Origin of the sequence: Streptococcus sp. HF-100 (assembly GCF_015594635.1) — a bacterium.
Classification (GTDB): domain Bacteria; phylum Bacillota; class Bacilli; order Lactobacillales; family Streptococcaceae; genus Streptococcus; species Streptococcus vaginalis.
Map to the genome: position 1 here is coordinate 1 of NZ_JADNQV010000006.1, position 115,343 is coordinate 115,343.

A 115,343-nucleotide genomic window follows, 5' to 3' on the forward strand; every position below is an offset into this window, starting at 1 on the left:
TATTTGAGAGTTGCTTTAAGCTGATTCCTTGTTTTTTTAGTTCATAGATTTGCACTTTATCTTCATAACTCAATTTCATAATAAAATACCCCAAAAGTTAGATTTTTTCTGTCTAATTTTTGGGGTGTAGATCAGAATAGCTCTACTCCTTTTCACTATTATCCGTACCTATCGCTAACTCAAATCGACACAATTCTACGATAACTGCGTGATGTGATGAGAAAGACAAGTACATAGACGATAAAGAAAACAGCACAAACGCCAAGCGTAACTTCCAACATCAATGCAGCATTTAAGACCCCCAGAACTTTCAACATAAGGCTCAGCATATGATAAGCAAAAGCTAGGTGAACAAAGGCAAAGATGAGTGGCAAGAAAAACACAGTCAAAATTTGTTTGCGAATGGTGCGCTTGGTCTGCTTTTCATCTAATCCTACCTTTTGTAAAATTACAAAGCGGTCTCGGTCTTCATACCCTTCTGAAATCTGTTTGTAGTAGATTACCAAAACCGTTCCCAGCATAAAGACAATTGAAAGGAAAATACCAATAAAGAAAACGCCACCTAACATACTCATAATTTCCTGCACACCTTGGATTCTTGTATAACCATACACACCGGCATTATCGGGGAGCGTCGTATTGAACTGTTTCAGCTTCTTCTGGTAAGCTGTATCCAAATCGCCCTTTTTCTTATTAGAAGCCCTGATATTCAAGCCGCCATATAATTCTGTATTAATCGTGTAATGTTGCTTTTGGGAATCCACCAATTTTTGTGGGTCATTAACCACCATAAAAAGTGACTGAGGGATAATGATATTATACTGATCTGTAATGTTTCCAAGAACAAAGTCCTCTTTTAAAAGTTCTTTAACTATCAATTCTTGCCCGTTCAGCTTAAGAGGCTGAGTTTGCCTGATAGAGATTCCTTTTGCAAAGATTACTGTCTCATTATCTTTTAAATTCAATGTTTTGCCCGTCATTTTCCGATAATCATCAGCTGAAAACAGCAGAATATAAGCCTGTGGAGAAACTCGTGTTTCACCTTTTGGATAAATATCAAGCTGATTGCCCTTTTGATTTTTAATTCCCATCGAATAATATTGATAAGCATTTTTCTTAGTGACTGTTAAATGATTCTCTTTTGCAAATTCTGTCAATGCCTGATCCAATTGAGCAGCTGAAACTGCATTCCCCTTTATCGTATAATCTTGGGGATACATCACGCTTTTAAGATAACCAGCACCTGCATAAATATTGACACCTCCAGCCAGGGTGACCAAAACCATCGTTGAAAGAATCGCAATCGTTGCCAATCCCACTGCATTTTTCTTCATCCGAAAAATCAAATTGGACACAGAAATCATATTATTAGGTTGATAATAATACCGTTTATTTTTCTGAAGCAACCGTAAAAATACCGTAACTCCTGCATTGAACAGCAGATAAGTCCCTAAAATAACAAAGAGAACAGCTATAAAAAATATACCAATTGCTGTCAATGGATTTTTGACACTCAGAGCTAGGTAATAAGCATAGCCTAAAGAAATCGATCCAATAATCGTTTGAATCAGAAGAAATCGTCCTTTTCTTTCACCGCTATTCTTTTCCTTGGCCAATTGCAAAGCATTAAAACGTAGAATCCTCAAACCGTTGACAAGCACCAAGCCCGCAAAAATAACGCCATAGATGACAACAACTGAAATAAGAACTAACCATTGAAACGTGGATACTAGAACAACTTTTAACCCCATCAATTTCAGTAAAAAGGCATAAATCAGTTTATCAAATACAATACCAAATCCAAGACCAATCGTGACAGTCGTCGCTCCTAAAATCAATAACTCAATGAACACCATGGTAAAGAGATGACGTTTATTAAGTCCTAGCATTCCATACAGCCCCAGTTCTTTCGAGCGATTTTTCATGACGAAGCTATTAGCATAAAAAACGATAATCGCTGCAGCAATCGTCACAATAATCACTCCAAGAGCCAAGACAAATGAAATAGAACTTGCCCCCTGCATTTTTTGTAAATGAGGATTAAACGTTAAAGAATTAAAAATATATGAAATAGCGACGACTAAACAAGTTGCCAACGCAAATGGATAGTATAATCTACGATTTTTCACTAGGTTAGAAACCGCTAATTTTCCCGCTAATCTAAACACCTTGACTCACCTCACTTGCCATAACCGTTAAGGTATCTGAAATTTCTTGGAACATCTGCCGCTCTGTTTTATCGCCTCGGAAAATTTGATTGTACAAAATTCCGTCCTTGATGAACAGTACTCGCTTAGCTCGGCTTGCCGCCGAAGTCGAGTGCGTTACCATAAGAATCGTCTGTCCGCGGTCATTGATGTCATCAAATACATCTAAAAGCGCCGCAGAAGACTTAGAATCGAGCGCCCCTGTTGGCTCGTCTGCCAGCAGAATTTCTGGATTGGTGATAATAGCACGCGCCACCGCCACCCGTTGTTTTTGACCACCGGAAATTTCATAGGGGAATTTTTCCTGCAATTGGTTAATCCCCAGTTCATTACAAGTAGTAACCAACTTTTGCATCATTTCTGTAATCGAACGGCGTGATAAAACGAGCGGCAAGAGAATATTGTCCTTGACCGAAAGCGTGTCTAACAGGTTGAAATCTTGAAAAACGAAACCTAATTTTTCCCGACGGAAGCTCGAAGCTTGACTGTTTTTAATCGTCGCTGTATCCGTGCCATTGAGAAAGACGCGTCCTTCGGTTGGCTTGTCTAGCATGGCAAGAATGTTGAGCAGAGTGGACTTCCCAGAGCCAGATTCCCCCATAATAGCGACATAATCGCCCTCATCTACTGTAAAATGGATATCTTTCAGCGCTTCTACTTGATTGCCTTGAAAGCGAGTTTTGTAAATTTTCTTCACGTGTTGTACGTCTAATAGTGTCATCATTTTCTCCTAACAATTTTTATATATCTATCATACTGAAAAGAAAAGTAACTTTCCATACTTTAACCTTTCATTTTTGACTTTTATCTTACATTTTTGTAAGATTGCCTGAAGCTGTACTGATATTAAAAATGTATCTCAATGGCTATATTGTAGCCAGAAATAATATTGACTAGAAGCACAGCCGATTTTTGTCTTTTCGATTTCTTCTTTGGAAATTTTTTCAGTTTTTGGCATTGATTTTTGCTTTAATAAAATTGTTTTCATGTTCTTTCTCCTTTATTTTCTTTACACTTATATGATACAAAAATCGCTAAACAGCTGCCATAACATAACCTTTCATTTGAGCCTTAAAAACTTACATTTTTGTAAGAAAAAAGGCTTGGACAAATGTGTCCCCAGCCCTCTGGATATAACTACAAGACCTAAGCTATTCTTTTGTACGGTTTCTTCTTAATTTTACAAGTGATTCATTGATTTTCTTTGTTTTTAGATAAATATCTAAGCGAACAAATAGCCAAATTAAAATATAAATAACAATGAAATCTAGCCAAAACTCAGCTCGCACAAGATTGAAAGCCCAGCCATTATAAATCATCATCACACAAACTACAATTAAAGTTAGGAAAAAATGAATCGTTAACTGTAGCAAATAAGAAAAATTTTCAACCTCAAATAGCAAAGTAAATAAGCCTATCAAAGCACTCATTAGTAAGATACTGATGATATTAGCAGTTGTCACTTGGGATTCTTGGATCCGAAAAGCTAAGACAAGTAAATAAGCTAAGGAACCAGTGCGCAGACCTTCTAGCATAGACACTACAATTTTTTTCATGTTTGTTCCTTTCTACAAACCGAGATAATCCATTAACAATCTGACGTATTTTCGACTGACACTTGACTTAATTTTGTTTGTCAATCTAGCCGTCATATTTCCTGAAAAGCTATCCGATAATGATAACAAATGGTCAATATTGATGACAGCGTGTTTTGAAATTTGAATAAAGTTTTTACGATTAACCCGACTTTGAAAATGTGTGAGTGTTTCGGTCGTCGCATAGATACCATCCACACAATACACCATCAATGTTGTCTGATTGATGTCTGCCAAAATAATCTGATCCGTCTTTACCATGACAATTTTATCATCTGTTTTAATGGGAATAGCATTCACACAAGACGACTTGTACTGATGTAAATATTCAAAAATTTCTTTGGCTTCAGCTTCTAACTCGTCCGCTTGAATCACAACAAGGGGATCATTTGAAGGAATGGTTGGATTCATTTTGAATTTAGTCTGCAAAAAATTTCTCTAACTTTCTATCAATTTAAGCAATTTTAGTCCACCGATTGGTAGCAAGCTGTTGGATTGTCCAAATGACAAGCAAGGCAACTAAAACTACTACAACTATATAGTATGTTTCTTTCATTGTCAATAGAGATTCCCACTTTAATTGAATGCCCATCATCTTTTCAAAATAATCTTGCGCTGCTGTATTATGATGAAAAACAGTAGCTAAGCTATCTTTCATCATTACTTGTCTAAAGAGAGAAGCAATATATGTGGAGGGAGTACATTTCATTATCGTTTGAGCAAATGACGGAAGAACCCCTATTGGAATATAGGTTCCAACTAAGAAACCAGAGGCAGCTCCGATAATCGTTGCTAGCTTTCCAAGCGTATCTACTGATTTGAAGTGATTCACAAGAATACCATTGAAAATCGAACATAAGAGTGCATTGAGCACCATAATAAGGAGGATTTGAGGAAGCAAAGTCAAATCAACGACAATCTGATCGTCCCAGATAAAGTAGCCTTCCATGACAGTAAACATGATGATCTGCATCAAAAATCCAATGATGGCAGTACTCAGAAGGTAACTGATAGACAAGCCCCAGCGTCCCAAATCTGTCAGAACTAGGTCTTGTGTTACGTTACTTTCTCTATCTTTCGCTAGTTGGGAAAAACTCGAAAAGGTTGTGGTTAACCCTGTAATGGCAAGCGTTCCACCAATCAACCACGAATCCAATAACTGATTGGTATGAGGGACTTGACTCCAAGAGGTCTTGATATTTGCTTTCAAAAAAACTAAGTACAATATAAAGGAAATCATGGCTCCAAGAAGGGATAAAACCACTCCACTACGATTACGAAAATATAGTAAAAAATTTCTTTTAATGATCATTATCATTTTAACGTACCTCTCTTCCTGTCAACGCCATAAAAGCATCGTCCATTGTTCCTGGTCGAAATTCAAATTGTCGAATAAAAGAGCGACCACACGTTAGAATCTCTAAAGCCTTTTCTGTCGTTTCTGGGTGAATCAACAGTTCATTCACTCTTACTTCCTCAAAAGGAATCTCTTCCTTCAAAATTTCTTTAAAATCAGCAGTATCGGTCACGAATACCTTGAGAAAATTCTGAGCATATTGCTCTTTAATCTGATTAGCAGAACCTTTGGCAGTCACTTGACCGTGATCCACAATATAAATCATATCTGCATCATCTGCTTCATCTAAATAATGAGTGGTTAAGATAACCGTCATCTTCTCTTTTATTCGCAACTGGTGAATCAGCTCCCAAATGGCTTTCCTAGTTTGAATATCTAAACCAGTAGTTGGTTCATCAAGAAAGAGAATATCTGGGCTATTCAGCAGAGCACGGGCAATATCCACTCGTCGTTTTTGTCCACCTGATAAAGTCCCATATAATTGCGTTGAGAAATTTTGCAATCCCAATTGATTCACTAAGCCATCAACTTTTCCTTTATCAATATCCTTATATTGACCTGCTCTAATTTCTAAATTTTCTTGCACCGTTAGCATATCATCTAAAACACTGTTTTGGAAAACAACACCTAATTTAATGGGGTTATCATACAGTATCTCTCCTGCCGTAGGCTGCAAAAGTCCTGTCAACATTTGAATCGTTGTAGACTTTCCAGCACCGTTTGGTCCTAAAATAGCGGTAAAACTTCCTGTTTCAATCTGAAGATTCAAATCATTCACAGCTTGCTTATTATCATAGACTTTGCTAAGATGGCGTGTTTCTAGTAGCATAACGTTCCTCCAATAATTTATTTTACGAACTTATCATACTACTCACTTTTAAAAAAATCTCGCACTTTTGGATAAGAGGTTCTGCTAGCTAGATAAGAAGTCAGATTTACAAGATAAAAACCACTCGCCAAAAAACGAATGGTTCAAAATACTTATTGTGCTACAATCTTTTGGTAGCTTCTGGAGGTCATTACAAACACTAAGATGTAAACTAAGAGGAAAACACCGCAAGTAGTTATCGTTGTTTGAATGAGTAATGGTATATTTGTTGCACCTAAGAGAGCTACAATCAGCTGCAACATATGAAAAGCAACAGCGATGTGAAGAAAGGCAAAGAGCAACGGCAAGAAGAAAACTGTTATGATTTGCTTTCGAATCGTTGCCTTCGTTTGCTTTTCATCCAGTCCAACTTTTTGCAGAACGATAAAGCCTTCACGATCTTCATAACCTTCTGAAATTTGTTTGTAATAAATCACAAGAACTGTCCCAAGTAGGAAAATCGTAGAAAGAAAAATGCCGATAAAGAGAAGAGTTCCAATAACTCCTTGATAATCTTTTTCAATGCGGTAACGCTCAGAAAGACTGATATTGCCACTTTCCTGACCTTGTTGCTGAAGAGCATTGAAAATACTTTCTTGGAGATCAACCTGTTTATTGGAAGATTGGATACCGATGTAGTAAGTATAGAAAGATTTCAGACCGACTTGACTGGGATTATTGACAACCATATACATGTTTTTTTGTGACACCATACCAGAGAGATTGACAATCTTTCCATGTGCAAAATCTGTCGTCAGATGCTCTTTGATGTTCCACGATTTTCCATTGATGGTGAGAGCTTGCTTTTGATTGATTCGAAGATTTTTTGCATATAGAAGTGCTTCATTATCAGCCAAATCAACTTTTTTCCCTGTCATTTTTTCGTACTCTTGACGGCTGATGACAAGGAAAGGAGCAATCATCTTTTGAGTTTCTTCTACACTTAGTCCTTCCATCGTTTCAGCAATAGTCAGCTGATTGCCATTGATTTTCGAAATCATAGAAAATTGATAACTATAATCTTCATACTTGGCATCTGTCAAGCCTTTTCCCCGTGCTACTTCTTTGACTGCTTGTAAAATAGTCGCATTTTTATCCGTCTTTGCGCTTGTAATCATGATATTATAATCCTTTGGATACAAAGTTGTCAGATAATCTTTCCCACCTACATAAATATTGATAGAGCCGACCAGAGTTACCAGCAGCATGGTTGAAAGGATTGAAATCGTAGCTAAACCTGCAGCATTCTTACGCATACGGAAAATCAAATTGGATACAGAAATGAAATTCTGCGTTTTGTAGTAATATTTTTTTCTTCTCTTTAAAAATTGCAATAATGTGATTGTCCCTGCATTAAAAAGAAGATAGGTCGCAAAAATAACCATAAGAACTGCAATAAAGAAAGTCGCAATGGCAGACACCGGCTTGTCAACTGTGAGTGCGATATAATAAGCCGCAGCCAGAAGCCCTAAACCCACAAGCGTCTGCAAGCCAAGAAATCGTCCTTTTTTCTCTCCAGCCTTCTTTTCTCTCATCAAATGAAGTGAGCTGTAACGAAGCAGGCGCGTAGAATTTAAAAAGAGAATCAGCGCAAAAGCCACACCCAGACTAGCTAAAACGGTGAAAATATTCGACCATTGGAAAGTTGAGGCAATTACTACTTTCATTCCCATGAATTTCAGCAAAACTGCAAAAAGCAATTTGTCTAAAAGAAGACCTAAACCAATTCCAAGTCCGACAGTCACTAAGAAAAAGTAAAGCATTTCAAAGAAAGTCATCAGCAGCATGTGCCGCTTCTCCATTCCTAAGATACTGTACAAACCAAGCTCCCGTGAGCGATTCTTCATGACAAAACTATTGGCATAGGTGATAAGGATAAGAACTGCAATCTGAACGACCCAAATCCCAAATTGCAGGGTCATACGAGCCGCCGAGCCACCGTAACTGGCTTCTAGATTGGGGCTGTAGGCAAGCGATACAAAACTATACAAAATCGCTGTTGCCACAATCGTTGCTAGAGCAAATGGATAATACAGACTGCGATTTTTTATCAGGTTTGAGACTGCTAATTTATTCGTTAGTTTGAACATAGCCACTCACCTCGCTTGCCATGACCGTTAAGGTATCTGAAATTTCTTGGAACATCTGCCGCTCTGTTTTATCTCCTCGGAAGATTTGATTGTACAAAATTCCGTCCTTGATGAACAGTACGCGCTTAGCACGGCTTGCCGCAGAAGTCGAGTGAGTTACCATAAGAATCGTCTGTCCGCGGTCATTGATGTCATCAAATACATCTAAAAGCGCCGCTGAAGATTTAGAGTCGAGCGCCCCTGTTGGTTCATCCGCCAGCAGAATTTCCGGATTGGTGATAATAGCACGCGCTACTGCCACCCGCTGCTTTTGACCACCGGAAATTTCATAAGGGAATTTTTCCTGCAATTGGTTAATCCCCAGTTCATTACAGGTAGTAACCAACTTTTGCATCATTTCTGTAATCGGACGGCGCGACAAGACGAGCGGCAAGAGGATATTGTCCTTGACCGAGAGCGTGTCTAACAGGTTGAAATCTTGAAAAACGAAACCTAATTTTTCCCGACGAAAGCTCGAAGCCTGACTGTTTTTGATTGTCGCGGTGTCGGTGCCATTAAGAAAGACACGTCCTTCGGTTGGCTTGTCTAGCATGGCAAGAATATTGAGCAGAGTGGACTTCCCAGAGCCAGATTCCCCCATAATAGCGACATAATCGCCCTCATCTACTGTAAAATGGATATCTTTCAGCGCTTCTACTTGATTGCCTTGAAAGCGAGTCTTGTAAATTTTCTTCACGTGCTGTACGTCTAATAGTGTCATGATCTACTCCTTTTTTAAAATCTAAAATATAAATGCTGCGCTGATTGACTCACTTCATAGCCAAATTGCGCTTTTTCAATACCTTTTATACTTGGTTGAAGCAATTGCCTGTCTTGTTTCAATAAAATTTTATCATATTTATCTTCAGCTTTCTTTTTCCAATTTTCCAATTGCAGTCAATTCGTCATCGTCCAATTTTTCATCTATTTATGTACGAGGTAAGCAATGCAAGTAATCAACCATAAGTGAGCTGGATAAAAGATATAAAAGAAATACTTGCTCCACTTGGTCACAGGACCGCGCTCGCCATTATAGAGTGAAATAAAAGGCAGTACTGTGATAAAAAGCCAATCGGAATTATAAAACATCATTAACAGTGTGTCGCTCCATGTCGGGTAAATCTGAATACTCATACAAAATAGGACAATCGCTAAAATACTATACAGCAGATTTCGTAGTTTTTTCTTTTCCCTGCAAGTATAGGTAATCAGCATAAACGGAATAATGACCATGCCACCTTCTGTCACAAAACCAGACAACAAGCAGACAACAATGCCTAAGATAAAGCGAATGGGCTGGCGTTTGATGTCAACCGAATTGCTATTTTGAGAAATCCCAAAAAAGAGATTTAATACAAGTACACCACAAGCCAAGGTTAGAAAAATATTATTGTATATCTGAACTCCTTTAGACTGAAACAGCAGATTGAGAATCGTATTGCCTACAAACATAATGGCTGCCCAGAAAAAGAGACGTACATTATAAAGCAAGCGGCTCCGTGTATATCGAAAACCTTCCACTGCTGCAAAAGCAAACCAAACTGCTACACAGCGTGTTAAAGCATGAAAAATGCTCGCCCATTCACCTGACAGTAAACCTGGTATTTTTTCAAGATGATCAAAGACCATTAAAACAGCCATTAAGAGCTTGAGCTGAAAAGCGTTCAATCCTTTTGTTTTCATAACTGCCTCCTCTATGAAACATCATTCATTTTCTAATCTTATGATACAAAAAAAGAAAGGCTGCTACCATAACATAACCTTTCATTTTTAGAGGCGAACCTTACAATTTTGTAAGATTGCATTTATTCAAACAATAATTTCTTTTCTTTAAAAGTAATCATAACGGTTGTGCCTTCTCCGACCACCGACTGCAAATGCAATTCATGCCCCAGTTCATCCGCAATTTTCTTAGATAAATAGAGCCCCAATCCTGATGACTGATGCGTTAGGCGCCCGTTGTAGCCAGAAAAGCCTCGCTCAAACACGCGCAGAAGATCGGCATCTTGAATCCCCAAACCAGTATCCTTCATATACAAGGTATCTTCCTTAAAGAAAATCTCAATGCCTCCTTGCTTCGTATATTTAAGACTATTAGAAAGCACTTGCTCTAAAATAACAAGAAACCACTTTTTATCTGTGATAATGGTGTGATTCAAATCATGCAAATTTAGACTCAATCCTTGCTGAATAAAGAAAATTGCATACTTTTTGACAACATCTTTGACCAAGTCTTCTATATTTTCTTTTTTCACGACTAAATCATCATGAAAACTTTCCAACCGCAGATATTGTAGGACTAAGTTGGTATAAGAGTCGATCTTAAACAACTCCTGCTCCAATTGATTTTTGAGCGTCTGCTCTTGTAAGTCCTCCACTAAGAGCTTGCTAGCAGCAATCGGCGTCTTGATCTGGTGCACCCAGAGCGTGTAGTAATCCAGCAAATCATTTTGCTTTATTTGCTCTTGCAATTTTAACTCTTTTTTATCATTTTTTAACGTTTCAATTTTGAAAAATAGCAGAGCTTCTATCGGTGTCTGTGCCTGACCTTCCCCATAAAAGACAAGATGACGAAAATTTTGGTACTGCTTTACGATATCCAACAGGAAACCCGCCAGACTAATCAGCAATAAAATCAATAAGACATACTGTAAGACTGCTCGTTCATCTTCAAAAAGATAACAAAAGGAAAATAATAGTGTACAAAAAATAAGTAACAGTAAAAATAAAAACTGGCGCGAGCGAAAATAATAGCTAAGAAACAAACGCTTATTCTGATAATCCATTGGTTAATCCGTAGCCTATACCTTTCTTTGTTTCAATGAAATTCTTGAGCCCCGCTTCTTCTAATTTCTTACGCAATCGTGCAACATTCACAGATAAGGTATTGTCATCAATGAAAAAATCACTATTCCAGAGCTCTTTCATAAGATCATCACGCGCAACAATGCTACCAGAATGCTCAAACAGCACGCGCAAAATCTGAAATTCATTCTTGGTCAAGGTAATGACTTCGCCTTCATAAACCATATCCATGGACTTAAGATTGAGAATCACACCATGATATTCTAGCAGAATTTGATCCGTTCCAAACTCATAAGACCGCCGCAACAGCCCTTGCACTTTAGCAAGAAGGACATTGTTATCAAACGGTTTTGTGACAAAGTCATCACCACCCATATTGATTGCCATAACGATATCCATTGCTTGGTCTCTTGATGACAAAAACATAATGGGCACTTTAGAAATCTTGCGAATTTCTTGGCACCAGTGGTATCCATTAAAGAGAGGCAAGCCGATGTCCATTAGCACTAGATGCGGCTCTTCCTTGACAAAAATCGTCAAGACTTGCATGAAATCCTCTACTGCAACCACTTCAAATCCCCATTGCTCCAGCATTTTTTTGACTTGTTGGCGAATAACAGCATCGTCTTCTACTAATAATATCTTGTGCATCCTATCCCTCATTTCCGCTTTCTTTCTCTATTATAACAAAGACTTGCGAAAATATGCTATACTAACAATAGATTTTCAGAAAAGAGAACCTTTATGGGAAATATTTTTAATTATTTAGAAGATGTACAATACGACAGTATCTACGATCAGCCCTTTACAGAGCTAGATATTCTGCTTTTGACCGAGATCACGTATCTAAACTATGACACAATCGTAACGGACGGTCTTGACCTGCAAAAAGCCAGCCGTTTAACTGATGTGCCACAAGATATGTCTCAAGAAAATTCCATGATGAATACCAAACATCGCTTGGCACTCTTGCAGCAGGTAGCAAGTGTCAAACGCTATAAGAACATCAAACTCTTGGGTTATGTGAATGATATTGATTTAGATGTGCAAAAACAATTTGCTGCTATGACTTATAAAATCAGCTTAAACACCTATGTTATCACTTTTCGCGGAACAGATGATTCCATTATCGGTTGGAAAGAAGATTTTCACATGACTTATATGGAGCATGTCCCTGCGCAGCAAACTGCTGTACGCTACATTCAAAAGGTCATGCAGGCTTTTCCAACAGCGACCTTTATTTTGACAGGACATTCCAAAGGTGGCAATCTAGCGACTTACGCTGGCAGCCAAGTGGAGCCTGCCTTGCAAGCAAGAATTTCTCAAATCTATAGTTTTGACGCTCCGGGACTGAATCACACAGTGATTGAAACAGACGGCTATCAGGAAATGGCTCCAAAAATCAAACGTTACATTCCGCAAGGCTCTATTGTCGGGATGATGCTAGAAACACCTAAGCAAGCGCACATTGTAAAGAGTGTGGCTATTGGTGGTATTGCCCAGCACGATACCTTCTCTTGGCAAATCGAAAATGAGCACTTTGTCTTACTTGACACGCTCAACCCAGACAGCATTCAGACAGACAAAACTCTCAAAGAATGGGTGGAGACGGTTCCCGATGACGAACTTAAAGATTTCTTTGATGTCTTTTTCGGTCTCATTTTAGACGCTCAAATTACGTCCATTGATGAATTTTTCCAACCCAACAGTATCAAGAAATTGCTGACTATCGTCCAAAATGCCCAAGCCCTTACCGAGCAAGAAAAAGAAATGCTCAGCCGCCTAACACGCCTGCTCATCTCTATCCGTTACCAAGCCTGGATTGATGATTTTAAAACACCTAGTCCAATGGCCTTTATGACCGATGTACGAGAAAGCTGGACTAGTCTGGCGGAGAGGTTTTCGTTTTTAAATAAAGATGAATAGTGCATCATCATGTTTTATACTACAAAAGGGAGTCCTGTCTCACTCCCTTTTTTTAACTACTACTCAAATAGTTCGTCCGACCCTCGGACGAACAGTTCCCATTCACTCCGTGGATCGAGGCGACAAGCTTATAACCCTTACAAAGCGAGGCTGAGACATTATTGTCCCAGCCTCATTTTTAATTCTAATCTTCCTGTGGGCTCACCCAATCAAGCTACCATTTGGTACATTTTGATCTACTGTGAGCAGAGTTAGTTGATTACCATATTCTGCTGAGAGGATCATGCCTTGGCTGATACGTCCCATCATCTTGCGTGGTTTGAGGTTCGCTACGATTTGGACTTTCTTGCCAACCAATTCTTGCTCGTTTGGATAGTATTTAGCAATCCCAGAGAGGATTTGACGATCTTCTGCATCTCCAGCATCCAAGCGAAATTGGAGTAATTTATCACTCCCTTCCACTTTAGAAACTTCTTTGACTTCTGCGACACGAATTTCCAGCTTATCAAAGTCGTCAAACTTGATTTCCTTGCGGTTGAGTTTGAGTTCTACCTCTTCTGGCTCCCATTCCTTTTCAATGGCTGGCTTATTGGCTTCCATTTGGTCCTTGATGTAGGCAATCTCTGCGTCCATGTCTAGGCGTGGGAAGATTGGTGTTCCTTTTTTAACCACAGTTAAGCCTGCTGACAATCCTGCCAAGTTAAGATTTTCCAGCGAAGTTGCCTCTGGCAAACCAAGCTGACTCAAGATAGCGTCACTTGTTGTCATCATAAATGGCTTGATCAAATGTGCCACCACACGTAAACTAGCTACCAAATGTGCCATAACCGCTGCTAAATCATCACGTTTAACTTCATCCTTCGCCAATATCCACGGAGCTGTCTCATCAATGTATTTATTGGTACGAGAAATAATATTCCAAACCGCTTCAAGGGCGCGTGGATAATCCACAGCATTCATTTGTTTGTGGTATTGTGCCAAACTATCAGCAACTACTGCTGCCAAATCAGCATCGAAGTCCGTCACATTTTCCACATAAACTGGAACTTCACCTTCAAAATACTTGTTAATCATAGCAACCGTGCGGTTGAGGAGGTTCCCAAGGTCATTGGCCAATTCATAGTTGATTCGACCTACATAGTCCTCTGGAGTAAAAGTTCCGTCTGAACCAACCGGAAGGCTACGCATGAGGTAGTAACGAAGTGGGTCCAGTCCATAGCGCTCTATCAACATTTCAGGATAGATAACGTTCCCTTTAGACTTAGACATCTTGCCGTCTTTCATGACAAACCAACCATGACCAATCAAACGTTCTGGCAATTTGATATCGAGCATCATGAGAAGGATTGGCCAGTAGATTGAGTGGAAACGAAGGATGTCTTTTCCAACCATGTGGAAGACTGTTCCGTTCCAGAATTTGTCAAAGTTAGCGTGTTCGTCTTGATCGTAGCCAAGAGCTGTCACATAGTTGAGCAGTGCATCAAACCAAACATAGACAACGTGTTTTGGATTTGATGGGACTGGTACACCCCAGGTAAAGGTAGTACGAGAAACCGCCAGATCTTCCAAACCTGGCTCGATGAAGTTACGTAACATTTCGTTGAGGCGACCATCAGGAGTGATGAAGTCAGGGTGCGATTTGAAAAATTCGACCAAACGATCTTGGTATTTGCTGAGGCGAAGGAAGTAAGATTCTTCTGACACCCATTCAACTTCGTGACCTGATGGGGCAATTCCTCCGATAACCTTGCCAGTTTCATCACGGAAAACTTCTTCTAACTGACTTTCAGTGAAAAATTCTTCATCAGAAACAGAGTACCAGCCTGAATATTCACCTAAGTAAATATCATCCTGAGCCAAGAGACGTTCAAAGACATCTGCCACAACTTTTTCATGGTAGTCATCAGTTGTGCGGATAAATTGATCATAAGAGATATCCAACAATTCCCAGAGTTCTTTTACTTCTTCTGCCATTCCATCCACATATTTCTGAGGAGTTATGCCCGCTTCTTCTGCTTTTTGTTGAATCTTTTGACCGTGCTCATCAAGCCCTGTCAAATAAAAAACATCATACCCCATGAGACGCTTGTAACGAGCGAGGACATCACAAGCAACGGTCGTATAAGCACTCCCTATATGGAGCTTGCCAGATGGGTAATAAATCGGTGTCGTAATATAAAATGGTTGTTTTTCAGTCATTTTTTAATCCTTTCAAGGCGAATGAAACCTTTTTTGATAACACCTCATTATATCATATTTCACGGGGTTTGCGAAAAGATAGTCACCTATAGTAAACATAAATAAAATGCCGCTTTCTTACTCTGCGATAAAAATATTAGAAATGTCAGGATAACCGCTTTTAGTCAGTCTCTCGACGAACTTTTTGACAATAATTTATGGGAAGTCACGCTTTTCGACGAACTTTTTACCTATAAATCTTTTGAATTATTCCCATTCGACAACTCGTTCACAAGTAAATCTATGGAATTTGTGCCTTTCTAGCTAATTTTTACAAATAAATTTTTGTATTTGATGCTCTTCGAGTGAATTTTTGCAAATAATTTTTAGGAATCGATGCCTTCCGAGTGAATTTTTACACAGATTTTTAGTATAATGGAGCAAAGGAGGGCTAAAAATGAAAACACATCTTATTAGCCAAGTTATTCTAAAATACCTGTCTGGTCTTATGTTTTTGATTTTGCTCATTTTTATACCAGCAGGAAGTTTAGACTTTTGGAAGGGCTGGCTTCTCTTGGGATTGGTCTTTCTACCAATGCTCTTGATTGGAAGCCTTCTGTTCCTTTATAAACCTGACCTCCTCAGAAAAAGACTGGAAATGAAAGAGAAAGAAAAGGAACAAAAGCAGATCATTTTTTTGAGTGCTTTACTCTTTCTTGCTACCTTTATCTTAGCTGGTTTAGACTATCGTTTCTCTTGGTTTCAAGTTTCCAGCCGAATCACATGGTGTGCAAGTTTCATTTTTCTAGCATCCTATCTCCTCTATGCTGAAGTTCTGCGAGAAAATAACCATTTATTTAGAATTATTGATGTTCAAGACCAGCAAAACGTCATTTCAACTGGGCTTTACGGAATCGTCAGACATCCTATGTATCTAGCAACCCTTGGCCTGTTTCTGAGCATTCCGCTCATTTTAGGTTCACTTTTAGCTTTCCTTGTCATGCTTCTTTATCTTCCTATTATCAACCAGCGCATAAAAGGAGAAGAGGCTTTCTTAGAAAAGAATCTAGAAGGCTATCAAGAATACAAAAATCAAGTCACTACAAAAATCATTCCATTCCTATGGTAACAAAGAAAATGACAAACCCAAAACTCGCCTGCTTAGCCTTTTTTTGGTAAAATAGAAAAAAATAAGTCTAGAAAAGGTACCCTTATGAAACTCATCTCTTGGAATATTGACTCCCTCAACGCTGCCCTGACCAGTGATTCTGCCCGCGCTCAGCTCTCTCAGGCTGTTCTTCAGACGCTTCAGGCAGAAAAGGCGGATATTATCGCCATTCAGGAAACTAAATTATCTGCTAACGGACCAACTAAAAAACATCTAAAAGTTTTGGATGAATTATTCCCACATTATGAAACTACATGGCGCTCTTCTATAGAACCTGCACGTAAAGGTTATGCTGGGACTATGTTTCTCTATAAGAATAACCTGACACCAATCATCACTTTCCCAGAAATCGGCGCTCCTTCTACTATGGACGCCGAGGGGCGCATCATTACGTTGGAATTTGACAATTTTTTCGTTACACAAGTTTATACGCCAAATGCAGGTGATGGACTTAAACGCCTAGTAGAACGCCAAGTATGGGATCAAAAATATGCTGACTATCTAACAACTTTAGACAAAGAAAAACCTGTCCTTGCAACAGGAGACTACAATGTAGCTCACAATGAGATTGACCTCGCTCATCCTTCTAGCAACCGTCGCTCACCTGGATTTACAGATGAAGAACGATCCGGATTTACCAATCTGTTAAATCGTGGTTTTACTGATACTTTCCGTTACATTCACGGCGATATTCCAAATGTTTATAGCTGGTGGGCACAACGCAGCAAGACCAGCAAAATCAATAACAGTGGCTGGAGAATTGATTACTGGCTGACCAGCAATCGAATTGCAGGCAAAGTTACTAAGTCAGAAATGATTGATTCAGGAGCAAGGCAAGACCACACACCAATTGTATTGGAAATTGAGTTATAAAAAAAGAGGTTTCCCCTCTTTTTTTTTCAATCAAAATGGTACAACTGCGGATATTGATCGCATTTAGGATTTCTAGGATGGCAAATTTCACGGCCAAAGCAAATCATAGCTTGGTGAGCTGGAAGCCATTCATTTTTGGGCAGAACTTCCATCACACGTTGTTCGACTTCTAAAGGACTAGCGGACTTTTTAACAATATCATGGTGTTTGCAAATCCGCTCCACATGGGTATCCACCGCAAAAGCTGGAATACCAAAGCCAACACTCATGACCACATTGGCTGTTTTGCGTCCCACACCCGCAAGACTTTCCAATTCTTTTCGTGTATGTGGGACTTGACCGCCAAAGTCATCTAGCAACTGCTGAGCACATTTTTTCAAAAACTTAGCCTTATTGCGATAAAGCCCCAGACGAGCAATATAGCTGGCAATTTCGCTTTCTGAAGCTGCCGCCATTTCCTGTGGAGTTGGATAGGCTTTAAAAAGGGCTGGTGTGACTGTGTTGACTGCTGCATCGGTCGTTTGAGCTGACAGCATGACTGCGACTAACAATTCAAAATAATTGGTAAAATTCAAGCTAGGTTTTGCATCTGGAAATAGGGCAATGATTTCCTCAATTACCTTTCGCGCACGTTTTTTTGATAAAACCATTTTTTCTCTTTTCGTTTTTTACTAATATTCAATGAAAATCAAACAGTCTCACAGACTGTTTAGCAACCTTGCAAGGTGAGACTATACAAAATATCTGACGGAATATGTTGTATCGGATGATTAAATCAAAAGAGCGACGATTAACATTTTCAAATTTTAGTTCTATCTCACTCCCAAGCTAACAAGGTTTGAAGAAATTTTCTCAGTGTATAAAAACATTATAACACGAACAGCAATGATACCAAAATAGAGAGCTTAAAAAGAAGTGAGACGACAAAATGGATTTCTTTAAAATCGCAATTGTTGCCTCACTTCTTTTTTATTTACAAATCTAATATTGCATATTCTATGCGGTAGCCTATTTGCAGGATTTTTCCGTCTTTTTCTAAGATTGGTCGTTTGATGAGCATGCCATCGGTTGCTAAAAGCTCTGCGGCTTCTTCGGCGGACAATCCTGATAGTTTATCTTTCAAACCTAGCTCACGATATTTGAGCCCGCTAGTGTTGAAGAAAGATTTGATGTTTAAATCAGAATTTTCCATCCAAGTTAAAATTTCCTCTTTACTCGGTGTTTCCTTGACAATATCCACTGCTTCAAAGTCCAAACCCAACTGGTTTAATTCAGCCTTGGCTTTGCGACAGGTCGAACATTTTGGATATTCAATAAATCGTAACATATCATTTTCTCCATTTGTATCATTTATCCAAAGCTTTCTCGCTAAGTTCTACGCCTTCATGCTCCAAAAGCCATATTTTCTTGTCTAATCCCCCAGCATAGCCGGTTAATTGTCCTTGACTTCCCAGCACCCGATGACAGGGAACGATGATAGAAAAGGGATTTCTACCCACAGCGCCACCAACAGCCTGCGCCGAGTGAATATCTAACTCCTTTGCTATCTGACCATACGTGACCGTTCTCCCATAAGGAATAGTTTGCAGATAAGTCCAGACCCGTTGTTGAAAATCCGTCCCAACAGGAGCCAAAACAAGACTCGAAAAGTCTGGATACTTTCCGCTAAAATAATCATCTAGCAAAAGACGAGTTCTTTTCAGAATATCATTTTCTACTGGCATCGTGACTTTCTCTAAACCACGCTCAAAATATTTCTGCTTGAAAAACCAAGCTCCAACAAGCCCTGTCTCATCAGCAACCAAAGACATTTCTCCTAAAGGGGAAATATAAATTTGTTTATAAAAAATCATTTTTACTCACTGACTTTCTCATGATAACGAGCATATAATTCACTCTTATTCCAGCCGTATTTTTTCGCTACTTCTTTGATAGCTTGATTTTTCTTTGTTCCTGCCGCTACTAGCTGTTCAATCTCTGCTAACAAATCCGCTTCTGACTGTTCAATCTCTTCTTCCTTAAAACCTTCTACGATTAACAAACATTCACCTTTTAGTGGTTTTTCCGAAATATGGTCTATCACTTCGGAAATCAGGCCACGTTGGTATTCCTCATAAATCTTAGTCAATTCCCGTACTAGAACAACGGAGCGATCTCCATAGATGCTGAACATATTTTCTAAAGTAGCCTTAACCCGATGAGGAGATTCGTAAAAGATCTGCGTCTCTGGGTAGGCTTTTTTATTAGAAAAAAACTCTTTTTGCTGACCAGCCTTGCGTGGCAAAAATCCATAAAAAATATGAGGTTGCGGAGCAAGACCACTAGCTATCAAGGCTGAAATACCTGCACTGGGACCAGGAACAGTCACTGCTGCGATTTCCTCAGCAATAGCAGCTTTAACTAAATCATGCCCCGGATCCGAAATACTAGGCAAGCCGGCATCCGAAACCTGAGCAATATTCTGCCCGCTTTTCAGCAAACGAATCAAATCAGGGATTTTTTCTTTGGCATTATGCTCGTGAAAGCTAATCTGCTTCGTAGTAATACCAAAATGCTTGAGCAACAGACCAGTATTTCTGGTATCTTCTGCTGCAATGAAATCAACTTCTTTCAGAGTATTCACCATACGGATACTCATATCGTCCATATTCCCAATCGGAGTAGCCACCAGATAGAGCTTCCCATAAGGAGACTGACCTTTAAAACTTTTTTGAACCTGCATGCTTACTCCCTAAAAAGTAATTCATCACAAAACATACATTCTGCATCATTTTCACGACGCTGACCATAAAAATCTGTGCACACATGAAAACCATCTTCATAGAGTTTGCGCAAATTATCCCGGTTTCTTTTTGTTTTTAGTGTTGCTGCATGCTCTACCTGTCCTAATCGCTCTCTTAATTTATCATTTTCCAAGCGCAGCGCTACATTTTCTTCCACCACGCTTTTCAGATTTTTCTTAATCGCTTCTACTTCTGCTAAAGTAACAAGCAGATTTTGAGAAAATTCATCAAGAGCATCAAATAATTCTTTTTTATTCATCCTCACTACCATTTTCCTGTACCAACGTAGCCATCATTCTCTTTCTTGTAACACCATATATTCTAGTGCATTTTGAAAACTAACATTGGCTCGCCACATTTTTCTTGCTGTAAATATACCTTCTAAATAGAAGCGTCCACATGTTGTTTGCATTTCTTTTGCAAAGAGAAGCTCCAAGAGTTTCAAAGCCTGTTCTTGCTTTTCCTTATCATCTGCCAGACTAGCCAACTTCGCAACCTGCAAATAAGCAGTCTCTTTTCGGTTTAAGCAAAGCGATGCAAAACGATCACATTCTGCTGCCAAGTCAAAAAAAGCTGGACTAGCTGCCAAACGCATGGCTTCTTCTTCTGTTTGACTATAAGCAGTTAACAATTCTGCTTGTGTCTTTATCAGCCCAGTCTGCTCCAATTTTTCAAGCAAATAGGCTTGATTTTTTGGAAAATGAAATAGCTGCGCTCGGCTTTTAATCGTGGGCAAAATAAGATTTTCATCCGCTGTCAACAAGAAAATATACACTTCACTTTGTGGCTCTTCAATGACCTTCAACAGCGAATTAGCTGCATTGACATGCATCTTGTCCGCATCACAAATGATAAACACTTGCTTGCTGCTTTCAAACCCTGACTGAGAAAAATTGCGTACTAATTCTCGGACACGCTCCGTCTTGATAATCTGATTGACAGGACGGACGACTGTCACATCTGAAAAATCCTCTTCCTCAATCAACCGACAATTTCGACATTCTCCACAGGGTAAGACACCATTTTTATTGGTACAAAATAAATTCTGTGCTAAACATTGAGCCATTTCAAAACTGCCGAAAGCCCCTGTAAACAGATAAGCATGATTCAGCCGATGTTGCTGTAAAATGTGCTCAAAACGTTCAAACAAAACTGGCTGCAACTGAGCTAATTCTTCTATTTTCATCTTAAACTCTCAACTCGTTCTGCCAATACTGCTAAAGTATCTGCAACGACCTTTTCTAATGGCTGACTGGCATCAATCTTTCTCACACGATTCGGTTCTTTTTTAAGAATAGACAAATACCCCTCACGCACGCGCCGATGCCATTCCACACTTTCACGATCCAAGCGATCTGCTCCACGCTCCTTGCTCTTAGCAATGCGGGCTAAGCCTTCCTCTGCTTCAATATCAAAATAAAGGGTCAAATCCGGTTTTAGACCGTCTGTCGCAAAATCATTTAGCCAATCAATGTCTACTACCTTGAGTCCGCGACCAAAACCTTGATACGCCACCGAACTATCAATAAAGCGATCCACCAGCACCATTTCACCACGATCTAAAGCAGGTAAAATACGTTCCACCAAATGTTGCCTGCGACTGGCAATATAGAGGAGCAGTTCCGTTTTTTCATCGATTTCCGTATGCTTCGGATCTAAAACAACATCGCGAATCTTCTCCGCTACTGCCACTCCACCAGGCTCACGCGTTGTGATAAACGCCTGCCCTTTTGCTTCTAAAATGGGAATCAAGGCTTCTAAAACACTTGATTTTCCTGCACCGTCTGGTCCCTCTAAAGAGATGAATATTCCTTTTGACATACTAACTCATTTCTTCCTTTTTCTCCTTTCTATTTTAACAAAAAACTCCAGAAAAATCATTGCCAGAAAAAGTTTAAAAAAATTTTTTCAAAATGATACATAAGTTTTCAAGATTTGATACAATAGAATGTACAGAAATTATTAGGAGGTTATTATGTCTAAGTTTAAAAACTATCTGACGATTATTCTAGGAGCTGGAATTTTTGCTTTCGCCATCAATTATCTGATTATTCCAAATCATTTGTATGAAGGGGGCGCGACTGGAGTGACCCTCATTACATACTATCTATTTAAAATTCCCGTTTCACTGATGAATCTCATCATCAACATTCCTCTTTTCATTATTGCTTGGAGAATTTTTGGCTCGCGACTTTTGTACTCTAGTATTTTAGGTACTTTTGCCGTTTCTGCTTGGCTGGCGGTCTTTGAAAAAATCCCTTTCGTGATTAACCTTGAAGGCGACCTCGTGATTGTGACGCTTCTAACAGGGATTATTGCTGGCGTTGGACTAGGAATTGTTTTCAATGCCGGTGGTACGACTGGCGGTACCGATATTATTGCTCGAATCGCTAATAAGTATACGAATATCTCCATGGGGAAATTGATGTTTACTGTAGACTTCTGCGTCCTTATTTTCGTTATACTTGTTTTTAAAGATGTTCGCCTAGTGACTTATACCTTGATTTTTGTCTTTATTGCTTCACGGGTGATTGACTTGATTGGTGAAGGCGGTTATGCCGGCAAGGGCTTCATGGTTATTACTAGCCGCCCAGAAGAATTAGCAAAGAAAATTGACGAAGATCTCGGTCGTGGAATTACTTTCATCAATGGACAAGGCTACTACAGCGAGAATGATTTGAAACTCATTTACTGCGTCGTTGGACGAAACGAAATGCAATCCATGAAAAAAGTTATTCATAGCGTCGATCCACATGCCTTTATTACCATTACAGATGCCCATGAAATCCTTGGTGAAGGCTTTACCTTAGATGTCAATAAGCAACCAATTCAGAAATAATCTTGCTCCCATTATAAAAAACGCATGATCACAGTTAAAAGACTGCTCTCATGCGTTTTTGTTATCTTATAAAGCTTTTGCGGAAGTACGAGTAATGTCTTCTACCTGAATGCCTTTGTCTTCAAATTTCGCTTTTAAAGCCGGCAAATCCACATTACCATCAATTTGAACTTCAATGATAACCTTGCCATCTTTGCGTGGAATATTAACAGCGTTAGAGATATTGAGATTTTCTTCGACAATCAAATGCACAATCTTCTCCAACACGCCGACTTCATCTTCTGTAATGAAACGCACGCGAATGCCTTCTTCACCATAGCCAGCAATTTCAAGAAAGGCTCTGAAAACATCACGATCTGTAATGACGCCGTATACTTGCTGATTGTCCACCACTGGCAAAATGCCAATTTTATTTTTCAACATCAAGTAAGTAGCATCTTCCAAACTAGCAAATTGTGACACCGTCACCACATCACGAATCATGACGTCTTTAATCTTTGTCTTGTTTAGCAAATAATTCATCTCGTAAATAGATAAGCTCGTTGCTTTTGAAGGTCTTGCTTCGGCGATCGTTCCTTCAGTCACCAAACCAACCAATTGGTCATTTTCAATAACAGGAAGCCGGTGCAATCCCTGCTCACGCATAATATCCGCCGCATGCGCTACTGTCGTGTCTGGGCTAATATACACCACTTTTCGCGTCATAAAATCTTTAACTGCCATGGAAATCTCCTTTATCTCTGATTTTTCAGTTCTATTATACTGTATTTTCTAGTTTATTTCAAACGCTTTCAAGGTACTTGCTTATGTTTTCAAGAATAATATTAGTGAATAAAAAAGAAGTAGAAAACCACTTCTTTCTCCTTTTTTCACCCACCGAGATAAGCCTTGCGGACTTCATCGGAAGCGAGCAATTCTTTTCCTGTGCCAGACAAGACGATATTTCCTGTTTCTAAAACATAGCCACGGTCGGCAATTGAGAGGGCTTTGTTAGCATTTTGCTCAATCAATAAAACCGTTGTGCCTTGTTTTTGAATATCTTGAATAATATCAAAAATTTCTTGAATGAAGAGAGGAGCCAGTCCCATTGAAGGCTCATCTAAAAGCAGGAGTTTTGGAGTAGACATAAGAGCTCGTCCCATAGCAAGCATCTGCTGCTCACCTCCAGAAAGAGTTGCAGCGTCTTGATTTTTACGTTCTTCTAAACGCGGAAAGCGTGAGAAGACTTTTTTTAGATTTGCTTGATTTTCATCGCGATTTGTTTTTAAGAAAGCACCCATTTCTAGGTTTTCCAAAACAGTCAGGCCTGGGAAAACATGGCGTCCTTCGGGTACCTGAGAAAGCCCTGCTGCTACAATTTTCTGAGCAGGAACTTTTTGAATTTCATTTCCTAGAAACTCAATTTTTCCTGCACTTGGACGAACCAGTCCTGAAATGGTCCGAAGAATCGTCGTTTTTCCAGCACCATTGGCACCGATGAGAGAAACAACTTCGCCCTCATTGACTTCAAAGCTGACATCTCGGACAGCCTGAATCATGCCATAATGGACGGAAAGATTTTCAACTTTTAGCATAGACATTAGGCTTCACCTCCTAGATAGGCTTCGATAACACGCTTATCATTTTTGATCTCGTCAGGAGTTCCGTGTGCGATCAAACGACCATACTCCAATACATAAATTCGTTCCGTCACTTCCATGACTAAACTCATGTCATGCTCAATCAGCATGATTGTGATTTGGAATTCATTTTTTATGCGACGAATTAACTCTGTCAATTCTGCTGTTTCCTGTGGATTCATTCCCGCAGCAGGCTCATCAAGAAAGAGAATTTTTGGTTCTGTTGCTAGAGCACGCACAATTTCCAAACGACGTTGTTGACCGTAAGCTAAATTCTTAGCAAGTGTTTCTGCTTCACCGTCTAGGTCAAAGATTTTTAGCAATTCCAGAGCTTTCTCACGCAATTCTGCTTCATTTTTATAGAAAGCTGGCAAACGAAAGAAACTAGCAAAAACATGTGCTTTGTGGTGGTTTCCCAAAGCAATCAAGACATTCTCTAAGACTGTCAAATCTTTAAATAAGCGAATATTTTGGAATGTCCGACTGAGTCCCAAAGAAGCAATCTTATAAGGAGCCTTGCCATTGAGCAAATGCCCATCCAAGGTCACGCTTCCTTCACTTGGCTCATAAACACCGGTCAGTAAATTAAATAAAGTTGTTTTTCCTGCACCATTTGGACCAATGAGACCGACTAATTCTCCCTCATTTAGCTCCAAGCTCACATCGCCAACAGCAGTCAACCCACCGAAATTTTTTGTTAGATTTTTTACATCAAGAAGCGCCATTAGTTGACCTCCTTATCTTTTTTAAAGAAGCGTGAGAGGCTTAATTCCCATGTACCAAGAAGTCCTCCCGGACGGAAAATCATCACTAAAATTAAAGCAAGAGAGTAAATAATCATCCGAATACTTGCTACATTTTGAAGTACCATGTTTAAAATTCCCAAGACAATCGCTGCAACAATGGTTCCTGTCATGGAACCCAAGCCACCAAATACCACGATAATCAAGACATTGATGCTATTGATAAAAGTATAATCTTTCGGCACAACAGAGCCAATAAATCCTGCTTGGAGTGAGCCTGCGATACTAGCTGTCATCGCTCCAAAAACAAAGGCAATTACTTTGATTTTAGTGGTATTGACCCCTACAGACTCTGCTGCAATTTCATCTTCACGAACTGACAAGGTTGCTCGTCCAATCGGGCTGCGCAAGAAATTGATGGTTAAAATAGTTGTGATAACTACAAAGAAATACACCATTTGCCAATCGGTAAAAGCAGGAATACCAAGAATACCCGCAGCTCCATTAGTCAAATCGCCTCCGTTGATGATTAAAATTCGAATGATTTCAGAAACTCCAAGCGTAGCAATTGCGAGGTAATCACCTTTCAGACGAAGAGTAGGAATCCCGACAACCAAAGCCACTGCTCCTGCAATCAACGCTCCTAATACCATAGCTGCAAAAAAGGCCGGATAAGTAGCTGATTTCGAGCCAATAATCGCAGCTGCATAGGCACCAATTGCCATAAATCCAGCATGTCCCAGAGAAAATTGACCTGAAAAACCGACAATCAAATTCAAACCTACTGCTAAAATAATGTTAATGCCGATTTGCTGTAAGATTTGCAAGTAAAAATCATTCAAAACTCCAGCGTTGACAAGGAGAGTCAGCAAACCGTAACCAGCAAGAAGGAGTACAAACCATAGAATATTTACTTTTACATTCTTTTTCATCGCTTACACCTTCTCTTTCACATTCTTACCAAGAATACCTGCAGGACGGACAAGTAAAATCAAGATTAAGATACCATACACAATCGCATCACGGAAATCTGACATACCAAAAGCTGTTGCAAAGGTTTCTAACAAACCAATGACAAAACCTCCCAATGCTGCTCCTGGGATAATACCAATCCCACCAAGTACTGCAGCGACAAACGATTTCAACCCTGGTGTCATTCCCATCAAAGGCTCAAGGGAATTATAATAAAGCGCAATGAGCACACCTGCCGCTCCTGCCAAAGCCGAACCCAAAGCAAAAGTGAAACTAATCGTACGATTGACATTAATTCCCATTAGTTGCGCCGCATCGCTATCGACCGAAACTGCCCGCATCGCTTTTCCCATTTTGGTCTTTTGAACAATAACTTGCAATAACACCATCAAGATTAAGGAAATGACCAAAATCATCAATTGGATATTGGTGAGACTAATCGGACCAAAATTATAACGAACCGTTTCAATCACTTGTGGGAACGAACGAGTATTGGCCCCCACAAAATACACCATCACGTACTCCAAGAAAAACGAAACACCAATTGCAGTAATCAAAGCTGCAATTCGAGTCGAATTTCTCAACGGGCGATAAGCCAAAAATTCGACTAGTACGCCTAAAGCCGCTGTCCCAATCATTGCCAAGATTAAGGCAAGGAAAAAATTAAGATGAAGGGAATTTATCAAGAAATACCCCATAAAAGCACCCATCATGTAAATATCTCCATGAGCGAAATTGATGAGTTTGATAATTCCATAAACCATGGTATAGCCGAGAGCGAGCAAAGCATAGACACTCCCTAAAATTAGACCATTAACAAGTTGTTGGAGCATGGCCACCACACTTTCTAAATATAATATCGATGAAAGGATGATGTGGTGATTCACATCTTTCTTATCCTATCGCAAAAAAAGAGTGAGTAAGTCGCGGTTTCAAAGAAATTGGTTCTCCTTACTCTCTATTCCAAGTTTGAGCAAAAGAAGTCGTCAGTTCCTTCTTCTCACCTTATAGCTGATTGATGTTAAACAATTTAAGACAGATCTAGCAGTTACTCTATCTTACAAATCATAATGAGCTACATTCTTAACACTAAGATATCTATCCTAACGATCTCTTTTAACCCATATAAAGAGAAGTAACTATCTACGATGTCCACCATAAATAGTTACTCTTCTATACACTATAAAATATATTTTAAGCAGTTCTTTATGAAAGATTATGGCTTAACTGTTTCAGCTGCTGTGACTTTCCCATTATTCATGGTCATCATAAAGGCTGTTTTTACAGTATTATGATGCTTGTCAAAGCTGGTATCACCTGTTACACCTTCAAAATTCTTTGTCTTAGCCATATTGTTTTTAATGTCAACAGATGTTTTCGCACCTTTGGCAGCATTAGCAACAAGATAAACAGAATCATATGCTAGCGCTGCAAATGTTGAAGGTTCTTCATTGTTGTATTTAGCCTTGTAAGCTTCTAGGAATTTCTTAGCTTTCGCTGAGACATCAACTGTTGAAGAGAAGCCTGAAATATAGTAGATATTTGAAGCTTTGGCTGGAGTTGCTTGTTGGACAAATTCTGCGCCATTAAAGCCATCACCACCAACGATTGGCTTATCAATTCCCATACCACGCGCTTGGTTGACAATTTTACCAGCTTCAGTATAGTAACCAGGGATGACAATTGCATCAAAATCTTTTCCCTTCATCTTGGTCAAAGCTGCTTGGAAGTCCGTATCACCAGCGACAAATTTTTCATCTGCAACAATCTTGCCTTTATACGCATTGCGGAAAGCTTTTGCAATACCTTTGGCATAATCACTTGAGTTATCTGTATAAAGCACAACTTTTTTCGCTTTTAACTTTTCTGTCACATATTTAGAAATGATTTTACCTTGGAAGCTATCCTGGAAAGTCCCAATGAATAAATACTCTTGATTTTTTGTCAAGCCATCTTGAGTAGCACTAGGTGAAATCAAGGGTACACCTGCTTTTGTCGCATTAGAAACAGCTGCTGCCGTTGCACCAGAAGTTGCAGGTCCTACAACTGCATTGACTTTCGATTGGGTTACTAAGTTGGTCGTTACAGAAGCTGCTTCTGCTGTTTCAGATTTATTATCTTTGTCCACTACTTCTAGTTTTTTTCCGTCAATACCACCGGCTTTGTTGATTTCATCAACAGCCAGTTGGGCACCTTTTTGTTCGGCCGTTCCATAAGCTGCTGTTGCACCAGTTTCTTCAAAGTTGAATCCGATTTTAATAGTTTTATCAGCAACTTTTGTACCAGTTGCATTGGAGCCACCTGACTTTACTTCCCCACAAGCGGCAAGAAGGGCAACGCTTGCAAGGGCAACAAATGATAGAGCAAATTTTTTCTTCATATTCTTATCTCCTCGTTCCGAAATGATATGTTTAGAATATATCGAATTATCTGACAATTGTCAAGTGGTAAATGAGATTTTTTTATATGTTTACGTTTTCTTTATCTCTAAACAAGCTTCCAACAAAGTCTGTGTCCAATTCTTGAATGTGACAGATCCGTACTTGTTTGACATATTTTTCTTTAGATAACCTTTGCATCGTCTCTTCTACCTGCTCTGTCGGAACATACAACTGGAGGTAACGATGCTTTTTAGAATGGTAGACAATATCGCCAATAGTTTCTATTTTTTTCACATCTCGATTGTAATACAAATACACAATCAAACCTGTTCGTTCTTCTTTTTTAAACATGAATTTTCTTTCTAATTTATTTTTATCATTTATAAGTATATCAAAAAAATGCCCATCAGAGGACATTTTTCGTACAGTAATAAACAATGATTAGTTTAAATTATTATTTGCCATGATTTCATCAATGAAGCCATAATCCAAGGTTTCTTGAGCGCTCATCCAATAATCGCGTTCTGCGTCTTTATGTACTTGCTTAATGGTTTTCCCTGAATTATCCGCAAGGATTTTCTCCAAGTTATTCCGTGTTTTCAGCAAATGCTCAGCTGCAATCGCCATATCGGTTTGCTGCGTACCGCTACCAGTTCCGCCCATTGGCTGATGAATCAGGTATTCTGCATTCGGCAACATGAAGCGCTTGCCTTTAGCACCACTTGAAGCAATAATGGTTCCCATGGAAGCAGCCATCCCCATGACAATTGTTTGGACATCTGACTTGATGAAGTTCATGGTATCCACAATCGCTAGACCAGCCGATACAGAACCACCTGGCGTATTGATGTAAAGATAAATATCTTTAGTATTATCTTGTGCATCAAGGAAAAGCAATTGCGCAATAATAGAATTAGCCATATTGTCCTCAACAGGACCTGTCAGCATAATAATGCGATCTTTTAATAAGCGTGAGTAAATATCGTAGGAACGTTCCCCACGACTTGTTTGTTCAATAACTACAGGAATCATTGTATTCTCCTTTTCATCTGATATTTAATCTGACTAACAATTTTTAGTGAGATTTTTCAAATATGAGACTATTATAGTCTTTTGGTCAAAAAAGGTCAAACATAAAACTCATTATTTTGTACCGAAAAGACGATCTCCTGCATCTCCCAATCCTGGAACGATATAGCCGTTTTCATTCAAGTGATCATCAAGGGCCGCTGTAAAAATTTCCACGTCTGGGTGAGCTTCCTGTAAAGCTGCCACACCTTCTGGCGCTGAAACAAGGCAGACAAATTTAATATTGTGCGCTCCGCGCTTTTTCAATGAATCAATGGCTAAAATGGCAGATCCACCTGTCGCCAGCATTGGATCCACCACAAAGATTTGACGTTGGCTAATATCTTCTGGTAACTTCACGAGGTACTCAACTGGTTTTAGGGTTTCTTCGTCGCGATACATACCAATATGTCCAACTTTAGCAGCTGGCACAAGGCTCAAAAGACCATCCACCATACCGATACCTGCACGTAAGATTGGAACAATGGCTAATTTTTTACCAGCCAATTGTTTTTGAACCGTCTTTGTAATCGGCGTTTCAATTTCCACATCTTCTAATGGTAAGTCACGTAAAACTTCATAGCCCATCAGCATAGCAATTTCATTTACTAACTCACGAAAAGCCTTAGTAGAGGTATCCGTACGACGTAAGATAGACAATTTATGCTGAATGAGCGGATGTGCGATCACTTGAAATTTTTCCATGATTGGTTTTCCTTCTTTCAATTTATTCTTCTTATTATATCAAAAAAACATAAAAAAGGCTCGTGACAAACAAGCCTTTTCAAAGATTGTCAATTGCTTACAACCATTCATGGTATTTCTTAATATAAAGATGCTTCACAAACGTAATACTTGCCATATATAAAATCATGACAAGGATTAAGAATAAGAAATAAGTACCGTTTAATGGAGCCACTTTTAAAAGTGCTGCAAAAGGACCGTAGGGCAATAAGGTTACAAAGAACACGGCTGCTAGCGTTGTCATAACTACAGACAAAGCCGGTCTGCTTTGAATAAATGGCAGTTTAGGTGAGCGTAGCATGTAGATAACCATGGTTTGCGTCCACATGGACTCAATAAACCAGCCTGTTTGGAAAATAGTAATGAACTCGCTAGACATACCATGATGGTAAACAGAACCTGTCATCATCGGTGCGATGATAAAGAACAAAATCAAAAAGGTCAAACAGTCAAAAATAGAACTAATCGGACCAATCCAAGCCATGAAGCGCGTAATGGATTTGGCACTCCAAATGCGAGGTTTTTGCAAAAATTCACGGTCGACATTGTCAAATGGCAAAGCGATACAAGAAATATCATACACCAAGTTTAGCACAATCAGATGAATCGGTGCCATAGGCAAAAATGGTAGGAAAATACTTGAAATCAACAAGGAAAAGATATTCCCGAAGTTGGAACTGACTGTCATCTTGATATATTTGGTCATATTAGCATAGACTTTGCGACCTTCCACCAAGCCTTTTTCAAGCACCAACAAGTCCTTATCTAACAGGATAACATCAGCTGTTTCTTTAGCAATATCGACAGCTGTATCAACTGAAATCCCTACATCAGCTACTTTCATAGAAGGTGCATCATTGATGCCGTCTCCCATATAGCCAACCTTATGCCCATTTGCTTTCAGCTGCAAAATGATACGCGCTTTTTGGTCGGGAGATAATTTTGCAAAAACAGTTGTGGTTTCAACCACCTTGCTCAATTCGTCATCCGACATCGTTTCAATCACAGAGCCAAGTAGGATATGTTCTGCATCTAAGCCAACTTTTTCACAGACTGCTTCTGTGACTTTTTCATTGTCCCCTGTCAAAATTTTGGTGGCAACACCATATTCTGTTAAAGCCTTGATAGCAGGCGCTGCAGAAGGTTTTGGCGGGTCAAGGAAAGCAAGATAACCCGTCAAAATCATATCAGACTCATCTTCTACTGTGTATTCATAGTCAGCATCTAAGTCTGAGCGATAGCTAACCCCCAGCACGCGCAGACCTTGCTCATTTAACTGTGCTACTTCTGCTAAAATTTCTTGACGAATTTCCTCTGTCAAAGGAAGGATTTCCCCTTTGTCTTCGACATAATTTGAAATGGCTAACATTTCTTCCAAAGCACCTTTTGTTACCATGCTAACGACATTTTCATCATCTCGAACCAGCACACTCATGCGGCGGCGTTCAAAATCAAAAGGCAATTCATCAATTTTCTTAAAAGTTTGGTCCAAGTTCCGAACGATTTCATGCTTTTCAGCTTCTTTTTCTGTCCGATTGATAATAGCACGATCCATTAGGTTTTTTAGCCCTGTTTGGTAATACGAATTAAGATACGCCCTGCGAAGAACGGCTAAATCAAGCTCTCCATGAATATCCAGCGGATATTCCAAGACAATCTCATCTTGCGTCAATGTACCTGTTTTATCCGTGCAAAGGATATCAATCGCTCCCAAATCTTGAATGGCATTGAGTTTCTTGATGACAACTTTTTCTTTTGCCATAAGAATAGAACCCTTAGCCAAGCTTGCAGTGATGACCATAGGCAGCATTTCTGGTGTCAAACCAACACCGACACTAAGTGCAAATACACCAGCCTCCAACCAATCTCCGTCTGTCAGACCATTGATGAAAAAGACAACGGGCACAAGTACCAGCATGAGACGAATGAGCAACCATGAAATGCTGTTCATTTCCCGCTCAAATGAAGTTGGTTCATCATAAGTATTGAGCGTTTGCTCAATAGCACCCATCTTGGTATCGTCTCCAACGACCAGAACAAGAGCAATGGCACGGCCAGATATTACATTGGTTCCCATAAAGGCAAGTGCTTCAGACTCAAGCAAGCTATCTGCTTCTTTTGTCTCACATTTATCCAGCGCCATTTTTTCAACAGCATCACTTTCACCTGTCAAACCTGACTGTTGCACAAAGAAGTCGCGTGAATCCAAGATTAGCACATCTGCTGGCAGCATATCTCCTGCACTCAAGCGGATAATGTCTCCCACCACTAATTCTGTAATCGGAATTTCTTGCTCTTTTCCCTCACGAACAACTGTCACTGTATTGACAATCATACGTGAAAGATTACTGGCCGCTTTGTCGCTCCGCAATTCTTGCACAAAGCGAATACTACCAGACAACAAGACAAGGACAACGATGATGATAAATGTCGTCGGATCTTCTTGTCCTGGCTTTGCCAGCCAAACATTGGTAACCAAGGATACCAAAGCAATGAGTAAGAGAATAACGGTAAAGGGATTGATAATGGACTCATAAATCTTTTTAAAAATGGAATCTTCTTGCCCTTTTGTCAATTCATTTTCGCCGTATATATCACGGTTTTCTTCTACTTGCTCTTCTGTCAGCCCTGCTCTGGAAGTGTTGAAAAAAGTCATCGTATCCACTACAGACATGCGAAGAGCATCTGTTAATCTTTCTTTTGCTGTTTTCACTGATTTCTCCTCTATCTAAGACGCATCCAAGCAACAAAATAACTGCACACAGCTTTTTGCTCAGATATCGTTCATTTGCTAGAGTCGATTACAAAGGGAGCATGAGGAATGCTCATGTATGGTAATCGACTGATTTTCTGTTGACTCGGGTGATCATCATTTGCCATATTCCTCACTCCTTTCCCCTGCAGTTTCCTTTTAAAAAATCAGCTAAAAAACAATAAAATCCTACCATGAAAAACATGGCAGGACTGTATGTCTTGTGTTACCGTTCAAGCTTTAACTCCGTAGGGCGGTGAAATGACATTAGTCGAAACCTTAGCGATCTCAACTGCTAACCAACGCGTAGTGTCTCCACTACTTTGCGGTAGTCATCCGTATCCCTATGGTAGCCTCACCTACCGATTTTTCATACTAACTATACTCCACTTGAGAATGATTGTCAACCCAAAATGGCTGTTTCTGAAAATTTCTTTTCATTCTTATTGCGGCAAACAACGTACAATTCTCTTGCAAATCTCTTCTACTAAAGACTTAGGCGCTGCAATATTCAGCCTTGCATGAAGTTCGCCCTCACTTCCATAATCGCTTCCTCGATTGAGAATGACTTTGGCTTGGTCATGCAACAAAGTAAAAAGTTCATCATCTGTCAAACCATAATCGCTAAAATCAAGCCAAATTAGATACGTTCCTTGTGGTTTCATAACTTTTAACCGCGGAGCTTCTTTGGCAAAATAATCCACCGCAAATTGAATATTTTCTTCTAAAACAGCTTTTAATGCCACCAACCAAGGTTTGCCATAGCGATAGGCCGTTTCTGTCGCAATATAACCTAAACTTGACACTTCATGGTGGTTATTGGCAAGCTGCTGACGTTTAAACCGTGCACGCAATGCAGGATTTTCAATAACAGCATAGGAATTTTTAGTGCCTGCAATATTAAAGGTCTTGGTAGCACTAGACAGTATGATGGTAAATTCTTTAAAATCAGGTGAAATGGTATTAAAGGAAACATGCTCATGACCAAACAAGGTCAAATCTTGATGAATCTCATCTGATACCAAGATAACCTGGTGTTTTTGACAAAGATGACCGATTCTTTCCAAAACCTCTCTTTCCCAAACACGTCCTCCGGGATTGTGCGGACTGCAAAGAAGATACAATTTCACATTATTTTCGACAATCTCTTTTTTCAATTGCTCAAAGTCAATTTGAAACAAACCGTTTTCTTCTTTGAGAGAATTAGATACCAATTTTCGATTGTTTAAGCGAACGCTACGAGCAAAAGGTGGATAGACAGGAGAATTGATTAGAACAGCGTCTCCTTCTTTGGTAAAGGCTTGAATCGCAAGAGAAATAGCTGGCACAACACCTTCTACAAAAACGATATCTTCCTTATCAAACGAATACTGATGTTCGCTCTTTTCCCAATCCAACACCGCTTGGAGCAGCTCATCACTCGCATAAGTATAGCCATAAACCAACTGCTCTGCATAGTCATGAATCGCATTTTTTACTTCCGGCATGACCTCAAAGTCCATATCTGCAATCCATGCTGGCAGCAATTGAGGATCTGTCTCTGTCTCTTTCCACTTATAAGTGTGGTGAGACAAGCGATTCGGTGCTGTTTGAAAATTGTATTTGCTCATATTATACCTCCAAAGCAAATTTTAAATCTGTGATCAAGTCTTGGCTGTCTTCGATTCCAATGGACAATCGCAATAAGTCATCTGTTAAACCGTAGGATTTCCGCACGTCAGCTGGAATATCTGCGTGTGTCTGAGTCGCAGGATAGGTAATCAAACTTTCTACTCCCCCCAAGCTTTCTGCAAAGGTAAAGACTTTTAACGTATTTAGCAAATGTGGAATAACTGCTTCATTTTTGATTTTAAAGGAAATCATGCTGCCTTTTCCCGGATAGAGAACCTCTTTTACTGCTGGCGAATCTTTCAAGAAAGCTGCTACAGCTTGTGCGTTTTTTGTTGAACGTTCCATACGTAGAGACAAAGTTTTCAAACCTCGAAGCAAGAGATAACTATCAAATGGAGATAAGACAGCTCCTGTCGTATTGAGATTGTAGAATAGATTCTTATAAAGCTCTTTGTTACTCGTCATAAGAGCACCAGCCAGAACATCATTATGTCCTCCTAAGTACTTAGTTGCCGAATGTAGCACAAGATCCGCTCCATTTTCCAAAGGACGTTGATAGATTGGAGTATAAAATGTGTTATCTACAATAACCTTTGCACCTTTTGCATGAGCTTTTTCTGCAATAGCCGCAATATCAAACTCAAGCATTAACGGATTCGTCGGGGTTTCCAGATACACCAAATCTATATCCTCTGTTAAAGCCGCAAGTAATTCTTCTTCCGTATTTGCATATGTAAAGTGAAAGCGCCCTTCTTGCTCCACTTGATGAAACCAGCGAAAAGAACCGCCATAAAGGTCACGAACTGCTAGAACCTTGCTTCCAACTGGAAAAACACTAAAAGCCAAAACAATGGCGCTCATTCCTGAGCTCGTAGCTAATGCATAATCCGCATGCTCAATGGCTGCTAACGTCTTTTCCAAGCTGCTTCGCGTTGGGTTTTTCGTGCGCGTATAGTCATATCCAGTGGATTTTCCAAATTCTGGATGCTGATAGGTCGTTGAAAAATGCAAAGGAGTTGTCAAGGCACCTGTTGCTTCATCTGTTTTAATACCAGCATGAGCTAAAAGAGTATCTAATTGTAATTTTTTATCCATAATAAGCTCCATAAGATCGAAATAGAATCAATCAACCTTTATTATTCTAAGTGATTCTATTGTAACATCTTACGAAAATACTGTGTTTTGTTCTTTTCAAGAGCTAGATATAGTTTTAAACTATACTGACTATTCAAAAAATTATAGAACTTGATTGCAAGAATAGCTATTTTCATTATAGCTTAATTTTTATAATTTTTCTACAACATTAAAAAGCCTTGCAGCCTTTTAATGAATATGAAATTTTTGACGTAAGGTTTGAGCTTTCTCACCGATAAAGCGATCTAACAAACGGACTCGCAAAACCATTGCTCCATAAATAGCCATGCCCAAGCCACCGATGATAACCAAATAAAGCATACTCGAAATGCGTCCACTTGGATGAAAAACAAAGCCAAGTACGACTTCCACAATGGCAATCAAAAGAGCCATAACTGCTGTTAAAATCCCAATCAACAAACTCCGTTTGAAGAGAATGGTTTGATTGAGTCCAGTTACTTGACGAATATGTTGGTACATCAGAATGATTGGAACGATGAGTCCAATTGTCGTTGCCAGAAGCGGTCCATAGGCTCTAAACAGATAAATAAATGGAATTTGCAAAATGAGCTTAACAAGAACTCCATAACCAAAATAGATAATTGCTTTACGATTTTGGAACAGCGCCTGAATCATTGGCGATAAGACAGTATAGACGCCAAGAATAATCGTCTGTAACATAGCAAAAATGAAGAGCCCCAGAGCTAAACTATCTGGTCGTCCGTAGAAAATCGTGTACAAAGGACGGGCTACTAAGACAGAGCCAATCGTTGCTGGTAAAAGAAACAGCAGTAACATACTCAAATTATCTTGAACCAAGCGCGCAGCCGCCTTTAAATCACCTTTGACATAGTTTTCTGTCAGCAAAGGAATTCCTACACCACCGATCGAAGTTGCTACTGCAATCAAAATCATGGTAATCTTATTTGGATTGGCAGAGAAATAACTGAACATAACCACCAGCTGAGAATTGCTATAATTGGTGAACCATTTCATCGTATTGATAAATGTCATCTGGTCAATGATTTGGAAAAGCTGAATAGCAGAACCCGTGATGATAAAAGGAATGGCTTCACGAATCGTATCCACCAGCAAAGCACGGCTGTTGATTTCAGCACTATTAGCCGGTTTGTGTAAGATAGATGTCAAGAGATTGGTTTTCCAAAGAAAATAAACCAAAACCGCCATACTGGCAAACATACCGACAAAGGCTGCAAAAGTAGATTGGGTCACTGCAGCAACATAATCTTTAGAGCCCAATTTCATAATGAAAAATGTTGCAAGCAGCATCCAAATCACACGAATGACCTGCTCGGCAATCTGGCTCATAGCATACGGTTTCAAATTGTTAAAACCTTGGAAAAATCCACGAATAACACTCATGGCTGGAAATACTAGCACAGCCCACGACAGACTCTGCATAACTGGAATCAGCTCTTTCCCAACTCCTGATACACGCGCAAAGAACGGTGATAAGAGATACATGATCACTGCAAAAATGACTCCCAACAAGAGCATGAATTTCAAAAATTCACGAATGAGAGTAAAACTATGATCTTTTTGATCAATCGTATTATACTTGGCAACTTGCTTGGCGACTGCAACTGGAACTCCTGCCGTAGAAATCAGAAGAAACCAAGCATAAATATTGTAGCCCATGGTAAACAAGCCATTGGCTTCTGCACCGTGTTTCCCCATCCAGATATACCAAGGAATGATATAAATTGCCCCTAAAAAACGGCTGATAAAGTTACTAGCTGTTAGCCAAGCTGTCCCTAGAAGCATTTGCTTTTGTTGATTTGTTGTTTGTTGGTCCATACATAACCTCTGAAAATAGTCTCATCTTATTATAAACTTTTCCTTTCCGCTTGTAAAACCTCGCCATTAAGTTTACAATAGAAATATGATAACAATTGAAAACGCATTAAATATTTTAAAAAAGGATCACAATTTCCGCGAGATCATTGACCAAGGACATTTCCTTTATAGAGCTACTGATTTCACATTTGATAATATCAGCTACGACAGCCGTGAAGTGGATGCTTCCACTCTTTTCTTTGTCAAGGGTGACAATTTTAAAAAAGAATTTTTGGAAAAAGCTGTTGAATCAGGCTTACAGTTCTATGTCAGTGAGACGGATTTTGAAGTAACTATTCCGGTGATTCTAGTCAACGACGTAAAGCAAGCCATGAGCCTTCTTGCTATGGAATTTTATGGAAATCCACAAGATAAACTCAAACTGCTCGCATTTACAGGAACTAAAGGAAAGACAACGTCTGCTTATTTTGCCTATCATATCCTCCAACAAAGTCATAAGCCAGCTCTCTTGTCTACCATGAACACGACGCTTGATGGAGAACATTTCTTCAAATCTGTTTTGACAACACCGGAAAGCTTGGATTTGTTCAAAATGATGGCGACAGCTGTTGAAAATGGTCGAACTCATCTCATCATGGAAGTTTCCAGTCAGGCTTACCTGAAAAAGCGGGTTTATGGTTTGACCTTTGATGTTGGCGTTTTCCTCAATATTAGTCCTGATCACATCGGACCAATTGAACATCCGACATTTGAAGATTATTTTTATCATAAGCGACTCCTCATGGAAAATAGCCGAGCTGTGGTGGTCAATAGCGAAATGGACCATTTTGAAGTTTTGGCTGAGCAAGTTACTTCCATGGAACATGATTTCTACGGACAGTATTCAGACAATCAAATTCATCACTCGCAAGCCTTCTCTTTTGAAACAAGCGGAAAGTTAGCAGAGAAATTTGACATTCAGCTGATTGGTCGTTTCAACCAAGAAAATGCGCTTGCTGCTAGCCTTGCCTGTCTCCGCTTGGGTGCTTCCATTGCGGACATCAAGAAGGGAATTGCAAACACACGCGTACCTGGACGTATGGAAGTGCTGACTCAAAAAAATGGTGCCAAAGTGTTTGTGGATTACGCACACAATGGTGTCAGTCTCGCCAATCTCCTATCGGTTGTGCAAGAGCATCAAAAAGGTAGGATTGTTTTGGTGCTCGGTGCAACTGGAAATAAAGGAGAAAGCCGTCGCAAAGATTTTGGTCTACTAATCAATCAACATCCAGAATTGACCGTTATCCTGACAGCAGATGATCCAAATTACGAAGATCCAATTGCCATTGCCAAAGAAATTGCTTCTTACATATCCTTTGATGTTGATATGATTGCTGACCGCGAAGAAGCTATTAAAAAAGCCCTTGGCTTAACTAGTAAAGAAGGCGATGCTGTCATTCTAGCAGGCAAAGGCGCTGATTGCTACCAAATTATAAATGGTAAAAAAGCTAACTATCCAGGTGATTATGCGATTGCAGAAAAATATTTATAGAAACTAATAAAGGTCGAGACAAACGTTTTCGACCTTTAATTATTGAAGAAAAATTACAAATTTATACTAACAAATAGAAATGCACAATTCTTTAGAAATCAAAATCTTGCTTTATGATTTTATTTTCTCCAACTAATCAAAACATACATTAGACTTGATCCATACATATCCGCAAGAGCATGTACGAGGAAGAAAGGCAAGAGATTTTTAACCTTGTATTTGTAAAGGAAATAATAGAGAAGTCCAAAACCAACACCAATCGTCAGCGCCCAGAGCATCCCCTGATAGGTATGGAAAGAGACACGAATAATTGTCGAATAAAGAAGAACCCACCACTTATATTTGTCTTTTACTGAGGTCAATAGCCCCAAGAAGAAAAATTCTTCGTAAAAGCCGTTGAGCAAAGCATAGAGAATCAGCATCGGTGTCAAATCGGTAAATTTACGGAAAATTTCTAGCAGATCAAAGTATTTCCATAATTGCGGATTAAAATAATTATATTCTCCGCTAAGGGTTGTCACCGTGTCTGCCACAATCCCCATCACCGCAAAGATAAAGGGAACCCAAAAGAGTACCGACCACGATAGACGAATCGGCAACTGCTTAAAATCAAAACGGCGAAGTACTAAGTAGGCTATCGTCAAAGCTAACATAAGGAGCTGCCATTCTAGGTTGCTAACATAAGCTGCCCCGTCATTTGCTGTTTTACTAGTTGCATCTGCTACTGCTGCTGTAGTGGACGGAGACAAGCTGGCAAGATAGAGCTCTGTCGAGCGATAGATAAAGCGCCCAAATAGCAAAGCTGTCACGATGACAATATCAAACCATTTCAGATACTTCAACGGCTGAGAGGGCCGAATTTTTGCTAAAAGATTCACTATATATTCCTTTCATGAAACGAAATGATTTAGTGATTACCAAATCTTGCTAAATTTAACTCTTATACCTATAAATTTATCAAAAAAATCTTAAAATTTTATTATTCTATAATTTATCTAATGCTTCCTTTACACGAAAGGTCAATGTTTCCTTATCAAAATCCAACTTTAATTCGTATTTTCTTGCTTCGTTAGGCACGATGTAGCCTAAAATCACTAGAGCATCTACAAAAATATCACGCCGTTTCTGCATCAGCTCAGTTTTTCGACCATATTTTAAGAGGAAGGTCGTCATATATTTTAGAGCATACTCAGGATTTACATCTCCTACCAAGTCATAGAGTTTTTGTTGCTGATTGATCAATGGATATTGTTGTTTCAGCCTGTAAAAATAATTGGAAAGCGTCAACTGCTCTCTGAGAAAATCCGTTTTTTCTACTAAAATAGCTTGATTTGTTTGATTGGTTAAATGCGTCTCAAAACGCATATTCAGCAATTCTTGATAAAGAGGACTGTCATCTCGCACAAAGACTTCCTGATCCAAAGACAAAGCCGTCACATTTTCCAACAGAGGAACGCTTTGATGATAGCGTTTATTTTCCCGAAGCACATAGCCTGCCTTGATATAATCCTCTATAGAGCGATCAATATTGGGAAAATTTGCAAACTCACGCTTTATCTCTCGCAAAGTAACATCGTCATGTTGATCTAAGTAATTTATCAATTCATGAAAAAAGGGCTGACGTGTCAAACGACTGGGATTGATTACTTTAATCATCTAATCTTCCTTTGTAAACTAATTTTTCGGATTGAGCCAATTGGCTAGGATTGGTTCCCGGCTGATGAAGAGGAACAGCTAGCCCCAATTCCTTGTAATACTGCTGCCAAAAAGGAGCAACTTCCTCATCTTCATCACCGAACTGCATAGCAATAGTTCCAAAAATGGGGAGGATTTCCGCAATATATTCAGAACAGTAAAAACCTGTCGTATTTGGATAAAAGCTATTATTATAAGGCTTGTAAAGATGCTGCTCCGCTCTTTCCCAGACAGCTTTCGCATCTATGTCAGGAAAAGCATAAACAGCATAGGATTCATCAACCTGTAAAAACTCTTCTATCGGCTGCTTTATGACCCCTTGCTCACTTGTCGCATGGTACATCCAGCCGTCAAAAAAGATTGCCACATGGTTATACCGCCCAGTTGATTGCTGAATAGCTTCTGCCATATCAGATTGACTAGACACAAAAAGCAAATCCCCGTTTTGTAAATCTTGAGTCTTCATAGAACTATTGTATCAAAAAAGGAGCCGAAACTCCCTTTTTGTTCTATTCTTAAGCATTAAAACTTTCTGTTAATTGCGGAACGACTTGTTTCTTACGAGAAACAGCGCCAGCAAGGAAAGCGTGATTATTTTCAAGAACAAAGTTGAAAGCTGCTTCTACCTTGTCCATATTGCGACCGATTGCCAGGATTTCTGAGTTTGAATTGACAATGTCAGTAATCATTAAAACAAAGTCAGAATAACCATTGGCTGCGTTTGTTTTTTCAATAGCTGCTTCCAGTTCTGCTTGGCGTTCTAAAACTTCTGCAATATCAACTGTGTTGACCTGTGCCACACGAACTTGATTTCCGTTTAATTCAAATGTTTTAGCATCAATATCAATCAATTCTTCGGCAGATTTGCTTGCTAAGTTCGTTCCAGCTTTAAGCATAGCCAAACCGTATTTTTCCAAATCAACTCCTGCAAGCTCTGCCAACTCAGGTGCAATCACTTTATCACTCGGATGAGTGGTTGGTGATTTCAGAAGAAGCGTGTCTGAAATCAAACCTGAGAGCATCAAGCCTGCAAGTTCTTTTGGTACAGCTACACCAGATTCTTTAAACATACGATAAACGATAGAAGAAGCTGAACCAACAGGCTCCAAACGCATATAAAGTGGGCTGGCTGTTTCAAAATTCGCTACACGGTGATGATCCACAACGCCATACACTTCTACTTCTGCAATGTCAGAAATAGATTGTTGAAATTCATTATGGTCTGTTAAAATGACTTGCTCAACTCCTTCTGCTTTGGCAGATGTCACCACACGCGGTGCTTTTACACCAAAAGTATCCAAGACAAACGCTGTTTCTTCATTTGGAGTCCCAAGAGCCACTGCTTCTGTATCCAAGCCATAAGCTTCACGCGCAAGATAAGCAAAGGCCACAGCTGAGCCAATCGCATCTGAATCTGGATTTTGATGACCGAAAACTAAAATTTTAGACATGATCGTACCTCGTAAACTTTTTATATACTTTATTTTAGCACAATTTTAAGATTTTCACAAAGAGAGGAATAGAAAAGCACTTAATCGTCAGTTTTTCTATCTAACTTTTTGAGTGCTGATCAAAATCTCACTTCCTGCTTTTATTAACTATTATGTACGCGGTTCATATACTCGGTATAAGATTCGGTTTTCATGAGTTCTTTGGCATTTTTTACTCGGTCAGCAGTTGGTGGTTTAATACCTTCTAATGGATAAGGAATTCCTAATTCACGCCATTTAAATTCTCCCATTGTATGATAAGGTAGCACTTCAAATTTATCAACTGTTTTTAACGTTTTGACAAACTCACCTAATTCTTTTAAGTCGTCATCACGGTCTGTCAACGTTGGAACCAAAACATGGCGAATCCACATTGGAACACCTTTATCAGACAGATATTTTGCACATTCCAAAATATTCTTATTGGTGTGCCCTGTCACAAATTTATGCTGGACATCATTGATTTCTTTAATATCCAGCAACACTAAATCTGTCACTTCAAGCAGGCGATCAAAAACTTTGAGATACTCTGGTGTATTACGGAACGGCATCGCACAAGTATCTAACGTACAATGAATTCCCAATTCTTTAGCTTTGGTAAAAAGTGCAATCACAAAATTAATCTGCAAAAGAGCTTCACCACCACTTACTGTAATCCCACCTTTTTTACCCCAAAAGCCACGATAACGAAGCGCTTCTTGCAAAACGTCTTCAACCGTTCGCTCTCTTGAATTATTGGTTTCCATTGCCCATGTATCTGGATTGTGGCAATATTGGCAACGCATTTTACAACCCTGTAAAAAGACAATGAAACGGATACCAGGCCCATCAACAGCTCCAAAACTTTCAGTCGAATGGACCATACCTGTTACTTTTCCATAATCAATGACTTCTTTTTCCATCGTCTTATCCTCTTGAAAACGTTTTATAATACTATTATAACACTTCTTTTCTAGATAGAGGGACAATTTGTCTATTTTTTAGAAAATAATCTGTTTTTCAGTTTCATTTTCAATATTTTTCAAAAAAACGAGAGAATCTTAAAACTCTCTCGTTCATCTATTCCTTTTAATCCGTCACTTTCTTTCGCCAAAGGAGGGTTGCACTTAGGATGACAAGCCCTACAACAGCTACTTCAGCACCTGTTGTTCCTGTAGATGGTAAAATTCTCTTTTTAGTTGGTTTATCATCTCTATTTGGTGAAGTTGTGCTGTCACCAGAAGGTTTTGGCTCAGTTGGTTGAGTCGGCGTCGTGTCATCTTTTTTCTGACTAAAGTCAAGCTGTGCAATGACGGGATCATGGTCTGATGCCCGACCGTGTTCTTCCATGAAAGAAGCATTAATGTGAACTGGTGAGAACACTGTTTTATCAGCAATATTTTTTGAAACAAAGATATTATCTAAACTTTGATTGCTGCCACGGTAGAAGTAAGAATACCGATCAGCTGCATCATGATTGAGCATCATATTTACCAATTCATTACCAGCCACTGCTTTGGCAGTTTCTGAAAATTCAAAGTCATTAAAGTCACCAGTTAAGACAAACTTCAAATTTGGATTTTGCTTCAACCCTTCTTTTACAAAGGCATTCAGCAACTTAGCTTGTTCAATCCGTTGTGCCAATGTATTTTGTACTGCAGGTTGTTTTGAACCATAAACCGCATCGTCCCCGAGCTTGGATTTCAAATGATTGGCAATCACGACAATCCGTTCGCCTTTAAATTCAAACTCAGCTGCTAAAGATTTTCTAACTTTTTCAAAGACTGGATTAGCTGGGGCTATTCTGGCAGGATTTTTCACCAAATGACCGTCTTTGAAAGTAGCCGCTTCTGTGCTACTTCCTGCTTCACGTTCTACTAGCTTCACTCGTTGAGGATTGTACAAGAAAGCTACACGAATATTGGAACCGGGTTTTCCTCCGTCTGCACCGTCAACAGGAGCTATTTCGACATACTTATACTCTTTGCCACCTAATTGTTTAATCTTAGCAGCTAACTTTTCCCCGCTTTCAACACCACTTACTGTGCCGTCATTGACACTTCCGTTATTATCTTGAACTTCTATGAGTGTGATAATATCAGGACTATGGATTTCATTGATAAAGGATTTGGCAATTTTCTCCACTTTTGCGTCAGGTGTTTCGCCCGCTGCATTGTTCGCCGAGAAGTTTTCAATATTGTAAGAAGCAATCGTCAATTTATCTTCACTTGGGTAAAGTTTAGAAACTTCTCTTTGCAAACCACCGTCTTGCAAAGCTGGCAATTGGGTCGGCTCTAACTTAAAGACTTTACTGCAATAACTCACTACTCCAACAACATCTTCATTAAAGTAATCTTTGGCTTTGACAACAAACTTATTTCCTACATAAACTGGAATGGTTGCCGTATTTTGCACATTCGGACGTAAATTAACACCACCGATATTATTTAACGGTAATTCTTGATAGCCAGCAGGCAACAGATAGATATCCCCGCGATATTGTGGTCCAAGCACATGAGGTTTTTTAACTGCTGTCAACATGCCTTCAAGACTTTCCCAATAGTCCAAGGCGTCATGCTCTGGATCGTAGACAGTCGGAGTATTGTCTACGATATCTTTTGGCATACGCTCTGAAATATTGACTGGTTCTGGTAGTGCGGCTGTACCGTTTTTCGTTACCTTAGAAGCAAACAATTGTGTTACAGTTAAGCTGTCAATTGGTTTACGGAAAGTTTGCCCCGGACGGACGCTGAGCGACTCCATGTAGCCTTCTTTAACTTCACCTTCAATCGTCAATCGGTCTCCAACAGCTACTTTTTCCTTTGAAACTACATAGATAGCATCTGAAGTCTTTGCGTTCCCGTCAGCTTTTATGTCTTGTGCATAAAAGCCATATCGATCCGTTTTAGTGACGACTACATTTGACACGCGCACCTTTTTCCCATTATAAGGCGATTCATGCGCTTCGCCTTGAATTTGACCAATATTGGCTACCTCGGTAAATTCAGAAATAGTGGCTCTTGCTTCACTGCTTGAAGCTTCTGTCTTAGGTGTTTCTTCGCTTGTGCTACTTGGCTCATTCGTACTACTCGTACTGTTTGCCGAACTTTCAGAAGTTGTTTCTGATGATTGCGACTGAGTTGTCGAAGCAACAGAACTAGACTCTGAAGTCGTTGTTACAGAAGTTTCTGAACTTGAAGAGCTCGCCTCATTTGCCTGAACAACAGGACTTAGAACGCTACTAGCTAACAAAATAGCTGTCGCAAACAATACAGGCAATTGTTTTGAAGTTTTTTTCATATATTCTCCTTTACATCATAATTTGGAAATCAAATTTCCTTGAGATGTATTTCTACCGTAATTATTATAAATAAAACAAAAGGACAATGCAAACGCTTTCTCTTGGATTTAAAAAAATCGGCTGAACAATTCAGTCGATTTTAGGATTTATTGCTGCATTTAGTGTTTATTTACAATGATTGCCAAACTTTCATAAGGTCTTAATGTTACAACTTCTGCTGTTTGAGCTTCTTCATAATTGGAAAGGAGCACTTCGCCATTTTGATACTCTGGTAAAATATCTATCGTAATCGGATCTGGATAAAAGTTATTGAGTACCAAAAGTTTTTCGTCACCTAATTGACGCTCGAAAGCATAAACTTGCTGACTGTCTTCATAAACTGGTCGATAGCTGCCTTCGGCAATGATAGGAAGTCCCTTGCGAAGGGCAATCAGTTTTTGATAGAAAGTGAAAATCGGTCCTTGCATCTCATTTTCAACATTGATTTCAGGATAAGATTTCCCTGCTTTAAGCCAAGGACTGCCTGTCGTAAAGCCAGCATTTGCTGAATCACCCCACTGCATGGGAGTGCGAGAATTATCGCGAGATTTGGCCTGAATAATTGCAAAAGCTTCTTCTGGTGTTTTGCCTTGCTCCAGCAGCATCTGATAGGCATTGATAGACTCCACATCCACATAATCTGCCATAGAGTCATAGTCTGGATCCACCATGCCGATTTCTTCTCCCATATAAATATACGGCGTGCCGCGAGATAGATGAATGCTGGCCGCAAGCATGGTTGCTCCTTCATTGCGGAAATGCTGAACATCAACAAAACGATTTAAGGCACGTGGCTGGTCGTGGTTGTTCCAAAATAGAGCACTCCAGCCATCATGGTCACTCATTTCCTTGCCCCACGTATGGAAAAGACGCTTGAGTTCCTCGAAATCAAATTTTTTCAAGCTCCATTTTTGACCATTTTCATAATCCACCTTCAAATGATGGAAATTGAAAGCCATAGACAATTCGTGACGTGCCGGATCTGTATAGAGAATGCAGTTTTCAATAGTAGTCGCACTCATTTCTCCGACAGTTATAAATGAGTCAGCCTGTCCGAAAGTCGCTTCATTCAGCATGTGCAGGTAGTCATGTACAATGGGCTTGTCCGTATAGGCAGGCTTACCATCATTTTCCGGACAGTTTTCCAACACCTCATCTTTTCCAATCAGATTGATGACATCAAAGCGAAAACCCTTGACACCCTTGTTCCGCCAAAAATTGACAACTTTGAAAAGTTCTTTGCGGACATGAGGATTGCGCCAGTTGAGATCAGCCTGCGTCACATCAAAGAGGTGCAGGTAATACTTGCCCGTTGTTCCAAAAGGCGCCCAGGCGCTGCCGCCAAACTTAGACAGCCAGTCTGTCGGCTCATCACGCAGAAAGAAAAAATCTTGGTAGTACGGATCGCCAGCTAAAGCTTTTTGAAACCATTCATGCTCGGTCGAGCAATGATTTAAGACCATATCCAGCATGAAGTCAATGCCGTATTCTTTCCCAACTTGGACCATCTCTTCAAAGTCAGACATCGTCCCAAAAAGAGGGTTGACAGCCGTATAATCTGAAATATCATAACCATTATCACGCTGCGGGCTGGGATAGAAAGGATTGAGCCAGACCATATCCACTCCTAATTCTTTGAGGTAAGGAATTTTCTCAATAACGCCTTGAAAATCTCCTAGCCCATTGCCAGTCGTGTCTTTAAATGATTTTGGATAAATTTGATAGACGACTTTTGTCTTATCTAATGCCATTTGTCTTCCTTTTCTATTTTCTAAAAGAAAGAGGCGGGGCTTGCGCTCCTCCCCTTTATCGTTACTTTTATTCTTTGTACGAGCCTTTTTGCCTCTCGTTAAGAGATTGCTGCTTGGATTTCCAGTAGTGAGGCAAATGGATTACTGAGATAAATTTGTCCATTCGTTAGATAAAATCCTGCTCACCATAGATCGTATCAAACATTTTACCCGATTCGAGTAGCTGTCATCAGCTTATCTCCACGTTCGACAGTCCGCGGTAATGTTCTCTGTTCATCAGCCTGAAATTGCTCTTGATTTGTGATAATCACAGGTGTTTCAGTCACTAAGCCAGCTTCCTGAATAGCTGCTATATCAAAACTAACCAGTTTCTGACCTACGCTCACTCTGTCTCCTTGAGCCACATGAGCTTCAAAACCTTTGCCGTCGAGATTAACTGTGTCCATACCGATATGCATGAGTAATTCGACACCTTCATCTGACACGATTCCAACAGCATGATTGGTTGGGAAAAGCACTGATACCGTCCCGTTCACAGGGGCCACCAGTTCTTCCTCACTTGGAAGAATGACAACTCCTTGTCCCATCACGCCTTGAGCAAAGACAGGGTCGGTTGCTTGGCTTAATTCTTTGACTTCTCCAGCCAGTGGGCTAGCAATTTCTGCAAAATCTACTTTTGGAGCGGCTTCTTTTGCTTCGTCAATGGCTTCAATTTGCGGTGATTTGACACTTTCATCTTCTGTCTTTGTAAACATGCCTGTCTTGCGGAAGAAGAAAGTCAAAATCATCGGTACTGCAATAGCTACTAACATAATAAGGAAGAATGGAAGCATGTATTTAGCTTGGATAGATAAGATACCTGGAATTCCACCGATTCCGATAGCATTGGCTGTTACGTTAAAGGTTACGGATAAGAGACCTGCGATAGAAGAACCAATCATCCCTGCCACAAATGGGTAGACGTACTTCACGTTGACCCCGAAAAGGGCTGGTTCTGTAACACCTAGATAAGCAGAAATCGTTGCTGGCAGAGAAATCTGTGCTTCACGTTCATTATGACGGTTCATCAGATAGTAAGCAAATACAGCTGAACCTTGAGCGATATTGGACAAGGCAATCATTGGCCATAGCGCCGTGCCGCCTGTATCTGCAACCAGCTGTGTATCAATGGCATTGGTCATGTGGTGCAGACCAGTGATAACAAACGGAGCATAGAGGGCACCAAATATCGCACCAAAGAGCCATTTAACAGGACCAGTCAGACCAGCAAGCACCGCTGTTGACAGCCATTGTCCAAGTGTCCAACCAATTGGACCAAGGACTGTATGCGCTAGAATCAAAGCTGGAATCAAGGATAAGAATGGCACAAAAATCATGGACACAACTTCTGGAATGCGTTTGCGCCAGAAGATTTCAAGATAAGATAGCGACAATCCTGCAAGCAGAGCTGGAATAACTTGTGCTTGGTATCCAATTTTTCTAACTGTGAAGAAACCAAAATCCCATACCCAGTTTTTAGCAATTTCTGAAACTGGCGTACCAGCTACTGCATAAGCGTTAAGTAACTGAGGAGACACCAGACAGATTCCCAAAACGATACCGAGGATTTGGCTGGTTCCCATTTTACGAGAAACAGACCAGACAATACCAACTGGCAAGAAGTGGAAAATCGCTTCACCCGGCAGCCACAAGAATGAGTTTACTCCGCTCCAGAACTGTGATACATCCACAATCGTATTGTAAATCGGAGTACCGTCTTTAGCAAACTGAGCAACACCGTCAACCATTTTTTGACCGAGTGCCTGAATCTGTACACCTTCCAGAATATTGCGGAAACCGAGAATCAGCCCCCCAACGATAATGGCTGGAATAATTGGAGTGAAAATTTCCGCCAGCATTGTCATGACACGTTGTACTGGATTCTGATTGCTTTTGGCAGCAGCTTTGGCTGCTTCTTTTGATACTCCTTCAATCCCTGAAACAGCTGTAAAATCATTGTAGAAAATCGGCACATCATTTCCGATAATGACTTGAAACTGCCCTGCATTTGTAAAAGTTCCCTTTACAGCTGGAATGGCTTCAATTGCTTTTACGTCTGCCTTCTTTTCATCTGCCAATACAAAGCGCATCCGAGTTGCACAATAGCTGACTGCTGAGACATTCTCCTTGCCACCGATAGCATCTAATAGCGTCTTGGCGTCTTTCTCAAATTTTCCCATTTTCTGTTTGGCTAGGCTTAACCTAACACTCTCCTTCTTTTTTTCATCATTGTACAATTGATTGATACATTTATTGTAAACGATGCCAAAGATGTCTGCAAGTTGTTTGTAGCAAAAAAGGCTCTTTTTTGGTAAAATTTATTTAGTTGTATGCTAAAAAGAAAACAAGTGAGGATATCATGAAAAAATATGAACAAATTTTTAAACTCTTAGAACAAGATATTCTAAACGAGAAATATCAGATGAATGATTATCTTCCTAGCGAACACGAACTTGTCCAGGCCTACAAGGTCAGCCGTGACACGATTCGTAAATCGCTTGATTTGCTTCAAAAAGCTGGTCTCATTCAAAAAATGAGAGGTCAAGGCTCTAAAGTCATCCAACAAGAACAGATTGACTTTCCCGTTTCCAACCTAACTAGTTACCAAGAACTTGTCCGGCAACATGGAATGAATTCTAAAACCAATGTCATACAGTTAGAAAAAATTACAGTTGATAAAAAATTATCCAGTCTTACTGGTTTTCCTGAATACCGTCTGATGTGGCGGATTATTCGCCAAAGGGTCGTTGACGGGATTGCCTCCGTCTTGGATATTGATTACCTTGATAAGAGTTTTGTCCCTTCTATTAGCCGTGAAATTGCAGAGCATTCAATTTATGCTTATTTAGAAGATGAACTGGGACTGCACATTTCTTACGCCCAAAAAGAAATCACAATTGATCCAGCCACTAATCGCGATAAAATATTGATGAACATTGGAAATGACCACCATGTCGTCTCTGTCAAATCCAAAGTTTATCTTGCAGACGGACAGCAATTTCAGTTTACAGATAGTCGTCATAAACTCGAAAAATTCCGTTTCGTTGACTTCTCCAAACGGCAAAAATGATCATGACCCTTCACAAAATTCACTCTTCAATATTAAAAATAAAGGAAGAATGTCGTTGTCATCAATCTGCTTCCTTTATTTTTAATGTCATTCACATATTTATAAAAAGTAAAGTAAACTTATCAATTTTTGAAAAACGAAAGAAGCTGAGACTATTTCTCAACTTCTTCCTCTTCTTCTACTATTTCAGAAACTTCTACTTTGAGCTTTGTCACACGTCCATTTTTTACCTTATCATTGGTTAAAATGAGCTTTTTGCCCTGACTTTCCACTTCATAACTCAAACGCTCTTTCACGTCGGGTATCGAACCTACGCCCGTCAAATAATAACCCGCAATGGTATCAACGTCATCACTTTCCAGTTCAACTTCAAAATACTCGTTAAAGTCATTCAAACTCATGGTTCCAAGGACGAAATAAATATGGTCAGAAACCTGATACACCTCTACTTCAGCCTTATCTGTTTCATCATCTATCTCACCGACAATTTCTTCCAGTAGGTCTTCCAACGTTACCAGACCAGACATACCACCATATTCATCTAACAATATCGCCATTTGATTTTGCGTATTCCGCAACTCTGTCAGCAAATCATCCACGAAAATCGTTTCTGGCACAAAGAGCGGTTCCTGCAAAATTTTTCGTAGTACAATATTATCAAAACCATTAGTAAACGCCTCATTTAACAGACGTTTGGTGTGAATAAGTCCAATAACATTATCCTTGTCATCATCATAGACTGGGATTCGTGAGAAATTCTGCCTCAAAATACTTTCGATAATTTCCTTGGTATCATCATTGATGTCCACCATAAACGCATCGGTACGCGGCACCATTACCTCACGCGCCACCATCTCATCTAGTGAAAAAATCCCCTGCAGCATTTCAATTTCATCTGCATCCAATGTTTCTTCACTATTGGTCAGCATATACTCAATCTCATCACGTGTCATTTTCTCATCTGCATCATCAAAAGTCATGGGAGTGATTCGACTGAGCAGATTGGTAGAGGCTGATAAAAGCCAAACAAAGGGACTGACAATTTTTCCCAAAAAGATGATAACTGGCGCTGTACGAACCGCTAGGGAATCTTTGAGGTTCAGAGCGATTCTCTTTGGATACAATTCACCAAAAACAATCGAAATATAAGTCAAAATAGCAACAGATAAGAAGCTTGCAATAGCTCTTGCGGTCTCAGAATTTCCCATCCAAGAAGCAATTTCCCGACCGAGTGTATTAGCCAAACTAGCTCCTGACAAAATTGTAATCAAAGTAATTCCAACTTGAATGGTGGATAAAAAGTGATTAGGTTTTTCCAAGACTTTTAACAAACGAATGTATTTTGCATCGCCTTCTTCAGCTTTTTGCTCTACACGAGCGCGATTTAAAGATACCATCGCCATCTCTGCTGCTGAAAAAAAGGCATTTAAAAGTGTTAAGACTAGTAATAGTAAAGCTTGCAGTAACAAGGTCTGACTGCTAGGGTCTTCCATGAATGTTCTCTCCTCATATATAAGTAATCTTAATTATAGCATACTTTTTGACTTCTTGCACAGGGAGTGTTAAAAAGAAAGTTTGAAGGAAGATTGCAAAGAAGAAAATCGATTGTTTAGGCTTCTAAATTTTGCAGAACTGTTTCCAAGCGTGAAATTGCATCAACAGGAAGTGCCGTTTTAGGGTATTTTTGATTAAAGGCAAGCAAGAAGTTCAGCCGTACTTGCATTCTTTCTCTAAGTAATTGTTTGTAGCGAGCATCAAAATTTGGAATAGGATAGCCTTCACATTCCATGTATTCGAATCCTTCCAACGGTCCAAATGGTTTAAAATCTGCTTCTTCATCAACAATTTTTTCAATAATACTCAGACTGACCTCTTTTGAAATTCCCCTGCCCATATAAAATCCAGTATTGATGATATAGCAGTCGACACCAGATTCAAAGAGACTACGGAATTTCCGATAATCTTCCACCAAGGGATACACTCTAAATGGATTGGCATAAGGTTCAATCACCAAATCATCATGCTTGCCAATCACATTTTCAGCATTGGAACGCTTGGTCATCAAAGTACAGCCCATCGTAGAAGCCATCAGCGGATCGTTGATTTTGACTAACGGTGGGAGAGAATCATCTTTCATAATCCAGAAAATGGCTTGAATCGACTCATCAATTCGATCGACCCGATTTGGTGTTGCAAAGCGAGACTTGACTGTCCGACCATTTCCATTTCGAATGTCCTCTGTCACTAATTTTTTTAATCCATTGTCATCCAGTGTCACACCACAATTCTGAACTGTTACAAAAAAGTCCTGCTCCCTATGCCCAATGGAATAGTCATTTGTTTTATCAAAATAGGACGGTTCCAAAGCAATGGAAGAGCCATCTTTGACAGAAATAATAAAGGCGTCATCATGCAAAACCTTAATATCATATTTTCCATTATGTTTTGCATGTGTCAGCGTGGATTTTCCTGAGCCAGATAAACCAAAGAAAGAAGCTACATAATCTTGTTTATCCGCTTCTTGTTTAAAAATTTTCAAGCCGCCATGACACGCCACATAACCATTTCTGGCAGCTGTTGCCCAAGCTAAGGTTAAGGTTGCTTTTTTTAACTCACCAAAGTAATTTAAGCCCAAAATAATGACACAATTGTGCTGAGTATCAAAATAAACCAACCCTTCAGGATAATCTGGATGCTTCCATTTGGGGTCAAAAAAGACAAATATATCATTTTCATCGTACTTTTTAGAAACTCTCAAACGATTTTTAAACTCTTCATCCAAAATTTGGAAATTTAAAAGCCACGAATACAGGTTGTTAATTTCATCCTCAGGAACCATAAGATGAGCACAAGCCATGAAGGCTTCATCAAGTCCTACAACTGCATCTGCCTTATAAAATTTTCGATGATGAGCCTGATAAATTGCACTGCGTACTATCGAAAGCAACTTCTCATCTTCCTCACTGTCCCTACCAAAAATCCGTCGAGCTTTAGCCGTTCGACCAACGACTGCTCCAGAATTCGTTAATAAAACGCGAGCATAAGAAGGCAAGCCCAATTCCTTTGTATGAATGACAGGCATATCTAGGACAACTGTTCCAGCAGCTGCGGAAGCCAATTGATAGGCTTCTTCCACTGTTTTTATTGCAACAACCTGATTTTCATAAAAAGCTGTTTCAATTATCGCCTTCAAGGGAGAAAAATAAGAAGAATCTTTTCTTATTTCCTGCGGAGAATATTTACGACGTGTTACCATAAGTGTACCTCCTCTATCTTATTAGTTCTATTTTAGCATAAAAATACACTTATGGTTTTAATAAAACGTATTAGAAAAAAAGGAGTGGAATTCCAAACTAAATTTTTGTTGCATTTAGTTTGCTTCCACTTCCCTATATTCATCATTCTAAAACATTAAGACATAGTCCTTCTGAATGTCTATTCATCTTTCAGACTTTGAAATTATTCAGCGTCCTGCTCTTATTTATTAATAATTCCGTACTCCTCATTTTTCTTTTGCTCCTGTGCAGCTCGATGATTATCATATAAATTCGCTAGGAATTTTGCAATTTCTTTCAAAATAGAATAAATCGGAATCGCTACAATCATCCCAACAATCCCATAAATATTACTTGACAAAAGCAAGAGAACCATAATGGTAATTGGATGCACCTTCATCACGCCACCTACAATCCGTGGATAGAGAATATTTCCGTCAATTTGCTGCACAATCAACATATATATAACTGCAATCACCATTTTTTTCGGATCAGCAATCAGATAAGTGATAATCATCGGAATCAACCCAATGCTTGGACCCACATAAGGAATAAGATTAGCAATCATAGAAAAAATAGCAAATATCAAAGCATATTTCAGACCAATAACACTATAGCCAATGAAAGCCAACGTTCCAATAATAAACGCATCAATCGAAATCCCACTAATATACCGAGCAATCGTTGCATTAAGATTGGTCAATAATTTCGTGATGTTGAGCTTATCCCGCTTCAAAACAGTTCTTTCCAACATGGGCAGTAATTTATCCCCGTCAATCAAGAAATAGACCAAAAAGATCGGTGTCATGATGAGAATCAAAAATGTATTCACTACTGCCGAAACGACACTCCCCAGACTATTGGTGACACTATTTAAAATATTTTGCAAAATATCCACATAAGACAAATTTAACTGCTTAATAATAGACTGGATATTCAGATTTTTAAAGAGGGAGTGCTGCGATAACTGGTTGATCCAATTTTGCAATTCTCCATAAACATTTTGACTAGAAGAAATCAAACTTGTCAACTGCGTAATCAAAATAGGTAGCAGATAAATAATGCCCAGAGCAATAATCCCAAACAAGAGAACCAAGGTAATCAAAATTCCAAAAATCCTCTTAATTTTCAGCTCTTTCTCCAGGAATTTCACTAAAGGATTCGTCACATAGTACAAAAATCCCGCAATTAGAAAAGGAATTAAAACCGTATTTAAAACGCTCACAAAAGGGGAGATCAGGCCGTCCATTTGCCGCCAGATAAAAAAGATAATGGTTAGTAGTAAGACTTCTGTTGTCCAAAAAAATAACTTACTTTTATGAAACATACTGTTCCTCCTATCAGCTATTCTATCATATTTTCCACTAAAATAGAGTGCTTTTCTTAAAATGGCTTAAATTATTTTAGGAACAGACTCTTTCGTTTCCCACTATCAAAACTTATTTTTCCATTTATTTTCGTTTGTAAACCATTTTCACATGTACTCGTGATTCTAAGATGAAGGGTTCACTAACAGCTTCAAATCCAAATTTCTCATACAAGCCCACCACCTGCTCTTGCGCCTCTATGTGAATCTCTTTTTCAGGCCATTTTTCAGCACAAGTCTCCATAATAGCTTGGACCAACTTACGACCAAGCCCTTAACCGCGAGTAGAAGCCGCTGTTACGACACGTCCAAAATGAATAGTAGTACCCGTTTCAAATACTCTCGCATAAGCGTCTACCTCGCCGGCTTCATTTTCATGAAAAATATGGATCGCTTCTAAATCGTGCTCGTCCAAATCATTATAAACACTATTTTGCTCTACGACAAATGTTTCCAAACGTAATTTCAAGCATTTATAAAATTCCAAGGTGGTTAATTCCTCAAATGCCTTTTTTATACCACATACTTGTTTTCCCTTCTTCTTTATTATATAATAATTGTAAATGCAACTATAAGAGGAGCCTTTTATGGACTATCGTCATCTCTTTCGTCAAATGGGCATAATTTCTCGCCAAGCCATGATGAATATGAATCATGAAGCCAGCCAATACAACCTAGATAATAATCTCTTTCTTATCCTTATCCGCATTGTTGAGCATGAAGGACTGAATCAATCTCAACTTTCTCATATGGTAAAAATTGATAAAACAACACTTAGTCGCTCCCTTAGAAAACTAGAGGACAAAGGATTTATCACAAAGAAAGTCAACTCTAAAAATAAGAAATTTAAAGAGCTTTTCCCTACGACGAAGGCTTTGCAAATCTACGACCGATTGATTGGATTTGAAACAATCTATATTCAGTCTGTTATGAAAAATCTGACATCTTCCGAGCTCTTTCAACTAGAAGCCATTCTCAATAAAATAGAAAATTCTCAATAAAATCAGCATAACATACATTAGTTGCATTTGCAACTTTGGAATTAAAAAATGACGAGGCTGGGACAAAAGTCCTTAACCTCGTCAGATTTTTATGAGTTTCTTGCAAGCCGCAGTGGTTGAGTGGGTGGGACGACAAAATCAAATTTCTCCGAAATTACCGATTTTTGTCCCACTCCCTTTTGATTATTTTGTTTCAAATCCTTCTGTAACTGCTTGCGCAAAATGTTCTTCAACGATTTCTGCACAGTGGTCACAAACAATTGCATGATAGCTACGTTCTTTGACTGTTTCATCTACCCGACGGCAACGTTCACAAACTTGTCCTTCTGCATGCTCAACTGTAAAAACTACATCCTCGAAAGCAATAGCACTTTCAGGAGCTTCCCCGTCTGCGATTGTTAATTTAGAGACAATGAGAAGTTGCGCAACGTCGCTATTAACCGCTTCAAGTAGCATTCTCACGACTTCATTTGGATAAACAGTCAAGTGAGCTTCCAAGGATTTTCCAATCACTTTTTTGTTACGTGCTTCTTCCAAAGCTTTTTGCGCTTGACTACGGAAGTTCATAAAGGCTGTCCAAGTATCTAACAGTTCTTCCTCATTAGGGAAAGTCAACGCATCTGGCAATTCCGCTAATTGAACAAATTCTTCTGGCTCATGTTCTAAGTAAGACCAGATTTCTTCTGCTGTATGTGGAAGAATTGGGGTCAACAATTTTGTAATTTTTACTAAAATATCATAAAAGACGGTCTGCATTTGACGGCGTTCCAATGATTTAGCTGCTTCAATATAGACAACATCTTTTGCAAAATCAAGATAGAAAGCTGATAAATCAACTGTCACGAAGTTTACAATCGCTTTGTAAATATCTAAAAATTCAAAGTTGGCATAAGCCTCACGAATCGTCTTGACAAGTTGATTAAATCGAACGGTCATATACTTATCAACAGAGCGAAGGTCATCATAAGCAACAGCGTCTTCTTTTGGATTAAAATCAGAGGTATTGGCAATCAAGAAGCGCAAGGTGTTACGGATTTTTCGGTAGGTTTCAGACACTTGACCAAGAATATCCATAGAGATACGCACATCGTTGCTAGAATCCACACTCGTCACCCAAAGCCGCAAGATTTCCGCACCAAATTGTTTTTCAACATCACTTGGAGCAATCGTGTTGCCGAGAGACTTCGACATTTTCTCGCCTTTACCGTCCAAAGCAAACCCTTGTGAAAGAATTTGTTTATAAGGAGCTACACCATGGTTGGCAACCGATGTGATAAGCGATGAGTTGAACCAACCACGATACTGGTCTGACCCTTCAAGATAAAGGTCAGCAGGATAAGTCAATTCAGGACGATTGACCACCACACCATTCCAAGAAGAACCAGAATCAAACCACACGTCCATGATGTCCGTTTCTTTAGTGAATGTACCATTTGGTGACCCTGGATGAGTAAATCCTTCTGGAAGCAAATCTTTCGCTTCTCGTTGCCACCAAATGATAGAGCCATGTTCCGCAAAGAGCTCAGCCACATGCTCAATTGTTTGCTCTGTCATAATTGGTGTGCCGTCCTCCGCATAGAAGATTGGAAGTGGCACTCCCCAAGCCCGCTGACGCGAAATGACCCAATCTCCACGGTCACGGATCATATTGTAAAGACGAACTTTACCCCATTCAGAGTGGAACTTCACTTTTTCAATCTCATCAAGAATTTCCTGACGGAATTTTGAAACTGAAGCAAACCATTGCGGTACCGCACGCCAAATAATTGGCTTTTTCGTCCGCCAGTCAAATGGGTAGGAGTGAGAAATTTCTTCTTGCGCAAGGAGAAGTTGACCTAACTTTTCAATTACTGTAGGAACTACCTTGTCATAAAATTGCCCTGCAAAATCTGGGCCAGCATTTTCCATCATGATACCACGTTCATTGACTGTAACGGCTACTTCTAAGCCATTTGCAACTCCAACATTGTAGTCGTCCTCACCAAAACCAGGAGCTGTATGGACAATCCCTGTACCTGAATCTAGTGTAACGTGGTCACCAAGAATCACCAGTTCATCTACTTTCTCATCCCACGGGTGCTCTGTCACGATATGGTTCAGTTCAGCACCGCGATGAGTTGCCAAGACCTCCACATCTTCCCAGCCAAATTTTTCAGACAAGCTATTGAGCAAGTCAGCAGCAACAACAAATTTACGGCTTTCCCCAGCTGGTTTTACCACAACATAATCAAAGTCAGCACCTACTGTCAAACCGCGAGAAGCCGTAATAGTAAATGGTGTTGTCGTCCAAACTACAATATAAGTATCTGTATCTAGCACATTTTTGCCGTCTTTTACCTTATTTGCATAGTAAAGAGAGGTTGAAACCAAATCATGATACTCAATTTCTGCCTCTGCAAGAGCTGATTCAGATGACCATGACCAATAAACCGGCTTCGCACCTCGGTAGATATAGCCTTTTTTCGCCATTTCTCCAAATACGCGAATTTGAGCAGCTTCATAATCCGGAGTCAACGTCACATACGGATGCTCCCAATCACCAGAAACACCTAAGCGTTTGAAATCTTCCCGTTGCTTGTCTACTTGACTCAGTGCATAATCGCGACAAAGTTTTAAATACTCTGCCAAATCCATTTCTTTGCGTTTCACACCTTGCTTCGCTAGGACTTGCTCAATTGGAAGACCATGAGTATCCCAACCTGGAATGTAAGGTGCATAGTAGCCAGACATCGATTTTGAACGCACAATAATATCTTTTGAAATCTTATTCATGGCATGACCAACGTGAATATTTCCATTAGCATACGGAGGCCCGTCGTGAAGTGTGAAGTGCGGTTTTCCTTCATTCAATTCTTGACGGCGTTGATACAATTTTGCATCTTCCCATTCTTTTTGCCAAAGAGGTTCTTTATTCGGCAAACCAGCACGCATTGGAAAAGCTGTTTTTCCAAGATTAAGAGTTTCTTTTAATTTCATAAGTTCTCCTTTTTCATATTAGTAACAACTAAAAAAACCACAAATTCATCAAAAGGACGAAAATTCGTGGTACCACCTTCATTTAGATAAGAATGAGATTCCTATCCCTCTTACTCGTAACGTGAGTTAAGCGTTAAATCTTACTGTTTTCAGATTTAAGTTTGCAAAATGATAATCCTAACAAAAGGAATTACAGGTCTCTCACCGTCACCTGCTCGCTGCGAATATTTTGTTAGCATCTTGTTTTTACATTCTCTTATAAAATATCTACAGATTCTGTTGAAGTAGCTTCTGAGTTATCTGTTGAAGTCTCAGCATTTGTCAGATTTAATCCTAAGACAGACTCATCTAATGTTTCAAACGCTTGTGTTTCGGCTAATTCACGATTTGCTTCTTCAATGCGTCTTTGTAATTCTTCCATTTCCTCTGGAGAGAACTGACGCGTCACATCCACTTCATCTTCTTCTGGAGTCGTTACGACTTCACCCAAAGCAGACTGAACAACTTCTTTAAAGGCTTCATCACTAGTCTGCAAGTAAGTAGCTGTTGGGCGAAGAATATCTTCCCATTCTGAAGAATTCACAATGCTTAATTGACTTTCAATGGTTGATTTTAAACGTTGGTGGAAAACACGCGTTTTATTTTTCAACTCTTCTGTTTCAACAGCCACTTTCTTAGCATTGTCTGTTGCTTGACGAAGAATTTCATTAGCCTTGTATTTTGCCTCATCCAACAAATGTTGGGCTTCTTGCTCAGCCTTATGAACAATGTTTTCAGAACGGTCATTTGCCGCTTGTTTTACACGTTCTGCCGTATCTTGTGCAATCAATACAGATTGGCTAAGGGAATCCTTCATCTCGTCAAAATAGGTCAAACGTTCTTCCAGATTTTTAATTTTTGACTCTTGCTCATGATTGACACGAACTAAATCTTCGTAATCTTGGACAATGATATCAAGAAATTCATCTACTTCATCAACATCATATCCTCTAAATTTGTGAGCAAAAGCTTTATCTTTAATTTCTAACGATGTAATAGCCATATTTTCTCCTTACTTACTAGACAATAATTCAACAGTTAACTTATATTTCCCATTTTTTGAAAAGCCATTTTCTCTTAAAACTTTTACTCTCCCATATCCTCGTACACTAATTAAGTCATTCAATAACAAATGATGACTGGGATTATCCAGCATGGAATAGTTTACCTTAACTTGCTTTGTTGCTATCAGCCGAGCGGCAATGCTTCGTGACAAATGAAATGAGGCAGCTACCACTTTATCCAAACGCATACTAGAGACAAGCACATCTCTTAGTTTTGAATCAGTTTGAGCGATAATTTGTTGTGAAAAATCTACTTGCTTTAATTTTACAGGTATCTTTGCTATCCTTGAGATATGATCGATGAAAAATTGAGTAAATTTCTTATCTACCATAATTTGTGCTCTACCTGAAGCTACAAGAATATCACCAAAAACTTTACGTTCAATCCCTAATTGATTCAATAACGTTCCCATTATTTGCGAATGGGTTAAGTGGTGAAATTTATTCGCATAGCTAATTTCTAACAACTCCATTTCAAAATCACTTAATTGCAACTCATAGTAGAGAGGAGCAATAATGACTTTAGCAAATTCACTCGTATAATAATCCGAACTTGAAAATATTTGCAATTGCAAATGATTCCCAAGATTTCGCAAAACTTCAACTTGATGTGGATTTACAAACGAAGTCACTTCAAAAGAATAAGAATCTTCAACTCGCTGCATCTGTTCTAAACCTTTATCAACAAATTCACGATCTTCTTCTGCAAAATGTTGATATAAATGTTTGCTATTCTTCATGAATTTAAGCTAAAAGCAAAAGGGCATTCAAAATGATGCCAGAAACAAAATTCAGAAGAAAGATAACAACAAGAACCGTCCAATCAATCCCAGCAAATTGTAGGTTGAAACGTTGAAATGGTTTTAAAACAGGCTCTACTATCCGCAGAATCAACTGACCAAGTGATGTTTGATAGGCACCCGGAAACCAAGATAAGAGAGCATACACCACTAAAATAAATGAATACACTCTTACCAAATTATAAAGTATATTTACAATCCAAACCATGTTTTTATCTACGTTTCATATCAAAATCAAATTCGCCACTTTGCAAATCATCAGGTAATTTTAAATCCTCAACATTTACAATAACATTGATTGGTGTTAAAAGGTACATTGTACTCGCAACTTTTTTTATGTTCCCAGCAAGCACATAACGCGCACCATCCAAATAGTCCAAACAACGACGAGCTTGCACTTCTGTCATATATTGAAAATCAATCAAAATACTTTCATTAACAATTAACAAATCAACAATTTCAGTTGTTTCTTCATATTTTTTTGGGTAACGAACATTGATGGTCACTTTGTCATCTGAAATCGTGCGGTGTTGTGCCAATTCTTGCTGGCGCGCATGAAGACGAGTGATATTCTCATTTGCTCCTGACCTTGTAGAAGATTGTGCAGAACTACTCACTGTATGTACTGTTCTTTCTTTAGTAGGTGTTACAGATTGACTACTCGCACGTGGTGGTAGCTCAGGCGTTTGAACGCCAGCATCTTCACCATCTTCCGTAAAATAATCAATGAATTTATCAAATCTATCTTTAAGAGACATAATACTTTCCTATTTAAAAAATGCGGTACCAATTCTGACAAAAGTCGAACCATTTGCAATAGCTATTGCATAATCACGGCTCATTCCCATACTTAAATCAGTAAAAGGCATATTAGGTAACTGTTTACGTTGTAATCTTTGCTGTAATTGATAGGCTTGTTGGAAAATGACATTTAATTCCGCTTCATCTGCTTCAATCGGTGCCATTGTCATCAAACCTACAATCTGGATGTTTTCAAGTTTTTCTAGCTCAGGTAAAATAGTATCAATTTCCTCTATAGCAAAACCATGTTTACTGGCTTCTTTGGAAATATTTACTTGTAAAAGGCATTTAATGATATGTTCAGCTCTTTTATTGATTTCTTGAGCTAATTTTACGGAATCTAAGGCATGGAAATAATCAACATAATTGATGACGTCTTTCACTTTCCGCCTTTGAAGTGTACCAATTAAGTGCCAAGTTACACGTTCATCTTTCAGAGCCTGATATTTCTCTAGAAATTTATCAACTCGATTTTCACCGATATGATGAATTCCTGCTTTAACCAGCTCTTTAGCAGTAGAGCTGTCAACATATTTGGTGACAGCTATTACTTCTACTGAATTTTTTGAGCGATTAGCTTTTTGAGTAGCTTGCGCTACATTTTCCAAAACTTGATATGTATTCTTTTCTAAATCCATTTTAACGGTTTTTAAAGAAAGGTGGTGTTTCTAATTCATCGTCATCAGAACTAGTGTCTTCATAACGCTCTACAGCTGGTGCAGCACTCGCATCTGTTGAGCGAACAATATTTTCACGACGCAAATCCCAATCACCAAATGCTGAAGCCTGTGGCGATTCTGTCCGTTGACGACTTGGCTTTGGAATTTCAAGACTTTCAGTCAAATCAAAGTTACGGTCATAACCTTGGCTTCCTCTAGAATTACGATTTTCACGAGTTCCAGCTGCATAAGAATTTTGTTGAGCAACTGGACGAACACCACTTACTCGATCAATTTTTTCTTGACGAACACCCGTTGCAACAACTGTCACACGAATTTCATCTTTCATGCTGTCGTCAATAGAAGTACCTAACCAAATATTAACACCATGACCTGCTGCTTGATTGACGATTTCTGATGCTTCTTCTGCTTCAATCAAGGTCATATCAAGACCACCTGTAACGTTGATAATGACATCTTCAGCTCCATCAATCGTTGTTTCAAGAAGTGGTGAATAGATAGCCTTACGTGCAGCTTCAATAACACGTTCTTCGCCACTACCAATACCGATTCCCATAAGAGCATCACCTTTATTTTCCATAACGGTTTTTACATCGGCAAAGTCAAGGTTAATAAGTCCGGGGCTTGTAATCAAGTCTGTGATTCCTTGTACACCTTGACGAAGGACATTGTCTGCTTCGCTCAAAGCTTCAAGAAGAGGAGTTTTCTTATCAACAATTTCAAGTAAATTATTGTTTGAAATGATAAGAAGTGTATCTACATGCTCACGAAGTTCATTGATTCCTTCAATCGCAAAGTTACCACGCTTACTTCCTTCAAAGCCAAACGGACGAGTAACAACTGCAACAGTTAAGGCACCAAGACCTTTTGCAATACGAGCAATAACTGGTGCAGCACCTGTACCAGAGCCACCGCCCATACCAGCAGTAATAAAGACCATATCAGCTCCCGTAAGAGCTTCCGTCAACACTTCTTCGCTTTCTTCAGCCGCTTTACGACCGATTTCAGGCTGTCCTCCAGCACCTAGACCGCGCGTCAACTTTGGTCCAAGCTGAATAACTGTTTCTGCTTTTGAGCCACTCAGAGCTTGCACATCTGTATTGGCAGCGATAAATTCAACGCCTGATACTCCTTCATCAATCATGCGGTTAATGGCATTACCACCACCACCACCGATACCAATAACTTTAATTACTGCTCCCTGTGCCGCAGCTGTATCAAATGAAAATGTCATAATGTATTACCTTCTCCTTTAATCAAACATATTGCCAAGTAGATTTCGAACACGATCTGTCAATTTTTCTTTTGGTTGTTGAGATTGTGTCGGAAGTGGTTCGGGACGTTCAACTTCTTCTGCTGGTTCAGCAATCGGAGTCACAGTTGTTTGTTGCGGCTGAGTAAAGCGCTGCAACGGATTGAACGACTGAGTTTGTTGAGTCGGACGAGAAAATTCAACCGGTTGATGACGCAGAAGTTCATCACCGTGAACGGCAGCTTGTGCTAAAACATCCACTTCAGATAGATTTCCAGCATATTCTGATAAGCTAATGACATGAGCAAAAGCTGGATTACGAATACCGATTTGATTTGGTACATATAGTTTAACAGGAACACCGAAAACTTCTTGCGCCAATTCCACCACACCTGGTAAAATTGCACCACCACCAATAATAACAAGTCCACCTGGAAGTTCTAATAAGTGTCTTCTTTCTAAATCTTGCTTGATTTGTTCAAAGATATGCTTAACACGTGCTGAAATAATTTCTGCTAAATAGCGCTCTGTTACTTCAACTGGCTCCACTTCTCCAATCACTTCCACTTGGAATGACTCATTGCTAGCAGCCGGTACATAAGCCTCTCCGTAATTAAACTTCAAACTTTCGGCAAGTTTTTTAGAAGTTTTTAAAACTTTTGAGATGTCTTTTGTGACGTATTCGCCACCTTCTTGATAGATATTAGTGAATTGCAATTCTTGATTGCGGACAGAAGCAACTGTTGTCTGTCCTCCACCCATATCAATAACAGTTGCACCAAATTCACGTTCGCCTTCATTTAGAACAGATTTGGTCATAGCAAGCGGAGAGATGATAATATTTTCAACTTGAACTCCTGCACGCTCAACTGTTTTTCGTAAATTGTGAAGAATGGTACGTGGTCCTGTGTAGAGAAGTCCACGCATTTCTAAACGAATGCCCATCATTCCACGAGGATCACGAATTCCTTGGAAGCCATCTACAATAAACTCTTCAGGAATAAAAGTAATAACTTCGCGGTCTGGAGTCATACTTTTTGTCAAAGCAGATCTCACAACATTTTCAACATCTGCATCTGTGATTTCTTTTGTTTCGCTTGTTACAGGAATCATACCTTGCGTTGCTTCAATCTGCAACAGGTTAGCAGGCAAACCAACGTTCACCAACTTAATGGAAATTCCTGCTTTTTCTTCTGCTTGTGAAATTGCTGATTTTATAGCACTTGCTGCTGCTTCGATATCTACAATGATACCATCTTTTACGCCAGCACTTTTTGCATTACTAACTCCGATTACATTTAATTCATTGTTTACGTGTTCTGCTACCAAGACCTTAATGGAGCTTGTTCCGATATCTAATCCTGTAAAAAAGCCATCTCTAGCCATTAGACCATTCCTCTCTATCTACCAAGTTTCTCACTTATCAATTTAACTATCACAAAAGTATAGTTATTCAAAGCATATTATAACATAAAAAAATAAAAATTGGGTAGATTTTCTGCATTATTTTAGCTATTTCTATAACTAAATATTCCTGCTTCCATATCCACAACGCTTGTTTCCGTCAATTGTGGTTTAATTTTTTCATAATAAGGTAGTTTTTTAGCTACTTCTGACAAAGGAACTAAGATTTTATTTCCATCTGTCATAGTGATTGTCAGCAAATCCTCAGTCGCTTTACTCGGTGTATGCTGAACCGTTTGAATTTCTGATTTGATTGTATTAGAAATACCTGATAATTGTTGCACAAATTTCTTAAGCATTGCTTTATCTGAAAAATCAAGTGTTATATAACTTTTTGGCAACTGTGATTTTTTAACTGGAGTAGCAATTTCTTCTCCACTAGATAATACTGGGAAATACTGCTCCCCAGAATAATCATAAGCAACAACCGTGTATTCTGTTACTTTTATTTTAAATGTAATTGGAAATTGGTAACTTATCTCTGCTTTTTTCACCCATAGACTTGACAATTTAATATTTCTAGCATGTGCCTTTTGACTTAAATATGTCGTCAAGGTGTAATCCTCTTTTTGAATACTAGAAGCATCCAGCACCTCTGTTTTTGAAAGCTGTTTATTGCCCGTTACTTCTATATTCTTTAATTTTGAATAGGGGCTTATAAAATAAACAGCTAAAATTAACAAAATAGAACTTAGAATCAATATTGGCAAAGCACGGTAGATATGGCGAGGAGCGATTTTTTCTCTTGTCTCTTTTGCTTCCCGCTTAGCTTGTTTGCGTTCTGCTTTCTTCTTTTTTCGCAAGGCTGCTTTATCAAGAGGTTCATCTTGTTCTTCCTCAAAAGTTTCTGTCTCGGTAGGCTTTTCTGCCTCCTCCGACTCGTTCTCTTGAGTATCCGCTGTCACTTCTTCTGCACTTTCATCATTCTTTTCGACTTTCTCTTTTTCAGAATTTGGCAAATGCTGCTTTTTTTGATCTGCTAGTTCTTTCTCTTTTTCAGCTTCTTCTTGAGCCTTTTTTTCAAGGTATTCCTTGTTTCTTTTTTGCCACTCAGAAAGTTTTTCTGTTTCTTGCTCTTTCTGATCCTCTTGCTTCTTTTTTGTCATTTTCTTCCTTTATCTATGTCATTTTTTAAAAGGTTATAAAATTCATCTAACGATTTTATTTCGTGGGACTGTTTCATGTTTTCTTCATAAAATGCTTTCTGTTCAAGCAACTCTGCAATCATTTTTTGAAGATTTTCTAAATTCAGTTGAGGCTCGTCTAATTTTTTAGCATAGCCTTTTTTTACAAAATAATCCGCATTTTCAATCTGATCGCCGCGACTTGCTTCGCGTCCCAAAGGAACAATTACATGGAGTTTTGCCATAGCCAACAATTCAAAAATAGTATTAGAGCCGCCACGTGTAACAACGACATCCGCCAAATCCATCAAGGGTTGATAAAGGTCAGTCACATAGGCAATTCGGTACAGATGATTTGATAATTCATCTAAACTAGCATCGCCTGATAAATTGATAATATTGTAATGCTGAGTTAGCTCTGCTTTATTTGCCGTTACAAAATCATTAAAAACCTTTGCTCCCGCTGATCCACCAACAAACAGAAGTGTCGGAAGGTTTTCATCAAAATGCTGCCGAATCGCTTGAATCTGCTCATTTGGAGCAGTTGTTTTTTCTCCTACTTTTGTCACAGCTCCCACATGCTCAATTTTTGTCAACGCATGGGCTTGTTCAAAAGTAGAATACATTTTTATCGCACATTTGTAAGCAATTTTATTTGCTAGACCAATAGAGAGGTCTGATTCATGTACATAAACTGGAATCCCAGCTAAGCGAGCTGCAATAACAGGAGGAACCGATACAAAACCACCCTTAGAAAAGAGAGCTTGCGGACGAACCTTTACCATAATTCCTAAAGATTGCAAAATGCCCCAAGCCACTTTGAATACATCTAACATATTTTGCCAAGAAAAGTAACGTCGTAATTTCCCTGTCGCTATAGAATGAAAAGCGATGTCCAACCCCGACTTCTGGATTTCTTGGTATTCAATCCCATGCTTATCACCAATATAGTGGACTTGCCATCCTGCTTCTAGGAATTTTGGAATGAGCAAAAGGTTTAGAGTCACATGACCAACCGTCCCTCCACCTGTAAATATAATCTTTTTCATCTTAACCCTTTAATTCTTCAAATGTTGCAATAAATTCATCGCCACGAACTTCAAAATTTGGATACATATCCCAGCTAGCATTAGCCGGGCTGAGAAGAACAATGTCACCTGCTTGTGCTTCAGCAAAAGCTTTTTGCGTTGCATCTTTCACATCAGCAGCATCCATATAGCTAACACCTGCTTTATCTGCTGCTCTCTTGACACGTGCTGCAGATTCTCCAAGAATAACCATTTTCTTCAATTCTTGAATATCTGGCACCAATTCGTCAAATTCATTGCCACGGTCCAGTCCACCAGCAATCAAGATGACCTTACTATTGTCAAAACCAGATAAAGCCTTTTGCGTTGCAAGAATATTTGTGGATTTGCTATCGTTATAAAATTTAACATGGTTGATTTCACCGACATATTGGAGACGATGTTTAACACCGCCAAAACCTGCCAAAGTTTCTTTGATGACTTGATTTTCAATGCCACGCAGTTTCGCAACTGCAATAGTTGCGAGGGCATTTTCAACATTATGACTTCCCGGAACGCCAAGCTCATCTGCTGCCATAACAGGCTCTCCACGGAAGGTCAACATGTTTCCCTCTAAGTAAGCGCCATCTACCTTTTCTGTCGTTGAAAATGGTACAACGGTCGCTTGCGTCTTTGCAGCCAGCTCTTTCGCTAATGTTTGGTTGAAATTCAATACGAGGAAGTCAGATTTGCTCATATTTTTTTGAATGTTCCATTTAGCCGCCACATAATTTTCAAAAGAGCCATGATAATCAATATGAGTTGGCATCAAGTTGGTAATCACTGCAATCTCTGGGTGAAAGGTTTCAATACCCATGAGTTGGAAAGAAGACAACTCCATGACTAGAGTATCATTTTTGGTTGCAGTTGTTGCAACTTGACTGGCTGGAAAACCAATATTTCCAGAAAGTAGACCACTTTGACCACCTGCAGTCAAGACTTCCGCAATCATTGTTGTCGTTGTTGTCTTTCCATTAGAGCCCGTAATCCCAATAATTGGAGCATCTGAAATCAAATAAGCCAACTCAACTTCAGTGATGACTGGGATTTCCTTTTCCAATGCTTTCTTGACCATAGGGTTGTCGTAACGAATACCAGGATTTTTGACCATTAGTTCAAAGTCTTCATCCAAGAGTTCCAAAGGATGACCACCTGTTACTACTTTGATGCCTTCTTCAAGAAGAGACTGAGCAGCAGGATTTTCCTCAAATGGCTTTCCGTCATTCACTGTGACAATCGCTCCCAACTTATCTAATAAACGAGCAGCGGATTCACCAGACTTGGCCAAGCCTAAAACTAAAACTTTCTTATTTGCAAAATTTGTAATGTACTTCATAACATGCCTCTTTTTAATTCTTCTGTATCTATTTTACCTTTTTTTCAGAAAATAAAAAAGCCTTTACGGCTTTTTATTCTTGTCTGTTACGAAGTTTTGAGCGAAACGATACTTTTCTATTTTTTTGTGACAATTTTGAAATATCACGTAGAGAAAAATAAGCTACGCCAATCATTGCAATTCCTACGAAAAATTCAGACGGTAATTGAAAAATCTGAAATACTGCCAATCCTAATAAAATGATAAAAGCGACTAGAGCAATCACTAAAACTACTACATTTAAAGTCCCTTTAATGCTTTGCGGAGCAGCAAAAATGTAAAATAATAGAATGAGAATTCCAAAGATCAAATAAAACATTTCTGCTCCTTTCTAGCCTATCCACTTCTTTCATATATTAGCAGCAAAGCAAATCATTCTTTCATTATTCAGCTGATTTTTTCTTTTTAGCAGCTTTAGCACGTTGATTTTTATCAAGAATTTGTTTCCGCAAACGGATAGATTCTGGTGTGACTTCCATATACTCATCATCATTCAAGAATTCAAGAGATTCTTCCAATGTCAAGATACGAGGTGTTTTAATAACTGCTGTTTGGTCTTTCGTGGCAGACCGAACATTGGTCATTTGTTTTGCTTTCGTAATATTAACCGTCAAGTCATTTTCGCGTGAATTTTCACCAATAATCATTCCTTCATAGACTTCTGTACCTGGATTGACAAAAATAGTTCCACGTTCTTCAATAGACATGATAGAGTAAGTCGTTGCTTTTCCTGTATCAATTGAAACAAGAGCTCCACGACGGCGTCCCCCAATCTCACCTGGAATCAATGGTAGATATTGGTCAAAAGTGTGGTTCATAATCCCATAACCACGCGTCATAGATAGGAATTCAGTTGAATATCCAATCAAGCCACGTGCAGGCACAAGGAAAATTAAACGTGTTTGTCCATTTCCGGTAGCCACCATGTCTAACATTTCACCCTTGCGCTCAGAAAGACTTTGGATAACCGAACCTTGGTATTCTTCTGGGGTGTCAATTTGCACACGTTCAAATGGCTCACATTGCACACCGTCAATTTCTTTGACGATAACTTCTGGGCGCGATACTTGTAACTCATAGCCTTCACGGCGCATGGTTTCAATTAAGATTGATAAGTGCAATTCTCCACGACCTGACACAATCCATTTATCTGGTGAATCAGTCGGATCCACACGAAGTGAGACATCCGTTTGCAATTCCGCTTGCAGGCGTTCCTCAACCTTACGAGACGTTACCCATTTCCCTTCACGACCGGCAAATGGTGAATTGTTTACCAAGAAAGTCATTTGCAGCGTTGGTTCGTCAATATGAAGAATTGGCAATGGTTCTACTACATCTGTCGGAGTAATCGTTTCACCAACGAAGATATCTTCCATACCAGACACAGCAATCAAATCACCTGCTTTGGCTTCGTCAATTTCACGACGTTCTAGTCCAAAGAAACCAAATAGCTTGGTGACACGGAAGTTTTTCGTTGTACCGTCTAGTTTAGAAAGTGTCACTTGGTCTCCAACTTTCACAGTCCCGCGGAAAACGCGACCAATCCCAATACGACCTACAAAGTCATTGTAGTCTAAAAGAGAAACTTGGAATTGAAGTGGCTCGTCTGAGTTATCCACTGGTGCTGGAATATGATCAATAATGGTATCAAAAAGCGGTGCCATAGTGTGCTCTTGATCAGCAGGATCATCTGACATGGAAGACGTTCCATTGATAGCAGAAGCATACACAACTGGAAAATCCAATTGGTCATCATCTGCACCCAGCTCAATGAAAAGTTCCAAGACTTCATCCACCACTTCTGCAGGGCGTGCAGACGGTTTGTCAATTTTATTAACGACAACAATCGGCACCAAATCTTGCTCGAGTGCTTTTTTCAACACAAAACGAGTTTGTGGCATAGTTCCTTCATAAGCATCAACAACCAGAACAACCCCGTCCACCATTTTCATGATCCGCTCAACTTCTCCACCGAAGTCCGCGTGTCCTGGAGTGTCCATGATATTGATACGAACACCGTTGTAAGCAACAGCTGTATTCTTAGCAAGAATGGTAATTCCGCGTTCTTTTTCAAGATCGTTGGAGTCCATTGCGCGTTCTTGCAACTCTTTTCGATCGTCCAAAGTATGTGATTGCTTCAATAATTCGTCTACTAGCGTTGTTTTCCCGTGGTCAACGTGAGCGATAATAGCGATATTGCGAATATCTTCTCTTAATTTTGTCATTTTATCCTCTAAATCTTAAGTTTTATTTCTAACTGAACAATTATACCACAGATTACAGTAAAAAACACAGTTAAACTGGGTGTAAATGTTTTCATTAGAAAATCAATGTCCGACAAATTTATTTACATTCTTTATTGCAAAATTATGATATGATAAGAAAAAAACAAAGGAAACTGTATGCGTTTAGATGTTCTACTAGCTCAAGCTCACATTAGTCGTAAAAAGATGAAGCAAGCTCTCCTAAAAAAGAAAATCTTGGTAGATGACTGTCCTGCTCGAAAACTTAGTCAAAATGTTGATACAGGCTTGCAGACGATTATGATAGAGGAACAACCTGTTCTGGGCAAGCCTCATCAGTATTTTATGATGAATAAACCACTTGGCGTTGTGACAGCTAACTCCGATGCCAAATTCCAAACAATTCTAGATCTCATCAGACCTGAAGATTTCAATGATAAGTTATATTCTGTCGGGCGACTCGATCGAGATACCTGCGGACTACTGTTAATTACTGATAATGGTCCGCTCGGTTTTCAATTGCTTCATCCTCAATATCACGTCACAAAAACATATAAGGTTGAAGTTAATGGTCCCCTAGACGACCAAGCAGTGCAATCCTTTCAAAAGGGCATCGTTTTTCTTGACGGAACAAGTTGTAAACCAGCTACTCTTACAATTCATTCTTCTAGCTCAAACAAAAGCAGTGCTACTGTCACTATTTCTGAAGGAAAATTTCACCAAATCAAAAAGATGTTTTTAACTGTTGGTGTCAAAGTTACTTCTCTTAAACGGACGCATTTCGGAGATTTTGAATTAAACCCAAACTTAGCCACAGGAGAATACCGAGTATTGAACCAAGCAGAACTCGAAATAGTGAGGCACTATCTAGAAAAAAGCTATTAAAAGTGAGCAACCCGCTTGGATTACTCACTTTTGATTTTTCCTTTCCATCCATCTAGTCCTGTAGAGAGGATGTAAATATTTTGATAACCTTGTTTTTTTAATAGAATAGCTGCATTCATCACACGTTGTCCACGACTATTTTCATATAGTAAAACAGTCTTGTCCTTACGAATCGCTCCTAAGCTTGTTTTTAATTGCTGTGACGGAATATTTCGTGCCCCTAAAATATGTTTACGACGAAAATCGGCTGGATCTCGTAAATCAATTAACTGACCTTGACGAATCATATCACCAAATTCTGCATTGTCTACTACCTTAGCCGCACGACGTACACGGACATAGTTAAAGCCCATCCAGCCTAACGTTCCAACAATAATTGCCAATAAAATCCAGTTTAACATGTTTTCTCCTCATTCTTCTTCAAATATTGTAACTCCAACTGATGTTCCTTTCGCAAGACCCGCTCAGCTTCTAGATAGTCCATTCTTTCTATCAAGCCCGCATCATAAATCCTCTCTAACTCAATTTTCATCATTTCAATATCATACAAGCGCTTACCCATATAGATAATAATGCCAAAACTTTTGAGGTATTGCTGCACATCATAAAGTGTTTTCATGAGGCTTATTTTACCAGAATTTTAGGAGTATTTCAAGGTTGAAAAGAACTCATTTTGTAAGTAAAACATTCTTCAAGTGCTCAAAAACAACAAAAAAGCCGCCGATAGATAGTATGACACTTAGCAGTTTAATAGTAATCTGAGTTCACACACTTTATAAACACTAAAAGACAACTAAACTAGCTGTCTTTTTTAATTATTTAGTTAAAATTTGCTAATATTCTCCGACATTCCTGCCACTAGCTACTCTTCGAATTGAACCTCTTCTTCAGCAATGTTGTATACTTGAATCATTTCTTCAATATTAATCCTTTGCACCAACCAACCACGCATTGAACATTGATTTATAAAATCACTAATTCTGTTTACGCCATTAATCTCTTTAAGAGTAACAACTATTCCAAAATTTAAATTCTCGCCATCTCTAGCATTCAACCTTTCTTTTGTCTTGAGACTAATTCCCCATAATCCATTATCGTAAGCCTTCTTTGCTCGTCCTCGTGGTTTAATATATTCCACGATTGTTTTTATATTATCCCATTTACGATATTGCTCTCGTGCATCTTCTTCATACAACGCTACATTATCACTTTGTTTATTATCATTTACTGTTTTGATTCCTTTACCATTTGGAAGTATTCTTCCAAAGTAAATATCTAATTCCGTATTAGTGTAGTCGACTCCCTGATTTCTGGTACATTTTGGAAAATAACAGAGTGTAGCTTTAGCGACAAACGGATGTTGTCCATTCACTACGGGAACTGGTAATTGGTGATTATAGGTGTCATACTGTAGCGATTCTCCTGACAAAATAAATTTTATTTCATCATCCTTTGAATTTATAACTTCATTGATATCCTGAGGGACAACACCGTAACCTATAATATTTGAAGGCGATGTATTTGTGTTCCAGGATATAGACGAATCAATAACTAATGCTTTAGCAACCTCTCTGCTAAGTCCTGCTTTATAAATTAAGTAGGCAATTTTTCTACTAATCCAAGGTGCCGCAAAGGAAGTTCCTGTAACAAAACCTTCTCCTAGAGGGAGGCAGACTCTTACCTTATCCGCTCCATCTCCGCCATAATAACTCACATCCGGCTTATTAAAGAAAGATAAAACTTTACCTACTCTCGAGTATGAAGCAGGCTCATTATTCTTATTAACCGCATTAACAACAAGTGAATTTATCGAATCGGCTGGAGCTCCAATTAACATAGGATTAGGCGAAGTCGACAACTTATTTGTTCCTGCAACAATAAATATAACATCGTATTCATATTGAATTTTATCTAATATGGCTGCTTCAGGGGAAATAAAATTTTTATGGATTTCAAGAGCAGAGCCAAGGGATAGATTCCAAACTTTAATTTCCCTGTTCTCAGCAACTATTTCTTTAATTTGCTTCATAACAGTAAAGGAGCTAAATTGTCCGCTTGTAGCTACACCAAAATGCTTAACTCTGAAACGTCCGCAATTATCATTAAGATTAGGATTAATAGAAACTCCATCAACAATAATAGATGAAATAGCAGTACCATGTTCATAGTCGCTAGGATTACGTTCAATTTGACTGTCGACTCTATCCTCATAATCAACCCATTTGGAAAAATATACTCGTTCATCAAATAAAGTGTCAATGACTCCAACGATGGGTTCATTGGAAGGTTCTGGAATAGAAAGCTTTTGACTAGAATCTACTTCGTCAAAGTCCAATATATCCAACTGGGAAAGATCTACGGTTGCCATAGATATTAGATAAGGAGCTTTTCTCTTTATTAAAGCAATCTCATCTGGTGTTAATAGAATAGTCGAATTATCAATTACTCTACTGATTGAAATATCTAGTCCTAGTCTACTTAGCAGCTCAGAAGTTTGCAGTTCTGTCTTAAAAACACTAACAATTGATGCTTGTTCTGTATCTATATCTGTCTCTAATTTAATGAATTTTTCAATAGAACTAACGTCCACAATTACTTGGAGAAATGTTGTTTTCGACAATTTAGAACTTTGGTAGGGGATAATCTTGTCATTAATAGAATCAACTATCTCTGTTGTAATCTTACCAGCAAATTCATCATTTAGAATTTCTATTGCCAAATCTATTTTTTTTAACGTTTCAATAATAGTATGTTCATCAACATAATACGTAATCGCATGTCGTGTTTTGTGCCCTTCGAAATATCGTACTCCAACAATTAAATCATTTGAAGTAACGCGACTATTCTTCTTTAGTATTTCTTTTGCTCGCCGACTTTTAGGAACTATATCCTTATAAACAATCGTTATAAGAGCGTCTTCAAAATATGTGACTGTTCGCCAATATTTTCTCAGTGAATCCAACTGCTGTCTTAATGTTAACAGCTCCGAACTTGTAACGATCTTATCAGACAACAATCTAGGCGCACCTGGTCTGCTATTATTTGGTCGTTGTTCAAAACGACCTTTTAATTGTAAAAGTTCGTTCATTTATATTAATTCTCCTTTAACTCTCTGGCTGTTTGACTCTTAGACACCCCTGTCAAAATTTCAATTTCTCTTACAGTAAAGCCTAGTTCTTTTAATTCTTTCAGAGTCACATTCTCAATGGGCTTATAGAAATACGAAAATAATCGTCGCAGATAATCAAATTTATCTGTCAAGCTGCTGAATGCTAATGCACTCTTCAAGATATTTTTAAGTTCTCCTGGATAAGGTATTGAAGAGTTGAGTGTAACGATTTTCTTAAAAAGTCTTGCATTTCTACCTGAATGTTTTGAATCGCTCAGTATGGAAGACATCATGGATTCAGCAATCTCTAATAAATCTTGTTGACTATATCGATTAAAGTCAATGACCGCATCAAAACGACGGACTAGGGCTTTATCAAAAGCATTAAATAAGTTAGTGGTCGCGATCAAAACAACGCCATCTTGTAATGAATCCATACCCTTTAATATTGAAGTGGTTGCGCGCCCCATCTCTCTTAAATCATTATTATCTAATCTATTCAATGCAATAGCATCAATTTCGTCAAATAAAATAAGTGTCCGCTCAGGATACGTAAAACTATTTATCTCTTTAAATAAATTAGCTATGTTTTTTGCAGTTTGCCCTAATTTGCTATCAATAATAGTTTCAAAATCAACAATGTATAACTCTCTTTGTAGTAGTCGAGCAACCTGCTTTACCGTTTCTGTCTTTCCTGTTCCCGGCATCCCTTCAAATAAAAATTTATTTACACCTATATTACGACGTACAGCATTCACTATACCGATAACATCTGAAGATATTGCTTCTGGAAGTGGCAATGGAGTAAAATTCGCCAACTGAACTTTTCTAAGCGACTCAAATTTATCTTCACTGACCTGTGGAATAAATGTATTATTTTCAGATAACATAGCTATAATATATTCTGCAAGCTGATAATCCCCTGCTCTATCAAACGCCTTAGCTATATCATACGCTTCTGCTCGAAATCCAGAAGTATTCCCCTCGACAAAATATCTAATAAGGTTTAGCACTTGTTTTTTTTTCATCTGTCTATCCTCCTAAATACATCATAACAAAAATTCGGGACAAAGTCAACTTTTTTGGGACAAGAAAATGTTTTTATATGATAGTTAACAGATTAACTACTATTTTGTTTTCTTCTGAGTTTCCTTAACTCTTCTCAGCTATCTAATCAAGAAAGGATAAACAAAAATAACGATAGTCTGACACTCAGCAGTCTAAACATAATCTGAGTTCACACATCTTATAGGTAAAACAAAAGACGGTTCAAATAACCGTCTTTTTAAATATATTATTATCAGACAAAACCTTATAAGACTATAAACAGATTTTATTTATCTATAATAACCTTTTTAAAACTGTAACTATTAGTGGCGTTCGTGTCTTCCTTTATAGAGTTTCTTAGTCAAACCTAAACTAGAAAGGAGTCCTACACCTAGGAATCCTAGGCTAGAAACGGCTTCACCTGTATTTGGGAGTTTATTTTTAGTAGTTTCATTGGATTTATTAATTTCAGATTGCTTGGTTGTATCCCTGTTATTATCCCCTTGATTTGAACTATTTTGCTTTTCACCATTGTCGGATGGAGTTGAATCGTTACCGTTTTTAGCAGGATTTTGATTATCTGTTGGGTTTTCAGACTTACCATTTCCATTGTCCTTAGGTTTGCTATCGCTCGGATTGAGTTTGTTACCTTGGTTGCTGTTATTGCCATTGTCGCTTGGATTTGGCGTTGGCTGCGGAGTTGGCTCAGGCGTTGGCGTAGGTGTTAGTCCTGGCTTTTGAGGGTCAGCTGGTTGTTCTGGGTTCGGAGCTGGTTGTTCTGGATCAAGCTCGTAATAGAACGCCAAAGACTGATCCTCTGGCATCCCTTGGAAAGACATATATTTAATAGTATATGTTTTTGTGTGGAATTCGCGAACTTGGCCGCCATCATAATGGGCGCCCATCACGAATTTATATCCTGCTATTGAAGGTGCTTCAGCTGTATAGCTTTCACCTTCTTTTAGCTCAATATTCCACTCTTTTACTGGATTCGGACTAGTAACCCCATAAAAGATCCCTACTCTCACTTTAGAAACAGCAGGAGCTGCAGTTTCAGCAGCAGGAGCGTCAACCCTGGGAGCAGTAGTATCCTCAGCGGCCACTGCCGGTGGGGTCACTGCCCCTAAAACAGCTACAGACAGTAGGGTGATTCCATATTTTGCAACTTTTTTCATTTGTTTTTCCTCCGTTTTTTGTTTTTGAAAGTCTAAACTTTTCTCCTCCAAATAACCTCTGCTACAAGTCGTTTGGTAGATTCTAATGGACGAACGTCAAATAGAACGCTTAAAAAACAAAAATGCTAGCTTCAAAAAGGCGCAAAACCTGATGAAACCAGCATTCGGAAAATGAATTTTTCAATCTTTGAGAATTCTAACAAACGTTCGTCTGCTAGAATGTTTTGACAGTCTTATTCTACCATTTTATCTCATAAATGCAAGCACTTAGAGGGTATTTTTTGATTTTGTTTTTATGTTATTGCGCTTTAAGATATTATAAAGGGTGGCCGTGGATATGTTGGAAGTTTGAGAAATCTCTTTAATCGTTAGATTTGACTGTTGATAAAGTTGAATAACTTCTTTTTCCTTAGTTTTAGAAATTCCTTTATTGCCCAATTTAACACCTCGTTCCTTAGCTTTACGTAAACCGTCTTTGGTTCTGGAGCGTATAGCTTCTAGTTCCATCTCTGCGACGTATCCTAGAATAACAACCAGTAATTTTCCAGTTAGCGAGTCTGTCGCAATATTTTCTTTTAGGCTGATTAATTGAATATCATGAATAGTTAGGTCGTCCAATATATTTACTAGAGTAAACATTTTTCTAGTTAGTCTATCTAACTTATAAACGACTAGCGAGACCTGTTTGTTGATTCGCTTAAGTTCTTTAGCTAGTTTCAAGGCTTTAAGTAACTGAACTCGGTTATCTTGAGATCCTGATTCTTTTTCGATAAAAAGTATATCACAAGACTTCAGAGCTTCTTTCTGAACTTCTAGGCCTAACTCTTGGCGATTGTCCGTGGAGCTGACACGAGCATAGCCGATTTTGATTTCTTGTAGATCATTGAATTTATTGATGTAGTATTTGGTCACGATTATCTCCTTGTTTAACTTAGCCTTGCCATTGTAGCAGAGGTAGGTTCAGTTTAACAAGAATTTAGGGGAAAGAAAAAGACCAAATAAGATAGCACAATGATACCTAGTAGTCTGAATATGAGTTCACACACTTTATAAATACTAAAAGACAGTTCATTTCGTGAGTTTTTTCCTAAGAAAACCGATTTGGCAACTATTACTGAAAAAGCGCTAAGCGAAACCTTACTGGCTATGAATCATTGTCCCAGAAAATGCTTGAGTTACAAAACAGCTTTTGAAGCACTCAGAGATGAGCTTTAAAAATGTTGTACTTTTTATTGCAATTTATCTTTTTAAAAGATTGAATATCCTATTTCTATAAAGTATTAAAAAATACACTCCAATACATACAATTGTTAACATAGATGAGCCATCTGACAGCACCAGTTTCACAATCTCTTCACTCTGTAATTTAGAAAAATTCCTAATAATAAAATCTGGAATTTGAAGAAGCGTAAAGAATAAGAGTAGAAAATTTAATATTTTTATACTTTTCGAATAAATAGGATTTTTAGATATTTTTGGAAGAGTAAATAAAAACAACAAGATAAAGAACATTTGAACTGTACTGTAAATAAAATGAATCCAACCAGAAATAGTTAACCCACTGATGTTATCCATAAAGCCCGTCACTAAATCGCTTGTCCACAGAATAAAGTGCGTATAAAAATTGATGTATACCGACACTATTGAAGCTATCATAATTGAAATAATATTATCTTTTATATAATCAGAGATCTTATATACTAGGCTAAAAAATACAAGATTAAAAGTTGTTAAAATAAAGACATCGCCAAACCATATGCTTGTGTACTTAATTAAGGGCAAATCATATTTACTTCCTATTAATGCATTGTCAATTCCAGCAAAAATAATCATAGGTAAAACCATTGAAATAAAAATTGACAGTGATATATATAGGCCAACGCCGTTTGCTAATTTGTTGTTTTTCGTAATCTTCTCCTTGTTTTTCATTATATCATAGAAAAACTCTTGTAGCCAATTCAAATAAAAGAACCACTGTGAAAACATAAATATTAAAGTTAGGATTTGAAATATAATATATGCAACAAACCAACTTTTAGAATAGGAGAAAATTAAATATCCAAAAACAACTTGAGCTGATATATGAATAATCATGAAAAATACTGCTTTAATATGATTAACATTTATCATTCTTCCGCCGTCCAAGAACAAATTATCAACTTTATGAATTTTTATCATTAAATAATTTTCCCAATTTAACACATCTTTTCCTAAAATTTCATTAATCTTATTCTCTAAATACCTGAGTCGTGCGCTATTTAAAATTAAATAATACAGTGAACCAATTGTCATAGCAAAAGTATAGGTGCTAATAATCGATAAAAAGAATACACCTATTATCTTTATGTTATTGTCAATTGGTATTTTATCACTTTTTATAGCTTCATATATAGTTAATAGTAACCCTAAAATAGAGACTGAAATACTACTCATATTATCATTTTTATCAAATTTTTCCATATAATAAAAAAGTTCTTTTTTAGCATATTCATACTCTAATTTTAAAACTGATAAAAGCTTATCTTTACTATTAATATTCGACATGATACCCTCCTAACAAAAAATCAACCAAATTATACCGTCTTCATATCTAAACAATATTGACACCATTATATTTTCGTAATTTCCAACCTAACAAAATTTCAAATCTTCACCAATTCCTTCAAACTAGCCAGCATCTAGATCTGTCTCACATAATATAAGATTAACCTGTATAGGTATTTCCTTCAGCTCTTTTCGAAAGTATTGCCCCAACTCCCTAAAAAACTCATCATTAGTCTCAATCTCCAAAATCTCAATCAGGGCTTTGGCGGTATCTGTTAAGTGAAAGGCACTGTATTCGAATGTTATTCTTTCGTCAGATTCAGTGGTGAAAGTTAAGACGAGGTTATCATTCTGGAAGCCAGATAGTTCTCCTTTTTCCACAATTATCTCATGTCTACCACCACCAGAGATTAAACCATATTCAATCAGGCGTGAAACTTCATTGCCTTTAACGCCATATTTAGTGAACAAATCCAAAAAATCAGCGTGTGAGATTAAGTAGTGATCTAAAACAGCTTCGCCCGAAAACTCATCAAAAGAATTGTCATAGAAAGTAAATGGGGCTATTTTTCTGAACAGTTGAAGTTCTTCTTCTGAAAAACGGTTTAAGTCTTGAGTAATGCGCTTCGAATAACCGTTAGCTCGTGCCACAAGCTCTTCTAATGGTTTTGAGACAACTTCCGTTTCTTGGCTAAAGTCTGGCTCAATATACTGTTGCTGTTTGTTGTGCTGGCAAGCTAACGCATAAAATAAACACTCAGCCAAAAAAAGATAAGGTCGGTCTTGGTGGTTAAGTTTGTAAGACTGCTTTAAACCTAATAAAATGGACTTTGACAGATTTTGAGATTCTTCTATTAGTTCAAAAAAATCCTCTAAAACATCAGCCAACAAAAACTTATTTTCTTTATAGTTGGCGTCGCTTAATCGCTTCTCAGCTTGAAAGATGTAGCTGGAAAAGCCTTTTTCTGTTATCTCATCTTGGACGATCCCGTAAAGGGTTCGTCCTTTATTTTGCCCTGTAAACAATTTATTAAAACTTGTGTCCGCTAGATAAGCCAAAGAGTCTTCGTGTAAGACGAGCGACAAGCCGACACTAACTTTCTTTCTATCAGACCAAGTCGTTTTATTGGCGTGTTTTAAAACAATAGAAAATAGACTAGGAACATCAAACATCAAGCACCTCCGAAACTGGCAAGATTTTAGCACAATTATTGGCAACAAATCACGTTTGGACTCTTCTATAATAAAGCCATAAGTTAGCTAACTTAAAACAATTATATCAAAATTAAAGGAGAAAGCTCATGAATTTACTACAAAAATCAACTAAAGAAACGGCTCTGACTCAAATCGCAAATCCGTATCAGTTAGCAGTTGCCAAAGAACTCAGTCATAAGATGGCCAGCACTCAAGCACAGGAGCTCTTAGCTTCAGATATTCTTTTTAAAATCGGCAATCTTGCTTTAATTCAAGCTGAAATTATTAAGAACAATCCCGAAGCGTTGGCTTATACAGATTATGTTATTCGAGCATTTACTCACTACACCACTGAGAAATTAAAATAGGAGTATTATGATGAATATCTTTCTTATTCTTTCCATTATTTTTGTAACTTCGTATTTGCTGCTTTCAATTTGGGATTTTCTAGATGAAGAAGACGATACAGCACCAGAAGAACAGGCTTTGGCGGAGTTCCTCCAGCGCCGTCAAGAAATTCAAGAAGCCTACCTAATTGCCCAAAAAGAATTGTTTAAACGGCGTAAGTTTTAGCCTTATTTGGACTAGACAAAAGGACAAAATATGTTGAAATATACTACTGTTTCAAAGTCTAAAAGTCATTCCAATCGCTTCAAAAACTGAGGTAAGCGAAATTTAACTTTTACCTAGTTTTCTTGTATAACTGGCATCAGAAAGGAGATCAGCCGAATGAAGAAAATATTGGTTTATATTTTAGGATTTTTTACCTGCGCTTGGCTAGTCAACTGGGCGGTTAAACTTCTAATGGAAGTTTGGCAAGTCTTATTTATAGGGGCTATCCTCATCTTCATTGGCTGGTTTACCTTTCGGATTATTAAATCTAAAGAATGGAGGTAAAGATGAGACGGAAGTTTGAAGCCTTATCTTGGAGCGAGTTTCACTGGCAGCGACCGTTTGCGATAGATGATGTCAAAGCTATGCTGGGGCAACTTGTCGGGTTAAGTCGCCGTAAAGCCGTAATCTTTGAAATTCGAATCAAACAAAATAAGGTGCGCTATTTATTGGGAACAGAAGGCCAAGACCGACCGTATATCCACCAGTTAATTCAATCACACCGTAATATTCAGTTTTCTAAAGCTCCTAAACGTGAAGTGATGACTAGTGCTCGTCTAGTAAAAATCAAACAGTCCCATTATGCTCTTAAAACTGATTCAGTGGAGAATATGATTCGTTCCAGTTTATCTCTGGCAAAAATACTCCAGCCAGATGAGACAGTAACGGTTCAGTTAATGCTAGGCACAGGTTCACCACCTCGTCCACAACCAAAAGACCTGCCGAATTTATCTGCCAAGTGGTATCAAGTAATCACCAACAATGTTCCTGAACTATCTGAAAGCTCCAAGAAACTCATGCGCCAAAAGTTGAATCAGTCTACTTTTAAGTGTGAAATCAGACTTGGTGTCAGTTCGCGCAGTATTTTGCGAGCCAAAGAGTTTTTTGCGAGCTTGTTGAGTAGCTTTAGGATGTTAGAAACTACAGCTACCATCGAGCTAAAACCTTTGGCTGTTCAGGGATTCAACCATGCACAACCGCCTTGGTCTTACCCTTACAGTTTGGCAATCTCAGATCTCGCTTGTTTTTTGCTCCTGCCAACTGGCGAAGAACAGATAGCTGGTATTCCTAACGTTCACCCCAAATTAGCAACACCATCCTTGGGTTATAACCTAAATCGAAATAAAACGAGAAGCCTGGCGCAAACTATTGAAGCTGAATCTAGACCGATTCAGATTTCAGCCCAAGCCAGCAAGAAACATACTGTCTTTATCGGCTCAACTGGTTGCGGCAAAACCACCGCCATGAGTCACTTGATTTTATCAGATATAAAATCTAAACATCATAGTGTAGTTGTGGTGGATGCCAAAGGTCAACTCACTCATGAACTATTAGAGCGCACACCAGCTGAGCACGATGAAGATATTGTGGTGATTTCACCCACTTCAAAGCGAATTGTCGGCATTAACCCCTTTGAACTCACAAAACACGGTATTGAACCCGAAGTTATCGCAGATTATCTTTTAGAGTTATTTAAAGGACTTTATCCTGAACATTTTGGAATTTACTCACTGGATATTCTATCGCATAGTTTTCTAACACTTGCTAGGATTCCAAACACTTCTTTAGTAATGCTACCAAGTCTGCTGACTAATCAGTCCTTTCGAAACAAACTATTAAGAGAGTTAAAAGACCCAATCGGGCTGGAAAGTTTCTGGAACTGGTTTGAACTGCTCAGTGAAGCTCAACGTCACCAGATGTTAAATCCCATTTTGAATAAATTCCGCCAGTTTTTACTTCGTCCGCAACTTCGGGCAATGCTTGGACAAAGTAAACCTAGTTTTAGTTTAGTAGAAATTTTTCAATCCAGAAAGATTGTATTGATTCCCCTTAATAAAGCCGTGATTGGTTCAGAATCTGCAAAACTTATCGGTAGTCTTATTACTTCGATGCTCTGGATGTTAATTTTGCGCCAGTCGTCAGTCGAGCCAAGCAAACGCCAGTCAGTCTCTATCTATATTGATGAGACACCGAGTTTCTTAGGAATCCCTAACGCTAACTTAGATGAAGCACTTTCGCAATCTCGCCAATTTAATGTTGGCTGGAATATTGGCTTCCAACACCTCGCCCAGATGTCACCCCAGTTAAAAGCTGGAATTGAATCTAATGTTGCGAATAAAATTGTTTTTGGCTTAAATCTTGATGAAGCTCGCGAAATGGCAAAATATACTCTGGAGATCGATAAAGAAGATTTTTACAGCTTACCACCATTTTGGGCATATATTAGAACAGAAATCTCTCCTAACACCTACCGCTGGCTTATCGGTAAAACCTACCCGCCTAGTCTAAAACTGAGAGATAGTCGTGCACCATATCTAAATAGTTTAACTAGATATGGGCAAGATAGTTCAACTATTGAAGCTGAATTTGAAAGCCATGCTTTTGTAAAACCGGTCTCAAAAGACAACAATCCACCGCAACAACTAACAGATTTTGGACGGAAAAAGCGTTCCAATCGCTCTTCGAATCGTGTTGATGAAGAAAAATCTTCCACCCCTGACAAATAAAGGTTTTCAGAATTTTTACTCACACGACTTACTCCGTAACTAGGCATATTTTGCGGAGAGCACACCTTTAAATTTAATGGAGAACAAAACAGATGAAATGGAATCAATTAACAAATGAAGATACGCAAATTCTATACTTTTTAAATCAGGCTAGATATGCCACTACCAACCAACTAGCTAGACTCTTTTTCGCGGATAGCGCTCGATTTGAAACCGCTATTCGCCGAGCTAATTTTGCGCTTCAAAGTCTCAAACAAGCTGGCCTAATTTCGCACTTGAAACGTAGAATTGGTGGCGTGCGTCGGGGCTCGTCTTCCTATGTCTGGCAAATTACTTTTCAAGGGCTAAAGCTCCTTAAAAATCAAGATAACAGTATCACCTTACGCTATAAAAATCAATATGAGCCAACCCAGCACCACGTTGAACATACTTTGGCGATTACGGAAATCTTTGTTGAGACACTGGAGACCGTTCGAGATTCAGAAAAGCTATCGCTTGAAACTTTTTCCTTTGAGCCGAACTCTTGGCGCAGCTACCAAAAACTTTCTGGTATAGGCAGAACTCTAAAGCCCGATGCTTATTTAGAGCTAGTTAGTCAAGAATATGAAGATCATTACTTTTTAGAAATAGACCGAAGCACCGAAAGCTTATCTAGAATTGTGAACACTTGTAAAAAATATATTGAATATTATCGCTCAGGTATTGAACAGCGACAAAAGGAAGTTTTCCCATTTGTGCTCTGGATTGTGCCAGATGATAAGCGCAAACTCGCTATCTCGAAAATTATTCAACATGAACTATATAACTTTTGGGAACTGTTCACTGTAATAACACTTGAAGAATACCCATATTATATCAAGGGAGGAATAGCTAATGAACCAGAAGAATAAAGACCGAGACTCAAACCAGCCCTCACGCACCGCCGATGAAATTTGTCGAATTGGTCGAACGACTTACTTAATCCGTCACCGTTTTACTGGAAATCGCAATCTTGAAAACATCCTAGAAAGGTTGATTTTAAGCGATAAATCACTACTTTAAAAGTAGTAAAAATGGTATAATAGAAGTATGAGGTGTGTGAACTCCAAAAGGAGAAAAACACATGAACAGAACTTTGACAATTTCAGATTATAGACAAGTAGATACTTCGAAGCTTTCAGATATTACGGTGGTTTATTGTCGTTTAAGCCAAGACGACGGGCTGGACGGAGATAGTAACTCAATTATCAATCAGAAGAAAATTCTGCTTGATGTGGTAGCGAGAGAAAATCTCCCTAATCCTATCTTGTTTGTCGATGATGGCTTTAGTGGCACAAATTTTGACCGTCCAGCTATTTTGGAAGCACTTAGACTGGTGGAAAATCGACAAGTTTCAAACTTCGTCGTTAAGGATTTAAGCCGTTTAGGTCGGTCTTATATCAAAGTCGGACAACTAACGGAAATTACTTTTCCGAGCTTTGATGTCCGCTTTATCGCCTTAAATGATGGCGTGGATTCTAACAAGCCCAATGAGAGCAACTCCATTTTCTTACCAATCAAGAGTCTAATGGACGAAATGTATGCGGCGGATACCAGCAAGAAGATTCGAGCGGTTGTGCAATCTAAAGCCAAAGCTGGTGAGCGAGTAACTACTAACCCACCTTATGGCTACCTCAAAGACCCAAGCAATCCTAAAAACTGGATTATTGATCCTGTTGCTAGTGAAGTTGTGAAGCGGATTTTTCAAGAGGCGAAAAAGGGAAAAAGTCTCTCGGAGATTGCGAAAGGATTAGGAAAAGATAAAATTTTTAAGCCAGACCGCCACCGAATCGAAATCGGTTTGAAACCTATTTCCGCCAGCTCAAATGTGGAAACTTTGCCGTATTTTTGGACGCGAGAAACCTTAAGCGCTATCTTAGGACGTGAAGAATATTTGGGACATACGGTCAATCTCCGCACACGGACAAAATCTTATAAAGACAAACGTAAAGTAGATAACCCAAAAGAAGACTGGTTGATTTTCAAAAATACCCATGAAGCGATTATAGACCAAGAAACTTTTGATATTGTTCAGAAGATGAGGAGTCATAAGAGGTCTAATCAACGGTATAAAAATCGGGCTGGTCACGAGAATTTGTTTGCGGGATTGGTTTTTTGTGGAACTTGTGGAAGAAAACACTATTTCTGCCCACAAGAAAAAAATGGACTTAACCACGACCACTACAAGTGTTCTGGCTACCGCAAACCGATTGATGGTTGCGAAAATCCGCATTACATTCAAAAATCCGCTTTGATCGAGATTATAAGTGGCAAGCTCCGCCAAACCATTCAGGAAGCCCGCTTTGACCAAGAAGCCTTTGTGAAGAAGCTAGAACAGCAAAGCCAAGCTCAATTCAGCAAAGATAACAAACGTCAGCAGCTGCAACTTCAAAAAGATGAGCATCGCTTTAAAGAGATTGACGGCATCATTCAGAAGCTTTATGAAGACAATCTACTTGGTAAAATTTCAGATGAACGCTTTGTAAAATTAAGTCAGGCCTACGAAGAAGAACAGAAACAACTTCAAACTTCCATTTCTGACTTAACCGAAAAACTCACCAAACAACAAGAAGATAGCTTGAATATCTCCAAGTTTATGGCGAGAATTTCCAAATATACAAAGCTACCCGAATTAACCGTTGAGATAGTGAATGAGCTGATTGACAAGATTGTGATTCATAAACCAACTGGTACGAAACGCAATCGCATTATTCAGATTGACATTTATTACAATTTCATCGGAAAATTAAACAACGAAAAAAGCGAGCCAAGCGAATTGGCTCGCTAATATTAACCCCCCATTTAACTAAACTGCTGTGTGTCAGGTCAGCTATTGGGCGACTCTTATAGGGAGATTATTATGAAAAAGAAAAGTTTAGGATTTTTATCAAATAAAGTTAGGAGGTCTTCATCTGATGATGTTAGTATAACGCCACCTCCTTAAACTTATCTTAAATTCTAAAAGATTTTAAAAATTTATTTTCTACTCTCAAAAATTTACTTACAAACCCGGAGTTTGACCGATTTCTGCTGTTAACATCCAGATATTCTTTTCAAGTTCTGCTTTTGCACCGACAAAAATATCGTTGGTCACATCATCCCCTTCTTCATCTGTTACATCCAGAGCTTCTTGGTAGAGGCCTACCAAGTAACGGAAGATTTCGATGACACGTTCCAAACTTTCTGCAACATTCTTACTGAATTTTCCTTCTTTTTCTTCAATATTGCTGTGTTGGATAAATTCACTCAAAGTTGAATACGGCGTTCCACCTAAAGTAATCAAACGTTCACTTACTTCATCCAAAGTCGTATCCAAGGTTTCCATGTACTCATCCATCTTAGGATGCCAAACCATAAAACCAGCTCCACGCATATACCAATGTACTTGGTGAAGAGCAATGTGAGCGGTGTATAAATCCGCTACCACTTGGTTTAAAACTGCTTTTGTTTTGGGAAGAGACTTACTGAAAGACTCAACACTTGAGAAAGTTGCAACATCTTTTGCTGCTTCATTTTTTAGATTAACCATTATCCTACCTCGCTTTTATTTAGAATGATTCTAATCTTTTTGATTATAGTTTAATTATAATGTTTCTAAATAAGAAAGTCAAATGATTGAACTCAGAAATTTCTTTTATTAGAAAAGTTGCAATTTTTTAGAATTATTTGCGAATAAAAAAGTATGATTCATTTTTATTTTTTCTTGGTTGGAAGCATTGTGGCTTCTTTTTTAGGGCTGGTTGTTGATCGCTTTCCTGAACAGTCCATTATCGTTCCTTCCAGTCATTGTAATGCTTGTGGGCAGAAATTAGCACCTCGTGATTTAGTCCCTGTCCTTTCACAGCTTATCAATCGACTGCGCTGTCGGTTTTGTCAGTCAAAAATTCCCATTCACTACTTGATATTAGAGTTGGTAGGTAGTTTACTCTTTCTCGCAACTTCCTTAAGCTACTTAACTATCAGCCAACTTGTCTTGCTCATAATGGGAATTACACTAGCTCTTTATGATCAAAGAGAACAGGAATATCCTATCCTCATTTGGTTGTTCTTTCATCTTCTTCTCCTATTTTTGGTAGGTTTTAATCTTCTAATGACTATTTTTTTAGCTCTTGGAATTTTGGCTCATTTCGTTGATTTGCGTATCGGTGCAGGAGATTTTCTTTTTCTAGCTTCTTGTTCAACTATTTTCAAGTTGACAGAGATTATTTGGCTGATTCAAATTGCCAGCTTAGTGGGCTTATGTCTCTTTTGCTTAAAAAAGAGAAAAGACAGGATAGCTTTCGTTCCCTGTCTTTTGATTGGAGTGATTGTTCTACTTATGTATGAGTTGTTACTTCAATAAAATTAGAATGACACCCTATCATGAGGCTAGGATGGATGTATCCAGATTCTCGAAATAAGAGAGCGATGATTACAATTTTCAAATTTTAGTTTTTAGACATAATCTTCCCAGATTTCATAATTTTTGGGGAATAATGTACCAGCAATCATGATCGTCTATTTCACTCTTGATTTTTCATGTTTCTTTTTTCTAAATAATCAGCAATAGCGGCTACATCTTTATCGCCGCGCCCAGATACATTGACGATAATAATCTTGTCCTTACTCAATCGAGGCGCGCGTTTAACTGCTTCTGCAATATCGTGGGAACTTTCAATGGCAGGAAGGATCCCTTCTTTTTGTGTCAACAATAACAGTGCATCTACTGCTTCGTCATCTGTCGCAGCCACATATTCAACTCGACCTAAATCTTTAAAAAAGGCATGTTCAGGACCAACTCCCGGATAGTCCAATCCAGCGGAAATAGAATAAACAGGAGCCACCTGACCGTCTTCTGAAAATACAGCATACGTTTTCATGCCATCAACAACTCCAATGGACCCTTTAGTCATTGTAGCCGCATGCTTATCTGTATCCAAGCCATGACCAGCTGCTTCAACACCAACTAAATTGACTTCTTTATCTGCCACGTATTCAGAAAATGCTCCAATTGCATTAGAACCTCCGCCGACACAGGCAATAATATAATCTGGTAGACGACCTTCCTTATCTAGAATTTGACGGCGGGATTCCTGACTAATAACCTTTTGAAACTCATGCACAATCGTTGGATAAGGATGAGGACCAACAGCCGAACCCAGGACATAAAAAGCATCTAAATCTGTCATCCAAGCAGCAAAAGCAGCATCCACCGCATCCTTTAATGTTTTAGTCCCTGTTTCGACCGCATGGACAGTTGCTCCCATCATTTCCATTCGGAAAACATTCAATCGCTGACGTTCCACATCTTCTGCACCCATATATACATCGCATTTCATGCCAAACTTAGCTGCAGCTGTTGCTACTCCATGTTGACCAGCTCCAGTCTCTGCGATAACTCTGGCTTACCCATTCGTTTTGCTAGGAGAATTTGCCCTAAAACATTGTTTAATTTATGAGAACCTAGGTGATTCAAGTCTTCTCGTTTGAGATAGATTTTTGCACCTCCTAAGTAGTCCGTCAAACTTTCTGCAAAATAAAGCGATGTCTCTCGACCTGCATAATCTGCTAAATAATGATGATATTCTGCTAGGAACTCTGGATCATTTTTATACTTTTCAAATGTCCCCTCTAGCTCGTCTAATAAAACTTGAATCAGTTTCGGTACAAAGCTACCACCAAATTGACCAAAATCTCCTTTATTTTCTACCATGATGTTTCCTCACAATCTTTAGTATTCTTGAATTTAAACAACAAAATACCCCCACACAAAAACTGTGTGAGGGCATATGAGCGCGGTGCCACCTCAATCATGGGAAAAGTAGACCTTATCCGCATATCTCTATCTTGTCTATCAACAAGCTGCACTGTAAGGTGTGCACACCGAATTTTTATTGTTTCAAATTCATATCATTTACATCAGTCCATTTCATAAATATCTACTACTTGTTTACACCTAGCACAAGCTCTCTGGAAGTATCAATTTACTACTTTTCTGATGTTTGAGCATTATTATAGAGTTTTTCTACCATTCTATCAATAAAATAGTGAAAAAACCATGGAAAAGCATCCTAAATCCGAACAATGACTCTTATTTTTATTTAGAAGTCAGAAACTTATCTTTCCAATGGCTGACACAAGTCTTATACAACAGAAAAGCCAGATATCCGCCTAATGTATTTGTCCATAAATCATCTATTTCAAAAACACGATTGGCATCAATTAAAATATCTAACAAAATCTGTGTACATTCAATGAAAAGGCTTATCGCAAAGCTGACAGAGAGTACACGTTTGGTATTTCGCAAGTTCGAAAACAACCAGAGAAGCTGAAAAATCAGTGGGCTCAGCAGAAAAATATTCATCACATTTTGCACGAAAACCTTAATCAATTGATATAGAGAAGTAATTTGCCCAAGATTGATAAAAGAATTAAAAGGAATGAGAAGCACTACAATACGACCAAACTGCTGAATCCCCGGCGTCTCCATTCCCTTTTCTGGCACTTGAGGGAGAAAACATGTTAGACATAATAATAAAATGTAGAAAATGCTTCCCCAAGTAAGAAAAGTACGTCCCTTAACGGTTAATTCACCATCTGTTTTCAATAGATTGTTCAATTTAAGCATGCTTGGTAAGAGCTTTCTCCTTGTCCTGCTTCATGGTGTTTGAGCGCAATTGACCGCAAGCTGCATCAATATCCGTACCATGCTCTTGACGAACAACACAGTTAATGCCATTCTTTTTCAGAGTATCGTAGAAAGCCATTACACGTTCTTTGGGACTGCGACTATATTGATCATGTTCGCTAACTGGATTGTAAGGAATCAAATTGACATACGATAGCTTTTTGATATTCTTCAATAAAGCTGCTAATTCCAGGGCCTGTTCTACTCCATCATTGACTTTATTTAGCATGATATACTCAAAAGTAACCCTTCGGTTAGTCGTTTCAATATAATATTCAATCGCTGCAAATAGCTTCTCAATTGGAAAAGCACGATTGATTTTCATAATGCTAGAACGCAATTCATTATTGGGTGCATGAAGAGAAACAGCTAAATTAACCTGCACTCCTTCGTTTGCAAAATCACGAATTTTATGTGCTAAACCGGAAGTGGAAACCGTAATGTGACGAGCTCCGATAGCCAGCCCCTTGTCATCATTGACAGTTCGCACAAACTTGAGAACATTGTCATAGTTATCAAAAGGCTCGCCAATCCCCATAACCACAATATGGCTGACGCGCTCACCTTGTCCACGCTCATCAAAATATTTCTGTACCAGCATAATCTGAGACATTATCTCTCCGTTATTCAAGTCACGCTGCTTTTTAATCAGCCCGCTGGCACAAAAAGTACAGCCAATATTGCAGCCAACCTGAGTAGTTACACAGACCGACAGACCATAGTGCTGACGCATGAGAACTGTTTCAATCAACATACCGTCTGGCAATTCAAAGAGATATTTGACTGTTCCATCAGCCGATTCCTGCACAATTCGTTGCTTCAGTGGATTGACAACAAATTCATCTTCTAATTTTGCCAACAAATACTTTGAAATGTTTGTCATTTCTGCAAAAGACTGAACCCGTTTGCGATAAAGCCACTCCCAAATCTGAGTAGCTCGAAATTTCTTTTCTCCTTTACTTTCTGTCCAATCTATCAAATCCTGACGGGTCAAGCTATAAATCGATGGTTTCATTTTTTCTCCTTCATTTCGTTACAAAACCCCATTCCATACACTATTTTTGACGAATAACAAAATGGCGCTGGCTGCTTGTTTGTTGTTGCTTCGTTGAATTTTGCTTTCTTGCTCTTTGATTTTGATTTTGTCGCTTACTGCGCTGGCGATTTTCTCGCTTGGGTTGCTCTTCTTTATAGGAGCGAGCTTGTTTAGGACGACGTGGCTTGGTTTCATTTTCCTTTTTGTGATGTGATTTTTTATCAAACGATGCGCGACGCGGCTGTAAATTTTCCAAGACAAAATAAGCACAACCATAATTGCAGTATTCTAACAAATAATCTTCTAAGCGACTGATTTTTTCCTCGCTTTCATTTGCCTTGTCATCTTTATAAAATCCACGCAAACGCAACTGCTCGTTGCCCCAGTCGCCAACAATATAATCAAATTTTGTTAAAATATCTGAAAAACGCTGATTAAAAGCTGTGACATCAAAACCTTCTTTGTAGTTGTCCACCAAATCAAATTCAATTGTCTCAGCCATCACTTTTGTTCCTATTTGCCGAAATTCCGGTCCAGGAAATTTATTGTAATTATATAATTCAGGTGCAATTTCTTTTCGCATAGTTATCCTTTATAAGCGTTATTTACTTGTATTATCTTATTTTACCATAAAAAGAAGTGTTTTTGATAGTTGAAATAGAGAAAGAAGAAAAGAGCAAAGTCAATTTTCTATCATTAACTTGCTCTTTTATTGAATTATTTTTACGACTTTTTTGTGCTCTTGAGGTAATCAATGGCGTCTTGCAAGGTCTTGACAGGTACAATTTTCATTTTAGTTTTAATTTTTTTAGCAGCTTCCAAAGCGGTCTCATAGTTAGTTTTCGCTTTAGGATTAACTTTTTTAGCTTCCTTAGTAACTGGATTATTTGGTGCAAAGAAAATTTCTGCACCATTTTTTGCTGCTGAAACAACTTTTTTGTCAATCCCACCAATGTCGCCAACTTTTCCTTCGCGGTCAATCGAACCTGTCCCAGCAATATTTTTGCCGTCTCTCAATGTTGGATCTGCAATTTGCGTATAAATTGCCAAACTAAACATCAAGCCCGCACTTGGTCCACCAATACCGGCAGTTGAAAATTCAATTGGTATATTACTTGTGACTTCTGTTCGGTCAATTAAGCTAATACCAATTCCATTTTTTCCATTTTCAAGTTTGATAATTTTACCTATAGCAGATTTTTTCTGACCGTCTTCTACATAGTTCACCTTGACCTTGCTGCCAATTTTCTGTGAGCCTACATAATCAATCAAATCTTTTGAACTGTTGAAAGTCTTATCATTCACGCCTGTCACAGTATCTGCAATATTTAGAATCCCTTTAAAGGTTGAATTCTTGGTAACTTGCAACACATAAACACCCAAATATTTCAAACTAATATCCTTGCCCGCTTTTTTCAAACCTTGATATTTGGCTAAGTTTTGTGATGTTTCCATATAAAATTGATTGATTCGCATATATTCTTTATCAGAAGTTCCGCCAGTCAGATCTTTCGCCGAATAAATATCTGTAAAAGGAGTCAACCAAGCATAAACCAAATGAGCAAAGGTTGCATGCTGAATCCCAACAGTGACAAAGTTATAAGAACCTTTTTCCTTATCCACTTTATTATCTACACGTAATACTTGCCGAACATCTGCTGCACCACCTGGCACTTCAATGTAATAAGGCAGAGGAACTATAAAAGACATGAACAGTAGAAGCAGCCCTACTACAGCCACTATCGGCCATTTTTTAAATTTAGTTCGTGATTTTTCCATGTTGTTTCTTTAACTCCTTTACGACACTTTCGGGCACATACTTTGAAACATCCTGCTCCAAAGCAATCAATTCACGAATTCTTGATGAGCTGAGATGCTGATAAGCTGGTTTGCTTATCAAAAAAATGGTTTCTATCTCAGGTGCTAATTCATGATTGAAAAAGTTGAGATTCCCCTCATAATCCAAATCTTGACTATTACGTAGTCCCCGTACAAAAGTTGTCACTCCTAGCTTTCTTGCCACTTCTACTGCCAATTCATCATGAGAAGTAACAATTTTTACATTCTCCAAATGAGCTAGAGCAGCTGCTATCATTTTTTCTTTTGCTTCAATACTAAAAAAACTCTTTTTCTCAAGATTATAAAAGATACCAACATAAAGGCAATCAAAGAGCTTACTAGCTCGCTTAATCAAGTCAATATGCCCCTTTGTAATCGGGTCAAAAGAGCCCGCAAATAATCCAATTTTATCTGACATAAACCGTCACCTTTGAAATTCCATATATTTTTTGCTTCCAGATACCTAGCCCTGCGATTTCTTCTGGTAAATCCACCGACTTGTCTGTCTCACAAACAACCAGTACATCATCGCTCAGAAGCTCTCGTTCAATCATTTTTATAATATCTGAAACAATCTGTTCTTTTGCATAGGGTGGATCTAACAAAACCAAGTCAAACTGTCCTGTGACCAATTCAAGTGCTCGATTGGACTCCATTTTCAGAAGTTCAAATCGTTCTTTTTCCTTAGTCATACTGATATTTTGGCTGATAATCGCTTGCGCCCTGCGGTCTTTTTCAACCAAAACAGCCGAAACCATGCCTCGCGAAATAGCTTCAATCGCTAAACTGCCGCTTCCAGCATACAAGTCCAGAACCTGTCCTCCATCAAAATAAGGACCAATCATATTAAAGATAGCTCCCTTAACCTTGTCTGTCGTCGGTCTGGTTGTTTTGCCTTCCAATGTTTTAAGAGGACGCCCCCCATATTTCCCTGCAACAACTCTCATAAAGAATATTATAACAAAATCTCTAAAGAATGTATCAGTTTTTCTTCTGTGATAGCTGTAAGTCAATTGTTTTTTCTGTCTAACTTTTGAAATGCAGTTCAAACATGATGATTTTTAATACAGTTTTTTGCAATTATCTCGAGCTGATTGCAGACCACATAAAAAATCCCCTGATATGAATCAGAGGATTGATTGATTATCTCACTTCAAGCAAGCCAACGTCACCGTCTTCACGACGATACAAAACATTGGTTGTGTTGTCTTCTACATCAGTATAGATGAAGAAGTCATGTCCCAATAAATCCATTTGAAGAAGAGCTTCTTCTAAGTCCATTGGTTTTAAGTCAATTTGTTTGGAGCGAACGACTTTTGCAGGTGCAGCTTCAGCTTCTTCAACAACAGCATCTGTAAACAACTGACTGGTTGATTTTTTATTACGGTTTTTACGTTCAATTTTTGTTTTATTTTTACGAATTTGACGTTCAATTTTGTCTGTCACCAAATCAATAGAACCATACATATCTTGGGAAACATCTTCTGCACGAAGAGTGATAGAGCCAAGTGGGATGGTTACTTCAACCTTAGCTGTCTTTTCACGATATACTTTCAAGTTTACACGAGCATCCAATTCTTGATCAGCTTGGAAATATTTCTCGATTTTTTCAAGTTTAGAAACTACGTAATCACGAAGCGCTTCTGTTACTTCTAGATTTTCACCACGGATACTATATTTAATCATATAAGTACCTTCTTTCTAAGCATTTTGTTTTTCTTTACTTTATTATAACGCTTTCATTTTTTTTTTGCAAATTTTTTGTTATCTTGCCAATGAAAATGTCAAAATTTCTTTCACACCCGCTTCCACTAAAATATCTTTGGCAAGTTGTAAGGTTGCTCCTGTGGTATAAATATCATCTATCAAAAGAATTTTTGCTGGAAGTGTAACCTTGTCTTTCACTTTAAAGCACTGCTGACTCTGCAATCGCTCCTCTCTCATCTTGCTTGATTGAGCAATTGTATCATACTTTTCTAAAATTTCCTTAAATTGCAACTTTGTCCCCTCAAGAAAAGCTGTTACTTGATTAAACCCTCTTGCTTGATACTTTTCTACACTCACAGGAATTGGCACGAGCGTATAATCGCTATAATTTTTTAATTCTTGATGCAAAACTTCAGTAAATACAGAAGAAAGAACATAATCTCCTTGAAATTTATATTGACTAAAGAAGTTTTTCATAGCTTCATTATAGACAAAACAACTCTTATGGCAAACTTCTTTTCCTTTCTTTGTCCACACATCACAGTCTATGCAGATTTCATCTATTCCGTCACGATAGCACTTAGGGCAATGTTGCACTGAAATACGCTGGAATTTTTCAAAACAAGCATCACAAGCTTTTGCTTTGGGCTTCTTCAAAGTCAGCAAATCACAAAATGTTAGCTTTTCATCAAGTAGACTTTCACATAACAGACAGTTATTCATAAACCAGCCTCCTGATTCATCTCCCGAATTTCTTTAATAGCTTTTTCTATCGCCATAGTTGTACCATCATGAAAAAAGATTAACTCGCCTGTTGGTCGCTCCATACTACGACCAACACGACCAGCAATTTGTACCAAAGCGCTGCGACTAAACAGACAATGGTTAGCTTCCACCACAAAAACATCTACACAAGGAAAAGTCACGCCACGTTCCAGAATCGTCGTTGATATCAAGATTGTGATTTCTTTTCGACGAAATTTCTCTACAATATCTAGTCGATTTTCAGTCGTTGAGGCTACAAAGCCAACTTTTTCATTAGGGAAATTGTTTTGGAGAATCTCTGCAAATTCTTGTCCTCTTTTAATCTCAGAAGCAAAAATGAGAAGAGGAAAACCTGTTTTTCTTTGCTTTTGCAGAAATTGTCTTAATTTAGGAACCAACTTCTTTTGACAAAGGTATTTTTGAAAATCTGCCAGCCAAACTTTTCGAGGAACAATTAAAGGATTCCCATGAAAACGTCTAGGGAGACTTAAGCGGTTCAACTCTCCCTTGCTAACTTTTTTATCCAGCTCATCTGTAGAGGTTGCCGTTAGAAAAATTATAGTACTTTGCTCTTTTACTGATTGTGCAACGGCATGGTAAAGCATCGGATTATCCACATAAGGAAAGGCATCCACCTCGTCAACAATAAGAAGATCAAATGCTCGGTAAAATTTGAGAAGCTGATGCGTTGTGGCAATCACAAGAGGACTGCGAAAATAAACTTCTGATTCACCGTGCAGGAGTGAAATATCACAAGCAAAATCTATTTTCAGTCTACGATAAAGTTCTAAACAGACATCAATTCGTGGGCTAGCCAAGCAGACGGCCCCGCCTTGATCAATAACTTGTGCTACCACCTGATAGATCATTTCTGTTTTTCCAGCTCCCGTGACTGCATGGACCAAGCTATCTTTTCGCTTGGCAACTGCCTCCACAAGTCTTTGAGAAACCTTGGCTTGAAATTCTGTTAACGTTCCTTGCCATTTTAAGACATCTGCTTTAGGAAACTCTTCCTGTGGAAAATAATAGAGTTCTTCATCACTTCTGACCCTTCCTAAGATCAAGCAGGATCTACAGTAGTAAGCACCTATTGGCAGTTGGTGTCTTTCTTTATCAACTGCTTGCCCACAGCGATTGCAACATAATTTCCCTTTTTCTTCTTTCATTGCTGGTAAAGTTTGCGCATATAATTGCAATTCTGCTGGTAGTTGTGCTTTTGTAAACATACGACCTAAGCAATCTTGTAATTCTATCATATCTATTTATTCGAAAAAACTTTGGCAAAATACAAGTTTTTTTTGTAAAATGAAGATATGGAGTTTAGAACAATCAAAGAGGACGGACAAGTCCAAGAAGAAATCAAAAAATCGCGCTTTATTTGTCACATCAAGCGTATAACAACAGAGAACGAAGCACGAAATTTTATTCAGGCTGTCAAAAAAGAACACTACAAAGCTACTCATAACTGCTCTGCCTTTATATTAGGAGAGCGGAGTGAAATGAAGCGAAGTAGCGATGATGGAGAACCAAGTGGGACTGCTGGTGTACCTATGTTAGGCGTTTTAGAAAATCATCAACTAACTAATGTCTGTGCTGTCGTGACACGCTATTTTGGTGGTATCAAGCTAGGGGCAGGAGGTCTTATTCGGGCGTATAGCAGCAACGTTGCTTTAGCTATCAAAGAAATCGGGATCGTCCATATAAAAGAACAACTTGGACTGAGGATCGCTCTCTCTTACAGTCAATATCAAGAATTACCCAATTTTCTTAAAGCTAACCATTTACAAGAACAAGATACATCCTTTACAGAACAAGTCCAAACGACCATTTTTGTTGATAAAGATGATAAGGACAGCGTTATAGAGGAGTTGATTGAGTTGTTTAATGGAAAAATCGACATTACTGACCAGGGATTGCGGAAAGTTGAAGTTCCCATTTCTTTATCCTAAATATTAAAAAAAGCTATCACCTTGATAGTTTTTTTATATTTTACAAAGACTTCTTTTCGTTTTATACTGATGGTATCAACAGAATTGAGGTATTATTTTATGGCAAAAATTTATCGTAACATTACAGAACTCATTGGAAATACTCCTATCGTGAAATTAAACAGGCTTGTTCCAGAAGGTGCTGCTGATGTCTATGTCAAACTAGAGGCTTTCAATCCGGGGTCGTCCGTCAAAGACCGCATTGCTCTCAGCATGATTGAGACTGCTGAGCAAGAGGGCTTGATTCAACCAGGTGCAACCATTGTCGAAGCAACCAGCGGAAATACCGGAATTGGTTTATCTTGGGTAGGTGCTGCAAAAGGTTATAAGGTTGTTATTGTCATGCCAGAAACTATGAGTGTTGAGCGTCGCAAAATTATCCAAGCTTATGGTGCAGAATTGGTACTAACTCCCGGAAGCGAAGGAATGCAGGGAGCGATTGCCAAAGCTGAAGAAATTGCTAAAGAACGAAACGGCTGGCTACCACTTCAGTTTAACAACCCAGCTAATCCAGAAATACACGAAAGAACAACAGGAGCAGAAATTATCGCTGCTTTCGGTGAAAAAGGATTGGATGCCTTTGTCGGAGGAGTTGGCACAGGCGGTACTATTTCTGGTGTTTCTCACGCTCTCAAAAAAGTCAATCCAGATATACAAGTTTATGCAGTTGAAGCAGATGAATCAGCTATTCTTTCCGGTGAGGAGCCCGGGCCTCACAAGATTCAAGGTATTTCTGCTGGTTTTATCCCAGAAACACTAGACACTCAAGCTTACGACGGTATTGTCCGCGTTACTTCTGATCAAGCACTTGAACTTGGACGTCGTATCGGTGGACAAGAAGGTTTTCTGGTAGGTATTTCTTCTGCTGCAGCTATTTATGCTGCACTTGAAGTAGCCAAAAAACTAGGAACAGGTAAAAAAATTCTAGCTCTTGCTCCAGATAATGGCGAACGCTATTTATCAACAGATCTTTATAATGTTGAAGTTTAAACGTCTAATCATCCGTAAATACAAGACCAATCACAATTTTAAACTTTCAAATAGGTTAAAAAAACAGCTTTACTATTGAGCTGTTTTTTTGTTGAAGTAATGTTGGCTTATTTGTTGGAAATATAGGGAACTTTATTATTTCAGGTACTCTACTTCAGATATGTATAGTTGGAACCTTTCTGTCCTCAGATGTTAGATTACTTCGCTATTTATCCAAAACTAACTTTCGGTACAGTTCCTCACCAGACAGGTCATTTTCTCCATCAAGTAAGAGAGTTTTGCAAAATGCAGTCAAAAACTCGAGACCTTTCTGCAAAATTTTGGCATCATCCAAAGCCAAGATATCTCGGAAAAATTTAGCATGTTTTTGAAAGAGTGTATTGTCTACTTCAAAACCGAATTCACGTAAATAATTGATTAGAAAAACTATCATCGTTCTATTATTTCTCTCTCAGAAAAGATGAATCTGCCAAATGCCTGAACTTTCCTTTGTTAAAATCAATACCAGACATTTTTATAAAAAAATTCTCCGCCTTATACTCAATAAAAATCAAAATTAGACTAGGCGACAAGCCACAGACAATACTGAAGTATAGGATGTAGAAGGCAACAATGCATAGTTTTAATTGTTGAAGAGTATTATTACATTCTATTATACTAAAAACAAGCCAAACCTTGCAGTTAGACTTGTTCTAGGAGATTTGTTTTCGCCCTTTGCCTTTAAACTTATAAACATCTGAACGCTTAATCGCATGAACATTCATAATGACAAAATCCTCGTCATCAACTTTGGCAATGATACAGTAAGCCCCTACATGAAAGCGAACATAATCAGGCAAACTGCCTGTCAGATATTTTCCCAGTACTTTAGGAAAATCAACATTTATGAGAGTAGGTCACTTGCCCATCGTCAAGGCATTCTACATAACCAAATCAGCTTCTTGTATATCATAGAGCTCTTCCAATTTTTCCGCCAAAACCTGCGCAATAAATTCTGATTTACTGATGTTGTGAGAATTTGTCCATGAACTTAGCTTTTTATTTAACTCATCCAACAAACGGGCTGATGTTGGTACAGCCATGAAATCACTTCTTTTTAAATTTTTATTTTGTAGTTATCTTTTACTACATTTTGGAACAGGAAACAAGGTGGATGGGATGTTTGGCTTATTATTTGAAGAAGGTGCCAAAAAGAATATAAACCTTAGGGTAATTAACTATAAATAAAGTTTATTTTTTCATTAATTCATTAATAAGCATCCGCGAGCTACCAAATTCACATTCAAACATCTGATCAATAATATCTAGACACTGTTCTGCTGTATCATCTCCCTTATGCTCATCATAGAGATTCAGCATTAATTTAGAAAGATGTTCTTCAATTAACCTATCATAATAAGGATCAGATTCTAATTTCGTATCTTTAGATATAATACTTGCTACCGTTTTAAAAATGATTTCTTCGTAGTTCGAAATGGATACTTGTTTTTCAAGAAACTCTAAGAAATAATAATATAGCTTTCCTTTATGTTTAGAAGTTAGTAAATTAAATATCAATTCCTTATCTTCTTCAACGTCTAATAAATTATCCATAAATAACTGTGGTAAAATCTTTCCAAAATCAATATTATCATATGATAAATAATGTAATATGATTTCCTTTGCTTTTTCTTTATAATTCTTCCCTTTTAAATAATCAATCGCCATCTGACAAATAGTTTCTGCTTGAAGTCCACTTCCACTATATACAGTTGATTCCATATCTCCTTTATTTAAGTAAATTTCTGTAATCAAAGAGGACGACTTTTTTACAAGGAGTTGATCCGTAGACTCAAAACCTAGTTTCAATAAGAACTGAATTCTTTCTCTATAATCATCATATAATCTATAAACAACGTAACCGCTATACCAATGCGCTAACATCCTTTTATCTTTATCAAAAACCAACTCAAATAATTCTTTAGCAAATTCTTTATCTAAATCTAAAATAGTAGAGATGAGAAAAATAGAATTCATTCTTATATAGTGTGTCTTATCTTTTGCCAATAAAAGAATTGTCTCCCTAAAATATGAAACAAGTGTCGGTGTATTTGTTATTAACTTGTCGAAAGCATGAATCGCATATCCTCTTAAAGTTGAATATGATTGTCTCACATAATCTTCCATTGTCTTAGCTTCATGAAATTTATCAAGAGCATCTAAATCAGTTTTCTTAAGATAATAATTAAGCCTTTCCAAAACTTTCTCGGACCATGCTATATCTGAGTGCTTCTCTATAACTTGGAAAAAATAATAAAGATTCTCCCAATTATTTTCATTTACAAAATTTAGTAGGATGAATTCAAGATCACTTAAAACAGTATCTGGAATTTTTTCTAAGTCTACAATCCCCCTCAGTAGACCATCTATATAATGTTCATTGATTTTATGATTAGACGATAAGTTTAAAAATAAAGAAACGTATTCTTTAGGATTTTTAGAAACAGCACTTCTAAAATCAGTAGCCAATTCTCTAGGAGAAGACTCAATAAATATGTGTCTCTCACTATCCCATCTACATTTAGTCTCACCTTTTGGACTGATGAGAATATTTCTCCAAGATTTAGCAGAAATATTCTTACCTTGTAATGGAGAAACTACACTTCCACAATGTGAGTCATAAAAAGAATCAGAAAAACTATTAGATCGTTCTAATACCTTTAGTAATTCGATAGCTTCTTTACTCATTCTTTCTTTCGGTAAAACTGATAGCAATCTATACTGTAAATCTCCCCAAAACGGCCAATAAACCCTAACATCATTTTGAGATTTATTTGTTTCAATTCTCCTTGCTAGTCTTTGTTTAGCCTCAGGTGATACATAATGAATAATTTGTTCTTCAAGTTTATTGTACATTTCTAATGAACATCTCTTTGAGACCTTAGAAATCAATCGTTTGGCCAAAATCAATTTTTCTTCATAACCTTGAGATTTTTCAAAGAGTGTTTTGTTAAAATCAATCAATAAGTATTCGATACAATTATCAGAATAACTCTCTGGTAAATTATACAAGGCATCTAAAATAACTTCATTATAGAGATAATCACCCTTTCCCATATAATTATTATAAGTTTCAAAAAAAATCTCAGGATGTTTTGAAATTAGATACTTATTTACTTCATGTAATAAGTGAAAGTAATATATTTGTAAGCTATCGCGTTCTTTCAGGGCTAGATTGTATTTAGTAGAATTATTCTCGGAATACTTTTTAAGATAAGGCAATAATATTTGGACTATTTTTATACAATTTTCATCTATATAATTATGGGAATCTTCATCGAATTTCTTTGATTCACTATAAAATCTATTGCTATTATCAGAGTCTTGAAATTTATCGAGCAACAAGCAAATAATCTTAATTTTATAGTTATTTAGATTCTTACGATAATCATTATAGAATACTATATTCCCCTTAGAATCCCCCGCATAATATCTCCAGTAATGTAATCTTAAATTAAAAAAGTCTTCAGAGTCATTATTATAGTTACTATTAAAACAACTACCCCATTCGCTCTTATCGTTAGAATTTTCTATAGAATCTTTTATAAATTGAGTAGTTTCAGTTGTGTAATATGGAGAAATACTACTTAATAAATTAATTACCAATGATTTATTGATATCTAAAAATTTTTGCAAAACTCTCTTTTTTATTAAAAAATTAACATATGCTGGGTGACCACTAATTACCGTTTGGAACAAATGATTTCTATACTCTGTTTCTTGAATCAGCTCTCCTATATAATTTAAAATCTTTTTAGATGGTTCTTGAATGCTTCCCAAAATTTCAAAGAAAACATATTTGAAATTAAATCTAGTATCGCTACCTTTTATTAACCCGTCTCCAAAATCTAAAAAATCTTCTTCCGACTCCTCTAACAGTAATTGAAGAAAAATTTGAAATTGATAGCGTCTTGTTGGATTTTGCTGTGATTTATTTCCAATAATGCTTTTTATATCCCAGTTATTGTAATAATCAATAAACATTCGATCTGCAACAAAACAGTCTAAAAATGATTGATGAACGAAAAAAATCTTGTTTGAACGTTCTATTAGCATCCCCTGGCTAATTAAATATCGTAAAGCCCTCTCGTTTCCTGCAACTCTTCTCTTACTAAATACGGTATTACCCATATCAGTAAATAAATTTACAAGCTTTTCTTTTAGTTTATTCAGATCATCTTCACTTAAATCGGCTTCCCGACATTTTTCTGATAAATCTCTCCACCATTTATCAACTAGGTTATATGTACTTGTTATTTGATAGTATTCTTCTTTGTTATTAATTTGCTCCCATATGTAGAGATTGCTAGGGGTTTTTAGCAACTGTCTTAATTTATTTGGATAACTATGATATTTACTTCCTAAGATTTCCTCAACTTCATTTTCCATTAATTCGTTAACTTCAACTCTTTTCCAAGTTTCAGTATTACTTTTTAGCTCTCTGTCAAATAGTGACTTAATTCCGTTATCGTTTTCTAAATCATAAGTTCTACAAACGAAAATAATTGAAATTTTGTTTTCTCTTTCCGAGTTAAGATTCCGTATTTCGCGAATCAACTCCAAACAAGTCGCAAGTGAGACTTTAGAATTTCTTGCTGTCCATCTTAATGCATCTAATTGATCTAATATAAGAACAGCATTTCCCTCTTTAGAAAAAGCGTTCAAACAATAACTGATACTAGCAGGAAACCCTAATCTCTCTCCCCATCTTTGTGTTGTATCCTCAGGAATATAACAATCTAGTTTTAAATCTAAGTGTAAAATATTACCTTTATCACACCAATCAATAATATTTTCTGTTAAACCACTTTTACCATTTCCAGCTTTCCCGTGAATGATCATCGATTTTCCTTCTTGAATATATTTCTTACATTCATCAAATTGTGTGCGAATTTTTAGACCAGAATCCAATGTTTTAAAGCTATTTTTATACTCATAATTTAAAATCTTTATTCTAGGGACTATCCTATCATCACGTGCCAAATTTCTTAGTTCAATTTTTTCTTTAGCTAAAAATGAATTTAAATCACTAAGAGTAAACCATCTTCCAAAAATCTCACCACGTGAAATTAAATTAATGAATTTTGACTTTATGCTAGCAGCATCACCAATAAAATATTGACTAACCTTATCTTTAATAAATTCTTCATTTTCTGGATACGGCTCTTGTCTAATCACCGTTCTACTTAAAAAATTTATAATTTTTCGAATGTCTTTCTCCTTAGAAAATCCCAAATGCTTAACATAGTTATCAAATAAGTTTTTAAGCTCTGAAGATGTATTAACTTGATAATCAATAAAAGACTGAGCATTATCATTAGTCTTAGCTCTATAAATTAAATCAGAAAAGTTTGTAAACGGAAGTGGACTAACTAATGAAACTTTAGTTGTCAAGTCTCTGCTTAGATGTAATTTCCAACATTTCAAAATTCCACGACTATTTAAATCTGACAAAGTCCAATAATCTTTACTAGCATTTCTTCCTTTACATTGTTGAGCTTCTGTTATTCCGTTAGAGTATCTAACCCAAACGTCCACCCCCTCTTCTTCTTCACCTATAGCTTCAACTTTAATAGCATCTATTTTTTCAGCAATAATATCAATAAATTTTAAAACAATCCAGTTGAACTCATATTTATTACCTAATTTATCTGCTCTTCCACCTGATTCATAAGGCATACGACACCTCTTTATTAATGATATATTCACCTACATTATATCAAAAACAAGCCTAACTTTGCAGTTAGACTTGCTTATAAGATTATATAAATCAGTTAATCCATTTTTTCTTTAAAATAAATACAGCAGAGAATCAACCATCCTGTTATAAAAATTCATTATTTATAACGATATTTCCGTTTTGGCTTTAATTCAACCCATTTGCTCTGATAATGCAAAATATCATTCAGATTTAGGAGAATTTGTCCTTTCTGTAGAATTGAAATATTATTTATTCCAGAAATTTTCTTAGCAATTGACTCTACATATTCTTCAACAGTTTTATTCAATGAATTTAGTTGTGATTCTAAATGATATTTAAAACCATCTATAAACTCTCTATCTTGATATAAATCATGATAAAAATTATCAATAATTTTAACAATGTAAAATTCTAATATCCCATCTCCACCAGACCAATAATAGCGACTATTAGAAGTCATCGTATCAAAAAATGTTCTACTAGTGTAGTTAGACTCCCTAGTATATTGATAATAGTTCCATCTTAAAATCCATTCCAAGCGAAATAAACTGACTACAGATATATTATCTATGACATCTGATAAATTCACTTTACCACTATGCAAAAGATATTCAACTGATATTTGTACATTATTTTGTTTATGAGAATAAGATTCTTTTGTAAAAATAGTCGTTAATTGATCTGTTAATAATAAATAGTCTCGGCAAAAACAACTAATCCTTTCTTTTTTATATCTAATTCTCCATTTCAAATCTTTAACTGAAATCTTCCGATTTTCTTTTCCTTTTATTTTTCCAACAAGTGATTTGCATACTTTAATAGGAAATTCCCTTTCAATATTAAATCTACTCTCCGCACGGGGGTATTCTTTTCTTGTTAACAACCATTGGACGTACAAAATTTTAAAATCTGACATTAAATGTTGTTCACCAAATTGGTCAAACCAAGAAAAATCTTTAATCATATTATCTCTCGTATCCCATAGCTTTTTTAAGAAGCTTTCAGTAATACGATGATCAATATCTGTCTCAGAAATAATAATCTTTTTCGCTTGATTAAATAAATAATAGTGATATTGTTCATCATAACTCATTATTTGTGTGATTCCTATATCATAAAATCCAAGATTACCATCCCACTGAGTATGATCTGTATAGAATAGTTGATATAACATAAAAGCTAATCGGTATTCTTCATTCATACTTAAGATTAAATTTTTAATTTTTTGTTTTCTCAATTCAACGTTACCCGATTTTTCAATTTTACTTTGATTAAAATCTTCAATTCTTCCTCTATCTAAGTAGTTGAAACAAATTTTAGAATAAAGCATACTGTTTTCATAATCATTTCGTTGACCATTTTGAAACACATCGTAATCGGACAGTCTTTTAAATTCTGGTAAACTTATGTTTACATCTCCATTTTCATGCTTATCTAGAATTGTTACTAATCTAAATTTTAAAAAATCATATGTATATCTGTAAAAATGATCGGTCTTATTTTCTTTATAATTTTGTATTTCCTGTTTTACATCTTCAAAAAGACCATCTAAATTTATATCTTCTTTGTTAATTAATACTTTAAACAAAAACTCTCTAACGTTATTGTTCTCATCTCTATGAAATCGTACAAATCTAGTCTCTCCTTTTTCTGGATACTCAATTTTTAAAGACTCTAATGTTGGATCATTTGTTACAATCCTATCAATGATTTTTAAATCTTCTAAGATTAGATTTTTCCAATTTTCAACAGAAAAATTATCTCTATACTGTTTTAAAAATTTCCATTTCTCAAAAATAAATGTTCTAAAGTACTTATAAAAACTTTTCCACTCCTGTCTTAAGTCATACTCGTTCTTATCTTGATAAGTTTCCAACCATGATCTATCATCAAGTAAAAGCTTATTACGAAACCTCTGAGTTCTCGTTAATTCAAACCCTCTCTCTGTTTTGTTTAAAATGGTCCAGTATAAATTCCTAGTATCAAAATAATCCAAATTAAAAATATTTGTCACAAATTCTTCGTATTCATTTACATCTAATTTAGCAAAATCTCTTGTTAACTTATTTTTAAGAAAATCATTCACATATACACTTCTATTGCGATAAATCAACCAAAAGGTTTCTGTATAATCTTCCTGAATCTGTTTCCTCATGTTGTATTTTAGATTTTCATCATCCTTAGTTTTCATCAGTAAAGCAACTCGGATAATATATAGACTCATGCTTAGTAAAAAAATATAAATAACTAACAATAGCATATAAGAAGTCTGCCACAGTATGGTAAGCTCCTTTATAAAAGCTGTATTTAATTTTACTGTTACTGGAATAATTATGGCGGCTAGTAACATCAAAATAAATATTTTTGATTGTGTTACATGATACCAAAATGATTGTCCAATAAGATAATTAACTTTACTTTCCCCTAGATAGGTATCTGATTTTACGTCACCAGCTAGATACTGCAAGAAACCAATATAGATTCCATACATACCAAAAATGCTTACAATAAAACCTAGTAATTCCACATTACTTTTATTAACCAAGCTTATAGTTGGAGTAGCGTAGTTGATTTGGATATACATAAGTCCAATTAAAACTATAGCTAGCAAGAATTCTGAAACATCTTCTAATTTCTCTTTAAATAGATATCTTTTTATCTTATCAAATCTTTCAATAGATTTATTTCCAACTCGCAATTGGCTTATGAAATATCTCAATCCTCGGAAAAAGTCCTTATAAATTGAAATAACAAAAAAGAAAAATACTACAAAACCAATAAAATTAAATCCTTGAACATTATCTGGCAGTATAACGACCAAAAATAAATATATAAAATATAAAAATGGAAACCAATCTTGAAAGGTTGTACGAATTTCATTCCATCTCAACTTACCAAATAACCACGCAAAGAAAAAAATAAACCATAATACTATTTTTACTAAACTAAACACTAATCAACCTCCCGTTTTTATTATTATACCAAAAAACACAGTCTTTCAACTGTGCTTATAAAAGTTGCTAACCAAGTAACTTTCTAAGAGATTCCTCTGAAATTCTTTTATTAAATCTCTGCAAATCTATCCTCATGAGATTGATTAGTTTTAAATATTCCAAATATTTTTGTTCATTATTTTTAGCAAAATTTATAGGTTCAATTTTCCCTGCTAATTCTACAATTTCTTCAGGAGCAAAGAGAACTAATTCTTGTTTTGAAAGGATGTGTTTTTGTTGTAATTGAATTTCCCTTTGCTTTTCTGGTGATAAAGTTGACAATGCAACTACTGCAAGATAGTTTTTATAAACTCGCAGTTTTTCATCAAACCTTTTTTGCCAAAAATATTGTAAAATTCCAAAAAATAAAGTAAATAATCCCAGTAAGATTGTTATCATCTCAACTAAATTTTTCATTTAGCCACTACCCCAACTTTTCCATCTCTTTAATCCGTTCCACTGTGGCGTCGTATTTGGCTTGGTAATCAGCTTGTTTTTGTCGCTCTTTCTCGACGATTTCGGGTTTGGCGTTTTGGACGAAGCGGTCGTTACCGAGTTTTTTGGCAACTATGTCTAGTTCTTTTTGCCATTTGGCCAGTTCTTTGTTGAGGCGGGCTAGTTCTTCTTCAACATTGAGCAAGTCAGCGAGAGGCAGATAGATTTCTGCTCCTGTGATGATGCTGGACATGACTAGTTCTGGCACAGCAAGGTCCTCCGCGATTTCCAAATGTTCTGGATTGGTGAAGCGCTTGATGTAGTTGACATTAGCATTGAAAAATGCTTCTAATTCGCTGTCGCTTGTTTTCACAAGGATTGTGATTGGTTTGCTTGGGGCAACATTCACTTCACTACGTGCGTTACGGACAGCACGAATCAGGTCTTTGAGACTTTCAACACCTTTGTGCGCAGCTTCATTTTCAAATGCGGGGTTAACTGTTGGGTATTCAGCTGTTACGATTGAACCTTCAGAAATTTGTTCAAAGATTTCTTCCGTCACAAACGGCATGATTGGGTGAAGCAAACGAAGGATCTTATCAAGTGTGTAAAGCAGAACTGAGCGAGTAATCACTTTTTCATCTTCGTTGTCGCTGTAAAGCACTTCTTTTGTCAATTCAACGTACCAGTCAGCAAATTCATCCCAGATGAAGTTGTAAAGGATATGACCAGCCACACCAAATTCAAATTTATCAAAGTTTTCAGTAACTTTGGCAATTGTTTCATTCAAGTTGTGAAGAATCCAGCGGTCAGTAACATTCCCGGCTGTACCAGCCACAACTTTTGCAACATTTTCACTCGCTTGGTCAAGTGTCAACTCTTCATTGTTCATCAAAATATAACGAGAAATGTTCCAGATTTTGTTAATGAAGTTCCAAGCGGCATCCATTTTTTCGTAAGAAAAACGCACGTCTTGACCTGGTGCAGAACCGTTTGATAAGAACCAACGAAGCGCGTCAGCACCATATTTTTCAATAACATCCATCGGGTCAATACCGTTACCAAGTGATTTAGACATTTTACGTCCTTGTTCGTCACGGATAAGACCGTGGATAAGTACGTTTTCAAATGGACGACGTCCTGTGAATTCCAATGATTGGAAAATCATGCGTGATACCCAAAAGAAGATGATATCGTAACCAGTTACCAGTGTAGATGTTGGGAAGTAACGTTTGAAGTCTTCTGAGTCTGTGTCAGGCCAACCCATTGTGGAGATTGGCCATAGGGCTGAACTGAACCAAGTGTCAAGCACATCTTCATCTTGAGTCCATCCGTCACCTTCTGGAGCTTCTTCACCAACGTACATGTCACCTTCAGCATTGTACCATGCTGGGATTTGATGCCCCCACCAGAGCTGACGAGAGATAACCCAGTCGTGAACATTTTCCATCCATTGAAGGAAAGTATCGTTGAAACGTGGTGGGTAGAATTTCACTTCATCATCAGTATCTTGGTTGGCAATCGCATTTTTAGCCAATTGATCCATTTTAACGAACCATTGTGTTGACAAACGTGGTTCAACCATAACACCCGTACGTTCTGAATGACCAACAGAGTGTGTCATTTTTTCAATATTAACAAGCGCACCAATTTCTTCCAATTTTTTAACAACGGCTTTGCGAGCTTCAAAGCGATCCATGCCAGCAAATTCACCAGCAAGTTCGTTCATCGTACCGTCATCATTCATAACATTAACTTGAGGAAGATTGTGACGTTGACCAACAAGGAAGTCGTTAGGGTCATGGGCTGGAGTGATTTTAACCACACCAGTACCAAATTCTGGGTCAGCGTGTTCATCACCAACGATTGGAATAGCTTTGTTAACGATTGGCAAGATAACATTTTGTCCAATCAGATCTTTGTAGCGAGGATCTTCTGGATTGACAGCGACAGCCGTATCTCCAAACATGGTTTCGGGTCGGGTTGTTGCTACTTCAAGGGCGCGTGAGCCGTCTTCTAACATGTAGTTCATATGGTAGAAAGCACCTTCCACGTCCTTATGGATAACTTCAATATCAGAAAGGGCTGTACGAGCTTTTGGATCCCAGTTGATGATAAATTCACCACGATAAATCCAGCCTTTTTTGTAAAGTTCTACGAAAACTTTACGAACCGCTTTTGACAAACCTTCATCAAGGGTGAAACGTTCACGTGAGTAGTCAACAGAGATACCCATTTTACCCCATTGTTGTTTGATTGTTGATGCATATTCATCTTTCCATTCCCAGACTTTATCAAGGAATTTTTCACGACCAAGGTCGTAGCGTGAGATACCGTCTTCAGCAAGACGTGCCTCAACTTTTGCTTGTGTTGCAATCCCCGCATGGTCCATACCAGGAAGCCATAAAGTATCAAAACCTTGCATACGTTTTTGACGGATAATAATATCTTGCAAAGTCGTATCCCAAGCGTGACCAAGGTGCAATTTCCCCGTCACATTTGGTGGTGGAATCACGATAGAGTAAGGCTTAGCCTTCTTATCTCCAGACGGCTTGAAAACATCCTCATCTAACCATTTTTGATAACGCCCAGCCTCAACCTTAGCTGGGTTATATTTTGGTGAAAGTTCTTTTGACATGTGTTTTCTCCTTTTTCTAGTTTAATTCTTTAATAAATTGTTTTTTTATTTGTCCTGTAATTATAAAATAAAACAGGAGCCCTCATTGATTTTTTTACTTTTTTATCTTAAATACCTCTTTATTTCTCTAATATATGTATCTTCATAAGCATAAGGTAGATATAAATAGAAGATTTCATACGCAAAAATTAATGCAACACTAATAAAGTAAAAAGGCATACCTAAATTAAATTTATAGATTAGGTTCCATGTTATACAAATATACGGAAACGCATAAAGTATAATAAATATCCAGATTTGCTCTTTTGCTTTTTCAGATGGATTTGAAATAAAAGCATTTGTTATATACTGCTGTAATAAAATTAAAATATACGCAACAAGACTTATGAAAAGATTCATTACATAACACAAATTGGTTAAGTCACTTATATAATTAACAGATACTATATAAAGACAATATATAGCTGAAAAAAACAAAAGTAAATTCAGCACTTGATTTATCATCTTAGTAGGTTGGAATCTTACTTCATTTTTCGAACGTTCCCAATCAAATTTTAAGAGTAATTCAATATAGGATGCTAATCTATCAAAATCAACTTCTTCTCCGCTATCTAGTAAATCCCAAATATGTCCTTCTTTCATATAATACGGTTTAGTATCCTTAAACTCCATATTTTTCCCATATGGATTTATTTCTGATTTCAATTTGATTATAGCGGACTCTTTTTTAGTATCATCACTTAATTCTGATAATATTTCTTTTAATTTTTTTCGCCATTCTGATCGTTCTTTTGTAACAAAATCTAGATTGTTCTTTTTATTATTTTGAACGAATGCGATTATAGCACTAACGATTGTGCTTATCCCAACTGCACTAATAATAGAGGCGATTTGTTCAATAGTCAAGTTCATTTCTCCACCTCCCACTCACTCCTCAGCAATCCATAACGCAATAAATCACAGCGTTTGCCTTGTGCGTCTTTGCGGTCACGAATGCGAGATTCGAGGGTGAAGCCAAGTTTTTCAGCAATACGCTGGCTTGCTTTGTTGTATCCATAACATTCAATTTCGATTTTGTAGAGATTGAGTAGGGTGAAGCCAACTTCCAACAGCGCACGCGCAGCTTCTGTCACAATCCCTTGCCCCCAATAATCTGGGTGAAGCAAATAGCCCATTTCAAGAACATCATCAGCATGGCGATGATTAAAATCAATCGAGCCAATGACTTCATCTGTTCCTTTCAAGCAGATACCATAACCAGACGGTATTTTTTGCTCAATCCAGCGCTTTGGCATAATGTTTTCGAGATAATTTTCCTCTTCTTCCACGCTTTCTGCAGGTGGAAAACCAGCTGGCCAAGTCACCTCTGGCAAACTCGCATAAGCAAAAATCTCTTTAGCATCTGAGACTAGACGTTGGCGTAAATACAGCCGCTCTGTTTCAATATCAGGAAGTTTATTGTCTTCAATTTGACCTAAAATATTTATCATAATTCCTCTCCCCGTTCCGCTTATAAAAATTCGTCCCTGCCATACATGACAGGGACGAATCACTCCGCGGTACCACCCAATTTCGGGCAGATGCCCGCAACTCTAGTCTTCTTGTTTATCTTTTATTACATCGTTAGCTCGCTTAGACGTACCCCAGTACAGCCTACAACTCACTGACTAGTCCTAAAAGTAAACAAAAAGACACCATTATTTCATTGTTAGCCTTAGCAACCAGTTTTGACATTTGTGCGGATTTCTCAGCAGTGCCGCTTTCTGTGACAAATGGGATTCAAAACACCTCTAATGCATTTAGTTTAACATGTTTTCTAGAGAAAATCAATAATTTCTCTGCCCAAAAAGTCCGTCTGGTAGGTCATGAAATCCCTTGCCCTCTTGATAGTTGGCAAATTTCCCCAATAAAAACTGATAAGCATCCAGACGACTCTCATAACGAATCGCGGCTTCTTTAGCGCGTTCATCTTGGTCTTCTTCATAGACTTTTTGACTCTCTTGAAGAGCCATTTCGTTGATTGCCACCTGAGTTTTGACCCAAGCTTCAAAATCCTTTAAAAATTCCTGTTCGTACGTCATCATATTCCTTCTAATCTACTCCTCGGTAGAAATCTTCTTCAATATCACGGAAAGGCTGAATATCTTGGACATATTCCAGCACACCTTGAAATTCTCCTGCTTCATCTCTCACCGCCGCATACGTCACATGAACAAATTTATCCCGCGACTCAGACTTGAACCACATAACAAACTTGTCTCGCTTACCTTCACGCAATTCCTTAAAAATAAAGCGAACTTTCTCTAAAAACTTAGGCGGGTGGCACAGCTCGACATTGCGCCCCACTTGACTCGGCGTCCGTTTGAAAATCATCTCATCAGCTGGCACACTGTCATTGTAATACTGGAAAATATCCTTCTTATTAACAAAGGTAATCTCCATTGGCAGATGATTCAAGATTAGATTTGCCTCTTCCACTGACAAATAGCCCTGTCCAAAAGACTGTTGGATCTGTCGATCAAAATTGTTTTCTGCCTTTTTCTTTTTTGGTTTAAAAGAAATGGTGACCTGCCCATCAGGTGTCTCAATGACTTGCTGAATAGTACCGTCTGACACAAGCTCATCACTAGCTGCCGCTTCGCTTCCAGTCTTCTCAGCAGCCTCTTTTTCTGCCTCCGTGAATGATTGACGAGCTGGTACCCACTTTTCAGCCGGCTTGATAATCGCATAGCCATAGGCATCACTTTCTTCTGCAATTTTCAACCAATCGTCCTGTGTGAAAGATTCCAGCAAAATCATAAGCAAGATGGATTCTTCCTTGAAAATCATCGCCTCAAATTCAGCCGCAAAATTTTCAAATGTTGCTCGAACTGGCTCGATACCTAGGTTAGACAAATCTTCAGCAGCAGTCTTTGCTTCCTGAAAAAGCTCTCGAATCTGGTCGTCCACACCCCACATAACCTTGGGTGGTGAGTCATGACCGTATTTCTCCATAATCGGAAACATCAGCTCTTCCTTGCGCTGATAATGAATGTCAAATTGACCGACCAAGCCCAGCTGGCGCATCAACCCCTTTTCCAACTCTGTCTTCATTTCTGCATCATCTGTTTGAGCATAGGTATCAAGGAGGCGCCGGATCCGCAACAGAGCCGCTCTCAGAGCCAGATTTTCCTGCTTAAAAATTTGAACTGGATGTCCTGGATGATCTGTGTCAACCACTTCTACATTTTTCACTGCTCCCTTAAAAAGATTCGCATGAACATTGCAAAGCGACATAACATCCTCAAAGGTTACACCCGTATCCGAGTTCATCAGTTCGTGCTCCATAAGACTGATCTCAATAGCCGAAACGCCTGTAAAATGCTTGTTAAACTGCTCTTGAACCTCTTCTGCTGTTGCGCCATGGTGCAAATCCAACAAAATGGATTTCAAAATCTCAATTCGTTCATCTGCCATTAGTCTAGCCCCACCACTTCATAGCCATTTGCTTCCAATGTCATGACAATTTTATCCATAGGGGTTCCCTCTAACTTAGAACCTTGTTTTAACGACACCTTGCGACCAACCGTATTGCGCATGATTGGATTGGCAAGCGGTTTAAAACCCAGTTCCACCAAAATTTCTAACACTTCTGGGTGCTTGTCCACTACTTCTGCTACAGGAATGGATACATCAATGATATTGTCCATATTTCACCTCATGAACATTTTTCTATTATTATAACACAAAAAGCAGTTGCTTTCTAAGCAAAATCAAAGCGTTCTTTATCTTTGCCTCATTCCATTTTTCTGAATCAAGCATCTATAACTATTTTTAATATAGTATAAGTATTTGTTATAATAAAATGATTTTGTATTTTTCACAAGTAAAATAATTGATAGCCCCTCTTTTTAAAGCAAAATATTTCACAAACAAAAGAAAATTTATTAAATCACAGATTTGAAAACGTTTTTATAATCGTGATATAATAATTTCAAAAACAGGATGAAGGAGATAGTATGTCTATTACAACTTTACTAAACATCAAATATCCAATTTTTCAAGGTGCTATGGCGCAAATTTCTCACTATCAGTTGGCTGCTGCTGTTTCAGAAGCGGGTGGCTTGGGGATTATTGCTTCAGGTGGTATGACTGGCGACCAATTGCGCGAAGAAATTCGTGAATTGCGTAAACTCACAGACAAACCATTCGCTGTTAATGTGATGCTGATGCTGAAAAATGTCGAAGAGCTTGTGAATGTTATCATCGAAGAAAAAGTTCCTATTGTGACAACTGGTGCTGGCACCCCTAAATTTATTCTGCCTGCTCTCAAAGAAGCAGGTATCAAGGTTATTCCGGTCATTGCCAGCGTGAAACATGCTAAAAAAATGCAAGAATTAGGTGTTGACGCTGTTATCGCTGAAGGATCTGAAGCGGGTGGTCATATCGGTAGCACCAATACCATGGCTTTGCTGCCACAAAT

Annotated in this window: 104 protein-coding genes, 9 pseudogenes and 1 riboswitch (1 of these 114 running past the window's edge); of the genes and pseudogenes, 20 read left to right on the forward strand and 93 right to left on the reverse strand. The window is 38.0% G+C overall.

Annotation, left to right across the window (positions count from 1 at the left end):
* The 14 genes and pseudogenes from IYQ23_RS06535 to IYQ23_RS06595 all read right to left on the reverse strand — a co-directional run.
* Positions 1-79: pseudogene (locus IYQ23_RS06535) on the reverse strand (transposase); the annotation flags it as partial.
* A 100-nt stretch (positions 80-179) separates the two neighbouring features.
* A complete protein-coding gene (locus tag IYQ23_RS06540) occupies positions 180-2,168 on the reverse strand; it encodes an ABC transporter permease (RefSeq protein WP_195674426.1) in 1,989 nt (662 codons plus the stop codon).
* Positions 2,161-2,928, reverse strand: coding sequence for an ABC transporter ATP-binding protein (locus IYQ23_RS06545; protein WP_003040243.1), 768 nt, complete (start codon positions 2,926-2,928; stop codon positions 2,161-2,163). The genes IYQ23_RS06540 and IYQ23_RS06545 overlap by 8 nt, the downstream gene beginning before the upstream one ends.
* Positions 2,929-3,066: 138 nt before the next feature.
* On the reverse strand, positions 3,067-3,195 hold the full coding sequence (locus IYQ23_RS09655; protein ID WP_259298978.1) for a hypothetical protein: 129 nt from the start codon (positions 3,193-3,195) through the stop codon (positions 3,067-3,069).
* Between the two features lie 163 nt (positions 3,196-3,358).
* The gene (locus tag IYQ23_RS06550) at positions 3,359-3,763 is read right to left on the reverse strand and encodes a DUF3021 domain-containing protein (protein ID WP_195674427.1); all 405 of its coding nucleotides are present in this window, start codon (positions 3,761-3,763) and stop codon (positions 3,359-3,361) included.
* Positions 3,764-3,775: 12 nt separating this feature from the next.
* Positions 3,776-4,231 (reverse strand): LytTR family DNA-binding domain-containing protein, encoded by a 456-nt coding sequence (locus IYQ23_RS06555; protein WP_174721263.1) that lies wholly within the window; start codon positions 4,229-4,231, stop codon positions 3,776-3,778.
* 25 nt (positions 4,232-4,256) lie between these two features.
* On the reverse strand, positions 4,257-5,120 hold the full coding sequence (locus tag IYQ23_RS06560) for an ABC transporter permease (RefSeq protein ID WP_195674428.1): 864 nt from the start codon (positions 5,118-5,120) through the stop codon (positions 4,257-4,259).
* Position 5,121: 1 nt separating this feature from the next.
* Complete coding sequence (locus IYQ23_RS06565; RefSeq protein ID WP_195674429.1) at positions 5,122-5,988, reverse strand: ABC transporter ATP-binding protein; 867 nt, start codon at positions 5,986-5,988, stop codon at positions 5,122-5,124.
* A 152-nt stretch (positions 5,989-6,140) separates the two neighbouring features.
* Positions 6,141-8,117 carry an FtsX-like permease family protein gene (locus tag IYQ23_RS06570; protein WP_195674430.1) on the reverse strand — a complete coding sequence of 659 codons (1,977 nt, stop codon included), beginning with the start codon at positions 8,115-8,117 and terminating at the stop codon, positions 6,141-6,143.
* A complete protein-coding gene (locus IYQ23_RS06575; RefSeq protein WP_022525183.1) occupies positions 8,098-8,877 on the reverse strand; it encodes an ABC transporter ATP-binding protein in 780 nt (259 codons plus the stop codon). The genes IYQ23_RS06570 and IYQ23_RS06575 overlap by 20 nt, the downstream gene beginning before the upstream one ends.
* Before the next feature lie 14 nt (positions 8,878-8,891).
* Positions 8,892-9,047: a hypothetical protein gene (locus IYQ23_RS06580; RefSeq protein WP_195674431.1), complete on the reverse strand. Its 156-nt coding sequence runs from the start codon at positions 9,045-9,047 to the stop codon at positions 8,892-8,894.
* Positions 9,048-9,080: 33 nt separating this feature from the next.
* Positions 9,081-9,839, reverse strand: a complete 759-nt coding sequence (locus IYQ23_RS06585; protein WP_195674432.1) for a TraX family protein — start codon at positions 9,837-9,839, stop codon at positions 9,081-9,083.
* A 122-nt stretch (positions 9,840-9,961) separates the two neighbouring features.
* Entirely contained in the window at positions 9,962-10,942 is a 981-nt protein-coding gene (locus IYQ23_RS06590; protein ID WP_195674433.1) for a sensor histidine kinase, read from the reverse strand.
* Entirely contained in the window at positions 10,926-11,612 is a 687-nt protein-coding gene (locus tag IYQ23_RS06595; RefSeq protein WP_195674434.1) for a response regulator transcription factor, read from the reverse strand. The genes IYQ23_RS06590 and IYQ23_RS06595 overlap by 17 nt, the downstream gene beginning before the upstream one ends.
* A 93-nt stretch (positions 11,613-11,705) precedes the next feature.
* On the opposite strand from IYQ23_RS06595, the gene IYQ23_RS06600 reads away from it, so the two are divergent.
* Positions 11,706-12,887: a DUF2974 domain-containing protein gene (locus IYQ23_RS06600; RefSeq protein ID WP_195674435.1), complete on the forward strand. Its 1,182-nt coding sequence runs from the start codon at positions 11,706-11,708 to the stop codon at positions 12,885-12,887.
* Between the two features lie 201 nt (positions 12,888-13,088).
* On the opposite strand, the gene metG is transcribed toward IYQ23_RS06600, so the two are convergent.
* Complete coding sequence (gene metG, locus IYQ23_RS06605; RefSeq protein ID WP_195674436.1) at positions 13,089-15,086, reverse strand: methionine--tRNA ligase; 1,998 nt, start codon at positions 15,084-15,086, stop codon at positions 13,089-13,091.
* Between the two features lie 436 nt (positions 15,087-15,522).
* Between metG and IYQ23_RS06610 the strand changes: the two genes are divergently transcribed.
* Complete coding sequence (locus tag IYQ23_RS06610; RefSeq protein WP_006269831.1) at positions 15,523-16,194, forward strand: methyltransferase family protein; 672 nt, start codon at positions 15,523-15,525, stop codon at positions 16,192-16,194.
* An 84-nt stretch (positions 16,195-16,278) separates the two neighbouring features.
* Complete coding sequence (locus IYQ23_RS06615) at positions 16,279-17,106, forward strand: exodeoxyribonuclease III (protein ID WP_195674437.1); 828 nt, start codon at positions 16,279-16,281, stop codon at positions 17,104-17,106.
* A 26-nt stretch (positions 17,107-17,132) separates the two neighbouring features.
* Here the strand turns inward: IYQ23_RS06615 and nth are convergent, their stop codons facing one another.
* From nth to tmk, 7 genes are all read right to left on the reverse strand, one after another.
* Complete coding sequence (gene nth, locus IYQ23_RS06620; protein ID WP_195674438.1) at positions 17,133-17,756, reverse strand: endonuclease III; 624 nt, start codon at positions 17,754-17,756, stop codon at positions 17,133-17,135.
* Positions 17,757-18,079: 323 nt separating this feature from the next.
* On the reverse strand, positions 18,080-18,433 hold the full coding sequence (locus IYQ23_RS06625) for an arsenate reductase family protein (protein ID WP_003032389.1): 354 nt from the start codon (positions 18,431-18,433) through the stop codon (positions 18,080-18,082).
* Positions 18,434-18,452: 19 nt separating this feature from the next.
* A complete protein-coding gene (locus IYQ23_RS06630; protein WP_195674439.1) occupies positions 18,453-18,959 on the reverse strand; it encodes a methylated-DNA--[protein]-cysteine S-methyltransferase in 507 nt (168 codons plus the stop codon).
* Between the two features lie 2 nt (positions 18,960-18,961).
* The gene (rsmI, locus tag IYQ23_RS06635) at positions 18,962-19,828 is read right to left on the reverse strand and encodes a 16S rRNA (cytidine(1402)-2'-O)-methyltransferase (protein WP_195674440.1); all 867 of its coding nucleotides are present in this window, start codon (positions 19,826-19,828) and stop codon (positions 18,962-18,964) included.
* Between the two features lie 2 nt (positions 19,829-19,830).
* Positions 19,831-20,148, reverse strand: a complete 318-nt coding sequence (gene yabA / locus IYQ23_RS06640; RefSeq protein ID WP_195674441.1) for a DNA replication initiation control protein YabA — start codon at positions 20,146-20,148, stop codon at positions 19,831-19,833.
* Between the two features lie 33 nt (positions 20,149-20,181).
* Complete coding sequence (locus IYQ23_RS06645) at positions 20,182-21,075, reverse strand: DNA polymerase III subunit delta' (RefSeq protein ID WP_195674442.1); 894 nt, start codon at positions 21,073-21,075, stop codon at positions 20,182-20,184.
* Entirely contained in the window at positions 21,072-21,710 is a 639-nt protein-coding gene (gene tmk / locus IYQ23_RS06650) for a dTMP kinase (protein WP_195674443.1), read from the reverse strand. Before tmk ends, IYQ23_RS06645 begins: the two co-directional genes overlap by 4 nt.
* Before the next feature lie 154 nt (positions 21,711-21,864).
* Between tmk and IYQ23_RS06655 the strand changes: the two genes are divergently transcribed.
* On the forward strand, positions 21,865-22,728 hold the full coding sequence (locus IYQ23_RS06655; RefSeq protein WP_195674444.1) for a YitT family protein: 864 nt from the start codon (positions 21,865-21,867) through the stop codon (positions 22,726-22,728).
* Between the two features lie 66 nt (positions 22,729-22,794).
* Here the strand turns inward: IYQ23_RS06655 and IYQ23_RS06660 are convergent, their stop codons facing one another.
* The 13 genes from IYQ23_RS06660 to IYQ23_RS06720 all read right to left on the reverse strand — a co-directional run bounded on the left by IYQ23_RS06660 (position 22,795) and on the right by IYQ23_RS06720 (position 37,570).
* Positions 22,795-23,451 carry a CBS domain-containing protein gene (locus IYQ23_RS06660; protein ID WP_195674445.1) on the reverse strand — a complete coding sequence of 219 codons (657 nt, stop codon included), beginning with the start codon at positions 23,449-23,451 and terminating at the stop codon, positions 22,795-22,797.
* A gap of 146 nt (positions 23,452-23,597) precedes the next feature.
* Positions 23,598-24,308, reverse strand: coding sequence for an ABC transporter ATP-binding protein (locus IYQ23_RS06665; RefSeq protein WP_003032369.1), 711 nt, complete (start codon positions 24,306-24,308; stop codon positions 23,598-23,600).
* Positions 24,308-25,072 carry an ABC transporter ATP-binding protein gene (locus IYQ23_RS06670; RefSeq protein WP_003025619.1) on the reverse strand — a complete coding sequence of 255 codons (765 nt, stop codon included), beginning with the start codon at positions 25,070-25,072 and terminating at the stop codon, positions 24,308-24,310. Before IYQ23_RS06670 ends, IYQ23_RS06665 begins: the two co-directional genes overlap by 1 nt.
* Positions 25,072-26,022: a branched-chain amino acid ABC transporter permease gene (locus IYQ23_RS06675; RefSeq protein WP_195674446.1), complete on the reverse strand. Its 951-nt coding sequence runs from the start codon at positions 26,020-26,022 to the stop codon at positions 25,072-25,074. The genes IYQ23_RS06670 and IYQ23_RS06675 overlap by 1 nt, the downstream gene beginning before the upstream one ends.
* Before the next feature lie 3 nt (positions 26,023-26,025).
* Entirely contained in the window at positions 26,026-26,895 is an 870-nt protein-coding gene (locus IYQ23_RS06680; protein WP_018543650.1) for a branched-chain amino acid ABC transporter permease, read from the reverse strand.
* Positions 26,896-27,278: 383 nt separating this feature from the next.
* Entirely contained in the window at positions 27,279-28,442 is a 1,164-nt protein-coding gene (locus IYQ23_RS06685) for an ABC transporter substrate-binding protein (RefSeq protein WP_195674447.1), read from the reverse strand.
* Between the two features lie 82 nt (positions 28,443-28,524).
* Positions 28,525-28,794: a YlbG family protein gene (locus IYQ23_RS06690; RefSeq protein ID WP_003033867.1), complete on the reverse strand. Its 270-nt coding sequence runs from the start codon at positions 28,792-28,794 to the stop codon at positions 28,525-28,527.
* Positions 28,795-28,884: 90 nt separating this feature from the next.
* A complete protein-coding gene (locus IYQ23_RS06695; RefSeq protein ID WP_223349572.1) occupies positions 28,885-29,499 on the reverse strand; it encodes an ATP-dependent Clp protease proteolytic subunit in 615 nt (204 codons plus the stop codon).
* A gap of 87 nt (positions 29,500-29,586) precedes the next feature.
* Entirely contained in the window at positions 29,587-30,216 is a 630-nt protein-coding gene (gene upp / locus IYQ23_RS06700) for a uracil phosphoribosyltransferase (RefSeq protein ID WP_020999498.1), read from the reverse strand.
* Positions 30,217-30,313: 97 nt separating this feature from the next.
* Complete coding sequence (gene mgtA / locus IYQ23_RS06705) at positions 30,314-32,968, reverse strand: magnesium-translocating P-type ATPase (RefSeq protein ID WP_195674448.1); 2,655 nt, start codon at positions 32,966-32,968, stop codon at positions 30,314-30,316.
* A 260-nt stretch (positions 32,969-33,228) separates the two neighbouring features.
* Positions 33,229-33,381, reverse strand: a riboswitch (M-box (ykoK) riboswitch).
* A 69-nt stretch (positions 33,382-33,450) separates the two neighbouring features.
* The gene (locus IYQ23_RS06710; protein WP_195674449.1) at positions 33,451-34,617 is read right to left on the reverse strand and encodes a MalY/PatB family protein; all 1,167 of its coding nucleotides are present in this window, start codon (positions 34,615-34,617) and stop codon (positions 33,451-33,453) included.
* Between the two features lies 1 nt (position 34,618).
* Positions 34,619-35,713: a cystathionine gamma-synthase gene (locus IYQ23_RS06715; protein WP_195674450.1), complete on the reverse strand. Its 1,095-nt coding sequence runs from the start codon at positions 35,711-35,713 to the stop codon at positions 34,619-34,621.
* Between the two features lie 228 nt (positions 35,714-35,941).
* Positions 35,942-37,570, reverse strand: a complete 1,629-nt coding sequence (locus IYQ23_RS06720; protein WP_195674451.1) for a putative polysaccharide biosynthesis protein — start codon at positions 37,568-37,570, stop codon at positions 35,942-35,944.
* A gap of 85 nt (positions 37,571-37,655) precedes the next feature.
* On the opposite strand from IYQ23_RS06720, the gene IYQ23_RS06725 reads away from it, so the two are divergent.
* Positions 37,656-39,101, forward strand: coding sequence for a UDP-N-acetylmuramoyl-L-alanyl-D-glutamate--L-lysine ligase (locus tag IYQ23_RS06725; RefSeq protein ID WP_195674452.1), 1,446 nt, complete (start codon positions 37,656-37,658; stop codon positions 39,099-39,101).
* A 119-nt stretch (positions 39,102-39,220) separates the two neighbouring features.
* On the opposite strand, the gene IYQ23_RS06730 is transcribed toward IYQ23_RS06725, so the two are convergent.
* The 8 genes from IYQ23_RS06730 to treP form a co-directional block, all read right to left on the reverse strand.
* Positions 39,221-39,979: a CPBP family intramembrane glutamic endopeptidase gene (locus IYQ23_RS06730; RefSeq protein ID WP_106082935.1), complete on the reverse strand. Its 759-nt coding sequence runs from the start codon at positions 39,977-39,979 to the stop codon at positions 39,221-39,223.
* Positions 39,980-40,085: 106 nt separating this feature from the next.
* A complete protein-coding gene (locus tag IYQ23_RS06735; protein ID WP_195674453.1) occupies positions 40,086-40,757 on the reverse strand; it encodes a DUF1803 domain-containing protein in 672 nt (223 codons plus the stop codon).
* Positions 40,750-41,262: a YiiX/YebB-like N1pC/P60 family cysteine hydrolase gene (locus IYQ23_RS06740; RefSeq protein ID WP_195674454.1), complete on the reverse strand. Its 513-nt coding sequence runs from the start codon at positions 41,260-41,262 to the stop codon at positions 40,750-40,752. The genes IYQ23_RS06735 and IYQ23_RS06740 overlap by 8 nt, the downstream gene beginning before the upstream one ends.
* 49 nt (positions 41,263-41,311) lie before the next feature.
* Positions 41,312-42,247: a manganese-dependent inorganic pyrophosphatase gene (locus tag IYQ23_RS06745; protein WP_003025664.1), complete on the reverse strand. Its 936-nt coding sequence runs from the start codon at positions 42,245-42,247 to the stop codon at positions 41,312-41,314.
* A 143-nt stretch (positions 42,248-42,390) separates the two neighbouring features.
* Entirely contained in the window at positions 42,391-43,188 is a 798-nt protein-coding gene (gene pflA / locus IYQ23_RS06750) for a pyruvate formate-lyase-activating protein (protein WP_195674455.1), read from the reverse strand.
* A gap of 166 nt (positions 43,189-43,354) precedes the next feature.
* On the reverse strand, positions 43,355-45,565 hold the full coding sequence (locus tag IYQ23_RS06755; protein ID WP_195674456.1) for an endonuclease/exonuclease/phosphatase family protein: 2,211 nt from the start codon (positions 45,563-45,565) through the stop codon (positions 43,355-43,357).
* A 159-nt stretch (positions 45,566-45,724) separates the two neighbouring features.
* Entirely contained in the window at positions 45,725-47,356 is a 1,632-nt protein-coding gene (treC, locus tag IYQ23_RS06760) for an alpha,alpha-phosphotrehalase (protein WP_195674457.1), read from the reverse strand.
* 206 nt (positions 47,357-47,562) lie between these two features.
* Complete coding sequence (gene treP / locus IYQ23_RS06765) at positions 47,563-49,575, reverse strand: PTS system trehalose-specific EIIBC component (protein ID WP_195674458.1); 2,013 nt, start codon at positions 49,573-49,575, stop codon at positions 47,563-47,565.
* A 179-nt stretch (positions 49,576-49,754) separates the two neighbouring features.
* Here treP and treR point away from each other — a divergent pair, with 179 nt between their 5' ends.
* On the forward strand, positions 49,755-50,465 hold the full coding sequence (gene treR, locus IYQ23_RS06770) for a trehalose operon repressor (protein ID WP_126466553.1): 711 nt from the start codon (positions 49,755-49,757) through the stop codon (positions 50,463-50,465).
* Between the two features lie 152 nt (positions 50,466-50,617).
* On the opposite strand, the gene IYQ23_RS06775 is transcribed toward treR, so the two are convergent.
* The 4 genes and pseudogenes from IYQ23_RS06775 to IYQ23_RS06790 form a co-directional block, all read right to left on the reverse strand.
* Complete coding sequence (locus IYQ23_RS06775; protein ID WP_049507515.1) at positions 50,618-51,958, reverse strand: hemolysin family protein; 1,341 nt, start codon at positions 51,956-51,958, stop codon at positions 50,618-50,620.
* A gap of 116 nt (positions 51,959-52,074) precedes the next feature.
* Complete coding sequence (locus IYQ23_RS06780; RefSeq protein WP_195674459.1) at positions 52,075-53,721, reverse strand: phosphoenolpyruvate carboxykinase (ATP); 1,647 nt, start codon at positions 53,719-53,721, stop codon at positions 52,075-52,077.
* A 221-nt stretch (positions 53,722-53,942) separates the two neighbouring features.
* Complete coding sequence (locus IYQ23_RS06785; RefSeq protein WP_003028351.1) at positions 53,943-55,067, reverse strand: AI-2E family transporter; 1,125 nt, start codon at positions 55,065-55,067, stop codon at positions 53,943-53,945.
* Positions 55,068-55,191: 124 nt separating this feature from the next.
* Positions 55,192-55,630, reverse strand: a pseudogene (locus IYQ23_RS06790) (GNAT family N-acetyltransferase).
* 63 nt (positions 55,631-55,693) lie between these two features.
* On the opposite strand from IYQ23_RS06790, the gene IYQ23_RS06795 reads away from it, so the two are divergent.
* On the forward strand, positions 55,694-56,107 hold the full coding sequence (locus IYQ23_RS06795) for a MarR family winged helix-turn-helix transcriptional regulator (RefSeq protein ID WP_174721002.1): 414 nt from the start codon (positions 55,694-55,696) through the stop codon (positions 56,105-56,107).
* 183 nt (positions 56,108-56,290) lie between these two features.
* Here the strand turns inward: IYQ23_RS06795 and ileS are convergent, their stop codons facing one another.
* The 15 genes and pseudogenes from ileS to typA all read right to left on the reverse strand — a co-directional run bounded on the left by ileS (position 56,291) and on the right by typA (position 70,974).
* On the reverse strand, positions 56,291-59,083 hold the full coding sequence (gene ileS, locus IYQ23_RS06800; protein WP_195674460.1) for an isoleucine--tRNA ligase: 2,793 nt from the start codon (positions 59,081-59,083) through the stop codon (positions 56,291-56,293).
* Positions 59,084-59,339: 256 nt separating this feature from the next.
* Positions 59,340-60,125, reverse strand: coding sequence for a DivIVA domain-containing protein (locus IYQ23_RS06805; protein WP_003025689.1), 786 nt, complete (start codon positions 60,123-60,125; stop codon positions 59,340-59,342).
* 9 nt (positions 60,126-60,134) lie between these two features.
* Positions 60,135-60,926 carry an RNA-binding protein gene (locus IYQ23_RS06810; protein ID WP_174720999.1) on the reverse strand — a complete coding sequence of 264 codons (792 nt, stop codon included), beginning with the start codon at positions 60,924-60,926 and terminating at the stop codon, positions 60,135-60,137.
* A 4-nt stretch (positions 60,927-60,930) separates the two neighbouring features.
* The gene (locus IYQ23_RS06815; RefSeq protein WP_003025694.1) at positions 60,931-61,194 is read right to left on the reverse strand and encodes a YggT family protein; all 264 of its coding nucleotides are present in this window, start codon (positions 61,192-61,194) and stop codon (positions 60,931-60,933) included.
* 4 nt (positions 61,195-61,198) lie between these two features.
* Positions 61,199-61,564 (reverse strand): annotated as a pseudogene (locus tag IYQ23_RS06820) (cell division protein SepF); the annotation flags it as partial.
* A gap of 96 nt (positions 61,565-61,660) precedes the next feature.
* A pseudogene (locus tag IYQ23_RS09745) lies at positions 61,661-61,744 on the reverse strand (cell division protein SepF); the annotation flags it as partial.
* Between the two features lie 9 nt (positions 61,745-61,753).
* Positions 61,754-62,425, reverse strand: coding sequence for a YggS family pyridoxal phosphate-dependent enzyme (locus IYQ23_RS06825; RefSeq protein ID WP_117644890.1), 672 nt, complete (start codon positions 62,423-62,425; stop codon positions 61,754-61,756).
* 1 nt (position 62,426) lies between these two features.
* Positions 62,427-63,701 carry a cell division protein FtsZ gene (gene ftsZ, locus IYQ23_RS06830; protein ID WP_195674461.1) on the reverse strand — a complete coding sequence of 425 codons (1,275 nt, stop codon included), beginning with the start codon at positions 63,699-63,701 and terminating at the stop codon, positions 62,427-62,429.
* A gap of 18 nt (positions 63,702-63,719) precedes the next feature.
* Positions 63,720-63,920: pseudogene (locus IYQ23_RS09750) on the reverse strand (cell division protein FtsA C-terminal domain-containing protein); the annotation flags it as partial.
* Positions 63,899-65,105: pseudogene (gene ftsA, locus IYQ23_RS06835) on the reverse strand (cell division protein FtsA); the annotation flags it as partial. The pseudogenes IYQ23_RS09750 and ftsA, both read right to left, overlap by 22 nt.
* 122 nt (positions 65,106-65,227) lie before the next feature.
* Positions 65,228-66,289 (reverse strand): cell division protein FtsQ/DivIB, encoded by a 1,062-nt coding sequence (locus tag IYQ23_RS06840; protein ID WP_195674462.1) that lies wholly within the window; start codon positions 66,287-66,289, stop codon positions 65,228-65,230.
* Positions 66,286-67,356 (reverse strand): UDP-N-acetylglucosamine--N-acetylmuramyl-(pentapeptide) pyrophosphoryl-undecaprenol N-acetylglucosamine transferase, encoded by a 1,071-nt coding sequence (locus IYQ23_RS06845; RefSeq protein ID WP_195674463.1) that lies wholly within the window; start codon positions 67,354-67,356, stop codon positions 66,286-66,288. Before IYQ23_RS06845 ends, IYQ23_RS06840 begins: the two co-directional genes overlap by 4 nt.
* Before the next feature lies 1 nt (position 67,357).
* Positions 67,358-68,710, reverse strand: coding sequence for a UDP-N-acetylmuramoyl-L-alanine--D-glutamate ligase (gene murD, locus IYQ23_RS06850; protein WP_195674464.1), 1,353 nt, complete (start codon positions 68,708-68,710; stop codon positions 67,358-67,360).
* A 73-nt stretch (positions 68,711-68,783) separates the two neighbouring features.
* Positions 68,784-69,068: a DUF3165 family protein gene (locus IYQ23_RS06855; RefSeq protein WP_003025714.1), complete on the reverse strand. Its 285-nt coding sequence runs from the start codon at positions 69,066-69,068 to the stop codon at positions 68,784-68,786.
* A 64-nt stretch (positions 69,069-69,132) separates the two neighbouring features.
* Entirely contained in the window at positions 69,133-70,974 is a 1,842-nt protein-coding gene (typA, locus tag IYQ23_RS06860) for a translational GTPase TypA (RefSeq protein WP_003043550.1), read from the reverse strand.
* 177 nt (positions 70,975-71,151) lie between these two features.
* On the opposite strand from typA, the gene IYQ23_RS06865 reads away from it, so the two are divergent.
* The gene (locus IYQ23_RS06865) at positions 71,152-71,877 is read left to right on the forward strand and encodes a 16S rRNA pseudouridine(516) synthase (RefSeq protein ID WP_195674465.1); all 726 of its coding nucleotides are present in this window, start codon (positions 71,152-71,154) and stop codon (positions 71,875-71,877) included.
* Between the two features lie 20 nt (positions 71,878-71,897).
* On the opposite strand, the gene IYQ23_RS06870 is transcribed toward IYQ23_RS06865, so the two are convergent.
* The 6 genes from IYQ23_RS06870 to IYQ23_RS06895 form a co-directional block, all read right to left on the reverse strand.
* Positions 71,898-72,278: a rhodanese-like domain-containing protein gene (locus tag IYQ23_RS06870; protein WP_022526350.1), complete on the reverse strand. Its 381-nt coding sequence runs from the start codon at positions 72,276-72,278 to the stop codon at positions 71,898-71,900.
* A complete protein-coding gene (locus IYQ23_RS06875; protein ID WP_003025724.1) occupies positions 72,272-72,496 on the reverse strand; it encodes a YqgQ family protein in 225 nt (74 codons plus the stop codon). Before IYQ23_RS06875 ends, IYQ23_RS06870 begins: the two co-directional genes overlap by 7 nt.
* A gap of 243 nt (positions 72,497-72,739) precedes the next feature.
* On the reverse strand, positions 72,740-74,965 hold the full coding sequence (locus IYQ23_RS06880) for a S8 family peptidase (RefSeq protein WP_195674466.1): 2,226 nt from the start codon (positions 74,963-74,965) through the stop codon (positions 72,740-72,742).
* Between the two features lie 5 nt (positions 74,966-74,970).
* Complete coding sequence (locus tag IYQ23_RS06885) at positions 74,971-76,014, reverse strand: ATP-binding protein (RefSeq protein WP_195674467.1); 1,044 nt, start codon at positions 76,012-76,014, stop codon at positions 74,971-74,973.
* A gap of 342 nt (positions 76,015-76,356) precedes the next feature.
* On the reverse strand, positions 76,357-77,208 hold the full coding sequence (locus tag IYQ23_RS06890; RefSeq protein ID WP_195674468.1) for an LPXTG cell wall anchor domain-containing protein: 852 nt from the start codon (positions 77,206-77,208) through the stop codon (positions 76,357-76,359).
* A 267-nt stretch (positions 77,209-77,475) separates the two neighbouring features.
* Entirely contained in the window at positions 77,476-78,120 is a 645-nt protein-coding gene (locus tag IYQ23_RS06895; protein ID WP_195674469.1) for a recombinase family protein, read from the reverse strand.
* Positions 78,121-78,282: 162 nt separating this feature from the next.
* On the opposite strand from IYQ23_RS06895, the pseudogene IYQ23_RS09595 reads away from it, so the two are divergent.
* A pseudogene (locus IYQ23_RS09595) lies at positions 78,283-78,423 on the forward strand (IS30 family transposase); the annotation flags it as partial.
* 24 nt (positions 78,424-78,447) lie between these two features.
* Here the strand turns inward: IYQ23_RS09595 and IYQ23_RS06900 are convergent.
* Together IYQ23_RS06900 and IYQ23_RS06905 are read right to left on the reverse strand one after the other, a co-directional pair.
* A complete protein-coding gene (locus IYQ23_RS06900; RefSeq protein WP_195674470.1) occupies positions 78,448-79,752 on the reverse strand; it encodes a hypothetical protein in 1,305 nt (434 codons plus the stop codon).
* Between the two features lie 123 nt (positions 79,753-79,875).
* On the reverse strand, positions 79,876-80,811 hold the full coding sequence (locus IYQ23_RS06905) for a DUF2806 domain-containing protein (protein WP_229311957.1): 936 nt from the start codon (positions 80,809-80,811) through the stop codon (positions 79,876-79,878).
* A 242-nt stretch (positions 80,812-81,053) separates the two neighbouring features.
* On the opposite strand from IYQ23_RS06905, the gene IYQ23_RS06910 reads away from it, so the two are divergent.
* From IYQ23_RS06910 to IYQ23_RS06940, 7 genes are all read left to right on the forward strand, one after another.
* The gene (locus IYQ23_RS06910; RefSeq protein WP_195674472.1) at positions 81,054-81,314 is read left to right on the forward strand and encodes a hypothetical protein; all 261 of its coding nucleotides are present in this window, start codon (positions 81,054-81,056) and stop codon (positions 81,312-81,314) included.
* Positions 81,315-81,324: 10 nt separating this feature from the next.
* Positions 81,325-81,519 (forward strand): hypothetical protein, encoded by a 195-nt coding sequence (locus IYQ23_RS06915; protein WP_195674473.1) that lies wholly within the window; start codon positions 81,325-81,327, stop codon positions 81,517-81,519.
* 156 nt (positions 81,520-81,675) lie between these two features.
* The gene (locus tag IYQ23_RS06920; protein ID WP_195674474.1) at positions 81,676-81,843 is read left to right on the forward strand and encodes a hypothetical protein; all 168 of its coding nucleotides are present in this window, start codon (positions 81,676-81,678) and stop codon (positions 81,841-81,843) included.
* Between the two features lie 2 nt (positions 81,844-81,845).
* Entirely contained in the window at positions 81,846-84,065 is a 2,220-nt protein-coding gene (locus tag IYQ23_RS06925) for a type IV secretory system conjugative DNA transfer family protein (RefSeq protein ID WP_195674475.1), read from the forward strand.
* A 92-nt stretch (positions 84,066-84,157) separates the two neighbouring features.
* Positions 84,158-84,955, forward strand: coding sequence for a replication-relaxation family protein (locus IYQ23_RS06930; RefSeq protein WP_195674476.1), 798 nt, complete (start codon positions 84,158-84,160; stop codon positions 84,953-84,955).
* Entirely contained in the window at positions 84,939-85,106 is a 168-nt protein-coding gene (locus IYQ23_RS06935) for a hypothetical protein (protein ID WP_195674477.1), read from the forward strand. Before IYQ23_RS06930 ends, IYQ23_RS06935 begins: the two co-directional genes overlap by 17 nt.
* Before the next feature lie 61 nt (positions 85,107-85,167).
* Positions 85,168-86,871 (forward strand): recombinase family protein, encoded by a 1,704-nt coding sequence (locus IYQ23_RS06940; RefSeq protein WP_195674478.1) that lies wholly within the window; start codon positions 85,168-85,170, stop codon positions 86,869-86,871.
* Between the two features lie 213 nt (positions 86,872-87,084).
* Here IYQ23_RS06940 and IYQ23_RS06945 read toward each other — a convergent pair whose 3' ends face one another.
* Positions 87,085-87,612: a Dps family protein gene (locus IYQ23_RS06945; protein ID WP_003032411.1), complete on the reverse strand. Its 528-nt coding sequence runs from the start codon at positions 87,610-87,612 to the stop codon at positions 87,085-87,087.
* Between the two features lie 153 nt (positions 87,613-87,765).
* Between IYQ23_RS06945 and IYQ23_RS06950 the strand changes: the two genes are divergently transcribed.
* On the forward strand, positions 87,766-88,425 hold the full coding sequence (locus IYQ23_RS06950; RefSeq protein ID WP_195674479.1) for a prepilin peptidase: 660 nt from the start codon (positions 87,766-87,768) through the stop codon (positions 88,423-88,425).
* A gap of 160 nt (positions 88,426-88,585) precedes the next feature.
* On the opposite strand, the pseudogene trpB reads toward IYQ23_RS06950, so the two are convergent.
* From trpB to IYQ23_RS07000, 10 genes and pseudogenes are all read right to left on the reverse strand, one after another.
* A pseudogene (gene trpB, locus IYQ23_RS06955) lies at positions 88,586-89,775 on the reverse strand (tryptophan synthase subunit beta).
* A 384-nt stretch (positions 89,776-90,159) separates the two neighbouring features.
* Complete coding sequence (locus IYQ23_RS06960; protein WP_195674480.1) at positions 90,160-90,690, reverse strand: VanZ family protein; 531 nt, start codon at positions 90,688-90,690, stop codon at positions 90,160-90,162.
* Positions 90,683-91,765 carry a 23S rRNA (adenine(2503)-C(2))-methyltransferase RlmN gene (gene rlmN, locus IYQ23_RS06965; RefSeq protein ID WP_195674481.1) on the reverse strand — a complete coding sequence of 361 codons (1,083 nt, stop codon included), beginning with the start codon at positions 91,763-91,765 and terminating at the stop codon, positions 90,683-90,685. The genes IYQ23_RS06960 and rlmN overlap by 8 nt, the downstream gene beginning before the upstream one ends.
* A 40-nt stretch (positions 91,766-91,805) precedes the next feature.
* Positions 91,806-92,369: a YutD family protein gene (locus tag IYQ23_RS06970; protein ID WP_195674482.1), complete on the reverse strand. Its 564-nt coding sequence runs from the start codon at positions 92,367-92,369 to the stop codon at positions 91,806-91,808.
* A gap of 140 nt (positions 92,370-92,509) precedes the next feature.
* On the reverse strand, positions 92,510-93,565 hold the full coding sequence (locus IYQ23_RS06975) for a SepM family pheromone-processing serine protease (protein ID WP_195674483.1): 1,056 nt from the start codon (positions 93,563-93,565) through the stop codon (positions 92,510-92,512).
* The gene (coaD, locus tag IYQ23_RS06980; RefSeq protein ID WP_195674484.1) at positions 93,546-94,043 is read right to left on the reverse strand and encodes a pantetheine-phosphate adenylyltransferase; all 498 of its coding nucleotides are present in this window, start codon (positions 94,041-94,043) and stop codon (positions 93,546-93,548) included. Before coaD ends, IYQ23_RS06975 begins: the two co-directional genes overlap by 20 nt.
* A complete protein-coding gene (rsmD, locus tag IYQ23_RS06985; protein WP_025271932.1) occupies positions 94,033-94,581 on the reverse strand; it encodes a 16S rRNA (guanine(966)-N(2))-methyltransferase RsmD in 549 nt (182 codons plus the stop codon). The genes coaD and rsmD overlap by 11 nt, the downstream gene beginning before the upstream one ends.
* 187 nt (positions 94,582-94,768) lie before the next feature.
* A complete protein-coding gene (hpf, locus tag IYQ23_RS06990; protein ID WP_003025754.1) occupies positions 94,769-95,311 on the reverse strand; it encodes a ribosome hibernation-promoting factor, HPF/YfiA family in 543 nt (180 codons plus the stop codon).
* Positions 95,312-95,389: 78 nt separating this feature from the next.
* Positions 95,390-96,055 (reverse strand): ComF family protein, encoded by a 666-nt coding sequence (locus IYQ23_RS06995; protein WP_048800490.1) that lies wholly within the window; start codon positions 96,053-96,055, stop codon positions 95,390-95,392.
* Positions 96,052-97,353 carry a DEAD/DEAH box helicase gene (locus IYQ23_RS07000; protein WP_195674485.1) on the reverse strand — a complete coding sequence of 434 codons (1,302 nt, stop codon included), beginning with the start codon at positions 97,351-97,353 and terminating at the stop codon, positions 96,052-96,054. Before IYQ23_RS07000 ends, IYQ23_RS06995 begins: the two co-directional genes overlap by 4 nt.
* 57 nt (positions 97,354-97,410) lie before the next feature.
* Between IYQ23_RS07000 and IYQ23_RS07005 the strand changes: the two genes are divergently transcribed.
* Both IYQ23_RS07005 and cysK read left to right on the forward strand, forming a co-directional pair.
* Complete coding sequence (locus tag IYQ23_RS07005; protein WP_195674486.1) at positions 97,411-98,046, forward strand: YigZ family protein; 636 nt, start codon at positions 97,411-97,413, stop codon at positions 98,044-98,046.
* 99 nt (positions 98,047-98,145) lie between these two features.
* Positions 98,146-99,075 carry a cysteine synthase A gene (gene cysK / locus IYQ23_RS07010; protein ID WP_195674487.1) on the forward strand — a complete coding sequence of 310 codons (930 nt, stop codon included), beginning with the start codon at positions 98,146-98,148 and terminating at the stop codon, positions 99,073-99,075.
* 205 nt (positions 99,076-99,280) lie between these two features.
* Here the strand turns inward: cysK and IYQ23_RS07015 are convergent.
* From IYQ23_RS07015 to IYQ23_RS07075, 12 genes and pseudogenes are all read right to left on the reverse strand, one after another.
* A pseudogene (locus tag IYQ23_RS07015) lies at positions 99,281-99,556 on the reverse strand (cell filamentation protein Fic); the annotation flags it as partial.
* A gap of 211 nt (positions 99,557-99,767) precedes the next feature.
* Positions 99,768-99,914, reverse strand: a complete 147-nt coding sequence (locus IYQ23_RS07020) for a hypothetical protein (RefSeq protein WP_020998973.1) — start codon at positions 99,912-99,914, stop codon at positions 99,768-99,770.
* 81 nt (positions 99,915-99,995) lie between these two features.
* Positions 99,996-100,157: a DUF6290 family protein gene (locus IYQ23_RS07025; RefSeq protein ID WP_003070190.1), complete on the reverse strand. Its 162-nt coding sequence runs from the start codon at positions 100,155-100,157 to the stop codon at positions 99,996-99,998.
* 148 nt (positions 100,158-100,305) lie between these two features.
* The gene (locus tag IYQ23_RS07030; protein WP_195674488.1) at positions 100,306-104,793 is read right to left on the reverse strand and encodes a hypothetical protein; all 4,488 of its coding nucleotides are present in this window, start codon (positions 104,791-104,793) and stop codon (positions 100,306-100,308) included.
* 158 nt (positions 104,794-104,951) lie between these two features.
* Entirely contained in the window at positions 104,952-107,768 is a 2,817-nt protein-coding gene (locus tag IYQ23_RS07040) for a hypothetical protein (protein WP_324252732.1), read from the reverse strand.
* Between the two features lie 67 nt (positions 107,769-107,835).
* A complete protein-coding gene (locus tag IYQ23_RS07045) occupies positions 107,836-108,225 on the reverse strand; it encodes a hypothetical protein (RefSeq protein WP_003070197.1) in 390 nt (129 codons plus the stop codon).
* A 7-nt stretch (positions 108,226-108,232) separates the two neighbouring features.
* Entirely contained in the window at positions 108,233-110,881 is a 2,649-nt protein-coding gene (locus IYQ23_RS07050) for a valine--tRNA ligase (RefSeq protein ID WP_195674489.1), read from the reverse strand.
* A 102-nt stretch (positions 110,882-110,983) separates the two neighbouring features.
* The gene (locus IYQ23_RS07055; RefSeq protein ID WP_037593754.1) at positions 110,984-111,793 is read right to left on the reverse strand and encodes a hypothetical protein; all 810 of its coding nucleotides are present in this window, start codon (positions 111,791-111,793) and stop codon (positions 110,984-110,986) included.
* Positions 111,790-112,371: a GNAT family N-acetyltransferase gene (locus IYQ23_RS07060; protein ID WP_022526363.1), complete on the reverse strand. Its 582-nt coding sequence runs from the start codon at positions 112,369-112,371 to the stop codon at positions 111,790-111,792. The genes IYQ23_RS07055 and IYQ23_RS07060 overlap by 4 nt, the downstream gene beginning before the upstream one ends.
* Positions 112,372-112,707: 336 nt before the next feature.
* The gene (locus IYQ23_RS07065; protein ID WP_003036340.1) at positions 112,708-112,962 is read right to left on the reverse strand and encodes a DUF1912 family protein; all 255 of its coding nucleotides are present in this window, start codon (positions 112,960-112,962) and stop codon (positions 112,708-112,710) included.
* A gap of 10 nt (positions 112,963-112,972) precedes the next feature.
* Entirely contained in the window at positions 112,973-114,337 is a 1,365-nt protein-coding gene (locus IYQ23_RS07070; protein ID WP_195674490.1) for a DUF438 domain-containing protein, read from the reverse strand.
* Positions 114,337-114,570, reverse strand: coding sequence for a DUF1858 domain-containing protein (locus tag IYQ23_RS07075; RefSeq protein WP_003025778.1), 234 nt, complete (start codon positions 114,568-114,570; stop codon positions 114,337-114,339). Before IYQ23_RS07075 ends, IYQ23_RS07070 begins: the two co-directional genes overlap by 1 nt.
* Before the next feature lie 309 nt (positions 114,571-114,879).
* Between IYQ23_RS07075 and IYQ23_RS07080 the strand changes: the two genes are divergently transcribed.
* A protein-coding gene (locus IYQ23_RS07080) for a nitronate monooxygenase (protein ID WP_195674491.1) crosses the window boundary here: on the forward strand, positions 114,880-115,343 show its start. 469 nt of this gene lie beyond the right edge of the window; only the first 464 of its 933 coding nucleotides appear in the window; it begins with the start codon at positions 114,880-114,882; the stop codon falls past the right edge of the window.

Bases quoted from the DNA above. Each gene is read 5' to 3' on its own strand.
- IYQ23_RS06545 (WP_003040243.1), bottom strand. From the start codon at position 2,928: ATGACACTATTAGACGTACAACACGTGAAGAAAATTTACAAAACTCGC.
- IYQ23_RS09655 (WP_259298978.1), bottom strand. From the start codon at position 3,195: ATGAAAACAATTTTATTAAAGCAAAAATCAATGCCAAAAACTGAAAAA.
- IYQ23_RS06550 (WP_195674427.1), bottom strand. From the start codon at position 3,763: ATGAAAAAAATTGTAGTGTCTATGCTAGAAGGTCTGCGCACTGGTTCC.
- IYQ23_RS06560 (WP_195674428.1), bottom strand. From the start codon at position 5,120: ATGATAATGATCATTAAAAGAAATTTTTTACTATATTTTCGTAATCGT.
- IYQ23_RS06565 (WP_195674429.1), bottom strand. From the start codon at position 5,988: ATGCTACTAGAAACACGCCATCTTAGCAAAGTCTATGATAATAAGCAA.
- IYQ23_RS06570 (WP_195674430.1), bottom strand. From the start codon at position 8,117: ATGTTCAAACTAACGAATAAATTAGCAGTCTCAAACCTGATAAAAAAT.
- IYQ23_RS06575 (WP_022525183.1), bottom strand. From the start codon at position 8,877: ATGACACTATTAGACGTACAGCACGTGAAGAAAATTTACAAGACTCGC.
- IYQ23_RS06585 (WP_195674432.1), bottom strand. From the start codon at position 9,839: ATGAAAACAAAAGGATTGAACGCTTTTCAGCTCAAGCTCTTAATGGCT.
- IYQ23_RS06590 (WP_195674433.1), bottom strand. From the start codon at position 10,942: ATGGATTATCAGAATAAGCGTTTGTTTCTTAGCTATTATTTTCGCTCG.
- IYQ23_RS06595 (WP_195674434.1), bottom strand. From the start codon at position 11,612: ATGCACAAGATATTATTAGTAGAAGACGATGCTGTTATTCGCCAACAA.
- IYQ23_RS06600 (WP_195674435.1), top strand. From the start codon at position 11,706: ATGGGAAATATTTTTAATTATTTAGAAGATGTACAATACGACAGTATC.
- metG (WP_195674436.1), bottom strand. From the start codon at position 15,086: ATGACTGAAAAACAACCATTTTATATTACGACACCGATTTATTACCCA.
- IYQ23_RS06610 (WP_006269831.1), top strand. From the start codon at position 15,523: ATGAAAACACATCTTATTAGCCAAGTTATTCTAAAATACCTGTCTGGT.
- IYQ23_RS06615 (WP_195674437.1), top strand. From the start codon at position 16,279: ATGAAACTCATCTCTTGGAATATTGACTCCCTCAACGCTGCCCTGACC.
- nth (WP_195674438.1), bottom strand. From the start codon at position 17,756: ATGGTTTTATCAAAAAAACGTGCGCGAAAGGTAATTGAGGAAATCATT.
- IYQ23_RS06625 (WP_003032389.1), bottom strand. From the start codon at position 18,433: ATGTTACGATTTATTGAATATCCAAAATGTTCGACCTGTCGCAAAGCC.
- IYQ23_RS06630 (WP_195674439.1), bottom strand. From the start codon at position 18,959: ATGATTTTTTATAAACAAATTTATATTTCCCCTTTAGGAGAAATGTCT.
- rsmI (WP_195674440.1), bottom strand. From the start codon at position 19,828: ATGCAGGTTCAAAAAAGTTTTAAAGGTCAGTCTCCTTATGGGAAGCTC.
- yabA (WP_195674441.1), bottom strand. From the start codon at position 20,148: ATGAATAAAAAAGAATTATTTGATGCTCTTGATGAATTTTCTCAAAAT.
- IYQ23_RS06645 (WP_195674442.1), bottom strand. From the start codon at position 21,075: ATGAAAATAGAAGAATTAGCTCAGTTGCAGCCAGTTTTGTTTGAACGT.
- tmk (WP_195674443.1), bottom strand. From the start codon at position 21,710: ATGTCAAAAGGAATATTCATCTCTTTAGAGGGACCAGACGGTGCAGGA.
- IYQ23_RS06655 (WP_195674444.1), top strand. From the start codon at position 21,865: ATGTCTAAGTTTAAAAACTATCTGACGATTATTCTAGGAGCTGGAATT.
- IYQ23_RS06660 (WP_195674445.1), bottom strand. From the start codon at position 23,451: ATGGCAGTTAAAGATTTTATGACGCGAAAAGTGGTGTATATTAGCCCA.
- IYQ23_RS06665 (WP_003032369.1), bottom strand. From the start codon at position 24,308: ATGTCTATGCTAAAAGTTGAAAATCTTTCCGTCCATTATGGCATGATT.
- IYQ23_RS06670 (WP_003025619.1), bottom strand. From the start codon at position 25,072: ATGGCGCTTCTTGATGTAAAAAATCTAACAAAAAATTTCGGTGGGTTG.
- IYQ23_RS06675 (WP_195674446.1), bottom strand. From the start codon at position 26,022: ATGAAAAAGAATGTAAAAGTAAATATTCTATGGTTTGTACTCCTTCTT.
- IYQ23_RS06680 (WP_018543650.1), bottom strand. From the start codon at position 26,895: ATGCTCCAACAACTTGTTAATGGTCTAATTTTAGGGAGTGTCTATGCT.
- IYQ23_RS06685 (WP_195674447.1), bottom strand. From the start codon at position 28,442: ATGAAGAAAAAATTTGCTCTATCATTTGTTGCCCTTGCAAGCGTTGCC.
- IYQ23_RS06690 (WP_003033867.1), bottom strand. From the start codon at position 28,794: ATGTTTAAAAAAGAAGAACGAACAGGTTTGATTGTGTATTTGTATTAC.
- upp (WP_020999498.1), bottom strand. From the start codon at position 30,216: ATGGAAAAATTTCAAGTGATCGCACATCCGCTCATTCAGCATAAATTG.
- IYQ23_RS06710 (WP_195674449.1), bottom strand. From the start codon at position 34,617: ATGAGCAAATACAATTTTCAAACAGCACCGAATCGCTTGTCTCACCAC.
- IYQ23_RS06715 (WP_195674450.1), bottom strand. From the start codon at position 35,713: ATGGATAAAAAATTACAATTAGATACTCTTTTAGCTCATGCTGGTATT.
- IYQ23_RS06720 (WP_195674451.1), bottom strand. From the start codon at position 37,570: ATGGACCAACAAACAACAAATCAACAAAAGCAAATGCTTCTAGGGACA.
- IYQ23_RS06725 (WP_195674452.1), top strand. From the start codon at position 37,656: ATGATAACAATTGAAAACGCATTAAATATTTTAAAAAAGGATCACAAT.
- IYQ23_RS06735 (WP_195674453.1), bottom strand. From the start codon at position 40,757: ATGATTAAAGTAATCAATCCCAGTCGTTTGACACGTCAGCCCTTTTTT.
- IYQ23_RS06740 (WP_195674454.1), bottom strand. From the start codon at position 41,262: ATGAAGACTCAAGATTTACAAAACGGGGATTTGCTTTTTGTGTCTAGT.
- IYQ23_RS06745 (WP_003025664.1), bottom strand. From the start codon at position 42,247: ATGTCTAAAATTTTAGTTTTCGGTCATCAAAATCCAGATTCAGATGCG.
- pflA (WP_195674455.1), bottom strand. From the start codon at position 43,188: ATGGAAAAAGAAGTCATTGATTATGGAAAAGTAACAGGTATGGTCCAT.
- IYQ23_RS06755 (WP_195674456.1), bottom strand. From the start codon at position 45,565: ATGAAAAAAACTTCAAAACAATTGCCTGTATTGTTTGCGACAGCTATT.
- treC (WP_195674457.1), bottom strand. From the start codon at position 47,356: ATGGCATTAGATAAGACAAAAGTCGTCTATCAAATTTATCCAAAATCA.
- treP (WP_195674458.1), bottom strand. From the start codon at position 49,575: ATGGGAAAATTTGAGAAAGACGCCAAGACGCTATTAGATGCTATCGGT.
- treR (WP_126466553.1), top strand. From the start codon at position 49,755: ATGAAAAAATATGAACAAATTTTTAAACTCTTAGAACAAGATATTCTA.
- IYQ23_RS06775 (WP_049507515.1), bottom strand. From the start codon at position 51,958: ATGGAAGACCCTAGCAGTCAGACCTTGTTACTGCAAGCTTTACTATTA.
- IYQ23_RS06780 (WP_195674459.1), bottom strand. From the start codon at position 53,721: ATGGTAACACGTCGTAAATATTCTCCGCAGGAAATAAGAAAAGATTCT.
- IYQ23_RS06785 (WP_003028351.1), bottom strand. From the start codon at position 55,067: ATGTTTCATAAAAGTAAGTTATTTTTTTGGACAACAGAAGTCTTACTA.
- IYQ23_RS06795 (WP_174721002.1), top strand. From the start codon at position 55,694: ATGGACTATCGTCATCTCTTTCGTCAAATGGGCATAATTTCTCGCCAA.
- ileS (WP_195674460.1), bottom strand. From the start codon at position 59,083: ATGAAATTAAAAGAAACTCTTAATCTTGGAAAAACAGCTTTTCCAATG.
- IYQ23_RS06805 (WP_003025689.1), bottom strand. From the start codon at position 60,125: ATGGCTATTACATCGTTAGAAATTAAAGATAAAGCTTTTGCTCACAAA.
- IYQ23_RS06810 (WP_174720999.1), bottom strand. From the start codon at position 60,926: ATGAAGAATAGCAAACATTTATATCAACATTTTGCAGAAGAAGATCGT.
- IYQ23_RS06815 (WP_003025694.1), bottom strand. From the start codon at position 61,194: ATGGTTTGGATTGTAAATATACTTTATAATTTGGTAAGAGTGTATTCA.
- IYQ23_RS06825 (WP_117644890.1), bottom strand. From the start codon at position 62,425: ATGGATTTAGAAAAGAATACATATCAAGTTTTGGAAAATGTAGCGCAA.
- ftsZ (WP_195674461.1), bottom strand. From the start codon at position 63,701: ATGACATTTTCATTTGATACAGCTGCGGCACAGGGAGCAGTAATTAAA.
- IYQ23_RS06840 (WP_195674462.1), bottom strand. From the start codon at position 66,289: ATGACAAAAAAGAAGCAAGAGGATCAGAAAGAGCAAGAAACAGAAAAA.
- IYQ23_RS06845 (WP_195674463.1), bottom strand. From the start codon at position 67,356: ATGAAAAAGATTATATTTACAGGTGGAGGGACGGTTGGTCATGTGACT.
- murD (WP_195674464.1), bottom strand. From the start codon at position 68,710: ATGAAGTACATTACAAATTTTGCAAATAAGAAAGTTTTAGTTTTAGGC.
- IYQ23_RS06855 (WP_003025714.1), bottom strand. From the start codon at position 69,068: ATGTTTTATTTGATCTTTGGAATTCTCATTCTATTATTTTACATTTTT.
- typA (WP_003043550.1), bottom strand. From the start codon at position 70,974: ATGACAAAATTAAGAGAAGATATTCGCAATATCGCTATTATCGCTCAC.
- IYQ23_RS06865 (WP_195674465.1), top strand. From the start codon at position 71,152: ATGCGTTTAGATGTTCTACTAGCTCAAGCTCACATTAGTCGTAAAAAG.
- IYQ23_RS06870 (WP_022526350.1), bottom strand. From the start codon at position 72,278: ATGTTAAACTGGATTTTATTGGCAATTATTGTTGGAACGTTAGGCTGG.
- IYQ23_RS06875 (WP_003025724.1), bottom strand. From the start codon at position 72,496: ATGAAAACACTTTATGATGTGCAGCAATACCTCAAAAGTTTTGGCATT.
- IYQ23_RS06880 (WP_195674466.1), bottom strand. From the start codon at position 74,965: ATGAACGAACTTTTACAATTAAAAGGTCGTTTTGAACAACGACCAAAT.
- IYQ23_RS06885 (WP_195674467.1), bottom strand. From the start codon at position 76,014: ATGAAAAAAAAACAAGTGCTAAACCTTATTAGATATTTTGTCGAGGGG.
- IYQ23_RS06890 (WP_195674468.1), bottom strand. From the start codon at position 77,208: ATGAAAAAAGTTGCAAAATATGGAATCACCCTACTGTCTGTAGCTGTT.
- IYQ23_RS06900 (WP_195674470.1), bottom strand. From the start codon at position 79,752: ATGTCGAATATTAATAGTAAAGATAAGCTTTTATCAGTTTTAAAATTA.
- IYQ23_RS06910 (WP_195674472.1), top strand. From the start codon at position 81,054: ATGAATTTACTACAAAAATCAACTAAAGAAACGGCTCTGACTCAAATC.
- IYQ23_RS06915 (WP_195674473.1), top strand. From the start codon at position 81,325: ATGAATATCTTTCTTATTCTTTCCATTATTTTTGTAACTTCGTATTTG.
- IYQ23_RS06920 (WP_195674474.1), top strand. From the start codon at position 81,676: ATGAAGAAAATATTGGTTTATATTTTAGGATTTTTTACCTGCGCTTGG.
- IYQ23_RS06925 (WP_195674475.1), top strand. From the start codon at position 81,846: ATGAGACGGAAGTTTGAAGCCTTATCTTGGAGCGAGTTTCACTGGCAG.
- IYQ23_RS06930 (WP_195674476.1), top strand. From the start codon at position 84,158: ATGAAATGGAATCAATTAACAAATGAAGATACGCAAATTCTATACTTT.
- IYQ23_RS06935 (WP_195674477.1), top strand. From the start codon at position 84,939: ATGAACCAGAAGAATAAAGACCGAGACTCAAACCAGCCCTCACGCACC.
- IYQ23_RS06940 (WP_195674478.1), top strand. From the start codon at position 85,168: ATGAACAGAACTTTGACAATTTCAGATTATAGACAAGTAGATACTTCG.
- IYQ23_RS06945 (WP_003032411.1), bottom strand. From the start codon at position 87,612: ATGGTTAATCTAAAAAATGAAGCAGCAAAAGATGTTGCAACTTTCTCA.
- IYQ23_RS06950 (WP_195674479.1), top strand. From the start codon at position 87,766: ATGATTCATTTTTATTTTTTCTTGGTTGGAAGCATTGTGGCTTCTTTT.
- IYQ23_RS06960 (WP_195674480.1), bottom strand. From the start codon at position 90,690: ATGCTTAAATTGAACAATCTATTGAAAACAGATGGTGAATTAACCGTT.
- rlmN (WP_195674481.1), bottom strand. From the start codon at position 91,765: ATGAAACCATCGATTTATAGCTTGACCCGTCAGGATTTGATAGATTGG.
- IYQ23_RS06970 (WP_195674482.1), bottom strand. From the start codon at position 92,369: ATGCGAAAAGAAATTGCACCTGAATTATATAATTACAATAAATTTCCT.
- IYQ23_RS06975 (WP_195674483.1), bottom strand. From the start codon at position 93,565: ATGGAAAAATCACGAACTAAATTTAAAAAATGGCCGATAGTGGCTGTA.
- coaD (WP_195674484.1), bottom strand. From the start codon at position 94,043: ATGTCAGATAAAATTGGATTATTTGCGGGCTCTTTTGACCCGATTACA.
- hpf (WP_003025754.1), bottom strand. From the start codon at position 95,311: ATGATTAAATATAGTATCCGTGGTGAAAATCTAGAAGTAACAGAAGCG.
- IYQ23_RS06995 (WP_048800490.1), bottom strand. From the start codon at position 96,055: ATGAATAACTGTCTGTTATGTGAAAGTCTACTTGATGAAAAGCTAACA.
- IYQ23_RS07000 (WP_195674485.1), bottom strand. From the start codon at position 97,353: ATGATAGAATTACAAGATTGCTTAGGTCGTATGTTTACAAAAGCACAA.
- IYQ23_RS07005 (WP_195674486.1), top strand. From the start codon at position 97,411: ATGGAGTTTAGAACAATCAAAGAGGACGGACAAGTCCAAGAAGAAATC.
- cysK (WP_195674487.1), top strand. From the start codon at position 98,146: ATGGCAAAAATTTATCGTAACATTACAGAACTCATTGGAAATACTCCT.
- IYQ23_RS07025 (WP_003070190.1), bottom strand. From the start codon at position 100,157: ATGGCTGTACCAACATCAGCCCGTTTGTTGGATGAGTTAAATAAAAAG.
- IYQ23_RS07030 (WP_195674488.1), bottom strand. From the start codon at position 104,793: ATGCCTTATGAATCAGGTGGAAGAGCAGATAAATTAGGTAATAAATAT.
- IYQ23_RS07045 (WP_003070197.1), bottom strand. From the start codon at position 108,225: ATGAAAAATTTAGTTGAGATGATAACAATCTTACTGGGATTATTTACT.
- IYQ23_RS07050 (WP_195674489.1), bottom strand. From the start codon at position 110,881: ATGTCAAAAGAACTTTCACCAAAATATAACCCAGCTAAGGTTGAGGCT.
- IYQ23_RS07055 (WP_037593754.1), bottom strand. From the start codon at position 111,793: ATGAACTTGACTATTGAACAAATCGCCTCTATTATTAGTGCAGTTGGG.
- IYQ23_RS07060 (WP_022526363.1), bottom strand. From the start codon at position 112,371: ATGATAAATATTTTAGGTCAAATTGAAGACAATAAACTTCCTGATATT.
- IYQ23_RS07065 (WP_003036340.1), bottom strand. From the start codon at position 112,962: ATGACGTACGAACAGGAATTTTTAAAGGATTTTGAAGCTTGGGTCAAA.
- IYQ23_RS07070 (WP_195674490.1), bottom strand. From the start codon at position 114,337: ATGGCAGATGAACGAATTGAGATTTTGAAATCCATTTTGTTGGATTTG.
- IYQ23_RS07075 (WP_003025778.1), bottom strand. From the start codon at position 114,570: ATGGACAATATCATTGATGTATCCATTCCTGTAGCAGAAGTAGTGGAC.